This is a genomic window from Coralloluteibacterium stylophorae (assembly GCF_018122625.2).
Taxonomy (GTDB): Bacteria; Pseudomonadota; Gammaproteobacteria; order Xanthomonadales; family Xanthomonadaceae; genus Coralloluteibacterium; species Coralloluteibacterium stylophorae.
Genome location: NZ_JAGQFT020000002.1, coordinates 224071 through 338260 on the forward strand (window position 1 = coordinate 224071; position 114190 = coordinate 338260).

Consider the following 114190-nt stretch of genomic DNA (forward strand, 5'->3'; position numbering starts at 1 on the left):
CGCCATGCGGTCGCGGAAGCGCTGGATCCTGCCGCGGCGCACGCCGCGCCGCAGCAGGAAGCCCGGCAGCCACGGATGCGGCAGCAGGACCAGGAGCTGGACGCCGACCAGGCTCACCAGTGGCCCGGCCACCGCGCCCACGCCGACCGGCAGGGGGATGAAGCTCAGCAGCGTCGCGGCCAGCAGGAGCACCCCGAAGGCGCGCGCGCGGAACTCGTCGAGCAGCCAGTCGAGCGTCACCGTCTCGCGCGGTTCGCCGGTGGCGACGACCTCCAGCAGGGCGCGCGTACTCAGTGGCTCGGACATGCGCGCAGAGTCTTGCTGCCGCACGTTCAAGGCGGCATGAACCGCTTCGGCCTGCGGGTCGTCACGCCCCGTCGGCTGGCGCCGCTCCGGTGCCGGCGGCGCGCTGCACCAGCAGCTTGTCGATCCGCGCGCCGTCGAGGTCGACGATCTCGAAGCGCCAGTCCTTCCAGTCGAAGGCCTCTCCGACCTGCGGAATCCGCCCCCACTGCGCGATCGCCATGCCGGCGAGCGTGTGGTAGTCGTGCTCGTCGCGGCCGGGGAACTCGCGCAGGTCGAGCAGCTCGCCGAGGTCGTCGATCGACAGCGCGCCGTCGACCAGCAGCGAGCCGTCCGCCCGGGTCACCACCTGCGCCTGGGCGCTGCCGCGCTCGCTGGCGCCCTGGCGCCCGACGATGGCGCCGAGCACGTCGTTGAGGGTCACCATGCCCTGGATGTCGCCGTACTCGTCGACGACCAGGGCCAGGGTCTGCTCCTCCTCGCGGAAGATCTCGATCAGCTTCAGCGCCGGCGTCGACTCGGACACGAACAGCGTGTCGCGCAGCTGGGCGAAGAGGTCGCCGCCGCCGGCGTCGAGCCCACCGAGCAGCGACTTCACCTCCAGCACGCCGACGATGTCCTCCTCGCCGCCGCGCAGCACGGGGTAGCGCGAATACGGCGTGGCGCGCATGGTCGCCAGGTTCTCGGCGCGCGCGGCGCCGGCATCCAGCCAGACGATGCGCGTGCGCGGGGTCATCAGGCTGTCGGCGGTGCGGTCGCCCAGCCGCAGCACGCGCGTGGCCATGCTGCGCTCGTCGCGGTCGATCACGCCCTGGTGCTGGCTCTCCAGGAGCATCAGGTGGATCTCGTCCTCGGAGATGCGGCCGTCGCCGTCGCGTTCCAGGCGCAGGATCTTCATCAGCCCGCGCATCACCGTCGACAGCAGCCACACCGCCGGCGCGGCGATGCGCGCCATCACGCCCATCGGCGCCGCCACCGCCATGGCCAGCTTCTCGGGCGCCAGCAGGGCGATGCGCTTGGGCAGCAGCTCGCCGACGATGATCGTGGAGAAGGTGATCAGCACGACCGCGATGGTCAGGCCGAGCCCCTCCGCCGAGAACCAGCCCTGCATCGGCGCCAGCGCCGGGACCAGCCGCTCCAGGGCGGCGGCGATGCGCAGGCCGATCGCCTCGCCGCCGAACACGCCGGTGAGGATGCCGATCAGGGTGATGCCGACCTGCACGGTCGACAGGAAGCGCTCCGGATGCTCGGCCAGGTCCGCAGCCATGCGCGCGCGCCGGCTCGTCTCGGCGAGCATGCGCAGGCGCGCCTTGCGCGCGGTGACGACCGACATCTCGGACAGCGCGAAGAAGCCGTTCAGCAGGATCAGGACGGCGACGACGAGGATTTCGAGTGCCATGGGCCGCCGGCGTCGCGCCTCGCAGGGCGTCTTGCCGGCACGGGATCTCCGGTGCGGAGCAGCGGCGTTCGCTGCGGCCGGCACTATGCCACAGGCGCGCGCGCGTTCGTCGGGACGGGCCGGACTGCCGCGATCATGTCGCAGCGCGGTAACATTCCGCGCCTTGGACTTTCCCGACGGGACCGCACCGCATGTTTTCCCTCCAGGCCATGTTCGGCAAGGGCGACCGCTTCTACACCCTGCTCGAGGCGAGCGCGCAGGCGGCGCGCCAGAGCGCCCAGGCGCTCGGCGAACTGCTCGCGCAGCCGAGCGAGCTGCGTTCGCTGGAACAGTTCAAGCTGGCCCGGCAGCGAGAGAAGAACCTCGCCGCCGAGATCAGCCTGGCGCTGGTGGACACCTTCGTGACCCCGCTGGAGCGCGAGGACATCGAGGGCCTGTCGGCGGCGCTCTACAAGATCCCCAAGCACGTGGAGAAGTTCGCCGAGCGCTGGGTGCTGGTTTCCGAACGCATCGGCGATGTCGACTTCACCGCGCGCGCGGCGATGCTCGAGCGCGCCTGCACCGTGATCGAGGAAATGGTCGCGCTGCTGCGCAAGGGCATGCACATCGATCGCATGAAGGCGCTCAACGACCGCCTGCAGGTGATCGAGGGCGAGGCCGACCGGCTGATCCTCGAGCTCTACCGCGACACCTACACCAACGAGATGGACCCGCTGTGCTACCTGCTGCGGCGCGACCTCTTCGAGCTCCTGGAGAAGGCGATCGACCGTTGCCGCGACGCCGGCAACGTCGTCTACACCGTCGTCCTCAAGAACAGCTGAGCCGCCCGTGCTGACGCTCCTGATCCTGGTGATCCTGGCGGCCCTGGTGTTCGAGTACATCAACGGCTTCCACGACACGGCCAACTCCATCGCCACCGTCGTCGCGACCAAGGTGCTCTCGCCGATGCAGGCGGTGGGCCTGGCCGCCGCGACCAACCTGATCGGCGCACTGATCGGCACCGCGGTGGCCAAGACCATCGCCTCCGGGCTGATCGACACCGGCGTGGTCGAGGTGACCTCGCAGGTGATCCTGTGCGCGCTGCTCGGCGGCATCGTCTGGAACCTGATCACCTGGTGGCTGGGGCTGCCGTCCTCCTCCAGCCATGCGCTGATCGGCGGGCTCTGCGGGGCGGCGCTGGGCGCGGCCGACAACAACTGGCACGCCATCATCTGGTCGGTGCCGGTCGATCCGCTGTTCAGGAGCCAGGGCATCGTGTGGAAGGTCATCGTGCCGATGGTCACCTCGCCGGTGCTGGGCTTCGTCGCCGGCTTCGTGCTGATGGGCGCGCTGTTCGGGCTCATCGCGCTGTGCGCGCGGGGCGGGCGGCGCCTGGCGCGTGCGGTGCGGCCGCGCTGGGTCAACGCCTTCTTCGGCAAGGCGCAGATCGCCAGCGCCGGCTACATGGGCTTCGCCCACGGCCTCAACGACGCGCAGAAGACCATGGGCATCATCGCCCTGGCCCTGATCAGCGCCCAGGCCGCGGGCACGCTGGACGACCTGCCGTGGCTGCTGGCCTTCCTGCACCCGTCGCCGGAGGCCATGGCCTCCGGTGACATCGACCTGTGGATCAAGATCACCTGCGCGCTGGTGATGGCCGCGGGCACCGCCGCCGGCGGCTGGCGGATCATCAAGACGCTGGGCCACAAGATGGTCAAGCTTCACCCCATCCACGGCTTCGCCGCGGAGATCAGCGCGGCCTCGGTGATCACCTTCGCCTCCTCGCTGGGCATCCCGGTCTCGACCACGCACAACATCTCCGCCGCGATCATGGGCGTGGGCTCGGCCAAGCGCTTCAACGCGGTGAAGTGGGGCGTGGTCGAACGCATGCTGTGGGCGTGGGTGCTGACCCTGCCGGCGGCGGGGCTGGTCGCCTGGCTGCTGGTGCGCGGCCTGCGCCTGGCCGGCTGGGCCTGACCGCGCGGCCATGAACGGGCGGCGCGCGTCGTGCGATGCCGCCGCCGCGCTGCGGCGCGCGCGCATCCTCGCCGCCGTCCGCGCCATTCCTCGCGGCCACGTCGCCGGCTACGGCGTCATCGCGCGCCGCGCCGGGTATCCGCGCCACGCGCGCCTGGTCGCGCGCATCCTGGCCGAGCATGAGGAGCCGGAGCTGCCCTGGCACCGGGTGCTGCGCGCCGACGGGCGCATCGCCTTCCCCGGGGGCAGCCGCGGCTTCCGCGAGCAGTGCCGGCGCCTGCGCGCCGAGGGCGTGCGCGTCGAGGCGGGTCGGGTGCGCATGCCGGATCCCGGCGAGGACCTGGACGCCGCGGTATGGGGCTGGGACGGCGCCGACTGAGTGGCGCGTCAGCAATCGCCCACGGGCGGCCGGCTATGATGGCGCGGCCCCTTCACAAACCGGACCGCGCCCGCCGCATGTTCAAGAACATCCCGCCCGTCACCCAGGCCCTGCTGTGGAGCAACGTCATCGTCTTCCTGCTGCAGCAGGTCGCCGGCGGCATGTTCCGCGGATTCGAGCTGTGGCCGCTGGTCTCCGGCATGGCGATGGAGTCGAACTTCCTGCCCTGGCAGTTGGTCACCTATGCCTTCCTGCACGGCAGCTTCGGCCACCTGTTCTTCAACATGCTCGCGCTGTTCATGTTCGGCGCGCCGCTGGAGTACACCTGGGGCAACCGCCGCTTCGCGACCTTCTACTTCGTCTGCGTGGTCGGCGCCGGCATCACCCATCTGGTCGTGACCGCGCTGCTGGGCCTGCCCGGCCTGCCCACGGTCGGCGCCTCCGGCGGCGTCTACGGCCTGCTGCTGGCCTACGGCATGCTGTTCCCCCGGCAGCGGGTCATGCTGCTGTTCCCGCCGATCCCGATGGAGGCGCGGACCCTGGTCATCGTGTTCGGCGCGCTCGCCTTCCTGATGGGCATCACCGGGGCCGGCGGCAACATCGCCCACTTCGCCCACCTGGGCGGCATGCTGTTCGGCTGGCTGCTGATCCGCTACTGGCGCGGCCAGCCGCCGTTCCGGCCGCGCGGGCCGCGGCGCTTCCACTGAGCCCCCCGAGACAAGGACGTCGACATGCACAACAGCCTTCCGCGCTTCCTGGCCCTGGCGTGCCTCGGGCTCGGTCTCGCCCTGACGTCGGTGCCTGCGCCCGTGCATGCCGCGGAGGAGTGCGGGGGCGACGCCGGCGAGCGGTGCTACGACGCGGAACGGCTGTTCGATCCGGACGCCGATCCGCAGGCCCGCGCCGAGGCCTTCGCCGCGGCGCGGCGTGCGGCCGACGGCGGCGATGCCCGCGCGCAGTACTACGTCGGCACGCTCTATCGGCTCGGCATGGATCATCCCGCCGCGCAGGTGGAGAGCGACCCGGCCAAGGCCCGGCTCTATCTCGCCAACGCCGCCGTGCATGGCCAGGTGCCGGCGATGGCGGGCATGGCCGAGCTGCATCTGGCGGCCGGCGAGCCGCTGGACGGGATGGTGTGGACGCAGGCGTTCGCCCACTACGAGAGGGTGGACGCCGAGCTGCGCGAGTATCCGGCCAGCGAGCGCCAGCCGTATGCGGCCAGCCTCGTGGCCCGGAGCTTCGCCGCGCTGGCGGCGACGGGGCCGGTCGACGAGAACCACGTCGGCGGCCTGTTCGCCGGCTTCATCGCCGACCGTGACGCCAGCATCCGCGCCGGCATCCTGGAGGAGGTCGCGCGCGGGCCGCTCGGCATGGAGTTCCGCTCGAAGCCGACGGTGCAACTGCGGATGACCCGACCGCTTGAACTGCGGATGGGCCAGCCGGGCGCCGCCCTCTACATCGTTGGCGTGGACCGCGAGGGACGCATCGCGAAGGCGCTTACGGTGGACAGCCTTCCCGATACCGATTTCGCCCGCGGGCTGCGGCGCGCCCTGATGCGCGTGCGCTTCGATCCGGATCCGGATGCGGAGCCGCTGCGCTGGGCCGGACTGCCGCTGCAGTTCGACGACCAGACGGTCTCCCTGCGCAGGGACGAGTCGCCCTGACCGGTTCCGTCAGCGTCCGCGCAGGGCGGTGAGGAAGTCGCCGCCGACCACCAGGCGCAGCGCGTCGAGGCGCGGTCGCGCGTTAGGCAGGACGGCCAGCACGGCATCGCGCTCGGCCTCGAGCGCGGCGATCTCGTCGGGATGCACGGCGGGATTGACGCGCGCCAGCGCGCGCAGGCGCTCCAGTTCCGCCGCGTAGCGCGCTTGCGCCACCGCGAGCGCTCCTGCGATACATGCCTCGACCTGCTCCTGCACGGCGGCGTGCGCGCCGTCGAGCATCTTCGGCACCAGGGTCGTGAGTGCCTTGCGGTAGGGCGAGAGGTCGATGTCGCGGTCGCCGGCGCGCAGGCGGGCCACGTCCGACGGCGCGAACTCCGACCGCACCGCCAGGCGCGTGTCGACGGCCGCGCGCAGCGGCGTCGGCGGCAGCAGGCGCTCGATCGCCAGCGCACGCGGCGCCACGCACTCGAGCACGTAGACCGCTTCCAGCACCGCGCTGCGCGGCGGCAGCGTGGCGTCGACCAGGAAGGCGGCATTGCCGCCGTCGCCGGAGAGCAGCAGGTCCTGCGCGGCGAGCACCAGCGGATGGTCGGGACGCAGGAACAGCAGGTCGTCGCGGGCCAGCGCGAGCGCGCGGTCGAAGGTCGCCTGGCGCTTGCCCGCGGCGAGCTCGGGCAGGCCATCGACGGTGACGTACTCGGGATCGAGCAGCCACTGCGCGCCGCCCAGGGGCTCGTGCTGGACGCCGAACTGTTCCAGCAGGCGTAGCGGGTAGTCGTCGTCCGCCGATCCGGCGTCGGCGTCGGCCACCGCCTGCAGCAGGGCGCCGGCCTCGGCGCCGCGCTGGCTGGCGAGCTCCAGCAGCCGGTCGCGGCCGCGGGCGATCGCCTCGGCGAGCTCGGCGTGCGTCGCGCGGGTGTCGGCGACGAGCGCCTCGAAGGCGTCGCCGCCGGCGTCGAGCGCCTGCCCGACGAGGGCGTGCCCGTAGCGCCGGGCCAGTTCGCGTCCGTCGGCGACCGGTGCGGTGAAGGCGTCGAGCGCCTCGTGATACCAGCGCAGCAGGCAGGCCTGCGGGCTGCCGGCGACGGCGGCGGCGTGCAGGTGCACGTCGCCGCGCTGGCCGATGCGGTCGAGGCGGCCGATGCGCTGCTCGAGCACGTCCGGGTCCAGCGGCAGGTCCCAGAACAGCAGGTGCTGCGCGAACTGGAAGTTGCGGCCCTCCGCCCCGACCTCGGACGCCAGCAGCACGCGCGCGCCATCGGGCTCGGCGAACCAGGCCGCATTGCGGTCGCGCTGCAGCAGGCTCATGTCGTCGTGGAAACGGGCCACCGCGAGGTCGGCGCGCGTGCGCAGCATCTCCTCCAATGCCTGCACGCGGGCGCGGGTGCGGCACAGGACCAGCACCTTGGCGGGCGCGAGCTCCTCGAGGGTGCGCAGCAGCCAGTCGGTGCGCGGGTCGCGCGCGTAGTCGGCAGCGGTCTCGGCGCGGCGGCCGGCGTCGGCCTCGAACTCCTCGCGCAGGCGCGCGGCGGCCGCGCCATCGTCGCCCGCCGGCAGCGTCTCCAGGTGGGCGACGCGCCGCGGGAAGCCGCCGACCGCGGCGCGGCGGTTGCGCACCATCACGCGGCCGGTGCCATGGCGGTCGATCAGTGCGTCCAGCAGTTCCTCGCGCGCCGCGGCGTCGCCGGCCGCCGTCTGCAGCCGGGCGTCCACGGCCGCCGCATCCTGCTGCAGCAGGCGGGCCAGCAGCGCACGCTGGGTGGCGTCGGGTGCCGCGCCCTCGACGATGCGCTCGACCAGCGCCGAGAGCGCGACCCACTCCGCCTGCTCGGCGACGAAGGCGTCCAGCTCGGCGTAGCGGGCCGGGTCGAGCAGGCGCAGCCGCGCGAAATGGCCGGCCTGGCCGAGCTGCTCGGGCGTCGCGGTCAGCAGCAGCACGCCGGGCGTCGCCGCGGCGAGGCGCTCGACCAGGCGGTAGCCCGCGCTCGCGCCGTCCGGCGACCAGGCGAGGTGGTGGGCCTCGTCGACCAGCAGCAGGTCCCAGCCGGCAGCGGTCGCGGCCTCGGCGCGCGCGGCGTCGCGGGCCAGCCAGTCGACGCTGGCGAGCACGCATTGCGCGTCCTCGAAGGGGTTGGTGCCCGGCGCGGCGGCCTCGAGCGCCGCGCAGCGCTCGGCGTCGAACACCGCGAAGGCGAGGTTGAAGCGGCGTACCAGCTCGACGAACCACTGGTTGACCAAGCTGTCGGGGGTGAGCACCAGCACGCGGCGGGCGCGCCCGCTGGCGAGCTGCTGCGCGGCGATCAGGCAGGCTTCGATGGTCTTGCCGAGGCCGACCTCGTCGGCCAGCAGCAGGCGCACCGGGCGCCGTGCGGCGGCGAGCTCGGCGATGCGCAGCTGGTGGGGAATGAGATCGACGCGCGCGCCGAGCACGCCGAAGCCCGGATCCGCCTGCGCGCGGGCGCGCTGTTCGAGCGCCTCCACGCGGAATTCGAAGCGGTCGTTGCGGTCGACCTGGCCCGCGAGCAGGCGGCGGTCGGCGAGCGCCAGAGGTTGCTCGGCATCGAGCGCCCCCTCGTGCACCTCGTCGCCCTCGATGCGGTAGACGAACAGGCCGTCGCGTTCCTCGACGGTCTCGACCGTGCGCTCGCGGCCGTCGACCCAGACGCGTTCGCCGGAGCGGAACTCCGCGCGTATCAGCGGCGCTCCCGTCAGGGCGTACTGGCGGATCTCGCCGCTGCCGGTGAAGACGATCTGCACGCTGCGCCCCATCAGGCGCAGCACGGTGCCCAGGCCCAGCTCGGGCTCGGCCGCGCTCGACCAGCGCTGGCCCGGAACGAAGGAAGTCATCCCGCCATTGTAGTGCCCCGTCGCGGCCACGGGGCGGGATTCCGCGACGGTGCGGGGCGATCTCCGGGCCGGAAGTCGCCCCTCGGCGGCGGGCGCGCGGCCCGCTGCCGACTCAGTGCCAGATGCCTGCCGGCTCGGCCGTCACCATCGGCTGCCCGGCGCTGCACTGGAAGGCCTCGCCGAACGCCGGGAGGTTGGCCAGCGGCCCGTTGACGCGGTACTGCGCCGGGGCGTGCACGTCGGTGGCCAGGCGCAGCTTCAGCTCGCCCGGGGTGATGTGCTGCGCCCAGAGCCGGGCCCAGCCCTCGAAGAAGCGCTGGGTCGCGGCGGCGTCGGCCTGCGGTTCGGCCGCGCGCCAGGCATCCAGGGCGATTTCCAGCCCGGCCAGATCGGCCGCGTTCTCCTCGCGCGTCTGCGCGCCGCGCACGCGCAGGCCGGCCTCGGGACTGAAGGCGTCGTACTGCGCGACCAGGGCCTTGGTGCGCTGGTCCCAGGCGGTGCGATCGGCCTCGGACCACCACTGCCGCAGCTGATGCCTGCTGTCGACGTAGTTGCCGACGGCGTCGAAGGCGTGCGCCATCTGGTTGCCCATCAGCGCGCCGAGCGCACCGTAGTTGGAGGCGGCGTCGCCGGCGGCGTCGAACACCGGCGGCTGCATCATCGCGGCGGTCACCACCAGGCGGTTCTCGTCGAGGATGTACGACACGTCGGGGACCTGGGGCAGGGTCGGCCAGCGCCGTTCCGCCGCGTCGTCCTTGCCGATCCTGGCCATCTCCTGGCGATGGCGCTCGGCGGCCACCGCCAGCACGTTGGCGGCGAACCGGGCGCGGTCGAACTGCAGCGCCGAGAAGTCGATCCGCCGCTGCTGCGGCGCGCCGATCTCGATGTCCAGCGCCTCGAGCTTGGCGCGCGCCTCGGCCTTGGCGTCGTCCCCGAGCCAGTTGGCGGCGTCGATGGACTCGCCCAGCGCCGTCTTCAGGCCCGCGCCGATGCGGTCCCCTGCCTCGCGCGCCGCCGGCGACAGGAACCGCTCGACGTACTCCTCGCCCACCAGCTCGCCGAGGGTGGGGTTGATCACGTAGTCCATCAGCAGGACCTCGCGCGGCGGCGCGCGCTCGGCGCCGCGCAGCACGTGGCCGTAGAGCTCGAGGTAGGGCGAGAGGAAGGCGTCGCCCATGTACGGCGCCATGCTGCTGGCGACCTGGTAGCGCAGGTAGAGCTGCCACTGTTCCAGCGGCACCGAGGCGAGCAGCGCGTCGAGCTGCTCGAAGAACCCGGGCTGCGCCACCGAGATGCTGTCGGCGGAGACGTCCTGCGCGTCGAGGAAGTCCTTGAAGCCCAGGTTCGGATAGGACTTCCTGAGCTCGCGCACGCCCACCATGTTGTAGGCCGCGCGCGGGTCGCGCAGGTCGTCGAGCCGGGTGGAGGCGCGGGCGAGCAGGATCTCGACCTGCAGGATGGTGCCGGACTTCGCGCCCAGCTCGGCCTCGCGCGTGCCCATCGCGGCGAGGATGGCCTCGACGTAGGCGCGGTAGCGGCCGAGCAGGGCCTGCGCGTCGGCGTCGGTCCGGGTGTAGTAGTCGGGATCGGGCAGGCCGAGGCCGCCCTGGCTGGCGTAGCCGACGGTGCGCGAGAAGTCCTTGAGGTCGATGTCGGCGGCGAAGTTGAACAGCACCGGCACGCCGGCCGCGTGCAGCTCGCCCACCACCTCGCCCAGGTCGCCGGGCCGCTTCACCGCATCGACCTTCGCCAGCAGCGGCTGGATCGCGGCGGCGCCGGCGGCCTCGATCGCGGCGGTGTCGAGGCCACTGGCCCAGAAGTCGCCGAGCAGGCGCTGGCGCGGGGTCTGCGGCGCGGTCATCGCCGAGTTCAGGATCTCGCGCTGCTGTTCCAGCGCCCGTGCGTTGAGCTGGTCGAGCTGGCCGAACGCCTCCGCGCCCGGGGGCAGCGGGTTGGCCGCGAGCCAGGCCTGGTTGACGTGGCCGTAGAAGTCGACGCAGGCCGCAGGAGCGGCAGGCGCCTGCGCGGCCTGCGCGAGCGCGGCGGAGGCGGAGGACAGCGCGGTGGCGCCGAGGAGGACGGCGAGGGCGAGCGGGTGGCGACGGGGCATGCGCGAAAGAGGTCCGTGGTGAGCCGCGGCAGTGTAATCGCAGGCATCGCGCGCACGCACCGCCGGCGCAGGCACTTCACGCCGGAAACGGGAACGGCCCGGCGGATGCCGGGCCGTTCGGGCGACGCAGGTGCTGCCGGCCTACCAGATCACGACGCGGGCGTCGCCGCTACGGACCATCGCGTCGCCCGGCTTGCACTCGAACGCGGCGGCGAATGCCGGCAGGTTCGAGGGCGCGCCGATCGCGCGGAAGTTGGCCGGCGCGTGCGGATCGGTCTTGAGCCGCATCTTCAGCGCGTCGTCGGTGAAGTTGCGGCGCCAGACCGTGGCCCAGTTGATGAAGAAGCGCTGGTCCTGGCTGTAGCCGTCGGTCATCGGGTCGGCGAAGTCCTCGCCCTGCGCCCCCTTCATCGCGTCGTAGGCGACCGCCAGCCCGCCGAGATCGGCGATGTTCTCGCCCAGGGTCAGGTTGCCGTTGACGTGCTCGTCGTCGATCGCGACGTACTCGTCGAACTGGCGCACCAGCTTGCCGGTGCGGGCCTGGAAGCCCTGCGCGTCGGCCTCGGTCCACCAGTTCTCGAACGCACCGCTGGGCCCGAAGCGGCTGCCCTGGTCGTCGTAGCCGTGGGTCATCTCGTGGCCGATGACCGCGCCGATACCGCCGTAGTTGAAGGCGTCGTCGGCCTCGGCATCGAAGAACGGCGGCTGCAGGATGGCCGCGGGGAACACGATCTCGTTGGCCAGCGGGTTGTAGTAGGCGTTGACCGTCTGCGGGGTCATGCCCCACTCGGTGCGGTCCACCGGCTCGCCGATCTTCGACAGCGCCCACTGATAGTTGAAGCGGTCGGCGGCGAGCTTGTTGGCGACGTAGCTGTCGCGCGAGGTGTCCAGGCCCGACCAGTCGCGCCACTTCTCCGGGTAGCCGATCTTGGGCGTGAAGCTTTCCCATTTTGCCAGCGCCTTCTGCTTGGTCTCCTCGCTCATCCAGTCGAGGTTCTGGATGTGCGCCTTGAGCGCCCCGCGCAGGTTGCCGACCAGCTCCTCCATCCGCGCCTTCGACTCCGGCGGGAAGTTCTCGCGGACGTAGAGCTGGCCCATGGCCTCGCCGACGTTGCCCTCGACCGCATCCAGCACGCGCTTCCAGCGCGGCTCGATCTCCTGCTGGCCGGCGAGCGCACGGCCGTAGAAGGCGAAGTTCTCCTGCGCGAAGGCCTCCGGCAGGTAGGGCGAGAGCGCGTCGACGGCGTGGAAGCGCAGGTAGGCGCGCCAGTCGGCCGGATCGACCTCGGCGAGCATCTCGCTGACCTCCTGGTGGAAGCCGGGCACCGCCAGCGAGAACGTCTCCGGCGCCTCGACGCCCTGCGATTCGAAGAACGTCGACCACTCGAAGTTCGGCGTCAGCGCGTCGGCCTCGGCCACGCTGACCGGGTGGTAGTAGAGCGAGACGTCGCGCGACATCTCCTCGGTCGACTTCGAGGCCTCGGCCAGGCGCGTCTCGAACGCCATCACCGCCTCGGCCTGCGTGCGGGCCGCGTCGGCGGCGACGCCGGTCAGTTCCAGCACCCGGGCGATGTGGTCGACGTAGGCGGCGCGCTTGTCGGACTTGTCCTCGTCGAAGTAGTAGGTCTTGTCCGGCAGGCCCAGGCCGGCGGGTGCGGCGTAGGCGATGTTCATGTCCGGGTTCTTGAAGTCGGCCTCGGGGCCGAAGCCGAACAGCAGGCCCTGGCCGCGCGCGTGGGCGTCGCGCAGGAAGCCGGCGATGGCCTCCTGCGAGTCCAGCGCCTCGATGTCGGACAGCAGTGGCTGGATCGGGGCCAGGCCGGCCTGCTCGATGCTGGCCTCGTCCATGCCGCTGGCCCAGAAGTCGCCGACCAGCTTCTCCACGCCGCTGTCGCCGTTGGCCGCGGCGTCCTCGGCGAGGCCGCGGGTGACCGCCTTCGCGCGCTCGTCGAGCATCTCGAAGCTGCCCCAGCTGGTGCGGTCGCCCGGCACCGGGTTGGCCGCGAGCCACTTGGCGTTGACGAAGGCGTCGAGGTCGTCGCAGACGTTCTTCGAGGTATCGAGGTCCGCGACCTCGAAGCGTGCCAGCGGCGGCAGGGATTCGGCGGCGGGCGCGGCGGAAGTCGCCGCGGGAGCGTCTCCGGCGCCGGTGGCGGCGGATTCGGTGGTGGCGGCATCGTCGCCGTTGCAGGCCGACACCGCGAAGGCGACGGCGAGGCTGAGGGCGAGCGGCTTGAGGGAACGGGCGTTCACGGGTTCGGTGGCTCCGGCCAGAAGGGCAGTCGAGGACGCGCAGTGCGCGAACGCGTCACTGTAGGCGGCGCCGAGGCGGCGGAAGGGTGTCGGAGGTCATGGCCGCGCGACCGGCTCTGCTAGAGTCCGGCGGGTTTGCCGCCATCCGGGGATCCCCAAGCATGCGCCCGAGCCGTCCCACGTCCCGTCCGTCCCGCCGCGGAGCCTGCGCATGCGCGTGATCCTCGCCCGGCACGGCGAGACGCCGTGGAACGCCGAAGGTCGCTACCAGGGGCAGACCGACATCCCGCTGTCGGAGGTGGGCGAGCGCCAGGCACGCGCGCTGGGCGAGCGCCTCGCCGGCGTCACCATCGACCACGCGGTGGCCTCGCCGCTGTCGCGGGCGCAGCGCACCGCGCAGCTCGCCCTGGGCGAGGCGCGCGCCAGCCTGCTGGCCGCCGACGCCGACCTGATCGAGATCGGCCACGGCGACTGGGAAGGCAAGCTCGCCGCCGAGATCCGGGCGCTCGACCCCGACCGCCTGGAGGCGTGGCGGGTGGCGCCGGACACCGTGCAGATGCCGGGCGGCGGCGAATCGATGCCGGTCGTGGCCGAGCGTTCCTGGCGCGGGCTGGCGCGTGCGGTCGAGGGCATCGGCGCGGACGAGACGGTCCTGGTCGTGGCGCACGATGCGGTCAACCGCGCGATCCTGTGCCGCGTCCTCGGCCTGCCGCTGTCGCGGCTGTGGGCGTTCCGGCAGGCACCGACGACGATCAACCTGCTCGAAGGCCCGGACGTGGAGCATCTCGACGTGGTGCGCCTCAACGACTGCGCCCACCACACGCCGCTGTTCGGCGAGGCCGTGCACCGCGCGCTCTAGTTCCTCGACGCGTTCAGCGCTGGCGGCCCTGCCGGATCCACAGGGTCGCGACCCACTTCTCCCCGCGCAGGACCGGCTCGCCGGCGTGCAGGGTGCGCGGATCGGGATCGCCGGCGGCATCGAGGTTGTCGAACAGCAGCATCGCCCCCGGCGCGACCGGAAGCCGGATGTCCAGGTCGGGGAAGACCGTCGCGCCACCGGCCGCCGGCGCGCGCAGGTAGGCGATGACGGTGGCCGCGCGCTGGCCGGCGCCGCCTGCCTGAAGCGGCACCACGCGGCTGGGCGGGAGGTAGTCGCGGTGCGGGCGGTATTCCTCGCCGGGACGGTAGCGCAGCAGGATCAGCGGCTCGGCATTGCCGAGCGGCAGGCCGGCAAACGCGGCCATGCGCTGCTGCACGGCGACGAGGCCGATATCCTCGATCAGCGGATCGAAGCTGGCGTCGTGGCTGGTGCGCAGCGGCGCTTCCAGGCGTGCGCCCGTGCCCGGATCCACGGTCGCCGAGCGGTGCAGGTGCGGCGCGCCGAGCAGCATCAGCAGGTGCGCCTCCTCGGGCGAGAGCGCGCCGCGGGCGACATGCACGCGCGGCTGCGACGGATGCAGCCGCGCCTCGACCGGTGGCGGCGCGAGCGCCGATTCGAGATGCCGGGCGATGAGCGCGGTCGACGCCGGCGGCCTGCCGGGGGGCGGCCGCAGCGGCGCCGCCGAGCCGGTCGCGAGCGCACGGGCCAGGGCCTGGGCGCGATCGCGGTCCGGCGCGCAGCCGTGGCCGCGGAACAGGCGTTCGACGAGCAGGGCCTGGCCGATCGGGTCGCCTGCGCCGGCCGCGGCCTCCAGGCAGCGCGTGGAGTGCGCCTGCGCGGTCGCGTCGGCGCTGCGTCCGAGCATCACTGCGATACCGCGCAGCGCCGCCGGATGACCCGCACCTGCGGCCTGCGTCAGCAGCTCGGCTGCCCGTGCCGTATCGGGCGCGTCGCCGAGGCTGCCCAGGGCCAGGGTGGCGAGGGTGAAGCGGGCGGCGGCATCGCCGGCCTCCGCGGCGCGGGCGAGCCACGCCCGGCCCGCTTCCGGCTCGGCGGAGCCGGCGACGCCGTGGAGCAGGAGGCGGCCGAGATCGCGCTGCGCCGCGGCGAATCCGGCTCCGGCCGCGGCGGCGATGAGGGCGAGCGCCTGCGCCGGCTCTTCGTCCCGGGCGAAGCGCGCGAGGCCGTCGCGCCAGGCGCGTTCGGCCTGCTCGGGGCTCATCGGCGGCGGGAGCGCATGCATCGGCGCATGATGCCAGCGCCGGCCGCGCCGTCGGTCCGCGCCGGAATGCTGCGTCTTCGGCGGCGAAGGACGGCAGGGCAGGCAGGGGCGACGATAAGGTCTACAATTCGAGACTTGTTCTCATTCGTACCTGCTCCCATGACCCTTGCGCAGCTGCGCCGGAACGTGCCGGCCGTGGTGGACTCCCTGGACGCGGCGCCGGGCGATGCGATCGCGCGGCGCCTGCGCGAGCTCGGCTTCGTGCCGGGCGAGGCGGTGCGCGTGGTCGCGGTGGCGCCGTTCGGCGGCGACCCCATCGTGGTCAGCATCGGCACCACCCGCTTCGCGCTGCGGCGCGCCGAGGCGGCGCGGGTCCGCGTGACCGAGGCGGTGGCGGCATGAATGCATCCGTGGACCCGCTGCGCATTGCCCTCGTCGGCAACCCCAACTGCGGCAAGACCGCGCTCTTCAACCGCCTGACCGGCAGCCGCCAGAAGGTCGCCAACTACGCCGGCGTGACCGTCGAGCGCAAGGAGGGCCGGCTGCAGACGCCGGGCGGCCGCAGCGTGCTGGTCCTGGACCTGCCCGGCGCCTACAGCCTCGAGGCGACCAGCCCGGACGAGGCGATCACCCGCGACGTCTGCCTCGGCCGGCGCGCGGACACGGCGCAGCCGGAGCTGCTCGTCGCGGTGGTCGATGCCACCAACCTGCGCCTGCACCTGCGCTTCGTGCTCGAGCTCGCGCGGCTCGGCCGGCCGATGCTGGTGGCGCTGAACATGGTCGACCTGGCGCGTCGGCGCGGTCTGGAGATCGACACCGCGGCGCTGGCGGGGGCCCTGGGCGTGCCGGTGGTGGAGACGGTGGCGATCCGCCGCAATGGCGCCGACGGCCTGCTCGCCCGGCTCGACGTCGAAGCGGCCGCGGTGCCCGCGGCGCCGGCGCAGGATGCGGACCTGCACGCCGAGGTCCGCTCGATCCTGGCGCGCAGCGTGCGCACGCCCGCCGTCCGGGAGACGGTCGATGCCGGCATCGATCGCGTGGTGCTGCATCCGGTGGCCGGTCCGCTGCTGCTCGCCGCGCTGCTGTTCTTCATGTTCCAGGCGGTGTTCGCCTGGGCCGAGCCGCTGATGGAGGCGATCGAGGGCGGCATCGGCGCGCTCGGCGCGTGGACCACCCAGGCGCTGCCCGACGGGGTGCTGAAGAGCCTGCTGGTCGACGGCATCTTCGCCGGCATCGGCGGCGTGCTCGTGTTCCTGCCGCAGATCCTGATCCTGTTCCTCTTCATCCTCGCGCTGGAGGAGTCGGGCTACCTGCCGCGGGCCGCGTTCCTGCTCGACCGGCTGATGTTCAAGGCCGGCCTGACCGGGCGCGCCTTCATCCCGCTGCTGTCGAGCTTCGCCTGCGCCATTCCCGGGATCATGGCCGCGCGCACCATCGCCGACCCGCGCGACCGGCTCACCACGATCCTGGTCGCGCCGCTGATGACCTGTTCGGCGCGCCTGCCGGTGTACGCGCTGCTGATCGCCGCCTTCATCCCCGAGCGCAGCGTGTGGGGGCTGTTCAACCTGCAGGGGATCGTGCTGTTCGGACTGTACGTGTTCGGCATCGTCAGCGCGCTGGTGGTGGCGCTGGTGATCAAGTGGATGCGGCGCGACAAGAGCGAGCACTCGCTGCTGATGGAGCTGCCGTCCTACCGGCTGCCGCATCCGGGCGACCTGCTGCGCGGCCTGTACGAGCGCGGCATGATCTTCGTCAAGCGCGTCGGCGGGATCATCCTGATCCTGACCGTGGTGCTGTGGTTCCTGGCGAGTTTCCCCGCGCCGCCCGACGGCGCCACCGGGCCCGCGATCGACTACAGCTTCGCCGGCCGCATCGGCCACTTCATGCAGCCGCTGTTCGCGCCGATCGGCTTCAACTGGCAGATCTGCATCGCGCTCATCCCCGGCCTGGCCGCGCGCGAGGTGGCGGTGGCCGCGCTGGGCACGGTGTACTCGATGTCCGGCTCCGACGACGCGATCGCCGCGCAGCTCGGCCCGCTCATCGCCGACCAGTGGACGCTGGCCACCGCGCTGTCGCTGCTGGTCTGGTTCGTGTTCGCGCCGCAGTGCCTGTCGACGCTGGCCACGATCCGCCGTGAGACGAACTCCTGGCGCTATGTCGCGATCAGCGCCGGCTATCTGTTCGGCCTGGCCTATCTGGCCTCGCTCGCGACCTACCAGATCGCCGCGGCGCTGGGAGGCTGACCGTGCAGGGTGGTGCGCTCTACGCCGTGGTCGAAGCGCTGCTGGTCGGCGCGGTGGTGGCGGCGTGCCTGTTCGCCCTGCTCCTGCGCTGGCTCCCGCGGACCTGGCTGCGCGCGCCGCTGGGGCGCTTCCTGGATCGTCCGCGACGGCCGGCATGGCTGCGGCGCATCGGTGCGGGATGGCATGCCGAGGCGAACGCACCCGGCTGCGCGAGCGGATGCAGCGACTGCTCCCCGCACTGCGCGGCGCACCCCGGTCCGCCGGCGGCGCCCCGCGACGAGGATCCGGAGCGGGACGCCAGGCGCATCCCGCTCCAGCTGCGGCACTGAGCGCCCGCAAGGACGAAGGGCGTGCATCGCTGCACGCCCTTCGCATCCGCAGCCTGGATGCCTGCTCTCAGGCGCCGTCGGCCGCGCTCTCCGGCTGGCGCTGCCATTCCTGGGTGCGGCCCAGCAGCGAGAAGCCGAGGTAGCCGCGCACCTTGAGCACGTCGCCGCCCTCCTCGAGTTCGGCCTTGGCCTTGTAGACCTTGCCGTTCTTCGGGTCGAGGATCATGCCGCCGGTCCACTCCTCGCCCTCGCGCTGGAGGCCGGTGAGGATGGTCATGCCGACGATCTTCTGGCCCTTGCGCTGGTCGGTGCACTCGTCGCACACGGGATCGGGATCCTCGCCGGGCTTGCGGAACAGCTTGACGATGCGGCCCTGCAGCTGGCCGTCCTGCTCGCTGATCTGGATCAGCGCCTTCGGTTCGCCGGTGGAGTCGTCGATGCTCTTCCAGACGCCGACCGGTGTCGCCTCCTGGGCGAGCAGCGGGCCGGCGACGAGGAACGCGGAGGAAAGGGCAAGGCTCAGGATGGCGCGACGCATGAATGTCCCCTCGATGTCAGGTGGGCGACATGGTGGCATGCGCGGAGCGCACGCGATGAACCGATCGGAGACGATCGATGTGCGTTCGCAGCAAACGCAGGGCGTCATGTGGGGCGGGTCAGGGCGTGCCCGACGGTGTAGATGCGCTCCACGCGCAGGTCGTCGAGACCGTAGAGCACACGCACCGCGGTGCTCGCACCGGTCATGCGGAATTCGTAGCGGGCCTGCGCCGAGGCGGCGACGATGGCCGCATCGCGGGTGCGGAAGCGTTCGCCGGCGCGGAGCCCGTCGACGTGGACCTGCCATCCGGATTCGTTCGCGGGGATCACGTCGTAACAGCGGGATGCCTTCATCGACTGCGCTTGCGGAAAGGAAAGAGGCCCCTCTGCCGGCATGGCATCCCGGGGTGTGCACGCCGCCATCCGTGGCAGCCGGCCGGTTCGTCGACCGGGCAGCGGGGGCCGCATAGGGTGCCGCCGCGGCGCGGCGGGCGCCGTCGGAGTTCGGGATCGGGTGGGGTAGGAAAATTCCCGAGTCGCTGCCCGGAGCGATGCCCGGCGCGGCGCCGACGCCTCAGTTGGCGGCGGTCTGCAGGCCGCGTTCGTGCGCACCGTACTCCCGCACGAGGCGGAAACCGACGTCGTCGTAGCCGCGGTCGGCTTCCTGCGCTGCGCTCCAGTCGATCGCGATGCCGCCGTCGTCGCGCCAGGAGCGGCCGGCGGCGAGCCTGGTGGCGCCGCTGCCGTCGGCGAGCCACTCGGCGACGTTGCCGGCGACGTCGCGCACGCCATGGGCGCCGCTGCTGGCGCTGCCGACGGCGCGGGTCCCCTCCCAGCCGGCCGCCCGCGCCGCGACCTGCGGCAGCAGCTGCCGCCATTCGGCCAGCGTGGGCAGGCGGTAGGCGTGGCCGGTGCGCGCGCTGAGCCAGGCCGCATAGTCGTGCGCATCGGTCCAGCTCACGCACACCACCGGATGGGTGGCGTCCTGCTCGAAGCCCGGATCGCGCCAGCTGCGCCGGTCGAACAGGCTGAAGCCGCTGCTGTTCGGACACGGGCCGTCGCTGCGCCCGGTGGCGCGCACGAACCGGGCGTATTCGCCGCGGGTGACCTCGTCGCGCATGACCGCCAGCGCGGGCGCGCCCGGCAGCACGAAGCGCAGCTCCGGACCGCCCGGGTCGCGCAGCGCATCACCGCGGCGCGGCAGTGCATCGATGCGTGCGACCACGTCCTGGAGCTCCGGGTGCGGGAGGTCGAGCTCGCGCATCAGCGCGGCCGCGGTCTCCGCGCCGGCACGGTTCCAGTCGCCGATCGCGGTCGCCAGGCGCTGTTCCAGCGCCTCGGCGACATGCGCCTTGAAGCGTCGCCAGGCGTCGCCGGCGCCGTTGCCGGTGCCGACCGCCAGCGCGCGGGCACGCGCGAACGCATCCTTGACCTCGCCGTCGGCGCCCTGGCGGGTGTAGCTGTCGACGTGGATGGCAAGCCGTTCGAGGAGGCGTTCGAGGCCATCGGTGACGCGCGGATCCGAAGGCGCCTGCTGCCATGCGGCATAGAGCGACTCGGCGGCGTTGTCGCCGGGCTGGCGGGTCAGGCGATCGTTGGCGAGCTGCTCCTCGAAGGCCGCGAAGCGCGCCTCGGCCTCGGCCGCGGTGTCGGCGTCGCCCGGCTGCTCCGTGGCGGGCGGCAGCGCTGCCGCCGTGGTACCGGCAAGGGATGGTGCGGGCGCGGAGAAGGAGGGCGGGCGGGTGCCGAACCAGAACGCGCCCAGCGCCAGCAGCGCCAGCGCGGCGGCGGCGGCCAGCGCGGTGCGTGGGACGCGCCGGCCGGTGCCGCCGCGGTCGGCGGCGATGCGCTCGATGTCCGCCAGCATCGCCGCGGCGTCCGGATAGCGCGCTTCCGGGGCCTTCGCCAGGGCGCAGTCGATCACCCGCTGCCAGGCGCGCTGTGCCTGCGGCAGGCGCGGAATCGGCGCCTGCGCATGCTTCAGGGCCAGCGCGAGCGGGTCGTCGGCACGATAGGGCGCCTCGCCGGTCAGCAGTTCGTAGGCGAGCACGCCGACGCTGTAGAGGTCGGCGCGGCCGTCCACGGCATCGCCGCGGGCCTGTTCCGGTGCCATGGTCGCGGCGCTGCCGACGGCGAGCCCGGCGCTGGTGATGCGGCCGCTGGTGCTGATGCGCGAGATGTCGCGGCGCGCCAGGGCGATGCCGAAGTCGGTGAGCTGCGGGCGGCCATCGGTGTCGAACAGCACGTTCTCCGCCTTGACGTCGCGATGCACGACGCCGCGCGCATGCGCATAGCCCAGCGCGTCCAGCAGCGGGCGCAGGATCGCCGCGATCCGCGCCGGATCGCGGCCGAGGTCGCGCCGGGTCAGGTCGCCGCCCGCCAGGTAGGGCATGGCGTAGAAGCTCAGCCCGTCGGCGGTGCGGCCGACTTCGTGGATGGCGACGATCGCCGGATGCTGGAGCCGCGCGATGGTCCGCGCCTCGTCCTCGAAGCGCTGCCGTGCGACCTCGTCGCTGAGCGCGTCGCGGGAGATGATCTTGATCGCCACCTCGCGCTCGAGCGATTCCTGCTCGGCCAGCCACACCGACGCCATGCCACCGGCGCCGAGCGGGCGCAGCAGGCGGTAGCCCGCGATGACCGGCGGTCCCGGGGCGCGGAGCGGGGTGATGGTGGAGGCGGGCGCGTCGTGCATGCGGCAGCGGTCAACGGCTGGCCGCGAAGGATACGGCAGGCTTCCGGCGCGATGTCTGCGAGACGTCAGTCAGCGATGTGAACGGCATCGGCCGGCGGCCCGGCGGTCTGCTTGGGACGCTTGCGCCGCACGTAGACCTGCTTGCGCACCTGTGCGACCACGTCGCCCTGGGTGTCGCGGATCTCGGTGTCGAACCAGTGCAGCACCTTCTCGCCGCCCGCCGCGGCCTCGCGCAGGGCAGCGAGGGTGGCCTCTTCGAGGTCGAAGGTGGCAGCGACCGTGCCGCGCCCGGGCTTCAGGAATTCGATGCTGCCCGCGCGGTCCCACACCATGTAGTCGCGGCCCAGGTTCTTCAGGACCATGATCATCCAGAACGGGTCGGTCATCGCGAACAGCGTGCCGCCGAAGTGGGTGCCGACGTAGTTGCGGTTGTACCAGCGCTGGCGCAGCTCGACGCGGGCGTGGCGCAGGTCGTCGGACAGCGCACGCACGCGCACGCCGCTGAACAGGAACGGCGGCCACAGGTTCATGAAGCGCTTGAGGGTGCTGCCTTTCATCGTGCGTCTCGCCTGCGGGAGGCGAGACAATACGCTGACGTATGGATGGAGTCACCCGTCCGGCGCGTGCGGCGCCTCAGAACAGCAGCGAGGACATCCGGCGCCGGTAGGTCGATACCAGCTGCGCGTCGTCGATGACGCGGAACGCGTCGATCAGCGCCTTGCGCGGCAGGCCCTCGTCGAAGTTGCGGTCGCGGGTCAGCATCTCCAGGAAGTCCTGCAGTGCGCCTTCGCTGTCGCCGGCGACCAGGCGGTGCGCGCCGCGGCGGTGCAGGGCACACAGGTCGCCGGGATCCGCGGCCAGCGCGGCCTCGGTGTCGGCCAGCGACGGCGCGTCCTGCAGCAGCGCGGCGAAGCCCAGGCGCGCACGCGCCTGCACCGCGCGGTCGTCGGTGGCGAGGTTGGCGGGCAGGGCGTCGAGCAGGACTTCCGCCTCGCTCGCCGCGCCGGTGCGCAACAGCGCCAGGGCGAGGTCGAGCTTGAGCTCGTCGCGGTCCGGCTCGGCGGCCACCGCCTCCTTCAGCCGCACGACCTCGGCATGCGGGTCGACGGCCACCGTCTCGGGCTCGACCGCCTCCTGCGCCGGCGCGCCGGGCTGGACGCCGTGGTGGGCGAGGAACTCGCGCAGCTGGCCCTCCGGCAGCGCGCCGGGGAAGCCGTCCACCAGCTGCCCGTCCTTGACCAGCATCACCGTCGGCACCGAGCGGATCTGGAAGGCGCCGGCAAGTTCCTGCTCCTTGTCGACGTCGACCTTGGCCAGCAGGAAGGCGCCGTTGTACTCCGCAGCGAGCTTCTCCAGCAGCGGCGTCAGCGATTTGCACGGCCCGCACCAGGTCGCCCAGAAATCGACCAGCACCGGAACCTGCATCGACTTCTGCAGCACCTCGGCCTGGAAGGCGGCGGCGGTGGCGTCGAAGACGTGGGCGGAAGCGGCGGTCGGAGTGGCTTGCATGGTCGGGTCCGTAGCGAGGATCGCACTGCACATTGTGCCGCGCCGGTCGAAATCAAGCCGACGGCGGCGTAGCCTCGCGCGCATGCCTTCCCGCTCCCTTCGCGACCGCCTGCTGTGGGCCGGCATCGCTGCGCCGCTCCTCTTCCCGGTCGCGTTGCTGACGGTGGCCGCGCTTACGCCCGGCTACGACCACGCACGCCACGCCATCGCGCTCCTGGGCAGCCCCGGCGCGGCGTTCGCGGGCGCGTGGAATCTCGCCGGCCTGCTCCTGCCGGGCCTGCTGCTGGTGGCGTCCGCATGGGCGCTGGGCGCGCCGCTCGCGCGCGATGGCGTCGGCTCCGCAGGACGGATCGGCCTGTGGATGCTCGCGTTCTCGGGCACCGCCTTCGCCGCGCGCGGGGTGCTGCCGTTTCCCGCCGACGACGCCTACGGCGCGGCCGCGCGGCTGCACGCGGCGAGCCATGCGTTCGCCCTGGTCGCCTTCGCGCCCGGCGCGTTGCTGGTTTCCGCCAGCACGCGCTTCCGCGCCGGCTGGCGCGCGCTGACCGTCCTGGGTCCCGCACTGGTGGCGGCCTTCGTGCTCGCCGTGGTCTGGCCCGCGGGCGTGCTGGTGCCGGCCTTCGTCGACGCCCCGGGCGCCGCCGAACGGCTGACCCTGGCGCTGTATTTCGGCTGGTTCCTGCTCGCCGCAGGCGTCGCCCTGCGCCGGGAGTCCCGGCGCGGCTGAACTCAGCGTCCGGGGACCAGCTCCACCCGGTCGAGCACCCATATCGTCGGTCGGGTGTCGCCGGTGAAGAACAGGCACAGGTCGCCGCTCCCGGTGCCGGCCGGCAGCGCCGTCTCGAGCGTGGCGAAGCCGTCGGCAGCGGGCCCGGCCGGCAGCGCGATGCGCGCGAGCTCCGGGCCGTCGCAGCCGGCGTGCAGCTGCAGCTCGCCATGTTCGGTCGCGGCCGGGCGGACGCGACGATTGCCCTCGTCCTGCGCCAGCTGGAAGTAGTAGGGGATGCGGCCGGCGCGCACGCGCACGGCGCGGGCCTCGGCGAGCGGCGCGTCCTTCCACTCCCAGCACGGGTCGAAGATGTCGACGTTGAAGATCGCCCGCGGCCCGTCCGCGGGGCCGTCGTCCTCCAGGCGCAGCGTCAGGCTGTCGCTGCACATGGCCAGGTGCTCCTCGTCGCGCCGCAGGCGGCTCGCGGCGTCGATGCGCCGCGCCACCGGCGGCGCGAGCGGCGAACCCTGGTCGAACACCGCCGCGCGCAGCTCCGCCGGCGGGGCGAGGTCGAACGCGCCGGTGTAGCGGCGCGAATCCGCGTCCGGCGCGCTGCCGTCGAGGGTGTAGCGGATGTCCTCGAAGCCGAGCGGGTTCGACAGCCGCACCCGGGCCGCGTCGGCATCGCGGTCGTCGACCTCGACGCGCACCGAGAACGGCGTGTGCGCGTAGCCGAGGCCGAGGGCGCGGTAGCGTTCGAGCTGGGCCGGCAGGCGTGCGCGGAAGGCGGCGAAGTCGCGCTCGTCCTTCGGCGACCAGGCCACCTCGGCCAGCGCCGCGGCGCGCGGGAACATCGCGTGCTGCACGCGATCGAAGCTGCGCAGGTGCTCGGTCCAGGTATTGGCCTGCACGCCGACGATGTGCCGCGCCTCCGCGGCCGACAGGGCGGCGGGCACCGGCTCGAAGGCGTAGACCTGCTGCAGGTCGATGATCGACGGCCGGCCCGGCGGCTCGCCCGGCAGGTCGGTCTGCAGGTAGTCGAGGTAGAGCTCGGACGACGGTGCCATGACCACGTCGTGGCCCTGTTCTGCCGCCTCGATGCCGCCCTCGGTGCCGCGCCAGGACATCACCGTCGCCTCGGCCGGAAGGCCGCCTTCCAGGATCTCGTCCCAGCCGATCAGGCGCCGCTCGTGGGCGACGAGGAAGCGCTCGATCCGGGCCATGAACCAGCTCTGCAGCGCCGTCTCGTCCTCGACCCCGAGCGCGCGCATCCGCGCCTGCACGGCCGGCGAGTTCTCCCACTGCCGCTTGAACGCCTCGTCGCCGCCGACATGGATGTAGCGCCCGGGAAAGAGTTCGATCACCTCGGCCAGCACGTTCTCGAGGAAGGCCAGCGTCTCCTCCTCGACGTTGAACAGGTAGGGATGCACGCCCCAGTCGCTGGACACCGCGGTCGGTCCGGCGACGCTGCCGAGCGCGGGGTAGGCGGCGACCGCGGCCTGCGCATGCCCCGGCATCTCGATCTCCGGGACCACGGTGATGTGGCGCGCGCTCGCGTAGGCCACGACCTCGCGGACCTGGTCCTGCGTGTACCAGCCGCAGTAGGGGCGCGGCGTGCCGGTCGCGGGGTCGCGGCCGCCGTCGCCGGCGGGGATGCGGCAGCCGCCGACCTCGGTCAGGCGCGGGTAGCGCCTGATCTCGATCCGCCAGCCCTGGTCGTCGGTCAGGTGCCAGTGGAAGACGTTGAGCTTGTGCAGCGCCATCGCGTCGAGCAGGGACTTGATCTCCTCGACCGACTGCAGGTGGCGCGCCGAGTCCAGCATCAGCCCGCGCCAGGCGAAGCGCGGCGCGTCCTCGATCGCCACCGCCGGCATCCGGCCCTCGGCATCGAGGAGCTGCCAGAGGGTCACCGCGCCGTAGAAGAGCCCCGCCTCGGTGGCCGCCTCGACGCGCACGCCGGCTGCGTCGGCATGCAGCCGGTAACCCTCGCGGGGCCCGTCGGCCGCGGGTGCGAGGGTGAAGGTGATCGTGGCGCCGGCCCCGGGCGCGGCGTCGGCCTGGCCGCTGCGGCGCAGCAGGTCGGAGAAGAAGGCCGCGACCCGCTCCGCCTCCGCACCCTCGGCGCGGAGGCGGGCGGGATCCACCGCCACGCGGCCGCCACCGAGCTCGACCCGCGCGGGCATGGGGATGAGCGCCGGCATGCGGGTTGGCGCGGCGCCGGACGCGGCGGCGCTGGCGAGACAGCCGAGGCAGAAGGCGAGGACGAGTCGGGACGGGCGCATCGGGTGGACTCCGGTCGGGCCTGCAAACGCGACGGGCCTGGAAGTCCAGGCCCGTCGTGGCGGTGCGGTGGTACGGATCAGAACTTGAACTGCAGCGAGGCCATGTAGCGGCGGCCGGACTTGTACCTGCCCGCCGGCAGGCTCTTCTCGCCGAGGTACTGGAAGTACTCCTCGTCGAGCAGGTTCATCGCGTCCAGCGACAGCGACAGGTTGTCGTTGAAGGTCCAGCCGAAGCTCGCGCCGAGCTCGGCGTAGTCGTCGACGCTGGCCGGCGCCGCACCGGCCACGTAGCCGCCGGCCAGGTAGTGGCTGCGCCAGTTGTAGGTCAGGCGGCCGCTGAAGGGTCCCATCTCGTAGTAGGGGCTCAGCGCAACGCTGTTCTCGGACTGGTAGGGCAGCGGATCGCCGGTGTTGTTCTCGCCGTCGGCATAGGTGTAGTTCGCGGTGAGGCCGAAGCCGGTGTCGCCGAAGGGCTGCTGGTAGCTCAGGTTGAAGCCCTTGACCTCGCCGTCGCCGGCGTTGCGCGGGCGCTGGATGCTGTAGTCGCAGTAGCCGTCCGCGGTGCAGCCGTTGCTGCCGACCAGCGCCGCCCACGCGGCGGGGTCGTTGTCGCGGATCGAGTTGTACTGGCGCTCGATCGTGGCGCTCGAGTCGATGTAGTTGGAGATGTCCTTGTAGAACACCGACGCCGCCAGCACCGCCTCGTCGGCGAAGTACCACTCGGCCGAGACGTTGAAGTTGGTCGATTCGTACGGCGACAGGTCGGCGTTGCCGCCGCTGCCGGTGAGCTGGGTGTCGTTGAGGAAGGTGTTGTTCACCATCTGGTTGTACGGTGCCCAGGCGATGACCTTGGCCGCGGCGAAGCGGTAGAGCACGTCGCCGCCGTTGTCGAGCACGACGTTGAGCGAGGGCAGCCAGAAGTCCTCGTCCTTGCTGCGCGTCTGCCACTTGCTGTCGAGGTCGTCGAGGGTCGGCGTGCCGCTGTAGACGAAGCCGCTGCCGTCGGTCTCGGACTTCACGTAGCGCAGGCCGACGTTGCCGCGGAACAGGTCGCTTCCGAAGTCGAACTGCGCGTAGCCCGCGGTGTTGGTCTGCTCCAGCGCCCAGGTGTTGTTGAGGTAGCTGGCCGGATCCGGGTTGTCGTAGTCCACCGGGCTGTTGCGGATCCAGTCGAGCACGTTGTCGCGGCCGACCTCGATGTGCTGGCCGTGGCTCGGGTGGAAGCCGTCGATGTCGGTGTAGCCGATGGTGCCGACGTCGGCGAGGGTGCCGACGGCGACGCCGCCGTAGACGTTGAGCGCGAAGCTCTCCTCGTGCCTGGCGCGGCGCACGCCGAAGCGCAGCTGGTTGAACACGCTGTCGAACTTCACGTTGAAGTCGAGCTGGCCGTACTCGTCCTCGCTTTCGGTCGAGAAGATGCCGTTGTTGCCGAGCCAGCCGGTCGCGCCCCAGTTGGCCGGATCGCGCGAGGCCTCGACGTCGTCGAACTGCAGGCCGCGGTCGATGTCCCAGCTGAAGCCGCCGTTGTAGACCGGCTCGATGAAGAACTGCGCCAGGTCCCTGTTCTCGGACTCGGAGCGGCCGATCTGGCCGGACATGCCCCAGCCCTCGCCGTTGAAGCTGCCGCGCAGGTCGATGCCCTTGGTGGTGACCTCGGACTCGCGCACGTTGTTGTCGTAGATCACGGTGCCGCCGCCGGGCACGTCGCTGGCGGTCGAGTGGCCGCCGGTCACCACGCCGTCCGGGCCCTGCACCAGTTCGTCGACGGCGGCGCGGGTGCCGTCGTTCCAGGTCAGGAAGCTGTAGAGCGACTGGTTGTAGTTGTCGAAGTTCTCGCGGATGTAGAGGCCGCTGAGGTTGAACTCGAGCGCGTCGCTGGGCTTGAGCTGCAGGTTCACCACCGCGCTGTCGCGCTCGCGGTCCTGCTGGAACCAGGCGGCGTTGATCGAGTTCGGGACCTGCGCGTCGGGATCGAGCCCGCCGGCGGCGATCTGGTCGGCGACGTTGGGGAAGGAGGACGCCGGCGCGTAGCCGAACACCTCCAGGCCCCGGCGGTCGACGCGCTCCTCGTAGTGCTGCGCGGAGACCGCCACGCCGAAGGTCTCGGCCGGATTCTTCCAGCTGTAGAGCAGCGAGGCCGAGGGTTTCCCCTCGCTGGCCTGGTCGCTGTAGTTGTAGCCGACCGAGCCGGCGACCGAGTTGGCCTCCAGGTCGAGCGGCTGGCGGGTGTGCATCAGCACCGTGCCGCCGAGGCTGCCTTCCGGCAGCCGCGCCTCGGAGGACTTGATGACCTCCAGCCGGCCGAGGATTTCCGGGGCGAGGAGGGTGTAGTCGAAGCCGCGGTTGGGCTGCTCGCCGTAGAGCCAGATCGCCTGCGCGACCGGATGCCCGTCGAGGAAGGTCAGGTTGAGGCTCGGGTCGGTGCCGTCGATGCTGACGCGCTCGCCCTGGCCGAAGCGGCGGTCGAGCGACACGCCGGGGATCTGCGACATCGCCTCGGCGACGTTGGTGCTCGGGAATTCGCCGATGTCCTCGGCGGTGATCGCCTCGGAGATCGTGTCGTTGTAGCGCTTGGTATCGAGCGACTTCTCCAGGCTCGCGCGGATGCCGGTGACGACGATGGTGTCGAGCTCGGTCGCGCGTTCCTGCGCGTCCGGCGTGGTCTGAGCGTGTGCCTGTGCCGCGATGCACAGCGCGGCGGTGACGGCGGCGGACAGCATGGATTTGCGGTGGTTCACGGCCTTGCCCTCGTTGCTTGACGTGAAGGAATGCACCGGTCGACTGCTCCGGAACACGTTGACGGTCCCCGCCCGGCACGCGCGTGGCGCGGCCGGCCGTTGTGTGTCCTGGAGCGGCTGAAGCCTCAGCCGCTCCCGATCTGGTCGAGGTACCAGTGGGCCGCACCGATCACGCCCAGCTGCCCGTGCTCGACCACGCGCACGGGAATCCGCTGCAGGGCCTCGCGCATGGGGCCCTTGTTGAGGAAACGTTCGACGAAGCTGCTGGCGAGCAGGGCGTCGTGGATGCGCGGCAGGATCCCGCCGGCGAGGTAGACGCCGCCCTGGATGCCGTAGAGCAGGGCCATGTCGCCGACCACGCTGCCGAGCAGGCCGCAGAAGACCTCCACGGCCTCGCGGGCCAGCGCATCGCCCGCGGCCTGTGCCGCGGTGGTGATGGCATCGGGCGCGACATGCCGCGCCGGCTCGCCGCGCAGCGCAGCCAGCGCCGTATAGATGTTCACCAGGCCCGGCCCGGACAGCGCGTGCTCGATCGGCACGTGGCTGCGGTCGCGCATGAGTGCGCCGAGGAGCGCGAGTTCGAGCGGCGTGCCCGGCGCGAGGCCGGCCTGGCCGGCTTCGGTGGCGAGCACGGTGGCGCCGCGGCCGGTCGGGACCCAGACCGCGGCGCCGAGGCCGGTACCCGGGCCGACGACCAGGGTGGGGCCGGTGGGCGCGGTGTCCGGTCCGGCCAGCCGCGACACCGCACTGGCGTCGACGTAGGCGGCAGCGTGCGCCACCGCCTCGAAGTCGTTGACCAGGCGGAAGTCCTCCAGGCCCAGGCGCACGCGGATGTCGGTCAGCGACAGGCGCCAGGGCAGGTTGGCGGTGATCACGCTGCCGTCGTCGAGCGCGTAGCCTGCGCTGGCGATCACCCCGCGGGTGATGCGCGCGCCGCCGAGGTCGCGGACGAAGGCCTCGAAGATCTCCGCCAGCCCCGGGTACTGCGCGCACACGAACTTGCGGTAGGCCAGCACCCGCACCGGGTGCAGCGGATCCGTGCCCGCCGAGACCAGCCCGAGGCGGACGTGGGTGCCACCGACGTCCGCGGCGAGGAAGGACAGCCCGTCCGCGGAGCGTGCGTCGGTCGTGGGCTGGGCTGCGATCGCTGGCACGTCGACTCCGGCGGTTGCGGCGCTGGCAGTGCGCCGTGGACTCAGGTGTGACCGGAGTCTCGGCGGATGCTGACAACGATGTCAACGGCCGATCACGAGATCGCAACATCACCCTGGCAGGCCCGGCGGCGCCGGCGGTGTAATCACGGGACACGCGCGCCGCGGTCCTCTCGCTCCAACGCGTCGGCGCAGGTTCGGGCATTGGAGCACGGTGGCTTCCCTTCGCGCTGCAGCACCGCTTCGGCGCACCCGGGTGCCGCAACGGGCGTCCTGCCGTCCCGCTTGACGGCATCGTCGTGACAACGTTATCTCGTGCATCGAACACACGATCGTCATCGCGACGCCCGTGCTCCCCGAGAACGCCGGAGCCCACGCATGAACGCCATCGACGCCACCCCCGCTGCGCTCGCCCGTCCCGCCAGTTCGCTGGCGACGGTGGGCGTGCTGTTCTTCGTGATCGGGTTCTTCACCTGGATCAACGGGCCGCTGATCACCTTCGTGCAGCTCGCGTTCGAGCTCGACGAGGTCAACGCCTTCCTGGTGCTGATGGTGTTCTACCTGTCCTACTTCTTCCTCGCCCTGCCGGCCGCCGCGCTGCTGAAGGTCACCGGCATGAAGAAGGGGCTGGCGCTGAGCCTGGCGGTGATGGCCTGCGGCGCGGCGGTGTTCGGCGAGTTCGCGACCCGGCGCTGGTATCCCGGTGCGCTGTCGGGCCTGTTCGTGATCGGTGGCGGCCTGGCGCTGCTGCAGACCGCGGTCAATCCCTACGTCAGCATCCTCGGCCCGATCGATACCGCGGCGCGCCGCATCGCGCTGATGGGCATCTGCAACAAGGTGGCGGGCATGCTCGCGCCGATCGTGATCGGCACCTTCGTGCTGCACGGCATCGGCGACCTCGCCGCCGAGGCGGCCTCGGCGGATGCCGCCACGCGCGCGGCGCTGCTGGCCGAGTTCGCGGCCAAGATCCATCTGCCCTACATGGTGATGGCCGGGGTGCTGCTGGTGATCGCGCTCGGGGTGCTCGTGTCGCCGCTGCCGGAGATCAGCGCGGCCGCCGCCAACGCCGTGCCTGTCGCGTCCGGCGGAGCCGCGCCACGTGCGAGCATCTTCGCCTTCCCGCACCTGTGGCTCGGCGTGCTGTGCCTGTTCACCTATGTCGGCGTCGAGGTCATGGCCGGCGATGCCATCGGCACCTACGGCCGCGCGCTCGACCTGCCGCTGGACCGCACCAAGTTCTTCACCTCGTTCACCCTCGGCGCGATGCTGGTCGGCTACCTGGTCGGGCTGGTGGCGATCCCGCGGCTGGTCTCGCAGTCGCGCTACCTGGCGTTCTCGGCGGTGCTGGGCGTGGTGTTCGCGGCCTGCGCCTTCCTCACCCGCGGCTACCTGTCGGTGGGCTTCGTCGCCGCGCTGGGCTTCGCCAACGCGATGATGTGGCCGGCGATCTTCCCGCTGGCGATCAAGGGACTGGGCCGCTTCACCGAGACCGGCTCGGCGCTGCTGGTGATGGGCATCGCCGGCGGCGCGATCGTGCCGCAGGCCTTCGCCGTGCTGAAGCAGCACTTCGACTTCCAGCTGGTGTTCCTGCTGGTGATGGCGCCCTGCTACCTCTACATCCTGTTCTATGCGCTGCGCGGCCACCGCGTCGGGCTCGGTCGCGCCTGACTTCGCGCATCATGGGGACCTCCCTCGCCAGCAAAGATGCCGCCGTGCGCAGACCCACCATCAAGGACGTCGCCGAGCGCGCCAAGGTCTCGCTGAAGACCGTCTCGCGGGTCATCAACAACGAGCCCTCGGTGATGCAGGCCACGCGCACGCGCGTGCTGCACGCGATCGCCGAACTCGACTACGAACCGGATCCGTCCGCGCGCAACCTGCGCAGCGGCACGCCCTTCGTGATCGGGCTGGTCTACGACAACCCCAACCCGTACCACATCATCGGCGTGCAGAACGGCGTGCTCGCCGCCTGCCGCGAGACCGGCTTCGGCCTGCAGATCCATCCCTGCGACTCGACCTCGCCGCTGCTGGTCGAGGAGCTGATCGAATGGGTGCAGCGCTCGCGCCTGGCCGGCCTGGTGCTGACCGCGCCGATGTCCGAACGCGTGGAGGTCACCGGCGCGCTCGCCGCGCGCGGCATCCCGCTGGTGCGCATCATCGCGGCGACCGAGGATCCGCAGGACGGCCAGGCCTGCGTCTACGTCGACGACAACGACGCCGCCTACGAGATCACCGAGCACCTGATCCAGCTCGGCCACCAGCGCATCGGCTTCCTGTGGGGCGGCACCCTGCATCGCTCCAGCCAGGAGCGCTACGACGGCTACGCGCGCGCGCTGGCCGACTACGGCATCACCCTCGACAAGCACCTGGTGGTGCAGGGCGACTACACCTTCGACGACGGCTTCCGCGGCGCGCGCCGCCTGCTGGCGCTGCGCGATCCGCCGACCGCGATCTTCGGCTCCAACGACGAGATCGCGGCGGGCGTGCTCGCCGCGGCCAAGTCGGCGGGCATGAACGTGCCCTACGACCTGTCGATCGCCGGCTTCGAGGACAGCCCGTTCTCGCGCCAGTCCTGGCCGCCGCTGACCACCGCCAAGCAGGCGACCGAGGAGATCGCGCGCCACGCCGCGAGGCTGCTGATCGGACGCCTGCGCGAGGACGCCTACGCCGATGCGTCGGTGGCCATCCACAACAAGGGCTTCGTGCCGCAGCTGGTGGTGCGCGGCTCGACCGCCCCCATGCGCCCGCGCGAGGCGCGTCCACCCACGCCAGCCTAGGTCCCGTCCTCCATGTCCGACCCCCTCTCCACGCGCGCGACGCTGATGTTCCAGGAAGCGGCCGAGGCGGCCGACGTCGTCGAGCGCCAGTTCGCGCGCAACGGCGAGCGCGTGGAGGCGCTCGCCGCGCGCCTGCGCCAGGCGCCGCCGCCGTTCGTGGCGACCTGCGCACGCGGCAGTTCGGACCACGCGGCGACCTACGCCAAGTACCTGATCGAGACCCGGCTCGGCGTGGTGACCGCTTCGGCCTCGCCGTCGGTGGGCTCGGTCTACGCCAGTCCGCTGAAGCTCGCCGGGGCGCTGTTCATCGCCATCTCGCAGTCCGGCAAGAGCCCCGACCTGCTGCGCAATGCCGAGGCCGCGCGCGCCGGCGGTGCGCACGTGGTGGCGATCGTCAACGTCGAGGACTCGCCGCTGGCCGCGCTGGCCGACACCGTGCTGCCCCTGCACGCCGGCCCCGAACGCAGCGTGGCCGCGACCAAGAGCTACATCGCGTCGCTGGCCGCGGTGCTGCAGCTGGTGGCGGCGTGGAGCGGCGACCCCGGGCTGCACGCCGCCCTCGAGGCCCTGCCGCAGGCCCTGCGCACGGCCTGGCAGAGCGACTGGAGCGGCCTCGCCGACGGGCTGGTGGACGCCCGCAACCTGTTCGTGCTCGGCCGCGGGCTCGGGCTCGGCATCGCCCAGGAGGCGGCGCTGAAGTTCAAGGAGACCTGCGGCCTGCACGCCGAGGCCTACAGCGCCGCCGAGGTCCGCCACGGACCGATGGCGCTGGTCGGCCCCGGCTTCCCGGTGCTGTGCTTCGCGCAGCCCGACGACACCGAGGCCGGCACCCTGGCCCTGGCCGAGGAGTTCCGCGGCCGCGGCGCGCAGGTGTGGGTCGCCTCCGCCCGCGGCGACCTGGCGCTCGCGGCCGCGCCGCATCCGGCCTGCGCGCCGCTGCTGGCGATCCAGAGCTTCTATCGCGCGATCGAGACGCTGGCGCGGCGGCGCGGACTCGATCCCGATCTGCCGCCGCACCTCAACAAGGTCACGGAGACGGTGTGATGGCCACCGCGCTCATCAACGGCCGCGTGCTCGGCGACGACGGCTTCGTCGAAGGACGGGCGGTCCTGGTCGAGGCGGGGCGCATCGTCGCCCTGGTCGCCGCGGACGATCCGTGCGTGGCGCAAGCGCGCACGCACGACCTCGCCGGCGCGACGCTGCTGCCCGGCTTCATCGACCTGCAGGTCAACGGCGGCGGCGGCGCGCTGTTCAACAACGCGCCGACGGTCGACACCCTGCGCACGATCGCGCGCGCGCACCGCCGCTTCGGCACCACCGGCCTGCTGCCGACCCTGATCAGCGACGACGCGGAGGTGATGCGCGCGGCCATCGCCGCGGTGGGCGAGGCGATCGCGCAGGGCGAGCCGGGCGTGCTCGGCATCCATCTCGAGGGCCCCTACCTGGCGCCCGCCCGCAAGGGCACCCACGACGCGGCGAAGTTCCGCGTACCCGACGCCGCCGAGATCGCGATGGCGACCTCGCTGCGCGGGGGGGCGACCCTGGTCACCCTGGCGCCGGAGCGCGTGCCGGCGGCGACCATCCAGGCGCTGGTCGCGGCCGGGGCGCGCGTGGCCGCCGGCCATACCGCCGCGACGTACGACGAGGCACGCGCGGGGCTGGCGGCCGGCATCAGCGGCTTCACCCATCTCTACAACGCGATGTCGCCCCTGACCGGGCGCGAGCCCGGCGCGGTCGGCGCGGCGCTGGAGGACCGCGGGAGCTGGTGCGGGATCATCGTCGACGGCCACCACGTGCACCCGGCCAGCCTGCGCGTGGCGCTGGCGGCGAAGCCGCGCGGCAGGCTGTTCCTGGTCACCGATGCGATGCCGCCGGTCGGTGCCGAGGACCCCAGCTACGTCCTGTACGGCGAGACCATCACCGCGCGCGACGGCATCTGCCGCAATGCCGCCGGGGCGCTCGCCGGCTCCGCGCTGGACATGGCGACCGCCGTGCGCAACAGCGTGGCCTGGCTCGGCATCGGCCTGGACGAGGCGGCGCGGATGGCGTCGACCTATCCGGCCGCGTTCATCGGCCTCGGCGACACGCACGGGCGCATCGCTCCCGGCTATGCCGCCGACCTGGTGGCGCTGGACCCCGCGCTCGAGGTCGTCGGCACCTGGATCGCCGGCGCCCACCAGGCCGCGACGCCCGCGCCGGCATGAGCGGAGCGGGGCGGCGCTTCGCCTCGGTCGACGCGCTGCGCGGCCTCACCGTCGCCGCGATGCTGCTGGTCAACAACCCGGGCGACTGGGGCCATGTCTACGCGCCGCTGCAGCACGCGGCGTGGAACGGCTGCACGCCCACCGACCTGGTGTTTCCGTTCTTCCTGTTCATCGTCGGCGTGTCGATCGCCCTGGGCCTGGTGCCGAAGCGCGAGGCCGCTGCGGCAACCGCGGCGCTCGACCGCGACGTACTGGTGCGCGCGCTGCGCATCGTCGGCCTCGGCCTGGGACTGCACCTGTGCGCCTGGCTGCTGCTCGACCTCGCGCACTTCAGGCCGTGGGGTGTGCTGCAGCGGATCGGGCTGTGCTTCCTCGCCGCAGGGCTGGCGGCGATCCACCTGCGCGCGGTCGGGCAGTGGGCCTGCGCCGCTGCGCTGCTGGCCGGCTACGCGCTGCTGCTGGCCGCGACCGGCGGCACCGCGCCCTTCGACAACATCGTCGACCGTGTCGACGCCGCGCTGCTCGGCCCGCATCTCTACGTCTTCGATGCCGCGAGCGGCCGCGGCCACGATCCCGAGGGCCTGCTGTCGACGCTGCCGGCGATCGCGACCACGCTGCTGGGCGTGCGCGCCGGCGCCTGGCTGCGTGCTGGCCGCTGGCGGGCGCTGCTGACGTTCGCGCCCGTCGCGCTCGCGGCGGGCTGGGCCTGGTCGCTGGTGCTGCCGTTCAACAAGAACCTGTGGACCTCGTCCTACGCGCTGTGGACGGCGGGGTGGGCCGCGACGGCGCTGCTCGCGGCGCACGTGCTCATCGACAGGCGCGGCTGGCCGGCGCTGGGCCGCAGCTTCGGCATCAATGCGATCGCGGCCTATGCGGGGTCGGCGCTGATGCTCTACGTGCTCACCGCGCCGGGCTGGTGGGAGGCTGCCTACCGGCGCGGCATCGCGTCTTGGCTCGCGCCCGTCGCCGGGCCCGAGGCGGCCTCGCTCGCGTTCGCGCTCGCCGTGGTCGCGCTGTGGTGGGCGATCGTGGCGCTGATGGCGCGGCGCGGGATCGTGATCAGGATCTGAGGCCGCCGCGCGGCTCAGCCGGCGTCGCCGCCGCCTTCGGGGTAGGGCGGCGGCGGGTTCTGGTCCTTGCGCGGGGCCAGCCGTTCGATCGCCTTGCGCGGGAGCGGCTCGAGCAGTTCCCCGCCCTGGCCGAGGTAGGCCACGATCTGGTTGCGCATGCGCGGCTCCCAGAAGCGCTGCAGGTGCAGGACCATGCCCTCGATGGCGGCGTTCTCCTCGGGTTCGGCGGCGAAGTAGCGGCCGATGTCGTTGGCCATCTCGGCGAGGCGGTTCGGGTCCATGCGGATGTCAGTCCTGGTGCGCGTCGGCGCGGTCGTGGCGCAGCCGCTGCGGATGGGTGTAGACGGCATGCCCGTCGTCGCGGGCGAAGCCGACCAGGGTGAGCCGGCAGCGCTCGGCGAGCGAGATCGCCAGCGCGGTCGGCGCGGAGATGGCGGCGAGCAGGCCGACGCCGGCGCTGGCCGCCTTCATCGCCATTTCGTAGCTGGCGCGGCTGGTGACCACGCAGAAGCCGGCCGCCGGGTCGACGCCAGCGACCGCCATGGCGCCGATCAGCTTGTCCAGCGCGTTGTGGCGGCCGACGTCCTCGCGCACCAGGCGCAGCGTGCCGTCCAGGTCCGCCCAGCCCGCGGCATGGGTGGCACCGGTGGCCGCGGCCAGTACCTGGGCATCGCGCAGCGCCTGCAGGGCCCCGCGCAGCGCGCCCGCCTCGACGCGCGGATCGGCCGCGACCGCTGGCGGGTGCCGCAGCGCGGCCTCGAGCATCTCGGTGCCGCAGATCCCGCAGCCGCTGCGGCCGCTGAGGTTGCGGCGGCGCCGGGCCAGCGCCTCCGCGCGCGCGGGCGGGATCCGCGCACGGACCTCGACGCCTTCCATGAGCTCGTCCACCGCCTCGACCTCGACCTCCTCGACGCGCGCCACCACGCCCTCGGACAGGGCGAAGCCGAGGACGAAGTCGTCGAGGTCCGCCGGCGTGGCCATCATCACCGCGAAGGGCGCGTCGTTGAACACGAGCGCGACCGGCACCTCCTCGGCCACCGCGTCGTCGAAGGCGCTGCGCTGGCCTGCGCGCCAGCGCTCGACGCGCCGCCGCGCGACGCCCGGCGGGTCCTGCGCGACGTGCGCCGCGGGGCGGGCGGTCGCGCTCATGCGCGTGACCCGGAGGGAGCTGGCCCGGCGTGCGCCATGCGCCGCCCCTCAGCGCGCCGCACCGGCGGGCGCGTCGCTCTCCGGCAGCAGCGCGATCTGCTCCTCGGTGAAGTCCTGGAAGCGCTTCTGCCATTCCGACGGCTGGCTGACCCGCGTGCACTGCACCGCGGTCACCTTGTACTCGGGGCAGTTCGTCGCCCAGTCGGAGTTCTCGGTGGTGATGACGTTGGCGCCGGATTCGGGGAAGTGGAAGGTGGTGTAGACCACGCCCGGCTGCACGCGGTCGGTGATCCGCGCGCGCAGCACCGTCTCGCCGGCGCGGCTCTGCACGCCGACCCAGTCGCCCTCGGCGATGCCGCGGTCCTCGGCGTCCTGCGGATGCAGTTCGATCCGGTCCTCGTCGTGCCACATCACGTTCGGCGTGCGCCGGGTCTGCGCACCGACGTTGTACTGGCTGAGGATGCGGCCGGTGGTCAGCAGCAGCGGGTACTTCGGCGTGACCTTCTCGCGCGTCGGCACGTACTGGGTGAGCATGAACTTGCCCTTGCCGCGCACGAAGGCATCCACGTGCATGGTCGGCGTGCCGTGCGGCGCCTGCGCGTTGCACGGCCACTGCAGGCTGCCCTCGGCGTCGAGCTTGGCGTAGCTGACGCCGGTGAAGGTCGGCGTCAGCCGCGCGATCTCGGCCATGATCTCCTCCGGATGCGCGTAGTGCATCGGGTAGCCCATGGCGTTGGCGATCAGCTGGGTGATCTCCCAGTCCGCGTAGCCCGCCTTCGGCGCCATGATCCGGCGCACCCGCGAGATGCGCCGCTCGGCGTTGGTGAAGGTGCCGTCCTTCTCCATGAAGGAGCTGCCGGGCAGGAACACGTGGGCGAACTTCGCGGTCTCGTTGAGGAACAGGTCCTGCACCACCACGCATTCCATCGCCGACAGCGCGGCGGTGACGTGCTGGGTGTTGGGGTCGGACTGGCCGATGTCCTCGCCCTCGATGTAGAGGCCCTTGAACTCGCCGTCGAGCGCGGCCTCGAACATGTTGGGGATGCGCAGGCCCGGCTCGTCGTGCAGGGTCACGCCCCACTCCGCCTCGAACAGCGCGCGCACGGTGCCGTCGGAGACGTGGCGATAGCCGGGCAGTTCGTGCGGGAACGAGCCCATGTCGCAGCTGCCCTGCACGTTGTTCTGGCCGCGCAGCGGGTTCACGCCGACGCCGCGACGGCCGACGTTGCCGGTCGCCATGGCCAGATTGGCGATGCCCATGACTGCGGTCGAGCCCTGCGAGTGCTCGGTGACGCCGAGTCCGTAGTAGATCGCGCCGTTGCCGCCGGTGGCGTAGAGCCGCGCGGCCCCGCGCACCAGGTCCGCCGGCACGCCGGTGATGGCTTCGGTCGCCTCGGGCGAATGCTCCTCGCGCGACACGAACGCGCGCCACTTGGCGAAGGCGTCCGCCTCGCAGCGCGCGGCGACGAAGGCCTCGTCGATCAGGTTCTCGGTGGCGACGACGTGCGCCAGCGCGGTCAGCATGGCGACGTTGGTGCCGGGCCTGAGCTTGAGGTGGAAGTCGGCCTGCACGTGCGGGGTGCGCACCAGGTCGATGCGGCGCGGGTCGACGACGATGAGCTTCGCACCCTCGCGCAGGCGGCGCTTCATCTGCGAGCCGAAGACAGGATGGCCGTCGGTGGGATTGGCGCCGACGACCATGACCACGTCGGATTCGCGCACGGAGTCGAAGTCCTGGGTGCCGGCGGATTCGCCGAGGGTCTGCTTGAGTCCGTAGCCGGTCGGCGAATGGCAGACCCGCGCGCAGGTGTCGACGTTGTTGTTGCCGAACCCCGCCCGCACCAGCTTCTGCACGAGGTAGGTCTCTTCGTTGGTGCAGCGCGAGGAGGTGATGCCGCCGATGGCGAACCTGCCGTACTTCGCCTGGATGCGCCTGAACTCGCTGGCGGTGTAGGCGATCGCCTCCTCCCAGCTCACCACCTTCCACGGTTCGTGGATCGAGCCGCGGATCATCGGCGTGGTGATGCGGTCGGGATGGGTGGCGTAGCCGATCGCGAAGCGGCCTTTGACGCAGGAGTGGCCGTGGTTGGCGTGGCCGTCCATGTTCGGGACCATGCGCACCAGCTCCTCGCCCTGCATCTCCGCGCGGAACGAGCAGCCCACGCCGCAGTAGGCGCAGGTCGTGGTCACGCTGTGCTCGGCCTGGCCCCGGTCGATCAGCGACTTCTCCGAGAGCGTGGCGGTCGGGCAGGCCTGCACGCAGGCGCCGCAGCTGACGCATTCGGATTCCAGGAACGGCTGCTCCTGGCTGGCCGAGACCTTCGAGCCGAAGCCGCGGTCGGCGATGGTCAGCGCGAAGGTGCCCTGCACCTCGGCGCAGGCGCGCACGCAGCGCGAGCAGACGATGCACTTCGACGGATCGAAGGTGAAGTAGGGGTTGGAGGTGTCCGTCTCGTGGAAGCGCGGGTTGGCGCTGCCATCGGCCTTGCGCGCATGCACGTGGTTGTCGCCGTCGTAGCCGTAGCGCACCTCGCGCAGCCCCACGGCGCCGGCCATGTCCTGCAGCTCGCAGTGGCCGTTGGCGGGGCAGGTCAGGCAGTCGAGCGGGTGGTCGGAGATGTAGAGCTCCATGACCCCGCGGCGGATCTGGGCGAGCTTCGGGCTCTGCGTGCGCACCACCATGCCCTCGGCCACCGGCGTGGTGCAGGAGGCCGGGTAGCCCTTGCGGCCCTCGATCTCGACCAGGCACAGCCGGCAGGAGCCGAAGGCGTCCAGCATCTCGGTCGCGCAGAGCTTGGGGATCTTCGTGCCCTGCAGGGCCGCGGCGCGCATGATCGAGGTGCCCTCCGGCACCTCGACGCGCTGGCCGTCGATCTCGAGCGCGACGATGGCGGCGAGGCCGGGGTTGGCGATGCGCGGATCCGGCGTGCCGAGATCCTGTTCGACGATGGACAGCATGGCGCGTCTCTCCTTGCTCAGGCGACCGCGGTGCGCGGTGCGGCGGGAGCGAAGTCCTCGGGGAAGTGGTCCAGCGCGCTCAGCACCGGGTAGGGCGTGAGGCCGCCCAGGGCGCAGAGCGAGCCGTGCAGCATGGTGTCGCAGAGGTCGCGCATGACCGCTTCCTGCTGCGCCGGCTCGATGCCGGCGATCCAGCGGTCCATGACCTCGACGCCGCGGGTGGAGCCGATGCGGCAGGGCGTGCACTTGCCGCAGGATTCGACCGCGCAGAACTCCATCGCGTAGCGGGCCTGCGCGGCCATGTCGACGGTGTCGTCGAAGACCACGATGCCGCCGTGGCCGAGCATGGCGCCGACGCCGGCGAAGGCCTCGTAGTCGATCGGCGTGTCGAACAGCGATTCGGGCATGTAGGCGCCGAGCGGGCCGCCGACCTGCACCGCGCGGATCGGCCGGCCGGAGGCGGAGCCGCCGCCGTAGTCGTAGAGCAGCTCGCGCAGGGTCAGGCCGAAGGCGCGCTCGACCAGCCCGCCGCGCCGGATGTTTCCGGCCAGCTGCAGCGGCAGGCTGCCCTTGGAGCGGCCCATGCCGAAGTCGGCGTAGGCCTGCGCGCCATGCGCGAGGATCCACGGCACCGAGGCCAGCGTGATCACGTTGTTGATCACCGTCGGCCTGCCGAACAGGCCCTTCAGCGCCGGCAGCGGCGGCTTCGGGCGGACCTGGCCGCGCTTGCCCTCGAGGCTGTCGAGCAGCGAGGTCTCCTCGCCGCAGATGTAGGCGCCGGCGCCGAGGCGGACCTCGAGGTCGAAGCGCCGCCCGCTGCCGAGGAGATCGGCGCCGAGCGCGCCCGTCGCGTAGGCGCGGGCGATGGCCGTCTCCAGCGCGCGCCGCGCGTGCGGATACTCGCTGCGCAGGTAGATGTAGCCCTGGGTGGCGCCGGTGGCGATGCCGGCGATGGCCATGCCCTCGACCAGGCACAGCGGATCGCCTTCCATCAGCATGCGGTCGGAGAAGGTGCCGGAATCGCCCTCGTCGGCATTGCAGACGATGTACTTCACCGCCCCCGGCGCATCGTGGACGGTCTTCCACTTGATGCCGGCCGGGAACGCCGCGCCGCCGCGGCCGCGCAGGCCGGAGGCGGTCACCTCGCCGACGATGTCGGCCGGCGCCATCGCCAGCGCCTTCTCGAGCCCGGCGAAGCCGCCGTGGGCGCGGTAGTCGTCGGGGTCGACCGGGTCGATGACGCCGACCCGGGCGAAGGTCAGGCGATCCTGCCTGGCGAGGTAGGGAATGTCCTCGGCGCGGCCGTGGCGCAGCGCGTGCGCGCCCGCCTGCGGCAGACCGGCATCGAACAGCCCGGCCACGTCCTCGGGCGTCACCGGCCCGTAGGCGATGCGCCCGGCGTCGGTGGCGACCTCGACCAGCGGTTCCAGCCACAGCGCCCCGCGGGAGCCGTTGCGGACCAGGCGGATCGCCTGCCCGCGTGCCTCGGCCTCGCGCACGACGGCGGCGGCGACCGCATCGGCGCCGACCGACACCGCGGCGGCGTCGCCAGGGACGTAGATCGTGACGGGCGTGCTCATGCGGTGGCCTCCTCGGTGCTGCGGCAGGCGGCGATGAGGGCGTCGAAGCGCTCGGGCGAGACCCGTCCGTGGAGCTGGCCGTCGATCATCACCGCCGGCGACAGCGCGCAGTTGCCCAGGCAGTAGACCGGTTCCAGCGTTACGGCGCCGTCGGCGCTGGTGCCGTGGTCGCCGTCGATGCCGAGGCTGCGGCGCGCGTGCGCCTGGAGTCCGCGCGAACCCATGGCCTGGCAGGCCTCGGCGCCGCAGATGCGCACGACGTGACGGCCGGGCGGCGCGCTGCGGAACTCGTGGTAGAAGCTCACGCAGCCGTGCACGTCGGCACGCGAGATGTTGAGCGCGTGTGCGATCAGCGGCAGCGCGCCGTCGGGGACGTGGCCGAGCGCGTCCTGCACCGCGTGCAGGATCGGCATCAGCGCACCCGGGCGGTGGCGGTGGGCGGCGACCGCACGGTCGACCGCCTCGCGCGCCGCGGCGGGAAGGGTCGGCACCACTTCGGTGACGATGTCGATCTGCCTAGAGCGTCTGCCCATCGGTATCTGCCTTGTCGCGGGGTATCGTCCGCGGCCGGCCGCTGCACGGGCAGCGGCCGGCGCGGGTTCATCGGAACAGCACGAGCGCCTTCTCGAGGGTGATCCACACCCCGATCAGCAGCGGGATGCCGACCGCCGCCCAGGCCAGCGCGACCAGCGCCGGCGAGACGGTCGCGGCGGGCATCGCCACCGCGGCGCCGCCGGCCGGCAGTGCCGCGCCCAGGTCGTCCTTCGGCATGGCGCTCGCCGGCGGCGCCGTCTCGCGCAGCTGCTGCTCGGTCATGTGGTGCTTCGCGTGCACCGGCCGCACCAGCAGGTTGCACACGAAGCCGACCAGCAGCAGGCCGGCGAGGATGTACATGGTCTGGTCGTACACCTGGGCGCGCGGGATGCCCTGCGCCAGCTGCCAGTCGCGCAGGCCATTGACCACCAGCGGGCCGACGATGCCCGCCGTCGCCCAGGCCGTGAGCAGCCAGCCGTGGATCGCGCCGACCATGCGCGTGCCGAAGATGTCGGCGAGGTAGGCCGGCACCGTCGCGAAGCCGCCGCCGTACATCGACACGATGATGCAGAACGCGGCCACGAACACGCCGACGCTGCCGATCGCGCCCAGGTGCGGCGCGCTCGCGTAGAGCGCGATGCCGAGGACGAAGAACGTGGCGTAGGTCATCCGGCGCCCGATCCGGTCCGACACCGAGGCCCAGAAGAAGCGGCCGACGATGTTGAACAGGCTGAGCAGCCCGGTGAAGCCGGCGGCGATGGCGGCGATGCGCGCGAGCTGGCCGGTGTCGAGGTCGGCGAAGCCGGCGTCGCTGCCGATCAGGCGCCCGCCGAACATCTCCTGCAGCATCGGCGAGGCCATGCCGAGCACGCCGATGCCGGCCGAGACGTTCATGCACAGCACCAGCCAGATCAGCCAGAACTGCGGGGTGCGGATGGCTTGGCGCACGTGCACGTGGTTGCTGGTGATCATCGCGTTGCGGCCGGTGGCCGGCGGCGGCGTCCAGCCCGCCGGCTTCCACTCGGACGCGGGGATGCGGTAGCCCAGCGCGCCGCCCATCATGAAGACGAAGTAGACGACCGCCAGGACCAGGAAGGTCTGCCAGGCGCCGACCTGGGTCGCGTCGGCGAAATGGGTCATCAGCCGGTCGGCCAGGGGCGCACCGATCATGGCGCCGCCGCCGAAGCCCATGATCGCCATGCCGGTGGCCATGCCGCGTCGGTCCGGGAACCACTTGATCAGGGTCGAGACCGGCGAGATGTAGCCCAGCCCCAGGCCGATGCCGCCGATCACGCCCGAGCCCAGCCACATCAGCCACAGCTGGTGGACGTAGATGCCGAAGGCGGAGATCGCCAGGCCGCCGGCCCAGCACACCGCCGCGACCACGCCGGCCTTGCGCGGGCCGACCTTCTCCAGCCAGCCGCCCCACAGCGCCGCGGAGCAGCCGAGGAAGACGAAGAACAGCGTGTACATCACGCCCAGCGCCGACACCGTCCAGTCGCAGCTCGTCGTGGTGAGCTGGGCCAGGAGCCCGGTGCCGTCGGGGCAGGCGATCGGCGCGCCGATGCCCAGCGCCTTCGACAGCGGCAGCCAGAACACCGAGAAGCCGTAGGCCATGCCGATGCACAGGTGGATCGCCAGCGCCGCCGGCGGGACCAGCCAGCGGTTGAATCCCGGGCCGGCCACGATGCGTTCCTTGGCCAGCAGGCCGAAGCCCCGGTCCGGCCTGCCCTCCACTTCGATGACGCTCGCCATGTGCACCTCCCTCACGTGCCCGGCTGGGTTGGTTGGATGCTTCCTATGTGCCGCGCGGCATATGCCGCCGCCGAGGCTAGGCCGTATCGCACTGCAGCAGAAACCATCCGGTGGTCTAAATCCGGCTTTCGGGTACATATTGAACCGGTTGCCGGCAGCGACTTCCGGAGATCGCCATGTACCGCGTGAACATCCGCCAGGAATGGACCCTGCAGCTCGCCGACGGCCGCAGCCTGCCGCCGCGCCTGATCGACCTGCTGCACGGCATCCAGGAGGCGGGCACGCTGGCCGCCGCCTGCCAGCGCGTCGGCCTGTCCTACCGCTACGGCTGGGGCCTGCTGCAGGACGCCGAACGCCTGCTGGGCGCGCCGCTGGTGCGCATGACCCGCGGCCGCGGCGCCAGCCTGACCATGCTCGGCGAGCGCCTGGCCTGGGCGGACCGCCGCATCGGCGCGCGCCTGTCGCCGACCTTCGAGAGCCTGGCGACCGAGGTCGAGGTGGAGCTCGAGCGCGCGCTGTCGGCCTCTTCGGCGGCGCTGCGCATCCACGCCAACCACGGCTTCGCCGTGGAGGCCCTGCGTCGCTTCCTCAGCACCAGCGAGATCCCCGTCGACCTGCGCTACCGCAGCAGCGACGAGGTACTGGTCGCGCTGCGCAGCGGCAGCTGCGACCTCGCCGGCCTGCACGTGCCGATCGGCGAGCTGGAACGCGAGGTGCTGGCGCACCATGCGCCGCGGATCGATCCGGCGCGCGACCGCGTCGTGCACCTGGTGACGCGACGCCAGGGGCTGATCCTGCCGGCCGGCAATCCCAGGGGCGTGCGCGCGCTGGCCGACCTGCTGCGGCCGGAGCTGCGCATGGTCCACCGCCAGCCCGGCTCGGGCACGCGCTTCCTGTTCGAGCGCCTGCTGCTGCGCCACGGCATCGACATCGCCCGCATCCGCGGCTGCGATACCGAGGAGCTGACCCATGCTGCGGTCGCCGCCTACGTCGCCAGCGGCATGGCCGACGTCGGCTTCGGCCTGGAGACGCCGGCGCGCCGCTTCGGGCTGACCTTCGTTCCGGTGGTGTCGGAGCGCTACTTCTTCCTCTGCGACCGCGACCTCGTCGACAGCCCCCGATTCGCCGGGACCCTGGCCATCCTGCGCAGCGAGCCGTTCCGGCGGACGGTCGGCGAGCTGCCGGGCTACGACGCCGGGCTGTGCGGAACGGTCGAGACCCTGGACGCGGCGTTCGCCTCCGCGCGGGCGGTCGCCGGCCCGCGGCGCTGACCGGGCCGGCGCTGCGCCGCCGCGGCGCCGTGCTCAGCGCGACGCGGTCTCCGTGGTCGTCCGCGCCGCGCGGTCGCCGGGCTGGCGGACGACGTCGCCGCCCTTCATGACGAAGTCGACCCGCAGCACCGCCTCGACATCGGCCAGCGGATCGCCCGGGACGGCGACCACGTCCGCGAAGCGCCCGGGTTCCAGCACGCCGACCTCGTCGCTGCCCAGCACCTCGGCCGCGCGCACGGTCGCTGCCTGGAACGCGGCGGCGGCGGGCATGCCGGCCTCGGTCATGTAGAGGAACTCGCGCGCGTTGTCGCCGTGCGGGCCGACGCCCTGGTCGGTGCCGAAGCCGATCTTCACCCCGGACTCCCAGGCGTGGCGGAAGGTCTGCTGCAGCAGGGCGCCGATCCGCGCCGCCTTGGGCCGCACCACCTCGGGGAAGTAACCGTCGACCTTGGCCTTGTCGGCGACGAAGCGCCCTGCGTAGAGGGTGGGCACGTACCAGGTGCCGTGTTCCTTCATCAGGGCGATGATCTCGTCGTCCATGTAGGTGCCGTGCTCGATCGAGGTGACGCCGCCCTCGATCGCCCGGCGCATGCCCTCCTTGCCGTGGGCGTGGGCGGCGACGCGATAGCCGTAGTCGCTGGCGGTGTCGACCACCGCGCGCACCTCGTCGACGGTGAACTGCGGGGCGTCGCCGGAGCTGGCATAGCTCAGCACGCCGCCGGTGGCGGTGATCTTGATGACGTCGGAGCCGTCCTTGTAGCGCTGGCGCACGGCCTGGCGGGCGTCGTCGGTGCCGTTGACCACGCCCTCGGTGGGGCCGGGCGGGCCGATCAGGTGGGCGAGCTGGGCGTTGATGCCGTTGGTGGGATCGGCGTGGCCGCCGGTGGTGGCGATGGACTTGCCCGCGGCCCAGATCCGCGGGCCGCGGACCAGGCCCTGGTTCACCGCGTCGCGCAGCGCGAGCGTCACCTCGCCGCCGAGGTCGCGCACGCTGGTGAAGCCGGCCTGCAGCGTCTTCTCGGCGTAGCCGACGGCGCGGAAGGCGTAGTCCTCGGGATCGAGGCGGAAGCCCTCCGAATAGCTCTGCGGGCTGGACTCGCTGCCCAGGTGCACGTGCAGGTCGATCCAGCCGGGCATGCAGGTGTGGCCGCGCAGGTCAACGGTGTCCGCCCCCGGCGCCTCGACGAAGCCGTCGCGCACCGCCTCCACGCGCCCGTCGGCGACCAGGACGCTGCGCTCGGCGTGGATCCGGCCGCTGCGCGCGTCGAACAGGCTGCCGCAGTGCAGGACGCTGTCGGTGGCGAAGGCGGGTGTGGCGGTGCACGCGACGGCAAGGGCGGCGGCAAGGCGCAGGCGGTTCGGCATCGTGATGTCCCCGGGGTGGCGAAAGCCGCCGTTGTGACATGGCCGCGGCGTGCGCGTCCATGCCCGGGTCTCACTCCGCTCCCGGCGCCTGCGTCCGCCACAGCACCGGCCAGGCGCCCGGTTCGACGCGCCCGCAGCGGTCGAGGTAGGCCAGCGAGGCCAGGCGGAAGGCGTCGCCGTCGAAGATCCAGTGGGCTGCGATGCCGCAGTCGGCGAGGCCGCGCCCCCTGGCGACGTGCGAGAGCGTGGCGGTGGCCGGGTCGTAGCCGGCACTGGTGAAGGCGTCAACGCGTCGGTCCGCGGTCGTCGCGGGAAGCGGGAGTTCGAGGACCACGCGCCGCGCCGCGTCCGGCGCGGCGCGCGGAACTCGATAGATCACCGACGAGCCCTGATAGGCGCCGCGCCAGCACTCGAGCAGCACCAGGACCCCGTCGGCGTCCAGCGCCACGGCCTGGTCCCAGGCCTCCCCGGCGTCGACGAAGCAGCCCTCGGCCTCGAGGTCGGTGGCGCTTGCCTCGCGTACCGCTGCGACCAGCCCCCCGGCCTCGCTCTCGTCGAGCGGGGGCGCTGCGGCGGCCGCTCGCGGCGCCGGCGGCAGCGGCGGTGCCGCAGGGACCTGCGCCGCCGGCGCGGTCCCGCGGCGCAGGAGCGCGGTGCGGGTGCCGAGCCGGCCCTGCACCTCGTCGACCAGGAGCAGCGCCGCGCTGAGCCCGGCGAGGGACGCCGCCGGCGCCTCCGGGCCAGGGCCCGTCGCCAGCCGGCTGCCGTCGCGGATCGCATCGACGAGGTGCAGCGCGGCATCGCCTCGCAGCACCGCGGCCGGGCCCGGCGCAATGGTGTCCTGCGGCAGGAGGACGCCGTCCAGCCACAGCCGGCCCTCCAGGACGTCCTCCGTCGCCAGCGCGAGCTCCGGTGCCGCGTCCGGTCCCGCGTCGAGCGCCAGGGTCAGGTCGAGACCCCAGGCGGTGTCGGATCCGAGGTTCAGCAGTTCGCAGCGTCGGGTGTTGTCGCAGCCCACGACCCAGTCGCCGAAGCTCCGGTACACGGGTTCGGCCGCGGCGGCGGGCGCGGCGGCCGCGCAGGCGAGGAGGAGCGCGGCTGCGCGGGAGGCAACGGGCATGGCGATGCTCGGAGAAGGACGGGATGGGCGGCGGGCCGGCGCTGCTATTCTTGGCGACCGCCGCCCGCGCGGCCGCTCATTCTTCCGGTGCCCCGCTCCCATGCAAGACCCGACCGTCGACGCCACCGCCTACGATCCGCAGGCCACCGAGGCCGCCGCCCAGGACTACTGGTCGCGCACCCGCGCGTTCGAGGTCACCGAGGATCCGTCGAAGGAGAAGTTCTTCTGCCTGTCGATGCTGCCGTACCCGTCGGGCTCGCTGCACATGGGGCACGTGCGCAACTACACCATCGGCGACGTGATCAGCCGCTACCAGCGCATGCTGGGCAAGAACGTGCTGCAGCCGATGGGCTGGGACGCCTTCGGCCTGCCGGCCGAGAACGCGGCGATCAAGAACCAGACCGCGCCGGCGGCCTGGACCTACGCCAACATCGAGCACATGCGCGGGCAGCTGAAGTCGCTGGGCTATGCGATCGACTGGTCGCGCGAATTCGCCACCTGCGCGCCGGACTACTACCGCCACGAGCAGCGCATGTTCACCCGGCTGTTCGAGAAGGGCCTGGTGTTCCGCAAGAACTCGGTCGTCAACTGGGACCCGGTCGACCAGACCGTGCTCGCCAACGAGCAGGTCATCGACGGCCGCGGCTGGCGCTCCGGCGCGGTGGTGGAGAAGCGCGAGATCCCGCAGTGGTTCCTGCGCATCACCGACTACGCCCAGGAGCTCCTCGACGGCCTCGATGCGCTGCCGGGCTGGCCGGAGGCGGTCAAGACCATGCAGCGCAACTGGATCGGCCGTTCCGAAGGGCTCGAGATCCAGTTCCGGGTGCCGGGCGAGGCCGAACCGCTGACCGTGTTCACCACGCGCCCGGACACGCTGATGGGCGTGAGCTTCGTCTCCGTCGCCGGCGAGCATCCGCTGGCGCAGAAGGCGGCGCAGGACAACCCGGCGCTGGCCGGCTTCCTCGCCGAGCTCAAGCAGGGCGGGGTGTCCGAGGCGGAACTCGAGACCCAGGAAAAGCGCGGTATGGACACCGGCATCCGCGCCGTCCATCCGCTCACCGGCGCCGAGGTGCCGGTGTGGGTCGCCAACTTCGTGCTGATGGGCTACGGCACCGGCGCGGTGATGGCCGTGCCCGGGCACGACCAGCGCGACTGGGAGTTCGCGCAGAAGTACGACCTGCCGATCCGCATGGTCATCGTCGACCAGGCGGTGGTGGATGCGCTGCGCGAGGTGCGGCACGACCTCGCCACCGGCGTCGGCGCCGATCCCATGCGCCAGGCGCTGGGCGCCGGCAGCACGGATCCGCACACCCTGGATGCGGCGGTGCAGACGGTCGAGGAGTTCGAGTTCGCGATCCAGAACACCGGCGCCTGGACCGAGCGCGGCTACCTGGTGAACTCCGGCGAGTACGACGGCATGGAGTTCGACGAGGCCTTCGCCGCCATCGCCGCGCGTCTGGAGCGCGACGGGCTGGGCCGGCGCCGGGTCAACTTCCGGCTGCGCGACTGGGGCGTCAGCCGGCAGCGCTACTGGGGCTGCCCCATCCCGATGGTCTACGACGCGGAGGGCGCGGCGATCCCGGTGCCGGACGCGATGCTGCCGGTGGTGCTGCCCGAGGACGTGGCGTTCTCCGGCGTGACCTCGCCGATCAAGGCCGACCCCGACTGGCGCAGGGCGACGCTCCCCGACGGCCGCGCGGTGGAGCGCGAGACCGACACCTTCGACACCTTCATGGAGTCGAGCTGGTACTACGCGCGCTACACCTCGCCGGGTGCGGCCGATCTCGTCGACCCGGCCAAGGCCGACTACTGGCTGCCGGTCGACCAGTACATCGGCGGGATCGAGCACGCGATCCTGCACCTGATGTACTTCCGCTTCTTCCACAGGCTCATGCGCGACACCGGCCTGGTGAGCTGCGACGAGCCGGCCAGCAACCTGCTGTGCCAGGGCATGGTCATCGCCGAGACCTACTATCGCCCGAACGACGACGGCTCGAAGGACTGGATCAACCCGGCCGACGTCGATGTCGAGCGCGACGAGCGCGGGCGCATCACCGGCGCCACGCTCAGGGCCGACGGCAGGCCGGTGGAGATCGGCGGCACCGAAAAGATGTCGAAGTCCAAGAACAACGGCGTCGACCCGCAGGCGATGGTGTCGCGCTACGGCGCCGACACGGTGCGGCTGTTCTCGATGTTCGCCGCGCCGCCGGACCAGTCGCTGGAGTGGAACGAGGCCGGCGTGGAGGGCATGAGCCGCTTCCTGCGCCGGGTCTGGGCGCAGGTGCAGCGCCACGCCGAGGCCGGCGCCGCGCCGGCCCTGGACACGGCCGCTCTCACGCCCGCGCAGAAGACCCTGCGCCGGCAGCTGCACGAGACCATCCGCAAGGTCGGCGACGACTACGGCCGCCGGCACGCCTTCAATACGGCGATCGCCGCGATCATGGAGCTGTCGAACGCGGTCTCGAGGTTCGACGACGACAGCGGCAACGGCCGTGCGGTGCGCCAGGAGGCGCTGGAGGCCATGGTGCTGATGCTCGATCCGGTGACGCCGCACGCATCGCACGCGCTGTGGCAGGCGCTCGGTCATGCCGAGGCGCTGGTCGAGGACGTCGGGTTCCCGAAGGTCGACGAGGCGGCGCTGGTGCGCGACAGCATCACCATCGCGGTGCAGGTCAACGGCAAGCTGCGCGCAACGGTCGAGGTCGCCCCGGACGCGCCCAGGGACGCCGTCGAGGCGCAGGCGCTGGCCGATGCCGCCGTCGTGCGCACCCTGGAGGGGCTCACGGTGCGCAAGGTCATCGTGGTCCCGGGCAAGATCGTCAACGTGGTGGCCAACTGACATGCCGCAGCAGCCAACGACCGGAACCGCCATGCGCCGTACGCTCCTCGCCTCCGTCCTCCTCGCCGTGGCGCTGTCGCTGCTGCCGGGATGCGGGTTCCATCGGCGCGGGGCGCTGGTGATGCCTGCAGGGCTGGAGCCCATCCGCGTGGTGTCGAACACCGAGTACAGCCCCGTGGCGACCGGCGTCGAGCGGGCCCTGCGCCGCCAGGGCATCGCCATTGCAGATGCCGCGGCTTCCGATGTTGCGATCCTCAACATCGGCCGCGAACGATTCGGCCAGGGCCCGATCATGGCCGAGAACCGGAGTCGTACGCAGGAATACGTCGCAACCTATCGGGTCACGATCCGCCTGCGCGCGGCGGACGGCACCATCGTCGTTCCGGAACAGACGGTCTCTCTCGATCGCGAGTATGTCGTCGACACCCGGCTGCCCATCGGCACTCCTGCAGAGCAGGACCTGCTCGAGGAGGAACTGCGGCGTGACATGGTGGATGCCGTCCTGCGCCGGATCGACGCCGCCCTGCGCTGATGGAAGTCCGCGTCGACCGCCTCGCCCAGCAGCTCGAAGGCGAGCCGCTGCGGCCGGTGTACCTGGTCGCCGGCAGCGAGCCGCTGCGGGTGATGGAGGCGGCCGATGCGGTGCGCGCGAAGGCGCGTGCAGAGGGCTATGCCGAGCGCGAGGTCTTCGAAACCGATGCGCGCTTCGACTGGGGCCAGATCGAAGCCGGCTTCTCCGCGCTGAGCCTGTTCGCGCAGCGGCGCCTGTTCGACGTGCGCCTGCCGAGCGGGCGGCCCGGCAAGGAGGGCGCCGACCTGATCGCGCGCTACTGCGCCGATCCGGCGCCGGATACCGTGCTGCTGTTGACCGGCGGCGACTGGAGCAAGTCGCACGCCGGCAAATGGGTCGACGCCGTCGCCCGCACCGGGCACTACGTGCCGGTGTGGCCACTGAAGCCGCACGAGCTGCCGGACTGGCTCGCCCGGCGGCTGCGCAGCCGCGGCGTGCAGGCCGACTCCGCCGCACTCGCGCGCCTGGTCGAGCGGGTCGAGGGCAACCTGCTGGCGGCGGCGCAGGAGGTCGACAAGCTCGCCCTGCTCGCGGAGGGGCGCCGCCTCGACGTGGAGACGATGGAGTCGCTGGTCGCCGATTCGGCGCGCTTCGACGTGTTCCGCCTGGTCGAATCGGCGCTGTCGGGCGACGGCCCGCGCGCGCTGCGCATGCTGCGCGCCCTCCGCGCGGAAGGCGAGGCGGTGCCGGCATTGATGGGCTGGATCGTCGGCGAGCTGCAGCGCATGGCCGGCTTTGCCCGCACCGCCGCGCGCGGCGGCAACCTCGCCGCCGAGTTCAAGGCCGCGCGGGTGTGGGAATCGCGACAGGCGACCTACAGGCGTGCGCTGGCGCGGCATCCGGCGCCGGTCTGGGAACGGCTGGTGGTCGAGTGCGGCCGGGTCGACCGCATCGCCAAGGGGCGCGAGCAGGGCGATGCCTGGCTGGCGCTGGAGCGCCTGCTCGCCGCGGCCGCAGAGCCGCGGGCGCGGGGGCTGCTCGCCGGCGCCTGAGCCGCGGGCCCGCCATGCACGCGGCAGCGTCCACGCCGGTCGTCCTCTACGGCGGCACCTTCGACCCGGTGCACAACGGCCACCTGGCGGTGGCGCGCGCCGCGCGCGACGCGCTCGCCGCCGAGGTGCGCCTGCTGCCCGCGGCCGATCCGCCGCATCGGCCGCCGCCGGGCGCGGATGCCGGGCAGCGCGAGGCGATGCTGCGGACGGCGGTCGAGGGCGAGACGGGGCTGCGCGTGGACACGACCGAGCTCGTGCGCGGCGGCCGCTCCTATACCGCCGACACGCTCGAGGCCGTGCGCGCGGGCCTGGCTCCGGCGACCCCCCTGGTCTGGCTGCTGGGCGCCGATGCGTTCCGCGGCCTGCCGCAGTGGCACCGCTGGCCGGCGCTGCTGGATGCCGCGCACTGGCTCGTCGCCCTGCGCCCGGGGCATGCGCTGGATGCGCTGCCCCCGCCGCTGGCGGCGGAGTGGGCGCGCCGGCACGGTCCGCTGACGGCGCTGGCCGCGGCGCCGGCCGGAAGGATGGCGACCCTCGTCCTCCCGCTGCGCCACGAATCGGCGACCGCGGTGCGCGGCGGCATCGGCGGTGCGCGCGCACACGACGCCTGGGAAGCCGACGTGCCGGCGGCCGTCGCGCGCTACATCCGCGCGCACCGGCTCTACGCCTGAGGGTTGGCCCCGCACGTCGGATGGACCCACCCTCACGCAGCTGTCGCCGCGCCGCTGGCCTATAATCCGCCGCCCGGGCCCGTGGCCCGGCATTTCCGATCGCAAAGGTGTCACCCGTTTGACCGCGCAAGCCCACGTCATCAAGCCGCAGCTGCCCGACCCGCCGCCGTCCCCGGACCTCCTGCTCGGACACGTGCGCAACGCCCTCGAGGAGATCAAGGCCAAGGACGTGGTCGAGATCGACGTGGTCGGCAAGACCAGCGTGACCGACTTCATGGTCATCGCCTCCGGCACCTCCACCCGCCACGTGAAGTCGATCGCCGACGAAGTGGTCAAGCACGCCAAGAATGTCGGCGTGATGCCGCTGGGCGTGGAGGGCGAGCGCGAGGCCGAGTGGGTGCTGGTCGACTTGGGCGACGTGATCTGCCACGTGATGCTGCCGCGGGTGCGCGAGTTCTACGCCCTGGAGCGGCTGTGGACGGTCGGCGACCAGCCGCCGGACGAGCCCGGCGACGCGCCGCCCCCGGGGGCGGACGACGCCCGCGAGTGACGCAGCGGCCGCCTCCGGGCGGCCGTTTTCGTTGCGGCGCATCCAGACCATCGGAGGATGGTCGCGGACCGGGGCGCTGCCTAGGATCCGGGCAGCGACCGCCGCCGGCGGCGCAGATCCCGGAGTCCGCCATGACCGCACCGCCGCGTCCCAGCCACGCCGAACGCGCCGCCGCCTTCGACCTCGCCGCGGAAGCGGCGCGCTTCGACGGCGACTTCGCCACCGGCATCAATGCCTGCGTCGAATGCTGCGACCGCCACCCGCCCGGGCGCGAGGCGCTGGTCTGCGTGGATCGCGCCGGCGCGGTGACGCGGCACGGCTTCGGCGTCCTGCGCGAGCGCGCCGCACGCTTCGCCGATCTGCTGGCCCGCCGCGGCATCGGCCCCGGCGATCGCGTCGCCGGCTTCCTGCCGCGCACGCTGGACCTGGTCACGGTGATCCTCGGCACCTGGCGCGCAGGTGCCGTCTACCAGCCCCTGTTCACCGCCTTCGGGCCGAAGGCGGTGGCCTACCGGCTCGCCGGCAGCGGCGCCAGGCTGGTGGTGACCGATGAAGCCAACCGCGGCAAGCTCGACGGGATCGAGGGCCTGCCGCCGGTTCTGCTGGCCGGCGCGGAACTGGAGGCCGCGCTGGCGGCCGCCGATCCCGGCTTCGCCCCGGTGCCGCGGCGCGGCGAAGACCTGTTCCAGATGCTGTTCACCTCCGGCACCACCGGTCACGCCAAGGGCGTGCCGGTCCCACTGAAGGCGCTGATGGCCTTCGCCGCCTACATGCGCGACGCGGTCGACCTGCGCGCCGGGGACGTGTTCTGGAACATCGCCGACCCCGGCTGGGCCTACGGCCTGTACTACGGCATCACCGGGCCGCTGGCGCTGGGTCATGCCACGGTCCTGGTCGACCAGCCGTTCAGCGTCGACGGCCTGTACCGGACCGTCGCGGACCTCGGCGTCACCAACCTCGCCGGCGCGCCCACCGCCTTCCGCGCGCTGATGGCGGCGGGGCCGCAGGCGGCGGCCGCGGTGAAGGGCCGGCTGCGCGCGGTGTCGAGCGCGGGGGAGCCGCTCAATCCGGAGGTGATCCGCTGGTTCGCCGAGCATCTGGACGTGACCGTCCACGACCACTACGGCCAGACCGAGACCGGCATGACCGTCAACAATCATCACGGCCTGGAGCATCCGGTCCGCGCCGGCGCGGCCGGCCTGGCGATGCCGGGCTACCGGGTGGCGGTGATCGACGAGACCGGCAACGAGCTGCCGCCGGGCACGCCCGGCACCCTGGCCGTCGACTGCGAAGCCTCGCCGCTGTACTTCTTTCCCGGCTACTGGGAGCAGGCGCGGCAGCCCTTCATCGGCAGGTACTACCCGACCGGCGACACGGTCGAACAGGCCGCGGACGGCAGCATCGCCTTCGTCGGCCGCAACGACGACGTGATCACCTCCTCCGGCTACCGGATCGGCCCGTTCGACGTGGAGAGCTGTCTGATCGAGCACCCGGCGGTGGCCGAGGCCGCGGTGGTCGGCAAGCCGGACCCGCAGCGGACCGAGATCGTGAAGGCCTTCGTGGTGCTGCGTCCGGGCCATGCCGCCGGCGACGCGCTCGCCGCCGAACTCGCCGGCTTCGTCAAGCAGCGCCTGGCCGCGCACGCCTACCCGCGCGAGATCGAGTTCATGGACGAGCTGCCGAAGACGCCCAGCGGCAAGATCCAGCGCTTCCTGCTGCGCGGGGGCGACGGCGCTGCGGCGCGGGCGCCGCGCTGAGGCGGCGGCTATCCTTGGCGGTTTTTCCGCGGAGACCGCGATGAAGGCCCGCCTGATCGCCGTCGGCGAGCGCGCCCCCGAGTGGGTCGCCACCGGCTTCGCCGACTACCAGAAGCGGCTGTCGCACTGGCTGCCGCTGGAGCTGGTCGAGGTCGCGCCCGGGCTGCGCGGCAGGAACCGCGATGCCGCGCGCGCCATGGCCGACGAGGGCCAGCGCGTGGTCGCGGCCTTTCCCAAGGGCGGCCTGGTGGTGGCGCTCGACGGCCGCGGCCGCGGCCATTCGTCGGAGGACCTGGCGCGCAGGCTCGAGCACTGGCGCCAGCAGGGCCGGGATCTGGCCTTCCTGATCGGCGGGCCGGAGGGCCATGCGCCCGAGGTGCTGGCCGCCGCGGACGAGCGCTGGTCGCTCGGCCCGCTGACCCTGCCGCACATGCTGGTGCGGCTGGTCGTCGCCGAGCAGCTCTACCGCGCCGCCAGCCTGCTGGCCAACCACCCGTACCACCGCGCCTGAGGTCCGCTGTCCGGGCCCCTTCCTGCAGGAGCGGCTTCAGCCGCGACCGCTTCCGGTCGGCGCGCAGGCAAGCATGCTGGAGCTCCCCACGGGGTGCGGCTGAAGCCGCTCCCGCGTGCCGTTCAATCCGCCCGCTCCCGTTCCAGGGCGGCGCGGTAGGCGACGGGCTCGACCGGCACGCCGTCGGCGTTGCAGGCGCCGAGGTCGCACAGGGTCCGGCGCAGCTCGGGCTGGCTCTGCACGATGAAGTGGTGGATCGCGTTCTGCTCGACCACCCCGTGCACCGCCTGCGCGCCCGGACCGCTGGCGTAGAGGCCGACGTCGTCGCCGCTGTGCGTCTCGCTCGGCAGCGGGAACAGGGCCGACTGCATGTAGTCCGGCGCCTCGGTGTCGATGGCGCTGAGATCGGCGCGGTCGCCGGCCTGCCAGGTCGTCGGCTCGACATCCTCGACGAAGCGCTTGGCGCCCGCGGGCGCGGCCTCGTTGGCACCGCCGTAACCGGGGCCGTTGAGGTAGTTCAGGGTGGTGTAGGGCCTGCCCAGCGCATCGCGCGCCAGCGCCGGATCGCCGCCGTCCTCGCCGGCGGGACCGGCGACCTTGCCGAGGATCGGGTTGCCGCGCGCGGGATAGCCGACGAACGACAGCACGTGGCCGTGGTCGGCGGTGACCAGGATCAGGGTGTCGTCCTCCGAGGTCATCGCGCGCGCGGCGGCGACTGCGTCCGCCAGCGAGATCGTCTCGGTCAGCGCGCGATAGGCGTTGCCGGCGTGGTTGGCGTGGTCGATGCGCCCGCCCTCGACCATCAGGAACCAGCCCTGCGGATGCTGCGCCTCGAGCGCGATGATCGCGGCGCGGGTCATCTCGGTCAGCGAGGGCTCGCCGCCGGGATCCTGCGCGCGGTCGTGCTCGTAGCGCATGTGCGCGGGCTGGAACAGGCCCAGCACCTTCGGCGTGCGGGCGAAGTCGATCGCCTCGAACTGCGCGCGGTTCCAGGCCCAGGCGCCGTCGGGGTGGCGCCGGCGCCACTCGGCGACCAGGTCGCGGCCGTCGCCGCGGCGCCCGCTAGTCCCCGGGAATTCCGGGTCCGCCTCGGTCTCCGGCAGGAAGCCGCGCCGCCCGCCGCCGAGGACCACGTCGATGCCGTCGCCGAAGGGGAAGTCGACGAGCTGGGCGGCGATGTCCGCACAGCCCGCGGCGCGGGCCGTGGCCGGGATCGCCTGGTCGTATTCCCAGCCACGCTCGGAGACGTGGGCGTAGGTGGCCGCGGGAGTGGCGTGGGTGATGCGCGCGGTGCTGACCACGCCGGTGCCGAGGCCGGCGATCTCGGCCAGCTCGAGCGTGGAGAGGCGCCACGCGTCCTGCGCCGCGCAGGCGCCGCGGGTGGTGGTCTGGTCCACGCCGATCAGGCCGGCGCGGGTCTTCACGCCCGACATCATCGCGCTCATGGTGCCGGCCGAGTCCGGCGTCTGCTGGTCGGTGTTGTAGGTCTTGGACAGCGCGGTGTACGGGAAGCGCTCGAAGCTCAGCCGGTTCTCCTCGCCCGGGGCGCCGCGCAGCTGGCCCTCGAGGATGCGCGCCGCGGCGACCGTGGTCAGGCTCATGCCGTCGCCGACGAACAGGATCACCTTGCTGGCGCCCGCGCTGGCGCCGCCGTCGTGGGCGGTGGCCGCGCCGCTGCGGTACCACCAGGCCGGCGTCTCGCCGTCGGGATGGCGCACCGCGGGGACTTCGATGGGCGTCGCCCGGGCGGCAGGGGCGGAGGGGGCATGGGCGGTGGTGGCGCAGCCGGCGGCCAGCGCGGCCGCGGCGGCGGCGAGGAAGGTCAGGCGCATGGGGATCCGTATCGAGAGGCGAAACGCGCCGTGCGGCGGCGCGGCGCAAGTCTAACGGCCCCGCATTTCCTGCAGGCTGCCGACGGCCGCGGCGGTGCGGGCGGTTATGCTTCCGCAATGCTGCGTCTTGCCTCGAAGTCCCCCCGTCGCCGTGAACTCCTTGCCCAGCTCGCTGTCGATTTCGAGGTGATCGACGTCGACGTCCCCGAGGTGCGCGCGGCCGCGGAACCGCCGCGCGACTACGTGCTGCGCGTCGCCGCCGACAAGGCCGCCGCCGGCCTCGCGGCCGCGGGCGGCGCGGGCTGGTGCCTGGGTTCCGATACCGAGGTGGTGCTCGAGGACCGGGTCTTCGGCAAGCCGGCCGACGCCGGCGAGGCGGCCGCGATGCTCGCCGCGCTCGCCGGGCGCACGCACCAGGTCCTGTCCTCGGTGTGGCTGGTCTCGCCGACGCGCCGCCTGCAGGCGCTGTGCGAGAGCCGGGTGCGCTTCGATGCGGTCACCGACGCGCGCATCGCCGACTACCTGGCCTGCGGCGAATGGCGGGGCAAGGCCGGCGGCTATGCGATCCAGGGCCGCGCCGCGGCCTTCGTCGCCCACCTCGACGGCAGCTACAGCGGCGTGATGGGCCTGCCGCTGTTCGAGACCGCGGCCCTGCTGCGCGAGGCCGGCCTGCTGCCGGCGGCATCCAACGGGCAGGGGGCCTGAGCATGTCCGAGGAGATCCTGATCAACGTGACCCCGCGCGAGACGCGGGTGGCGGTGGTCGAGAACGGCATGCCCCAGGAAGTGCACATCGAGCGCGCCTCGCGGCGCGGCTACGTCGGCAACATCTACCGCGGCCGCGTGCAGCGGGTGATGCCGGGCATGCAGGCGGCCTTCATCGAGATCGGCCTGGAGCGCGCGGCGTTCCTGCACGCCTCCGACATCCTGCGGCCGCCGCCGGCGCTGTCCGAGGACGGCGAGCCCCCCGCGCCCGCGCCGCCGCCGCCGATCGCGGAGCTGGTCAGGGAGGGCCAGGAGATCACCGTCCAGGTCGCCAAGGACCCGATCGGCAGCAAGGGCGCGCGGCTCACCACCCAGCTCAGCATCCCCTCGCGCTACCTGGTGCTGCTGCCCTATTCGCGGGTGATCGGCGTGTCGGCGCGGATCGAGGACGAGACCGAGCGCCAGCGCCTGAAGACGGTCATGGGCGAGCTCATGGCGCCGACCGGGATGGGCTGCATCGTGCGCACCAATGCCGAAGGGCAGGCGGCGGCCGCGCTCGGCGAGGACGTCGACTACCTGCTGCGCGCCTGGGAGGCGATCGGCGTCGACGGCGGGAACTCGCGCGCCGGCCAGCGCATCTACGAGGACCTGCCGCTGCCGCTGCGCACGGTGCGCGACCTGCTGCGCAGCGAGATCGACAAGGTCCGGGTGGATTCGCTGGAGACCTTCGAGCGCATGCGCGCCTTCGCCCGGCAGTTCACGCCGGAACTGGCCGACCGGCTCGAGCACTACTCCGGCGACACGCCGATTTTCGACCTCTACGGCGTCGAGGACGAGATCCAGCGGGCGATGCGCAAGGAGGTCCCGCTGAAGTCCGGCGGCCACCTGGTGATCGACCAGACCGAGGCGATGACCACCGTCGACGTCAACACCGGGTCCTTCCTCGGCCAGCGCAACCTCGAGGAGACGGTGTACCGGACCAACCTGGAGGCTGCGCAGGCGGTGGCCCGCCAGCTCCGGCTGCGCAACCTCGGCGGCATCGTGATCATCGACTTCATCGACATGATCGACGCCGACCACCGCCGTCAGGTCCTGCGCACGCTGGAGAAGGCGCTGACCCGCGACCACGCGCGCACCAACGTGCACGATTTCTCGCCGCTCGGCCTGATCGAGATGACCCGCAAGCGGACCACCGAGAGCCTGGAGCGGCAGCTGTGCGAGCCCTGTCCGGCCTGCGCCGGCCGCGGCCAGCAGAAGACCGCCGAGACGGTGACCTACGAGATCTTCCGCGAGATCACCCGCGCGGTGCGCCAGTTCGACGCCTCGCAGCTGATGGTGCTGGCCTCGCCCAAGGTCGTGGCGCGCGTGCTGGAGGAGGAGTCGGCCGCGGTCGCCGAGCTCGAGGAGTTCCTCGGCAAGACCATCCGCTTCCAGGCGGACGACCAGTACGCGCAGGAGCAGTATGACGTCGTGCTGCTGTAGCGCGGGGACCGCACCGGGGTGGCCGTGAACGGCGACGGCGCCTGGCGCCGGCGCTGGCGCCGTGTTCGCCGGGCCGGCATCGCGCTGCTGGCCCTGGCCGTCGTCGCGGTGGGCGTCGTGGTCGCGCTGGCGCAGCAGCTGCTGCCGATGCTGGAGGACCGGCCCGAGATCGTCGCGCGCCTGCTGGGCGAGCGCGTGGGACAGCCGGTCGCCTTCGACCGCATCGACGTCGGCTGGAGCCGGCGCGGGCCGCTGCTCGCGCTCGAGGGCCTGCGCATCGGCAGCGGCGAAGAGACCCTCGCCATCGGGCGCGCGGACCTGCTGCTCGCGGTCTACGGCGGCTGGCTGCCCGGGCATGCGCTGACCGAATTCCGCATGCGCGGCCTGTCGCTGGCGCTCGAGCGCGACGCCGACGGGCGCTGGCACGTGCACGGCCTGCGCAGCGCCGGGCAGGGCGATCCGCTCGACGCGCTGGAGCATCTCGGCGAGCTGCAGGTCAGCCAGGCGCGCCTGGCGCTGCGCGCGCCGGCGCAGGGGCTCGCCGTCGACTTGCCGCGCGTGGACGCGCGCCTGCGCGTCGCCGACCGCCGGGTCCGCGCTGGCGTGCGCGTCTGGGCCGACACCGATGCCGCGCCGCTGACCGCGGTGGCCGACCTCGACCGCATCGCCGGCGACGGCCGCGTGTGGATCGGCGGCGACGATCTCGACCTCGGCGCCTGGTCGGACCTGCTGCGCGGCGGCGGCATCGGCCTCGCCGCGGCCGACGGCGACCTCGACGCCTGGATCGACCTGGTCGACCGTCGCGTGGCGCAGGCGCGCGCCGAGATCGCGCTCCAGACCCTGGTCCTGCGCAGCCTCGCGGCGCCGCCCGAGGCGGAGGACGCGGCGCCCGAGGTCGCGTTCGAGGACGCGCGCGCGCGGCTGCGCTGGCGCCGCCAGGGCGCGGGCTGGCGCCTGGACGTACCGGTGCTGCGGGTGACGCAGGCGGGCGAGCTGTTCGGCCTCGACGGTCTCGGCCTGGTCGACGGGCCCGCCTACGGCGGCGTGGCCGCGCGTGTCGACCTGGCGCCGCTGGCCGCCGTCGCGGCGCTGGGCGACCGCGCCGATCCGGCGCTGCGGCGCTGGCTGCGGGCGGCGGTGCCGCAGGGCAGCCTGCGCGACGTCGCCTTCGCCGGCACCCGCGATGGCGGCCTGCTGGGCAGCGCGCGGCTGGAGGCGATCGGCTGGGCTCCGGTCGCACGCGCGCCGGGGCTGGGCAACCTCTCCGGCGCGCTGGCGTTCGACGATGCCGGCGCGCGCCTGGCCTTCGATTCCGCGCCGATCGGCTTCGACTGGGCGGGCGCCTTCGAACAGCCACTGCAGGCGCGTCTCGAAGGCGAACTCGCGCTGTGGCGGACGGCGGATGCGGTGCACGTGGAGACCCCGGCGCTGCGCATCGCCGGCGCCGAGGAGGACGCCGGCCTCTACGGCGCCACCGTCCGCGGCGGGCTGGCGTTCCCGCGCGCGGGCGGCCGTCCGCGCATCGCGCTGGTCGCCGAGGTCGACCGCGGCGAGGTCGCGAGCGCCAGGCGCTTCTGGGTCCGCAACCTGATGCCGGAGCCGGCGGTGCGCTGGCTCGACGCCGCGCTGCTCGGCGGCGAGGTGGTCGACGGCCGTGCGGTGGTCGCCGGCGACCTCGCGCACTGGCCCTTCGCCGACGGCGAGGGGCGCTTCCTCGCCACCGCCACGGTGAAGGACGCGCACCTGCACTTCCACGAGGAGTGGCCCGACATCGAGGGCCTCGACGCGCGCGTGCGCTTCGAGGGCCGCGGGATCTGGCTGGAGGACGGGCAGGGCACGATCGCCGGGACCGGGATCGAACGCGGCACCGCGGAGCTGCCGGACCTGCGCGCGCCGGTGCTCGGGGTGCGCGCCGCCGGCGGCGGCGATGCCTCCGACCTCCTCGGCCTGCTGCGGGCGAGCCCGATCGGCGCCCAGCACGAGGAGGCGCTGTCGGGGCTGCGCGCCGAGGGGGCCGCCGATGTCGTCGTCGACCTCCGCGTGCCGCTGAAGCGCGACCTGGGGCCGGTGCTGCTCGACGGCCGCGTGGCGCTGGAGGACGCGCGCCTGGCCGACCCGCGCTGGCGGGTGGAGCTGGAGGAGGTCACCGGCGGCGCGCATTTCGACACCCACGGTTTCCGCGCCGACGGCATCGTCGCGAGCCTGGACGGACATCCGGCGATCCTCGCGCTGGCCGCCGGCGCGCCGGTGGCGGATCCCGCGCAGGCCTTCGAGGCCGAGCTCAGCGGCGCCTTCCCGGCGGCGGTGCTGATCGAGCGCGAGCCCTCGCTGCACTGGCTGGCGCCGTGGATGGAGGGCACCTCGCGCTGGACCACGCGCGTGCGGGTGCCGCGCGAGCCGCAGGGCGGCGATGCCGCGCGCCTGCGGGTCGAATCCGATCTGGTCGGCACCGAGCTGCGCCTGCCCGCACCGCTGCGCAAGGGCGCGAGCGTGCCGCTGGCCCTGCAGGTCGACGCGCCGCTGCCGATCGAGGCCGGCGAGCTCGAGGTCCGCCTCGGCAGCCTGATGCGCCTGCGCGGACGCACCCGCGACGGCCGGCTCGCCGCCGCGGTCGCCTTCGGCGGCAATCCGGCCGCGGCGCCGCCCAGGGAGGGGGTCGAGGTCGAGGGCCAGGTCCCGGTGCTCGATGCCGCCGGCTGGATCGCGCTGGCGGCCGGCGGCGGCAGCGCCGAGGTCGACGCGCTCGCCGCGGCGCCGGCGGGCACGCCGCCGGAGGTCGTGGCCGAGGACGTGGCCGCCGCCGCGGCGCCCGACGCTGCGGCGGCGCCGGCGATCCGCCTCACCCGCGTCGACCTGCGTACCGGCGAGCTCGACGTCCTCGACCGCGCCTTCAACGAGACCCACGTGCAGCTCAGCAGCGGCGACGGGGGCACCGTGGTGCGCGTGGACGGGCCGGAGGTGGTGGGGCGCGTGGAGGTGCCCGCACGCCTCTCGGACGGCATCCGCGGCCAGTTCGAGCGCCTGTACTGGCCCGCCTCGCGCCTGCCGACGGGCGCCGCGGCCGGCGCGGAGGACGCGCCGCCGCCGCGCGACGACGACGATCCCGCCAAGGTGCCGCCGCTGCGTTTCAGCATCGCCGACCTGCGCTACGGGCAGGCCCAGCTCGGCCGCGCCGAACTCGCCACCTGGCCCAAGCCCGAGGGCATGCGCATCGAACGCTTCACCACCGAGTCGCCGGCGGTGCGGCTGGACGCCACCGGCGACTGGACGCGGCTCGAGGGCCGCTCGCGCTCGCGCTTCTCGATCGACTTCAGGGCCGATGCGCTCGGGCCGATGCTCGACGCGCTCGGCTACGCGGGCGTGATCGAGGGCGGCCCGACCGAGGCCAGGCTGGTGGCCGGCTGGCCCGGCTCGCCCGGCGCCTTCAAGCTCGAGGCGCTGGAGGGCGACCTCGGCCTGCGCATCGGCGAGGGCCGCCTGCTCGACATCGAGCCGGGCGGCGCCGGCCGCGTGCTCGGCCTGCTCAGCGTGGCGGCGATCCCGCGGCGGCTGAGCCTGGACTTCAGCGACTTCTTCCAGAAGGGCTTCGGCTTCGACGAGATCGCCGGCGACCTGCACTTCGGCGACGGCCTGGCGCGCACCGAGGACGTCGCGATCAGCGGCCCGGCGGCCAAGATCCACGTCCGCGGCCAGGCCGACCTGCGTGCGCAGACCTACGACCAGACGGTGGAGGTGCTGCCGGGCGCCAGCGGCGTGCTGACCGCGGTCGGTGCGCTGGCGGGCGGGCCGGTCGGTGCCGCGGTCGGCGCCGTCGCCCAGCAGGTGCTCAAGGCGCCGTTCCAGCAGGCCGCGCGCGTGGTCTACCGCGTCACCGGTCCCTGGAAGGAGCCCGAGGTCGCGGTCGCCGAACGCGGGCCGGCCAGCGGCGACACGCCCGAGCCTGCGGCGGACGAAGCCGACGGGGCGCCCGCGGATCGCGCGCAGCCGTAGCGCCAGGCCGGTCCTGGTAGCCGTCGGCGGGGCTCCGGCGGGGGCGTGGGACGAGGAACGGGGAACGGGGACGCGGGTCGTCCGGGCGCGGGCAGTCGCGCTATCGCAGGCTCTGTGGGAGGGGCTTCAGCCCCGACTGCGCGGCCCGGCTCCGCGCCGCATCCCCGGCACATCGAGAGGCCGCCGCTGACGCCGCTCCTGGCGGCCGCCCGGACACGCCGTTGCGCTCCGATCGGCCCCGCGCATACGCGCCGCTGTGGTCGCGGCCGTTAGAATCCTCGGGTCTCGCGTGCCCGCGCATTGCCAGCAGCGCATCCCGTCCCGCACGCCCGGCCGCGCATCGCGGCGCCTCCCGGAGTCCTCCAGCGCATGTCCGACAGCCTCATCCTCGCCGAATCCCGCCTGCTCGCCCCCGCGGGGCTGGCCGTGTCCGACCTCGAGCGCGCCTTCGGGCGCCTGCTCGGCCCCGGCATCGACGCCGGCGACATCTACTTCCAGCACGCCCGGCGCGAGAGCTGGACGGTCGAGGACGGCATCGTCAAGGACGGCGCGCACTCGATCGAGCAGGGCGTCGGCCTGCGCGCCATCGCCGGCGACAAGACGGGGTTCGCCTATTCCGACGAGATCCGCCCGGAGGCGCTGATCGAATCCGCCGCCGCCGCCCGCGCCATCGCCCGCAGCGGCGAGGCGGCGCGGCCGCACGCTCTGGCCCGCGGCGCCGGCCACGGCCTCTACGAGCCGCTGGATCCGATCGACGGCATGGCGCCGGCGGACAAGGTCGAGGCGCTGCGCCGGGTCGACCGCCTGATCCGCGCCGCCGACCCGCGCGTGCAGCAGGTGGTGGTGAGCATGGCCGGCGGCGTCGACACGGTGCTGGTGGCGCGCCACGATGGCGTCCTCGCCGCAGACGTGCGCCCGCTGGTGCGCTTCAACGTGCAGGTCATCGTCGAGCAGGACGGTCGCCGCGAGTCCGGCTACGCCGGCGGCGGCGGGCGCTACGACTACGCCGAGCTGTTCGCGCACGACAAGCCCGGGCGCTGGGCGCGCGAGGCGCTGCGCCAGGCACTGCTGAACCTGGAAGCGGTCGACGCGCCCGCAGGCGCGATGCCGGTGGTGCTGGGCCCGGGCTGGCCGGGCGTGCTGCTGCACGAGGCCGTCGGCCACGGCCTGGAGGGCGACTTCCACCGCAAGGGCACCTCGAACTACTCCGGCCGCATCGGCCAGCGCGTGGCCGCGCCGGGCGTGACCATCGTCGACGACGGCACCCTCGCCGGCCGCCGCGGTTCGCTCAACCTCGACGACGAGGGCACGCCGACCCAGTGCACCACGCTGATCGAGGACGGCGTCCTGGTCGGGCTGATGCAGGACACGCTCAACGCGCGCCTGATGGGCGTGGCCGCGACCGGCAACGGCCGCCGCGAGTCCTTCGCGCACCTGCCGATGCCGCGCATGACCAACACCTACATGATGCCGGGCGCCTATGCGCCGGAGGAGATCCTGAGGTCGGTGAAGAAGGGCCTCTACGCGGTCAACTTCGGCGGCGGCCAAGTCGACATCACCTCCGGCAAGTACGTGTTCTCCGCCACGGAGGCCTACCTGATCGAGGACGGCAGGATCGGCGCGCCGGTCAAGGGCGCCACCCTCATCGGCAATGGCCCGGAGACCATGAACCGGGTGCGCATGGTCGGCAACGACCTCGCCCTCGACGAGGGCGTCGGCGTCTGTGGCAAGGACGGCCAGTCGGTGCCGGTCGGCGTCGGCCAGCCGACCCTGCTGGTGGAATCGCTCACCGTCGGCGGCACCCGCGCGTGAGTAGCGCGCCTCTTGGCCGCTGCCTGCCGCAGTGGCTTCAGCCCCGCCGGGTGCCCGGGTCGCCTGCGCTCGCGGCTGGAGCCGCGTGCATCGCTGCGGTGCCCGTCGATGCGACGGCAACGCCGTGCGTGTCGGTGGTGCGAGCCGCCTTCGTCTTCGCAAGCGTCGCCAGGACCGCCGTGGGAGATCAACGGCAACGGCGATCGCGCGCCCTCCGCAGGAGCGGCTTCAGCCGCGACCTGGCGCTGGTACGGGGCGGGTCGGGGCTGAAGCCCCTCCCACATGGATCCTCGCGGCGGCGGGCGCAGCGCGCGCGGCTGAAGCCGCTCCTAGGGGGACGGCTCGTCGGCCTCCAGCGCCTCGCGCAGCACCCGGAACAGCTCGCGGTAGGCGTGCGGAGGCTTGTTCTTCGCGCGTTCCGCGGCGGCGTTGCGGACCAGGGTGCGCAGGTGCTGGCGGTCGATCCCGGGGTGCGCGTCCACCAGTTCGCCCAGCGCGGCGTCGCCCTCGGCCAGCAGGCGCTCGCGCCAGGCCTCGACGCGGTGCAGGGCCGCGGTCTCCTTCGCCGACTGGCCCTTGTCGTGGTCGAGCGCGGCGCGGATCGCCTCCAGCGTGGCCTCGTCCTCGTGGCGCATGTGCTTGGCCAGGAACTGCAGCTGGCGCTTGCGCGCGATCGGCGCGCGGATGCGCTGGGTGTCGTGGATCACGCCGAGCATGTCCTCCGGGATCGGCAGCTGCGCCAGCTGGCTTTCGCTCAGGCCGACCAGGCGTTCGCCCAGGTCGAAGATCGCCAGCGCCTCGCGGCGGTTCTGGCTCCGGCTGGGGCTGAGGTAGTCGCCCGTCTCTTCATCGATTCCACGCATGCGGCAAGGATAAGTCTTTGAGCACCATGAACGAAGTCGTCAGCACCGCCCACGAGTCCGTCGAGGCGCGCAGCGCGCGCCTGTCGCAGATCGCCGAGGACGTGCTCGCGCGCTGCCGCGCGCACGGCGCCGGCCAGGCCGAGGTCTCCATCGACGAATCGCGCGGGCTCGCGGTCAACGCCCGCGTCGGCGAGGTCGAGACGGTCGAGCACACCCGCGACCGCGGCGTCTCGGTCACCGTCTACCTGGGGCGGCGCAAGGGCTCGGCCTCCACCGCCGACCTGGCCCCGGCCAGCATCGAGGCCACCGTCGCGCAGGCCTGCGCCATCGCCGGCTTCACCGAGGAGGATCCCGCCGCCGGCCTCGCCGATGCGGAGCTGATGGCGCGACCCGGCGCAGACGGCTTCGCCGATTTCGACCAGTGGCATCCCTGGGCGCTCGACGCCGACAGCGCCGTGGCGCTGGCGCTCGAGTGCGAGGCCGCCGGACGCGAGGCCGATCCGCGCATCGCCAACTCCGACGGCGCCTCGGTCAACTCCGGCGAGAGCGTCTCGGTCTACGCCAATTCCCACGGTTTCCTCGGCGTCGAGCGCGGCACCTCGCATTCGCTGAGCTGCTCGCTGATCGCCGGCAGCGGCGACGCGATGCAGCGCGACTACTGGTACAGCGCCGGCCTCGCCCGCGAGGACCTGGAGTCGGCCCGCGCCGTCGGCCGCAGGGCCGCCGAGCGCACCGTCGCGCGCCTGGCGCCGCGGCAGGCGAAGACCGGCCAGTACCCGGTGCTCTACACCGCGGAGACCGCGCGCTCGCTCGTCGGCCACCTGCTGTCGGCGATCTCCGGCGGCGCGCTGTACCGGCGCGCGAGCTTCCTGGTCGACCGTGCGGGCACGCAGGTGTTTCCGGAGTGGTTCGGCCTGGTCGAGGAGCCGCACCGGCGCCGCGGCTTCCGCTCGGCCGCGTTCGACGGCGACGGCGTCGCCACCCGCACCGCGCCCATCGTCGAGAACGGCGTGCTCGCCCGTTACGTGCTCGGCAGCTATTCCGCGCGCAAGCTCGGGCTGGCGACCACCGCCAACGCCGGCGGCGTGCGCAACCTCACGGTGACGCCGAACGCGGAGAACCTCGACGGCATGCTGCGCGGCATGGGCAGCGGGCTGCTGGTCACCGAGATGATGGGCCACGGCATCAACCCCATCACCGGCGACTACTCGCGCGGCGCCGCCGGCTTCTGGATCGAGAGCGGCGAGATCGCCTATCCCGTCGACGAGATCACCATCGCCGGCAACCTCAAGGACATGTTCCTCGGCATCGAGGCGGTCGGCACCGACATCGACCCGCGCTCGCACGTCCACACCGGCCCGATCCTGGTCGGGCGGATGACGGTGGCGGGGGCGGAGTGAACCGGGCCCGGCCGCCGCGCCCAGGGCGCGGTCGATGAGCGGACCGCGTCACCGCTTGCATGGCGGCTGTCGCTGCGGGCGCATGCAGGTGGTCTTCGCCACCGCGCAGGATCCCGGCGCGCTGCAGCCGCGCGCCTGCGACTGCTCGTTCTGCCGTGGGCACGGCGCGGCCTGGGTCTCGGACCCGGCCGGCGCGCTCGAGGTGACCGAAGTCGTGCCGGGCGCGCTGCGCGAGGTCCGCCAGGGGTCGGCTTCGGCGCGTTTCGTGCTGTGCGCGGACTGCGGCCTGCTGGTGTGCGTGCTGCTGGACGATGCCGATGGCGTCTTCGCCGCGGTGAACGCCTCCTGCCTGGCGGAGGCGGACCGTCTGCGGGTCGCACAGCCCGCGTCGCCGCAGACCCTGCCGGTGTCCGAGCGACGCGCGCGCTGGAAGGCGCTGTGGGTGCGCCAGGTGCGCGTGGTGCGCACAGCGGCATGAGGTCGGCGCAAGGCCAGCCGGCCCGGCGGCGGATGCGCACCGGCGCGAGACTGGGCATCGCGGCCATGGCCTGCGTGGCGGCGGCACTGGCGCTGGCTTCGCTCGTAGCCGGTGGCGACCTGCTCGACCTGCGCCTGCCCGGCGGCCTGCCACTCGGCAACCTGCTGGCGTGGCTGGTGCCGTGCGGGCTGTCCGCGGCAGCCCTCGCACTCGCGCCGGTTCCCGGCCGAGCCCTTCGTTTCGCGCGCGTGTCCTGCGTCTTCGCCGTGGCCTGGCTGCCGGTCTCGCTCGCGCTGGCGGACGACCTCGCGCTCAACTTCTCGGGCGGGCGGGGAACCGCCTGGCTCGCCTTCAGCCTCGCCGTCGCCGCCTGTGCCGCAGCCGCGTTGCCGACGGCTGCGCTCGCGGCGCTGATCCGCCGCCGGCGCGCTGGCGCGGCCGACCGCCGCACCGCGTAACGATCCGATCACCGTGTCCTAACCTGTCGTCCGGAGCATGCGGCTGCGCATCCGGCAGCAGCATCGGCGCCGCGCGCATCCGATCCGGTGCGGGCACGGCTGCGCGCCTCGTCTCCGCGGGCCCGATCCGCTCCGGGCCGTGAACGCCAGCTCCAAAGGCCGCCATGCCTGGACGGCCCCGATACCGGCACATGCCCCACGACTCCACTCCGCCGCCGCAGCGCATCGCCTGGATCGACTGCCTGAAGGGCGTCGCCATCGCGCTGGTGGTGGTGCACCACGGGATCGAGCACCTGCTGTTCGCGCTCGGCATGGACAGCCGCGCGGTGGAGATCCTCGACGCGCTCTTCGTGCGGTTCCGGATGGGGGCGTTCTTCCTGGCCTCGGGCATCCTCGCGGCGTCCGCGCTCGGGCGCGGGCTTCCGGATTTCCTCGACCGCAAGCTGGTGCCGCTGGCGTGGACGCTGGTGGTGTGGACGCTCGTCGGCAGCCTGTTCGGCGCCTGGGTCGCACCGCTGTACCGGGAGCAGGCGCTCCCGTCGCTCGCGGACGTCGTGGTGAACCCGCAGGGCAACCTGTGGTTCGTGCACGCGCTGATCGTCTTCAATGCCGTGTGCTACGCCGCGCTGCGGGCGCCGCGCGCCGTCGCGTCGCTGTCGGTGGTCGCCGCCGTGGTGCTCTACCTCGGCGTGCCGGACCTGCCGCCGGTGCTGTACCGGATCCTGGAGTACTACCCGTTCTTCGCCGCCGGGGCCTTATTCGGGCACGGCATCGTCGAGTTCTTCCGCGTGCCGGCGCGGGTGTGGACGGCGCTGGCGGCGGGATCGGCGATGTTCGCGGCCGCGGCCGGCGCGGAGCTGGCCGGGGTGGACAGCGACGCGCTGGTCCTGGTCATGCGGGTGGCCGCGGTCGCCGCCGCCATCGCCTGCATCCGCCTGCTCACGCGGTGGCGGCCGGTCGCCACCGCGCTCGGCTACCTGGGCAGGAACAGCCTCTACATCTTCCTGCTGCACCAGTTCCTGATCGCGCTGATGCGGGCCGCCTACGAGGCGGGGTGGCCACTGCCCGGCTCGGACCTCGGCCTGCTCGCGACGGCGACGGCCGTGGCGCTGGGCGGCTCGCTGCTCCTGAAGTCGCTGTTGATGCGCGCGGGAGCGGGCTGGCTGTTCGCACCGCCGCCCGCGCTGCGCCGGCGCGGCCGCCACGCGGACGCGTCCCGCGCGGGCCGGCGTCGCGTCCGCGACCTGCGGCCCGCGGCGGTCGCCGCACTGCCCCTGCTGGCCGCGACGGGCGCCGCGGCCTGCCTAGCGGCGGCGCCGGACGCGCTCGCCATCCGCCTGCTGGGCGACCTCCCGCTCGGCAGCTTCGTGGCGCCGTTGGTGCCGTGCGGACTCGCAGGCGCCGCGGTGGTGCTGGCCACGCCGCGCGCGGCGCCGCGGCGGCTGTCGGTGGCCTCGCTGACCCTGGCGGCCGCATGGCTGCCGGTGTCGGTCGCATTGGCGGGCAACCTGGCGCTCCAGTTCCGCGGCTGGCGCGGCGCGGCGTGGCTGGGTTTCAGCCTGGCAGTGATGCTCGGCGCGCTGGCTGCGCTCGGCTGGACGCTGACGGCGGCGGCGCGCGCGCGTCATCGCCGCCGCGTCGCCCCGGCCTGATCGCGCCCGCCCGCCACCGTCAGGACCGGCGCACGACGTCGGCGGCTTCATGCCGGCCATGCACCCGCGCTGGCTACCGTCGCCGGTCGAGGTGCCGGGGAGGGCGGATGACGAGTCGGACGGGAACTGCGCACGCGCTGTGGATCGAGGCGGCCGGCCGGGTCGCGCTGCGCCGCGAGCGTCTTGCCGCGCCGCGTCAGGACGAGGTGGAAGTGCGGGCCCGCTTCGGCGCGATCAGCCGCGGCACGGAGGCGCTGGTGCTGGCCGGGCGCGTGCCGGAATCCGAGCACGCGCGCATGCGCGCGCCGTTCCAGGAGGGCGACTTCCCGTTCCCGGTGAAGTACGGCTACGCCTGCGTGGGCGAGGTCGAGGCGGGGCCGGGGGCCCTGCGCGGGCGCACCGTGTTCTGCCTGCATCCGCACCAGGACCGCTTCGTGGTGCCGGCCGAACGCGTGGCCGTGGTGCCGGAGGCCGTGCCCGCCGCGCGCGCGGTGCTCGCGGCGAACATGGAGACCGCGCTCAACGTGGTGTGGGATGCCGGGATCGGTCCCGGCGACCGGGTGGCGGTGGTCGGCGCCGGCGTGGTCGGCGCGCTGGTGGCGCGGCTGGTGACGCGCATGCCCGGGACCGACTGCAGCCTGGTCGACATCGCGCCGGAGCGCGCCGGCCTCGCACGCGCGCTCGGCGCCGGCTTCGCCGATCCCGCGCATGCGCCGCGCGACTGCGACGTCGTCGTCCACGCCAGCGCCAGCGAGGCCGGGCTCGCCACCGCGATCGACTGCGCCGGCTTCGAGGCGCGCGTCGTCGAGGCGAGCTGGTACGGCGACGGCCGGGTCGCGGTGCCGCTCGGCGGCGCCTTCCACAGCCGACGCCTGCGGATCGTGGGTTCGCAGGTGGGGCATGTCCCGACGGCGCGCCGCGCGCGCTGGCCCTATGGTCGGCGCATGGCGGCGGCGCTGCGCCTGCTCGACGACCCGTGCCTCGACGCGCTGGTCTCCGGCGAGAGCGCCTTCGCCGGGCTCGCCGACGCCTATCCGCGCGTGCTCGCCGACCCTGCGACGCTGTGCCACCGCGTCGTCTATCCCGGCGCCTGATTCCACCCATCCGCAAGAGGAAGACCCGCATGTTCGCCGTCGAAGTCCGCGACCACGTCATGATCGCCCACAGCCTGCCGGGGGAGGTGTTCGGGCCCGCCCAGGGCCTGCACGGCGCGACCTTCGTGGTCGACGCCGCGTTCTACGCCGAGGCGCTCGACGACGACGGGCTGGTGGTCGACATCGGCCTGGCGACGGCACTGCTGGCCGAGACGCTGGCGCCGCTCAACTACCAGAACCTCGACGCGCTGCCGCAGTTCGCCGGCCGCACCACGACCACCGAGTTCCTGGCCAGGCACATCTTCGACGCGCTGGCCGAGGGCATCCGCGCCGGCCGCCTCGGTGCCGGTGGCGCGCGCCTGGCGAAGCTGCGCGTGCAGCTGCACGAATCGCACGTCGCACGCGCCTGGTACGAGGGCACGCTGTGACGCAACGCGAGCTGGTGTTCGCGATCCCCGGCGACCTCGCCGCGCGGACCGGCGGCTACGGCTACGACCGACGCATGCTCGCCGAGCTCGAGGCGCTGGGCTGGCGCGTGCGCGTGCTGGGGCTCGGCGCCGGTTATCCGATGCCGTCGCCGGAGGAGGTGGCGGCGAGCGACGCCGCCTTCGCGGCCCTGCCCGACGGGGCGCGGGTGCTGGTGGACGGCCTCGCGTTCGGCGCGATGGATGCGCTCGCCGCACGCGAGGGCGGACGCCTGCGCCTGTGCGCCCTGGTCCACCATCCGCTGGCGCTGGAGACCGGCGTGGACGCCGCGCAGGCGGCAGAGCTGGCCGCGCGGGAACGCCGCGCGCTGGCGCGCGCGCGCGCGGTGATCGCGACCAGCCGCACCACCGCGGACGCGCTGGTGGCGCAGTATGGCGTCGACCTCGCCAGGCTGAGCGTGGTGCCGCCCGGCACCGAGCGGCCGTCGCGGCTCGCGCTGCGCGAGGCCCGCGTCGGCCGCGTGCGCATCGTCGCGGTCGGCTCGCTGATCCCGCGCAAGGGCTTCGACGTGCTGATCGCCGCGCTGGGCCTGCTGCATCCGCTGTCGTGGCAGCTGCGCATCGTCGGCGGCGAACGCGACGCGGCCACCGCCGCGGCCCTGCGCGGGCAGGTGCGGTCGCTGCACCTCGACGACCGCGTGCGCTTCGTCGGCGAGGTCGCCGACACCGCTCCGGAACTCGCCGATGCCGACGTGTTCGCGCTGCCGAGCCGCCACGAGGGCTACGGCATGGTGTTCGCCGAGGCCATGGCGCACGGCCTGCCGGTGGTCGCCTGCCGCGCCGGCGCGGTGCCGGAGGTCGTCCCGGACACCGCGGGGCTGCTGGTGCCGGTCGACGACGTGCAGGCGCTGGCCGATGCGCTGCGGCGCCTGATCGGCGATGCCGGCCTGCGCACCCGGCTATCGGCCGGCGCGCTGCGTGCGGCTCGGGCGCTGCCGGGCTGGACCGAATCGGCGCGGGTGCTGGCGCGCGCGCTGGAGGCGGCGTGAGCTTCTCCGCGCACTGGCTGGAGCTGCGCGAACCGCTCGACCACGCCGCGCGCGATCCCGCGCTGCGCGCGGCTGCCGCCGCGCTGCTGCGCATGCCGCGCGTGGCGACGGTGGTCGATCTCGGCTGCGGCACCGGATCGAGCTTCCGGGCGCTTGCTCCACACGTCGACGCCGCGCAGGCGTGGCGGCTGGTCGACCACGACCCGGCGCTGATCGCGATCGCACGGCGGCGCATCGGTGCCGCCGCGGCCGTCGAGGCGCACCCGCTCGACCTGCGCACGCTGGACGCGCTGCCGCTGGCCGGCGCCGACCTCGCCACCGCCTCGGCGCTGTTCGACCTGGTCGGCCGCGACTGGCTGCGCGGCTTCGTCGCCGCGTTGACGCAGGCGCGCGTGCCGCTGTACGCCGCCCTGAGCTACGACGGGCACATGCACTGGAGCCTGTCCGTGGCCGACGACGCGGCCGTCGTCGCCGCGTTCAACCGGCACCAGCGCGGCGACAAGGGCCTCGGGCCCGCGCTGGGGCCGGACGCCGCCGGCGCGCTGGCCGAAGCGCTCGCGGCGGCCGGCTATCGCGTCCTCCGCGCCCCGAGCCCGTGGCGGATCGACGCCGCGCACGCCGCGATGCAGCGCGAGCTGCTGCACGGCATCGCCACCGCGGCGCGCGAGACCGGCGACATCGCGGAAGCGCGCGTCGCCGGCTGGCTGCACGCACGGCTGGAACGGGTCGGCAGCGGGACCTGCACGGTCGGCCACGAGGACGTGCTGGCGCTGCCTGATCGGGCCTGAGCTGTCGAGGTTGAAGGCACTCCTGCGGGAGGCGCCGATGCCCGCAGCCGCGACCGCCGCCGTGCCGGGCGCCGCTGCCCCTCAACCCCGCAGGTCGCAGTCGAACACGATGTCGCCGTCCAGCTCCCAGGCGGTGGCGCAGGGCCGGCGCGCCTGCGCCAAGCGCTCGATCGGCGGCAGCGCGATGCCGCTGGGGCCGCAGCCGATGATCAGCGGCGCGATCGCCACGTGCAGGCGGTCGATGCGGTCGGCCTCGATGAAGGCGGCGATGGTGCAGGCGCCGCCTTCCACGAGCACCCGGTGCAGCCCGCGCGCGGCCAGCGCATCGACGATGTCGCCCGGTTCGAAGCGCCCTTCGCGCAGCGGCAGCGCCAGGCAGTCCGCCCCGGGCACCGGCGGCGGGACATCGGTGCCGTGCACGATCAGCAGCGGCGCCGCGCCGTCGTGCAACAGGCCCGCCTGCCGCGGGATGCGTCCGCGCGGGTCGAGCACCACCCGCACCGGATTGCGGCCCTCGACCAGGCGCACGGTCAGGCGCGGGTCGTCGGCGATCACCGTGCCGACGCCGACGATCACCGCGTCCACCAGCGCACGGCAGCGGTGCAGGTGGCGCAGCCCGCCGGGCCCGGAGATGTCGCGCGCGTCGCCGCTGGGCGTGGCGACGCGACCGTCCAGCGACTGCCCGACCTGGGCCAGCACGAAGCGCGGCGCCGCGAGCAGGGGCGCGTAGAGGCCGGCAGCGGCCGCGCGCAGCGGCGCCGGGCCGCCGCGTTGCGCGAGCATGGCATGCCAATGCTCGGCGTCGGGAGCGCCGCGGCGCAGGCGCTGCGGCTCGGCGAGATCGAAGGCCTCGGTCATGGCGCGCTCCGCGAAGCGATTGAGGATCCGCACGCGCGCACCCATATGGGCGACGGCGGTACGTCGCGAGTGTGGGCATGCGCCATGTCCACGGCGCGTCGCCGTTCGCGAGCCCTTCATCGGGGCGTTCCTAGGTTCCGGCGGGACCGGTGGTCTGCTGCCGTCGCGCATGCCGCGTCCCGCGTCGTCCCGCCGCGCTCGTCCACGTATCAGGATCCGCACCATGCCGAGCAGTCCCCAACCCGGTCACGCATCCGCCTTCGGCAACGCCGCCGCCATCCGCTGCGAGCGCGCCGCCTCCGAGATGCGCTCGGGACGCCCGGTCCTGATCGACGACGGCCACGGCCGCCGCATCGCCGCGCTGGCCCTGGACGGTGCGACGGCCGCGACCTACGCCGCCTTCGCCCAGGCCGCGGGAGGCTCGCAGCAGTTGTTCCTGACGCCGACGCGCGCGGCCGTGTTCGGTGTCGATGCGCCCGAGGGCGCGCTGGTGACGCTCGGCGGGATGGACTTCGACGCGATCAACCGCCTCGGCTACCTGCGCGATGCGCCAGCGCCGGCCGCGTGGGAGGCCGGCGGAACCCTGCACGTGGCCGCGGTGCGGGTGGCGCGGCTGGGCCTGTTGCTGCCGGCGATCGTGGTGGCCGACGTCGTTCCGGAGAATCCGGCCTTCGACGGCTGCGGAACGCTGACGCTGGAGGACCTGCAGGAGGGCGAGGACACCGCCGCGCGCGACTTCGAGCTGGTCACCCGCTCGCCGGTGCCGTTGCGCGACATCGGCATGACCCAGTTCGCCGTGTTCCGCGGTGGCCTCGCGCAGCGCGACCAGGTCGCGGTGATCGTCGGCTGCCCCGACCTCGACGACGTGGTGCCGGTGCGCGTGCATTCCTCCTGCCTCACCGGCGACCTGTTCGGTTCGCTCAAGTGCGATTGCGGCGACCAGCTCCGGCACGGCCTGAAGGCGCTCAAGGAGCGCGGCGGCGGCGTCCTGCTCTACCTCGACCAGGAGGGCCGCGGCACCGGCATCGCCGCCAAGATGCGCGCCTACGGCTACCAGCACGACGGCCTCGACACCATCGACGCCGACGCCCAGCTCGGCTTCGGCTCCGACGAGCGCCGCTACGAGACCGCGGTGGCGATGCTGCGCGGGCTCGGCGTGCGCCGGGTCGAGCTGCTGACCAACAATCCGGCCAAGGTCATGCACCTGCGTTCGGCCGGGCTGGACGTGGTCAGGCGCACGCCGGTGACCGGCGAGATCACCGCCGAGAACGAGGGCTACCTGCGCACCAAGGCTGCGCGCGCCGGGCACATGCTCGACATCGACGCGCTGATCGCGCGCAGCTGACGCGGGCGGATCGTGGACGTCCCGCTGTCCCGCATGCCGCAGGACCGCGATGCGGGACGGCAGCGGCACGAGGCGCGATCGGCGTTCGCGGTCGGTGCGCTGCTGCTGGCGGCGCTGGCCTGGATGCTGTGCCGCGCCGGTGCGTCCGCCGAGGCCGTGCTGCCCGCGGCGGCAGCGCTCTACGCGCTGGTCGCGGCGATCGCGCTGCGCTGCATGGCCTCCTCGCATCCCCACGGGCGCTTCGGCGCGGCCAATGCGGTGACCCTGCTGCGTGCGGTGCTGACCTGCCTGGTCGGCGGCCTGCTGGTGGATGCGCCGCTGCTCGCCGGCAGTCGCGCCTGGCAGTGGGGGGCGGTGGCGATCGTGGTCGTGGCGCTCGCGCTGGACGGCATCGACGGCTGGCTCGCGCGGCGGCAGGGCCTGGCGTCGCGGTTCGGGGCGCGCTTCGACCTCGAGATCGACGCCCTGCTGATCCTGCTGCTGTCGGTGGCGGCCTGGCGGCTGGACCGGGCCGGCGCCTGGGTGATCGGCGCCGGCCTGATGCGCTACGCCTTCATCGGGGCGGGGCGGATCTGGCCGTGGCTGGCCGCGCCGCTGCCGCCCTCGCTGCGGCGCAAGGCCGTGTGCGCGGTGCAGGGCGGGGTGCTGTGCGGACTGCTGTCGCCGTGGTTCGTGCCCCCGGCGAGCCAGTTCCTGGCGGCGGCGGCACTGGCGGCGCTGTGCTGCTCCTTCCTGGGCGACGTGCTGTGGCTGCATCGCAGCCGCCCGCGGCATCCGCTGCCCGTGCCGGGCTGAACGCGACCGCGAGCCCGGGCAGCGCGCCGACGAGGTTGACCAGCCCGTACAGGATGGAGGCGGCGACGCCATGGGCGGCCGGCAGGCCCACGAGCGGCCACAGCGCGGCGGCGGCCGCCTCGCGCACGCCCCAGCCGCCCACCGACACCGGCACCAGCATCGCCAGCAGGGCCAGCGGCACCGCGGTGAGCCAGGCCATGGGCGGCAGCGGCGTGCCGACGGCGCAGGCGCACAGCGCGAAGGCGGCGATGTAGCCGCCGACGATGGCGAGACTGCCGGCGCCCTGCCACAGCCAGGCGCGCCCTGCGAACCAGGTGCGGACGACATCGCCGCGCAGCCCGTGCAGCGCGGCCTGCAGGCGGCGCGGTCCGCGCCGCGCGAGCAGGGCCACCGTCGCCGCGCCGGCTGCCAGGGCCGCGGCGACGGCCATCGCGGTCCACAGCGCCACGCGCGGCGGCGCGCCGCCCGCCGCCAGCGGCCACGCCGCCAGGCCGATCGCGACCACCGTCAGCAGCGCGACCTGCCCGGCCAGGCGCTCCAGCACGACCGCCCGCACCGCCGCCCGCATCCGTCCCGGGCGCGCGCGCCCGCTGCGCCACGCGCGCACCGCATCGCCGCCGACGCCGCCGGGCACGCTCTGGTTGAGCAGGGTGGCCAGGTAGTACTCGGCGATCGCCGTGCGCCGCGGCATCGCCTGGCCGAGGCGCCGCGCGGTGAAGCGCCAGCGCTGCGCCGACAGCACGACCTGGGCCTGCACCGCCAGGAGCGCCGCCAGCAGCCAGCCCGGATCCGCCCCGGCGAGCGCGGCCCAGGCGCGCCCGGGATCGGCGAAGGCCAGTGCGAGCACGAGCAGGCCGGCCGGCAGGACCAGGCGCCAGGCGCGCAGGGACGACGGGCGCGGAGGCGGTGCGTCGGGAGACATGGCCGGCACCCTGCCGCAACGGCGCGCGCCCGGGTGTGATGCCGGACGCGGCCGCCGCCCGCCGCGGCACCGTGACCTTCCGCGCATTGACAGTCGCCGCGCGCGCCACCGAGAGTGCGGGCTCGCCACCGTCCACTCCGATGAGGCATCGATCATGAGCGCAACCCCGCCCGGCAACGTTCCGCCGACCACGCCGCCCCCCGAGGGCCCGCCGCCGTCCGGCGCCACGCCGCCCCCGCAGACGCCGCCGCCGGGCTCTCCGCCGCCGCAGACGCCGCCGCCCTACACGCCGCCGGAGGCCCCGCCGCCGGGCGTGCCGGGCGCCGAGGAACGGCAGTGGGCGATGTTCGCGCACCTGTCGGCCATCGTCGGCGCGATCGTGACCTCGGCCTTCCTCTACGGTGCGGCCGCGTTCGCCGGGCCGCTGATCATCTGGATGGTCAAGAAGGACACCATGCCCTTCGTCGACGACCAGGCGAAGGAGGCGCTGAACTTCAACATCACCTTCGGCATCTTCGCCGGCGTCATGTGGCTGCTGACCATCATCACGCTCGGCATCGGCGTGTTCATCACCCTGCCGCTGATGGCGATCGCCGGCATCGTCTGGCTGGTCTTCACCATCATCGCCGCGGTCAAGGCCAACGAGGGCGTGGCCTACCGCTATCCGCTGACCCTGCGCCTGGTGAAGTAGCCCGCGGCGCAGTGCAGGACCCGCAGGACGCCGGCCCCGGGCCGGCGTCCTGCTTTCCGGGGCCTGTCGAAACGCGGGTCCCTGGTGCGTCCAGGGTGCAGGCGCCGGCATCCCGCCGGCCATGCAGGAGACGCCGATGCCCGCGCTGAACCCCTACATCGATTTCGCCGGCCGCTGCCGCGACGCGCTCGACTTCTATGCGCGCTGCTTCGACGGCCGCACCGAGACCCTCATGACCTACGGCAATGCGCCGATGGACATGCCCGCCGACGCGCGCGACAAGGTCATGCACGCCGAGTTCAGGGCGCCGGGCATCCACTTCATGGCCACCGACGGCTGCCCCGGCGGGCACGCGACGCCACCGGCGATGGAGGGGCCCATCTCGCTGGCGCTGCAGCTCGAGGACCCGGCGCAGCAGGACCGGATCTTCGCCGCACTGGCCGACAGCGGCGAGGTGGCCCAGGCGCTGCAGGACACGTTCTGGGGGGCGCGCTTCGGCATGGTCCGGGATCGTTTCGGCATCCACTGGATGCTCAACTGCCAGCGCCCGTGAGTGCGTCGGAGGAGCCCGCGCCGTGAGCGCCTGCGGCCGTTCGGTCTGCCGGTGCGCAACGTCGATGCCCAACGAGGCATGGCCGAGGGGCTGTGCGGGCTGGCGCGGACACGGCGCGCTCGCCTGCCGCGAATGGAACGGGAGGACCTGAAGGCGGTCGCGGGCTCCCGCCGTTCCCGGACATGGCTGCGCTGCGCGACGGCGGGATGGTGGTGCTGGCGCGCATCGTCCATCCCTCGCGCGCCGCGCGCGACGCGATCCACGCCGGCGTGACCGGCGCGCCACGCGTGCAGGCCATGTGCGGCGCGGCGTCCTTCGACAGTCGGCGGACGGCCCACGGCGGGTTCGAGCCGCTGGTCGGCGGCTGAATCCGTGCGGAGGCGGGGCCGGGGGCCGGGCACGGCCGGCACCGTATCCGCGTAGGATGGAAGTCCGGCCGCATCGGCCGCGCTCCTCTCCGGGCTTCGCGCCCGCCTGCCGTCCCGCCGCGTCCGTTCGCGTTCCGCTCCGATCGGCGCCTCCTTCCACGGAGCCACCATGCCCGGCAATTCGACGCGCGGGCCGCGCATGCGGCTCGGCGGACGCGATTTCCCGATCCGCGTCCTGAGCCACCGGCAGCAGCATTGCGACGGCGACGGCGCGGTCGAGCGCATCGGCGTCTCCTCCGCGCGATGGAGCCTGTTCGACCAGCTCCGGCCGGCAGTGCCGGCGCCGGCGGCGGCGATGGTCGGCTTCGGGATCGGCGGGCGACGGATCCCGCAGAGCGGCTGCGGCCTCGGCCTCGCCGGCCAGGTTGTGCCGGCGTGTGCCGCCGACGTCACCGCCAGCGACCATCATCCGCTCGCGGCGGCCTTCCACGCCCACGATGCCGCCGCGAACGGGCCGGGGACCGTGGCCTGCGGGCACCCGGCGTGGGTGCGGCCGGACACCGGCGGCATGCCGGGCTGCACCCGGTGAGCGTCCTCGATGACCACATCGGCGACGACGACGAGCGCATCGATGCGGGCGTGCAGTGCAGCGCCTGCGACGCGGTGTGCTGCCGGCTGCAGGTGGTGGTGATGCCGGAGGACGACGTGCCGCGGCATCTCGTGGAGCGCTCGCCGCGCGGGCTGGAGACGATGGCGCGCGGCGAGGACGGCTGGTGCATCGCGCTGGACGAGGCGCGCATGTGCTGCTCCATCTACTCGCAGCGCCCGGCGACCTGCCGCAGGTTCGTGATGGGCAGCGCCTACTGCCGGTCCGAGCGGGCCGCCTACAGCGACGGCATGCGCCGGAACATTCCCGTGGATCTCCTGTGACCGCTCGCTTCCGCGGGGCGGGCGCCCGCATGACCGACCTCGTCCCGATCTTCCGGCTGCGGCCGCCGCGTGGATGCAGCGTGGGGCCGGACCAGCTGCGCGGGCTGTGGAGCGATGCCTGCGGCTGCCTCGATGTCTCGGTCGGCCGCTGCGTGGCGCTGGACGGCTTCGATGCCCGCGACGGCTATCTGCTCCATGGCGGCGCGGAGCTCGCGCACCGTCCGGAGGTCGAGACCCGCCTGCGCGCGCTGCTCGACCGCGCGCATCTCCTCGGCACGCTGACCCGCATCGCCTGAGCGCGACGGTGGCGCATGACGCGTCGTGGTGTGTAGAAAGGACGGCCCGGCCGTGCCTGCCAGGCGCGGCCCCGATCCGTCCTACCGGGAGACGCCTCGTGACCAAGACCCTGATCGCCGCCGCCTGCGCCATCGGCCTGCTGGCCGGCTGCAACGCGCCCTCGAACGCCGCCCAGGACGGCGCCGGACAGGCGGCGTCCACGTCGCCCGCCGCCGGCGCGCGTCCCTTCCAGAGCAGCGAGGTGGCCAGCTTCGCCGAGCCGTGGGCGATGACCTTCCTGCCCGACGGCCGCCTGCTGGTGACCGAGAAGAAGGGCGCGCTGAAGGTGGTCGACGTCGACAGCGGCGAGGTCGGCGACGTCGGCGGCGTGCCCGCCGTCGACTACGGCGGGCAGGGCGGCTTCGGCGACGTGGTGCTGCACCCGGACTTCGCCGACAACGGCGTGGTCTACCTCAGCTATGCCGAGGCAGGAAGCGGCGACACCCGTGGCGCCGCGGTGGCGCGCGCGCGCCTGGCGCTGGACGACGCCGGCGGCGGGTCGCTCCAGGACGTGCACGTGATCTGGCGCCAGATCCCCAAGGTCAGCGGCCGCGGCCACTACGGCCACCGCATGGTCTTCGACGCCGACGGCATGCTCTGGATCACCTCCAGCGAGCGGCAGAAGTTCGATCCCGCGCAGGACATGCAGTCCAACCTCGGCAAGGTCGTGCGTCTCGAGGACGACGGCTCGGTGCCCGACGACAACCCGTTCCAGGACCAGGGCGAGGTCGCGCGCCAGGTGTGGTCGCTCGGTCACCGCAACATGCTCGGCATCGACTTCGATGCGCAGGGGCGCCTGTGGGTGCACGAGATGGGGCCGCGCGGCGGCGACGAGCTCAACCTGGTCGAGCGCGGCAGCAACTACGGCTACCCGATCGTCTCCAACGGCGACCACTACGACGGGCGCGTCATCCCCGATCACGACACGCGCCCGGAGTTCAACGCGCCGGAGGTGAGCTGGACGCCGGTGATCTCGCCGGCCGGCTTCGTGATCTACGACGGCGACGTGTTCCCCGACTGGAAGGGCGACGGCTTCATCGGCGGCCTGTCCTCGCAGGCACTGGTGCGGGTGGAGTTCGACGGCACCCAGGCGCGCGAGGCGGAACGCTTCGAGATGGGCAAGCGCATCCGCGAGGTGGAGCAGGGGCCCGACGGCGCGCTGTGGCTGCTCGAGGACGGCGACGGCGGACGGCTGCTGAAGCTGACCCCGGCGGCCTGATGGCGTAGGACTGCGAGCGGTGCGGCCGGTATCGCCGGTCGCGCCCCGCGTCAAGCGCCGGCGGCGCGGTCGAGGGCGCGCCCGGCCAGGCGTTCGAACTCGTGCGGATCGTGCGCACAGAACACCTCGACCTCACCGCCCTGCGCCAGCCGGCGCAGCCGCGCCTGGTTGTCCAGGCGCGAGCGCCGGTCCTTCTCCATCAGGGTCTGGTACAGGCGCAGCCCGGGCGTGCACCACGGTTCCGGCTCCATCTCGCGATGATGGAAATAGGCATCGCCGGCCTGCAGCAGCCAGCCCGTCCCGCCGTGGATCGCGATGCCGGCATGGCCGTGGGTGTGGCCCGGCAGCGGGATCATCAGGACCTCCGGGGGCAGGCCGTCCAGCGCGCGCACGCGCCCGAAGCCGAACCAGTCCTCGCCGCGGCCGCCATCGTAGGTGTGCCACAGCTGCCGGCGCGACCACTGCTGCGGGCGATAGCGCTGGCGGTCGAGCCAGGTCCGCTGCGCGAGCGCATCCGCATGCTCCTGGCGCAGCAGGTGCACGCGTGCCCCGGGGAAGTCGTCGAGCCCACCGGCGTGGTCGAAGTCGAGGTGGGTGAGCACGATGTGGCGCACGTCCCGCGGCTGGAAGCCCAGCCGCTGGATCTGGCGGATCGCGGTCATCTCCTCCAGCAGGCGCGGGCTCAGCAGGGACAGGAAGAAGGCGCTCAGGCGCGTGCGCGGATGGCGCACGTCCTGCAGCCCGAAGCCGGTATCGACCAGCACCAGCTCGCTCGCCGTCTCCAGCAGCAGGCAGTGGCAGGCGAGCTCGCCGCGCTGCAGGACGGACGGCGAACGCCCGTCCATCAGGCGCCCGCCGAGCGGGCACGAGGAGATGCAGTTGAGGTGGTGGATGCGCATGCGTGGAGTCCGGTTCGGGCGCCGTCGCCACCCGCGCGCCGCGGTGGAACGCAGCGTGCGACCGGACCGGTCGCTGGCCGGTGAACCCGGCGCCGCCGGCGCGGGTGGCGTGGACTACCATGCGCGCAGCCGTTCACCGGGACACTGCGTGCGCACGATCATCGACATCCGCGGCCTGACCAAGGCCTACGCCTCGGGGCAGCGCGCGCTGGACGCCGTCGACCTCGAGATCCGCGAGGGCGAGATCTTCGCCCTGCTCGGTCCGAACGGCGCCGGCAAGACCACCCTGATCAGCATCGTCTGCGGCATCGTCAGTCCGAGCGGCGGCAGCGTGCTGGCCGACGGTCACGACGTGGTGCGCGACTACCGTGCGGCGCGCGCGGCGATCGGCCTGGTGCCGCAGGAGCTGACCACCGACGCCTTCGAGACCGTGTGGGCGACGGTGCGCTTCAGCCGCGGCCTGTTCGGCAGGCCGCGCGACGACGCCTACCTCGAGAAGGTGCTGCGCCAGCTGTCGCTGTGGGACAAGCGCGACAGCAGGATCATGGCGCTGTCCGGTGGCATGAAGCGCCGGGTGCTGATCGCCAAGGCGCTGTCGCACGAGCCGCGCATCCTGTTTCTCGACGAGCCCAGCGCCGGCGTCGACGTCACCCTGCGCCACGAGATGTGGCAGATGGTGCGGCAGCTCCGCGCGCAGGGCACGACCATCATCCTGACCACGCACTACATCGAGGAGGCCGAGGAGATGGCGGACCGCATCGGCGTGATCAACAAGGGTCGGCTGGTGCTGGTCGAGGACAAGGCGGTGCTGATGCGCAAGCTCGGCAGGAAGCAGCTGACCCTCACCCTGCAGGCGCCGCTGGCCGAGGTCCCCGAGGCCTTGCGGACGTATCCGCTCGAACTCTCCGCGGACGGCACCGCCCTGGTCTACACCTTCGACGCGCAGGAGGAGCAGACCGGCATCGCCGCGCTGCTGCGCAGGCTCGACGAGCAGGGCATCGACTTCAAGGACCTGAAGTCGGAGCAGAGCTCGCTGGAGGACATCTTCGTCAGCCTGGTGCGGGAGTCGGCGGCATGAGCGTCAACGTCCACGGCATCGCCGCGATCTACCGGTTCGAGATGGCGCGCACCGGCCGCACCCTGCTGCAGAGCATCGTGCAGCCGGTGCTGATCACCTGCCTGTACTTCCTGGTGTTCGGCTCGGCCATCGGCGGGCGCATGGGCGAGATCGACGGCGTGCCCTACGGCGCCTTCATCATCCCCGGCCTGGTGATGCTGTCGCTGCTGACCGAGAGCATCTCCAACGCCTCCTTCGGCATCTACATGCCGAAGTGGGCGGGCACGATCTACGAGCTGCTGTCGGCGCCGGTGTCGTGGTTCGAGGCGGTGGTGGGCTACGTCGGCGCGGCGGCGACCAAGTCGGTGATCGTCGGCGCGTTGATCATGATCACCGCGCGCTTCTTCGTGCCCTACGAGCTCGAGCACCCGGTGTGGGCGCTGCTGTTCCTGCTGCTGACCGCGGTCACCTTCAGCCTGTTCGGTTTCGTCATCGGGGTGTGGGCCGACAGCTTCGAGCGCCTGCAGCTGGTGCCGTTCCTGATCGTGACACCGCTGACCTTCCTGGGCGGTGCGTTCTACTCGACCTCGATGCTGCCGGCGCCCTGGGACACGGTCACGCTGTTCAACCCGGTGGTCTACCTCATCAGCGGCTTCCGCTGGAGCTTCTACGGCGTGTCGGACGTGAGCGTCGGCATCAGCCTGGGCATGACCGCGCTGTTCCTGCTGCTGTGCCTGGGCGCGGTGTGGTGGATCTTCCGCACCGGCTACAAGCTGAAGCAGTAGCCGTCCTTCCCGCGCTGCGCGCCGGGGCGACGGACGGCGCGGCATCTCAGCCGGGTCGGCCCGGAAGCGAATCCATCCGCCGCGCGAGGTGCGCGCGTTCAGGCGCCAGCCGCGCCAGGGCGATGGCGCGCGCGTAGGCGGCACGGGCGCCGTCGGCGTCGCCGCTGCGCCGGAGCAGTTCCGCACGCACGACGTGGGCCGGGGTGGTAGTCGCGCAGCGCGCCGGCGGCGAGCAGGGCATCGACCTCGGCCAGCGCCGGCGCGGGGCCGTCGCGCATCGCCAGCGCCACCGCACGGTTGAGACGCACGACCGGCGACGGGTCGGCCCGGGCGAGGAGGTCATAGAGCGCGACGATCCGCGCCCAGTCGGTGGCGGCGGCGTCGGCGGCCTCCGCGTGCACGGCGGCGATCGCCGCCTGCAGCGCATAGCCGCCGACCTCGGGCGCCGAGAACGCATGCCGCAGCAGATGCCGGCCCTCCTCGATCAGTGCGGCGTTCCAGCGCCCGCGGTCCTGCTCCTCGAGCGGCACCAGCGCGCCGGCGGCGTCGGTGCGTGCGGGGCGCCGCGACTCGTGCAGCAGCATCAGGGCGAGCAGGCCGAGGGTCTCGGGGCCGGGCAGCAGCGCGGCCAGCATGCGCCCGAGGCGGATCGCCTCGCCCGAGAGGTCGGCGCGGGTGAGGCTGTCGCCGGCGGTGGCCGCGTAGCCTTCGTTGAAGACGAGGTAGACCACGTGCAGCACCGCCTCCAGGCGCTCCGGCAACGCATCGCGCGGCGGCACCTCGTAGGGGATCCTCGCCTCGCGGATCTTGGCCTTGGCGCGGACGATGCGCTGCGCCAGGGTCGGCGCCGAGGTGAGGTAGGCGCGGGCGATCTCCTCGGTGGTCAGCCCGCAGACCTCGCGCAGGGCCAGCGCGACCTGCGCGTCGGGCGCGATCGCCGGATGGCAGCAGGTGAACAGCAGGCGCAGGCGATCGTCCTCGATCGCCCCCGGATCGGCCTCGGCCGGATCCTGCGCCTGTCCGTACAGGCGCTCGGCGATGTCGTGCAGCGAGGCGTCGAAGCGCGCGCGCCGGCGCAGCGCGTCGATGGTCCTGAAGCGGCCGGCGGAGACCAGCCAGGCGCGCGGGTTGTCCGGCACGCCCTGCGTCCACTGCTCGAGCGCGGCGCGGAAGGCCTCGTGCAGGGCCTCCTCGGCGAGGTCGAAGTCGCCGAGGAGGCGGATCAGGGTCGCCAGCACCCGCCGCGATTCCTCGCGGTAGACGCGCTCGACCGCCGCGGCGGCCGCCTGCGCTGCGGGCGCCTCAGCCACGCCAGCCGGGCTTCACGTCCTCGGGCGTCGCCGGCAGGTCGGCCAGCGGCCGGATCTCGATGCTGCCGGTGCGCGCCCATGGGAACTGCTGCGCGATGCGGATCGCGTCGTTGAGGTCGCGCGCCTCGATCAGGTTGTAGCCGGCGAAATGCTCGCGCGTCTCGGCGAAGGGGCCGTCGGTGGTGGACATGCGACCGTTGCGGATGCGCACCGTGGTCGCGGTCTCCACCGGTGCCAGCCGCTGCGAGGCGAGCAGGGTGCCGCTTTCGCGCAGCTCGGCGGCGTGGGCGACGCATTCGCGCATCATGTCGTCCTGCTGCGCCGGGGGCAGGGCATCGAGCAGGTCGGGATCGGTGTTGACCAGCAGCAGGTATCTCATGGCGTCCTCGGTGGGTGGATGTACCCGTGGTCGAACGGCGGGCGCGGGATTCGACAGCGCCTGCGTCCGGATCGCCGCCGCGGCGCGGGCGCGATTGCAGCACATCGACCCGGCAGGCACATCGCGCACCACCGCATTTCACGGACGCTGGAGACGGCGTGGCCAACGATGCGGCGCATGGCGATCCGCATCGGCATCTCCGGCTGGCGCTACGCGCCCTGGCGCGGCGTCTTCTATCCCGCAGGCCTGCCGCAGCGCGCGGAGCTCCAGTACGCGGCGCAGCGCATGGGCAGCATCGAACTCAACGGCTCGTTCTATTCGCTGCAGACGCCGGAGAGCTACGTGCAGTGGCGCGACGCCACGCCGCAGAACTTCGTGTTTGCGGTCAAGGGGCCGCGCTTCGTGACGCACATGCTGCGGCTGCGCGACCCGTGGAAGGCGCTGGCGAACTTCTTCGCCTCCGGGGTGCTGTGCCTGGACGCCAAGTTCGGGCCGATGCTGTGGCAGCTGCCTGCGCGCCAGCGCTGGGATGCGGCCGTGCTGGAGGCGTTCCTGGAGGGCCTGCCGAAGGACACCGCCGCGGCGCTGGAGCTGGCGCGCGGCTGCGAGCCGCGGATCATGCGCGGGCGCAGCGCGCTGGCGATCGACCGCAGCCGGCCGATCCGGCACGCCATCGAGGTGCGCGACGCCAGCTTCCGCAACGCGGACTTCATCGCCCTGCTGCGCCGGCACAACGTGGCGCTGGTGGTCGCCGACACGGCGGGGCAGTTCCCGTACCTGGAGGACGTGACCGCCGATTTCGTCTACATCCGCCTGCACGGCGACACCGAGCTCTATGCGAGCGGCTACTCCGGCGCCGCCCTCGACGGCTGGGCGCAGCGCATCCGAGCCTGGGCCGCCGGCGGGCAGCCGCAGGGCGCGCGCGTCGTTGCCGCCCGTCGGCCCGCGCGCCGGCGGCAGCGCGACGTCTACTGCTATTTCGACAACGACGCCAAGGTGCACGCGCCCTTCGATGCACAGGCGCTGATGGAGCGGTTAGGCTCGTCCTGACCCTGCTTTCCGATCCCCCCGAAGAGGAGTGCGTGCGATGGGCGTGCGAGCGCTGCTGTATGCGGGACTGTGTCTCTGTCTGCTCGGCGGCTGTGCCGCCGGTGCCGCCGACACCACCGAGGCGGAGCTGGATCTCGACGGCTTCCGCATGACCTTCGACGAGCCCTTCGACAGCCTCGACGTCTCCGCCTGGGGCAAGCCGCGCACGCGCTGGATCGCGCACACGCCGTGGAACGGCGACTTCGGCGATGCGAAGTTCACCGATCCCATGGACAAGTTCCCCTTCACCATCGAGAACGGGATCCTGCGGATCGAAGCGCGCAGGGGCGACGACGGCGTGTGGCGCTCGGGCCTGCTGGCCTCGGTCGACCCCGACGGCAACGGCTTCTCGCAGAAGTACGGCTACTTCGAGGCGCGGATGAAGGTGCCGCCGGGCAAGGGCGTGTGGCCGGCGTTCTGGCTGGTCGGCGTCGACCGCACCGACCACACCCCGGAGATCGACGTGCTCGAGTACTACGGGCACGAGCCGAAGCGCTTCTCCAGCGCGGTGCACATCTGGCCGAAGGAGCACAGCGAGCTCAAGCCCTGGCACGACGTGCACCACACCCGCGTCGACGAGGTGCTGGCCGACGACTACCACCTCTACGGGGTGATGATCGACGAGCAGGAGACGGTCTTCTACTTCGACCGCCGTCCGGTCTGGCGGGTGCCGACGCCCGAGCAGTACAAGGTGCGCGTGTTCCCGCTGGTGAACCTGGCGCTGGGCTCGGGCTGGCCGATCGAGGAGACGCCGAACCCGTCCCATCTCTACGTCGACTACGTGCGCGCCTGGGCGCGCGAGTAGCCGCGGCGGCGCAACGCGCCGCCGTGGCCGTCGCTCAACCGTCGGCGCGGACGGCGGTGCCGTCGGCGACGGCGGCGTCCAACAGCTGCCAGACCTGGCGTTCCACCTCGCCCGCCAGGGCGCGATGGCGTTCGCCGAGCGCCTGCTGCCGGCGGCCGAGTTCCTGCTGGCGCGCGGCCAGCGGCTTCTGCCGTTCGGCGAGCCGGCGCTGCTCGGCGGCGAGCGCCTCCATGTCCTGCTCGAGCTCCTCGTCGACAGCGCCGTGCTCGCCGCGCGCCACCGCCCGCGCCGCGCGCTGCGCATGGCGCGCGGCGATCTCGCCCTGCTTCGCGCCGAGTTCTCCCTGGCGCGCGCCCAGCTCGCCCTGCTGCGCGCCGAGCTCGCCCTGGCGCTCGCCCAGTTCGCCCTGCTGCGCGGCGAGTTCGGCCAGCGGGGCATGCAGCGCGTGCAGGCGCTTCAGGGTCGCCGGGTCGCGGATGACCCAGGCCTCCTCGCCCCTGCGGAACCAGGCCATGGCATCGCCGGATCGGTACTGGCGGTGCGCCGTCTCGACGTCACGGCCGGTGCCGTGCGCCTGCACGTGGCCGCTGCCGTCGAAGGCGACGTAGGCGCGCGCGCTGCTGCCGTCGTCGATGATGTGCAGCCCGGTGACGCCGGCCGGCATGTCCGGCCCCGACGGCGGCGCCGGCGGGGCGGGCGGGCGCGGCGCGTCGGGCGCCGGCGGGGCAGGCGGTGCCGGCGGACGGGGCATGAAACCGCTGTCGGATTGCGTGCCGGCCGTGACGCGATAGGGGACGACGCCCGCGACCGCGACGGCCACGGTGAGGGCCGCGGCCAGGGCGCGGGAGGAGGTGCGGGGGATCTGCAGCATGGCGAGTCTCCGGCTGAGGATGCGGAAGGTGGGGGAGGCGCCGGCGAGTGCCGCCGGCATGTGCGCACGCGCACCGAGCCGCAGCAGCAGGCGCCCGTAGTCGCGCGGGCTGTGGCGGCCCTGCGCCAGGACCTCGGCATCGCAGGCCGCCTCGCGTGCCAGCGCGTACTCGCGCACCGCGAGGTGGGCGAGCGGATGGAAGAAGAACAGGTGGCGCGCGAGCGCCGGCAGCCAGCCCCAGCACAGGTCGTTGCGGCGCAGGTGGGCGAGTTCGTGGCGCAGCATCATGTCGAGGTCGCCGTCGCAGGCCGCGTGCGAGGCGGGCAGCAGCAGGACCGGCCGCAGCGCGCCGGCGATCTGCGGCGAGGCGATGGCGTCCGACATCCGCAGCGGCGCTGGGCGGCGGATCCCGCAGGCCTCGGCGAGGGCGGCGTAGTGCAGCAGGACGTCGGCGTCCGTGCAGGCGCGCGACGCCGCGAGGATGCGCCGGGCCGTGCGCAGCCCCAGCAGGGTGCGGACCACCGCGACCACGACCCCCGCGAGCCATGCGGCCACGAGCAGCTGCGGCCATGTCCATGCCGATGTCGCTGCGCCCGTTGCGGGCGTGGCGGGCGCGAACGTGCCGGCTGCCGACGCGCCGGGACCGATCGACGCGCCGGGCGCGGGCACGATCGGATCCGCCGGCGCCGCCAGCAGCGGCAGTTCGACCGGTGCGCTCCACACCAGGCCCACGACCAGCTGCAGCGCGACCAGCCACCACAGCCGGCAGCGCGCCGCCGCGGGCAGTCCGGGCAGGACGCGGCACAGCGCCCAGACCGCGGCGACCAGCAGGCTCGACTGCAGCACGGTCGCGCCGAGGCGCGGCAGCAGGAGCAGGGCGAATGCCTCGGGGTTCATCTCATTCCTCCCGCCGCCGCGACTGCAGCGTCTCGACCAGGCGTTCGAGTTCGGCGAGCTCGTCGTCGCTCACCGTACCGCGCTCCGACATCCAGGCCACGAACGGCGACACCGAACCCTGCAGGGTCTTCTCGACGAAGCTGCCGACCGCCTCGCGCATGACCTCGCCGGCGCCGGTGCCGGCGGCGGTGTAGCGGTACACGCCGCGGACCTGGCGCCGGCGCAGGTAGCCCTTGCCGCGCAGGCGTTCCATCATGGTCAGCACGGTGGAGCGCGCGAGGCCGCGCGACTCGCCGAAGGCGGCGGCGACCTCGCCGACCGAGGCGCCGCCGCAGTCGGCGAGGTGGTTCAGCAGCGCCAGTTCCTGGTCCCCGATCGATCGACGTCGCACGCCGCGCTCCGATGACTACAAGTGTAGTCAGAGCCTGCGCCGCGACGACACGTGTAGTCAAGCCTGCCGTTGGTCACGCGCAGGCGAGGTCGTGAGGATCTTCTTCATCTTTGCTTTGCGGCGGTGCAGCTAAACAGGCGGCCTTTTGCGCGGCATCCGGCCGCGTCCACCGCAACCGCAAAGGAGAACCGATGCCGTCCGAATCGCAAGCCACCATGCGCGCCGCCGTGCTCGTCGAGCCCGGCCGCTTCGAGGTGCGGGAGGTCGCGCGGCCGCAGCCGGGCGCCGGCGAGGTGCGCGTGCGCCTGCAGGGCAGCGGCGTGTGCGCATCGAACATCCCGGCGTTCGAGGGGCGCGAGTGGTTCTCCTACCCGATGCCGCCCGGCGACCTCGGCCACGAGGGCTGGGGCGTGGTGGATGCGGTGGGCGAGGGCGTCGCCGGCATCCGCGTCGGTGAGCGCGTCGCCGCGCTGTCGTTCAAGGCCTACGCCGAATACGACGTGGCCGCCGCCGACCAGCTCGTGGCGCTGCCGGAGCCGCTCGGCGATGCGCCGTTCCCGGGCGAGGCGCTCGGCTGCGTCATGAACATCCTGCGCCGCGCCGACGTGCAGCCGGGACAGACGGTGGCGATCGTCGGCGTCGGCTTCCTCGGCGCGGCGCTGACCCAGCTGATCACCGGCATGGGCGCGCGCGTGATCGGCATCTCGCGCTCCGATTCCTCGTTGCAGCTCGCCAAGGACTGCGGCGCCTGGCAGACGGTGGCCATGCACGACCACTGGGAGATCATCGAGAAGGTCAAGGCGCTCACCGACGGGGCCTTCTGCGAACGCGTGATCGAGGCCACCGGTAAGCCGTGGCCGCTGGATCTCGCCGGCGAGCTCACCGGCTTCGGCGGCAAGCTGGTGATCGCCGGCTTCCACCAGGACGGCCTGCGTTCGGTCAACGTGCAGCTGTGGAACTGGCGCGGCATCGACGTCATCAACGCGCACGAGCGCGACCCGCAGGTCGCGGTCGAGGGCGTGCGCCAGGCGGTCCGCGCGGTGGCGGAAGGCCGGCTGTCGCTCGCACCGCTGATCACCCACACGTGGGGCCTCGCCGACATCACCGCGGCGCTCGCCGCGGTGAAGGACCGGCCCAGCGGCTTCACCAAGGGCGTGGTGCTGATGGAGGAGGCGACCGATGGCGCGCGCTGACGGTCGCCTGCGGCTCGGTTTCCTCGGCGTCGGCTGGATCGGGCGCCATCGCATGCAGGCGCTGGTCGAGGCCGGGCTCGCCGACGCGGCGGCGATCGCCGATCCGGATGTGTCCTGCCTCGACGAGGCGGCGGCGCTGGCGCCCGCTGCCGTGCGCTGTGGTTCGCTCGACGAGCTGCTCGCGCAGGATCTCGACGGCGTGGTCATCGCCACGCCGAGCGCAGCGCACGCGGCGCAGTCGATCGCGGTGCTGGAGCGCGGCCTGCCGGTGTTCTGCCAGAAGCCGCTGGGCCGCGACGGCGACGAGGCGGCCGCGGTGGTCGCCGCGGCCAGGCGCGCCGACCGTCGCCTCGGCGTCGACCTCAGCTATCGCCACCTCGCCGGCATCGACGAGGTGAGGGCGCTGCTGCGCGACGGCGCGCTCGGTCGCATCTACGCCGGCGAGCTGGTCTTCCACAACGCCTACGGGCCGGGCAAGGACTGGTTCTACGACCGCAGCCAGGCCGGCGGCGGCTGCGTCATCGACCTCGGCATCCACCTGCTCGACCTCGGCCTGTGGCTGCTCGGCGATCCTCTGGTCGAGAACGTCAGCAGCCGCTGCTTCGTCAAGGGTGCACCGCTGCGCGAGCATCCGGAGGCGGTCGAGGACTACGCCACCGCGCGCCTGGATCTCGCCGGGGGCATCGCGCTGGACATGGCCTGTTCCTGGAACCTGCCGGTGGGCGTGGATTGCGAGATCGGCATGCGCCTGTACGGAACGCGGGGCGGCATCGGCCTGCGCAACGTCGAAGGTTCGTTCTACGACTTCGTCATCGAACGCTTCGACGGCCGCCAGCGCATCCCGTTGGCGGGCCCGCCCGACGCCTGGGGCGGGCGCGCCGCGGTGGCCTGGGCACATGCCCTGCGCGCGGACGCCGGCTTCGACGCGGAGATCGAGGGCGTAGTCGCGGTGACCCGGGTGCTGGACGAGATCTACCGGCAGGACCGCGCCTGAGTCCGCGGCGCGGCGGCCATGGCCGCCGCCGCGCACGCCATCGTGCTGTCGCTCAGACCGCCGCGGCGCCGGACTGGCCGCCGGCACTGCGCCGGGAGCGGCGCGCGCCCTGGAGCAGGCCCTGGTCGTGACGCGCCGCCTCGATGGTGCGGGCGAGGCCCTCCTCCGCGCTCACCGTCGGCGTCCAGTCGAGCAGTTCCTGGGCCAGCGAGATGTCCGGCCGCCGCCGCTTCGGGTCGTTCTCCGGCAGCGGATGGAAGCTCAGCGGGGATGCGCTGCCGGTCAGGCGCAGGATCATCTCGGCGATCTCCTTCACCGTGCGCTCGACCGGATTGCCCAGGTTCACCGGGCCCGGGTGGTCGACCTTCATGTAGCGCACGATGCCTTCGACGAGGTCGGAGACGTACTGCAGGCTGCGGGTCTGCGCACCGTCGCCGAATACCGACAGCGGCTCGCCGGCGAGCGCCTGGCGGATGAAGTTGGTGACGATGCGGCCGTCGTGCGGATCCATGCGCGGCCCATAGGTGTTGAAGATGCGGATGATGCGCACCGGCAGCCCGTAGTGGCGGTGGTAGGCCATCGCCGCGGCTTCGGCGTAGCGCTTGCCCTCGTCGTACATGCTGCGCGGGCCGTTGGGATTGCAGTTGCCCCAGTGCTCTTCCTTCTGCGGATGCTGCAGCGGGTCGCCGTAGACCTCGCTGGTGCTGGCAAGGAAGAACTTCGCGTGCTTCTCGCGCGCCAGGTCGAGCAGATGATGGGTGCCGAAGCTGTTGACCTCGAGCGTCTCGATCGGCCAGTGCTGGTACTTGGGCGGCGAGGCCGGGCTGGCGAGGTGCATCACCCAGTCCAGGCCTTCGTCGAGCGCGAGCGGCTGGATGATGTCGTGTTCGATGAAGCGGAAGCGCGCATGGCCCTGCAGGTGCGCGATGTTCTCCCTGCGCCCGGTGATCAGGTTGTCCACCGCGATGACGCGGTGGCCGTCGTCGAGGAGGCGGTCCACCAGATGGCTGCCGACGAAGCCCGCGGCACCGACCACGAGGATCGACAGCGGGCGTTCTGCGGGAAGGGAGAGCACGTTCGTGGTTCTGACCATTGGGTGGCGTTCCTCGATGCATCGTGCGGCGCCGTCGGCAGGACGTCGCGCGATCGGGTTGGGGGCGTTGCCGGAAAGCTTCTTCAGCAGGATGTGCGCGGGGTGATCGGCGCCGGGTGAAAAACGCGAAGCGGTCCGTCCGCTCGCACCGCGCATGCGTCCGAGCCACGCATGCATGACGGTTTCTTCATTCGCCGCTCGCAAACATGGCCGGACGATCCCGACGCCGAAGCGCGGCACGCGCACCACCGTGCATCGCCGTCGTGCGACCTCATGGCGAACGAAGGAACACGTTCTTGCGCGCGATCCTCCCGTTCGCATCCGTCACCGCCAGCAGCGCGCCCGGCGCGCCACGGCTCGTGGCACCACGACTCGACGCAGGCGCCGCGTCGCCGGATCGGGCACGCCTGCGCGCGGCGCTGGCGGTCCGGGGCGATCACGTGCCGGTACGGCCTTGAAAGGAGCGACATCCATGGGCAAGACCCTTCTCATCACCGGCGGCGCGGGCTTCATCGGCTCCTACCTCGCCGACCAGCTGCTCGAAGCCGGACACCGCGTGCGCGTGCTCGACAACCTCAGCCCGCAGGTGCACGGCGGCGACTGCGAGCGTCCCGCATACCTGACCGACGACGTGGAGCTGGTGCGTGGCGACGTGCGCGATCCGGATGCGGTGCAGAAGGCTCTAGAGGGTGTCGACGGCGTCTACCACCTCGCCGCGGCGGTCGGCGTCGGGCAGAGCATGTACCAGGTCGCCGAATACACCTCGATCAACAACCTCGGCACCGCGGTCCTGCTGGAGGCGCTGATCGAGAAGCCGGTCGAGCGGCTCGTGGTCGCCTCCAGCATGAGCATCTACGGCGAGGGCATGTACCGCCGCGGCGACGGCAGCGTGGTGCCGGGCATGCGCCGCGGCCGCGAACAGCTCAAGCAGGCGCGCTGGGAACTGGTCGACGGCGAGGGCAGGGCGCTCGAGCCGGTGCCGACCGCGGAGGACAAGCAGCCCGACCTGTCCTCGGTCTACGCCCTGTCGAAGTACGACCAGGAGCGCCTGTGCCTGATGATCGGCGAGGCCTACGGCATCCCGACCTCGGCGATGCGCTTCTTCAACGTGTACGGTCCGCGGCAGGCGTTGTCCAATCCCTACACCGGGGTGCTGGCGATCTTCGCCTCGCGCTTCCTCAACGGCAACGCGCCGATGATCTTCGAGGATGGCCTGCAGCAGCGCGACTTCGTCAGCGTCCACGACATCGCGCGCGCCTGCCGCCTCGCCTACGACACGCCCGCCGCGGCGGGGCAGGTGTTCAACGTCGGCAGCGGCAACGCCTACACCGTGCGCGAGATCGCCGACCGCGTCGGCCAGGCGATGGGCAAGGACATCGCGCCGGAGATCACCGGCAAGTACCGCGTCGGCGACATCCGCCACTGCGTGGCCGACATCGGCCATGCGCGCGAGGTACTGGGCTTCGAGCCGCAGGTACGCATCGAGGACGGCCTCGCGGAGCTGGTCGAATGGCTGCCGAGTGCGGTCGCGGTCGACCGCGTCGGCGAGGCCGGCCAGGAACTGGCCCGGCGCGGGCTGACCATCTGACGCGCGCACCGCGCGCTGCCACCGAGACAGCGGCCCCTCGCGGGCATGAGGAGACGACGATGACCAACAGGCCGAGTTCGGAGACCGGCGCCCGCCCTGGCGTCGGGATGCTGGAATGGTTCCAGACCGGCGATCGCGCCACCGCCGAGGCGCTCGTCGCCGACCTGCGGCGCCTGGGCGTGGAGCGGCTGCGCTTCGGCGTGTCGTGGGCGGACTTCTTCGGCGACGGCGGCCCGGACTGGTACGACTGGCTGATCCCGGAGCTGGCGCGGCACTTCGACCTGCTGCCCTGCTTCTCCTACACGCCGCCGTCGCTGGGCGAGACGCCGAGCACCGCCTCGCCGCCACGCGACCTGCGCGCCTACGCCGACTTCATCGACCAGTGCATCACCCGCTACGGCGCGCACTTCGAGTACGTCGAGCTGTGGAACGAGCCCAACAACGTGCTCGAGTGGAACTACGCGCTCGACAGCAGCTGGACCAAGTTCTGCGAGATGATCGGCGCCGCTGCCAACTGGGCGCGGCAGCGCGGCAAGAAGACGGTGCTCGGCGGCGTCAGCCCGATCGACCCGAACTGGGTCAGGGTGATGTTCCGCAACGGGCTGATGCCCTACATCGACGTCGTCGGCGTGCACGCCTTCCCCGGCAGCTACGACGTCTGCGGCGACTCCTGCCACGACCAGATCCAGCGCGTGATCGACGTGCTGCGCGAGGAGGGGCACCCGGGCGAGGTGTGGCTGACCGAGACCGGCTACTCGACCTGGCGCCACGACGAATTCGCCCAGGTCGACCTCGCCGCCGGGATCCAGGACCTGCCGGTCGGCCGCATCTACTGGCTGACGCTGCGCGACCTCGCCGGCGACCGTCCGTCCATGGCGGGCCTGCACAACGATCCGCGCGACTACCACTTCGGCATCCAGGACCAGCACGGCCGCCCCAAGCTGCTGTACCGGCTGTGGTCGGACGGCGGACTGGACGCGGTGCGCGCCGCGGCGCGCTGGCCGACGCGGGCGCCGTCGCGCGAGCCTTTCACCCTGGTCACCGGCGGTGCCGGCTTCGTCGGCTCCAACCTGGTGTCGCGCCTGGCGCGCGAGGGCCGCCGGGTGCGCATCGTCGACAACCTCGCCCGTCCCGGCGTCGAGAAGAACCTGGAATGGCTGCGCAGCCAGCACGGCGAGGCGATCGAGTTCGTGCCCTGCGACCTGCGCGACCGGCACGTGCTCAACCACGCGGTCGAGGGTGCCACCCAGATCTTCCACCTCGCCGGCCAGGTGGCGGTGACCACCAGCCTCGAGGACCCGATCAGCGACTTCGAGATCAATCTCGCCGGCTCGGTCAACGTGCTGGAGGCCGCGCGCCGGCAGAAGCAGGTGCCGGGCGTGGTGTTCGCCTCCACCAACAAGGTCTACGGCGGCCTGGAGGACGTGGCGCTCGAGGTGGCCGATCGCCGCTACCAGCCGGTCGACCCGGCCTACCTGCACCACGGCGTCGGCGAGCACCGGCCGCTCGACTTCCACAGCCCCTACGGCTGCTCCAAGGGCGGTGCCGACCAGTACATCATCGACTACGCACGCTGCATGGGCGTGCCGTCGGTGGTGTTCCGCATGAGCTGCATCTACGGGCCGCGCCAGTTCGGCACCGAGGACCAGGGCTGGGTCGCGCACTTCCTGATCCGCGCCATGCGCGGCGAGCCGATCACCCTCTACGGCGACGGCATGCAGGTGCGCGACATCCTGCACGTCGACGACCTCCTGGACGCCTACCTCCTGGCGGAGAAGAACCTCGCGCGTTTCTCGGGCCGGGTCTTCAACATGGGCGGGGGCCCGGCGAACACGATCAGCCTGCTGCAGCTGCTCGACTGGATTGCCGAACTGGAAGGACGCAAGCCCGAGGTGGATTTCGGCGGCTGGCGCCCGGGCGACCAGCGCTACTACGTCTCCGACACCCGCCGCTTCACCGAGGCCAGCGGCTGGCGTGCGCGCATCGCCGCGCGCGACGGCGTGGCCGACCTGCATCGCTGGCTGCGCGACTCCTACGTGGTGCCGGTGGCGGCCCGGCCTGCGGCGCCCGCACCCGTCGAACTGGCATGCGCATCCAACGCCTGATGCTGAGCGCCGACGCCGTCGGCGGCGTCTGGACCTACGCGCTGGAGCTGGCCACGGGGCTGGCGGAGCAGGGCATCGAGGTGCTCGTCGCCGTGCTCGGCCCGCCGCCGGCGCCCGAGCAGTGCGCGGCGGCGGAGCGGGTTGCCGGGCTCACGCTGCGCCACGGCGATTTCCCGCTGGAGTGGATGCAGGACGCCGTGCCCGAGCAGGCCGCCGCCGGCGAATGGCTGCTCGCGCTCGCGCGCGAGTGGAAGCCCGATGTGGTCCACCTCAACCACTACGGCCACGGGCACCTCGAATGGCCGGCGCCGGCGCTGGTGGTCGCCCATTCCTGCGTCGGCTCCTGGTTCGAATGCGTGCGCGGCGAGCCGGCGGGGCCGGAGTGGGAGGGCTATCGGCGCCTGCTCGCGCGCGGCCTGCAGGGCGCGCCGATGGTCATCGCGCCGACGCAGGCCATGCTCGACGCGACGCAGCGCCTGTACGGCCCGTTCCGCGCGAGCCGGGTGATCCACAACGGCCGGCGCGCCGCGGACTTCCCCGCCGGCGACAAGGCGCCGCACATCCTCAGCGCCGGCAGGCTGTGGGACGAGGCCAAGAACGTCGGCACGCTCGCGCGCATCGCCGGAGAGCTGCCGTGGCCGGTGCGGGTGGCCGGCGACACCGCGCATCCGGAAGGCGGCGACGCCGCGTTCGAGGGCGTGCACCTGCTCGGCCGCCTCGACCCCGCCGCGATGGCGCGCGCCTATGCGCAGGCGTCGATCTACGCGCTGCCCGCGCGCTACGAACCCTTCGGGCTGTCGGCGCTGGAGGCGGCGCTCGCCGGCTGCGCACTGGTGCTGGGCGACATCGCCTCGCTGCGCGAGCTGTGGAACGGCGCCGCGGTGTTCGTACCGCCCGACGATGGCGCCGCGCTCGCACAGGCCCTGCGCGGCCTGATCGAGGACGCGCCGCGCCGCGACGAGCTCGCGCGCCGCGCCCACGAACGTGCGCTCGGCTACGACAGCGCGCGCATGGTCGCGCGCTACCTGCAGACCTATTCCGAACTCGTCCGCCCGCCGGAGGCCGCCTGATGCACGTCGTGATGTTCTACCACTCGCTGCTGTCCGACTGGAACCACGGCAACGCGCACTTCCTGCGCGGCGTGGCCAGCGAGCTGCAGCGGCGCGGGCATCGCGTCACCGTGTACGAGCCGGCCGGTGCCTGGAGCCTCGAGAACCTGCTGGCCGAACAGGGCATGGCGCCGGTGGAGGCCTTCCATCGCGCCTATCCGGGGCTCACCAGTCACGTGTACCGGTCGGATGCGCTGGATCTCGACGCCGCGCTGGCCGACGCCGATCTCGTCCTCGTCCACGAGTGGAACGAGCACGACCTGGTCCGCCGCATCGGCCTGCACCGTCGCGACAACGCCGGGAGCTATCGCCTGCTGTTCCACGACACCCACCACCGCGCAGTGAGCGAGCGCGAGGCGATGGCGCGCTACGACCTCGCCCACTACGACGGCGTGCTCGCCTTCGGCGAGGTGATCCGCGCGCTCTACCTCGAGCAGGGCTGGGCGCAGAACTCCTGGACCTGGCACGAGGCGGCCGACGCGCACGTCTTCCATCCCTTCGACGACGTGGCGCCGGTGGACGACCTGGTCTGGGTCGGCAACTGGGGCGACGACGAGCGTACCCAGGAGCTGCACGAATTCCTGCTCGACCCGGTGCGCGAGCTCGGCCTCAGCGGCAGCATCCACGGCGTGCGCTATCCCGATACGGCCAAGGCCGCAGTGGCCGATGCCGGCCTGCGCTACCGCGGCTGGATCGCCAACTTCGACGCGCCGGCCGCCTTCGCCCGGCACCGGGTCACCGTGCACGTGCCGCGCCGGCCGTATGTGCGCATGCTGCCGGGCATCCCGACCATCCGCCCGTTCGAGGCGCTGGCCTGCGGCATCCCGCTGGTCTCGGCGCCGTGGCGCGACGCCGAAGGCCTGTTCGCGCCGGGCGAGGACTTCCTGGTGGCCGAGGATGGGCGAGCGATGCGCCGGCACCTGCGCGCGCTCATCGCCGACGCCGCCATGGCCGCCGAGCTCGCCGCGCGCGGCCGGCGCACGGTCCTCGCGCGGCATACCTGCGCGCACCGCGTCGACGAACTCCTCGCCATCCACGCCGGCCTGGTGCCGGCGCCGCTCGAAAGGGAAACCGCATGAACTTCGCCTTCTTCGGCTCCAGTCTCGTCTCGGCCTACTGGAACGGCGCGGCGACGTACTACCGCGGCCTGATCCGCAACCTCGCCGCGCGCGGGCACACGATCACCTTCTACGAGCCCGACGCCTTCGAGCGCCAGGCGCACCGCGACATGCCCGATCCCGACTGGGCGCGCGACGTGGTCTACGGCACCGCCACGCAGGAGCCGATGCGCGCGGCGCTGCGCGATGCGGCCGGCGCCGACGTCATCGTCAAGACCAGCGGCGTGGGCATCTTCGACGCCGAGCTCGAGGCCGCCGTGCTCGAGCTCAAGCGTCCGCACAACACCGTGATCTTCTGGGACGTCGATGCGCCGGCGACGCTCGACAGCGTGCACGCCGATCCGCACAACCCGTTCCGCGCGCTGATCCCGCGCTACGACATGGTCTGCACCTACGGCGGCGGCAGGCCCGTTGTCGACGCCTACCTCGCGCTCGGCGCGCAGCACTGCGAGCCGGTCTACAACGCGCTCGACACCGCCACCCACCATCCGGTGCCGAAGGATCCGCGCTTCGCCTGCGACCTCGGCTTCCTCGGCAACCGCCTGCCGGACCGCGAGGCGCGCGTGGAGCAGTTCTTCCTCGCCGCCGCCGCGGCCCGCCCCGGCCAGCGCTTCCTGCTCGGCGGCAGCGGCTGGGGCGACAAGCCCATGCCGGCCAACGTGGACTACCTCGGCCACGTCTACACGCGCGACCACAACGCCTTCAACTGCACGCCGCGCGCGGTGCTCAACATCAGCCGCGAGTCGATGGCCCGCTACGGCTTCTCGCCGGCCACGCGCGTATTCGAGGCGGCCGGCGCCGGGGCCTGCCTGATCACCGACCACTGGGAGGGTCTGGAGCTGTTCCTGGAGCCCGACCGCGAGGTGCTGGTCGCGCGCGACGGCGACGAGGTCGCCGCGCACCTCGATGCGCTGACGCCGGAACGGGCCGAAGCGATCGGGCAGGCGGCGCTGCGGACGGTCTGCGCCCACCACACCTACGCGCATCGTGCCGAGCAGCTCGAGGCGCTGCTGGAGGGCCGCGCCGAGCGCGCGGTGCCGGGCCTGGCGGCGACGGCCTGAGGTGGGCATGGACATCGTCATCCTCGGCCTTTCCATCACCTCGTCCTGGGGCAACGGCCATGCGACCACCTTCCGCGGCCTGGTCCGCGAGCTGGACGCGCTCGGCCACCATGTCACCTTCCTCGAGCGCGACGTGCCCTGGTACGCCCCCCATCGCGACCTGCCGCAGCCGCCGTACTGCCGCACCGAGCTGTACGCCGACCTCGCCGATCTCCGCGCACGCTTCGGCAGGACCGTGGCAGGCGCCGACGCGGTGATCGTCGGCTCCTACGTGCCCAAAGGCGTCGCCGTGGGCGAGTGGGTGCAGGAGACCGCGCAGGGCGTCACCGGCTTCTACGACATCGACACCCCGGTGACGCTGGCAAAGCTCTCCGCGGGCGACTTCGAATACCTGCACCCGCGCCTGATCCCCGGCTACGACGTGTACCTGTCCTTCACCGGCGGGCCGACGCTCGGACGCCTGGAGCGGGAATTCGGCTCGCCCTGCGCGCGCGCGCTGCACTGCGCCTTCGATCCCGGCCTCTACCATCCCGAGCCGATGCAGGCGGCCTGGGACCTCGGCTACCTCGGGACCTACAGCGACGACCGCCAGCCGCGCGTCGACGGCCTGCTGATGGCACCGGCGCAACGCTGGCCCGAGGGCCGGTTCGTGGTGGCCGGGCCGATGTATCCGGGAACCATCGCCTGGCCCGGCAATGTCGAGCGCATCGACCACGTCCCGCCAGACGCGCACCGACGCTTCTACAACCAGCAGCGCTTCACCCTCAACGTGACCCGCGACGACATGATCCGCGCCGGCTGGTCGCCGAGCGTGCGCCTGTTCGAAGCGGCGGCCTGCGGCACGCCGATCATCTCGGACGTGTGGGAGGGAATCGAGGCGCTGTTCGTGCCGGGCGAGGAGATCCTGCTCGCCGAGAGCGCGGAACAGGTGCTCGGCTACCTGCGCGACATCGGCGACGCCGACCGGCGCGCGATCGGCGCGCGCGCCCGCGAACGGGTGATGGCCGAACACACCGCCGGCCATCGCGCCGAACAGCTCGTGGCGGTGCTCCACGAGATCGCCGCCGACACGCGCCCCGCGCGCACCGCCTGATCCGAGGAGAGCGATGACCACCCTGAAAACCCTGCAGTCGCACGGCACCGCCGAAGGCCCGCTCGCCGCCGAGATCCGCGCGCTCGGCCCCTGGTTCCACAACATCCACCTGCCCGACGGCAGCCAGACCGCACCCGACCATCCACTCGGCGACTTCCCGCGCTTCAAGTGGGAACGCCTCGCCCCCCACCTGCCGCAGAACCTGGGTGGCATGCGCGTGCTCGACATCGGCTGCAACGCCGGTTTCTACAGCTTCCAGCTCGCCCGCCGGGGCGCGCAGGTGGTGGCGATGGACCACGACCCGCACTACCTGCGCCAGGCCGGCTGGGTCGCCCGGCAGCTCGGGCTGGAAGGGCGCGTCGAGCTCCGCCAGGGGGACGTCTACTCCCTCGCTCCGCTGCGTGGGCAGTTCGACCTGGTGCTCTTCCTCGGCGTGTTCTACCACCTGCGCCATCCGCTGCTGGGGCTGGACCTCGCCGCCGCCGCGAGCCGCGACTACCTGCTGTTCCAGAGCCTGGCCACGACCGGGCCGGCGGGCGCGGGAGAGACGCGCGATCCCGGCTATCTCGGCCGCGACGAGCTGCGTCGCGACGACTGGCCCAAGCTCGCCTTCGTCGAGCACGAGCTGGCCGGCGACCCGACCAACTGGTGGGTGCCGAACCCGCCGGCGATGCAGGCGATGGTGCGCTCGGCTGGTTTCGCGGTGCGCGGCATGCCCGACGACGACGTCTACCTCTGCCGCCGCACCGCCGCGGCCGACCAGGCCGAAGCACGCCTGCACGCGACCCTGACCACGCTGGCGCGCGGCACGCTTTGAGCACGCCCGCGCGCTGCGCGGGCTCCGCTGGCGATCCGCGGCGTCCCGATGCATCGCTCGCTGCGGCCGCCTCGACGTCTGCGTAGGGGGCAGCGGCCGCGACCGGCGACGCGCATCCGCTCTCACGCCCGTATCATTCCGCGGCGGGTAGAACCCCCAGCGGGGCGTGGCACATGGGCGACGCGGCGCGAATGGAATGGTGGCCCGCTGCCGGATGCCGGATGCGCTCCCGGCAACCCGGGCGCGCGATCGTCGCGGGTAGCGGCGCAACTCGATGTTTCGCAACGGGACGACCGTGGATACGCAACGCACACCGCTTGCCATCGTAGGCGTGGGGGCTTCGGCCGGAGGCGTCGAGGCGCTCCAGGAGCTGGTCAAGCGGCTGCCGACCGACGCCGGACTCGCCGTGATCGTGCTGCTGCACATGGACCCGGAGCGCAAGAGCCTGCTCCCGGAGATCCTCCGACGCTGCACGTCGCTGCCGATGACCGCCATCGAGGACGGGATCCGCATCGAACCCGACCACATCTACGTGGCCCGGCCGAGGACGGTGGTGACGGTCGTCGATGGCGTGCTGCGGGTGCGCCTGCCGGCGGGTGACGGGCAGCGCGAGCCGCTCGTCATCGACACCTTCATGAACTCGCTCGCCCACGACCAGGGGCAGCGCTGCGCCGGCGTCGTGCTCTCGGGAACCGGGCACGACGGTTCGCTTGGGCTGAAGGCGGTTCGCAGCGCGGGCGGCCTCACCGTGGTCCAGGGCAGCGACGGCAGCTCGCCGAGCCATGAGGGCATGCCGGCCAGTGCGATCGCCACCGGCGCAGTCGACCTGATCCTGCCGATCGAGGAGATGCCCGAGCGGCTGCACGCCTACTTCGCGCGGCGTCGCGACGCGGACTGGGTCACCGCGCCGACCAAACCGCAGGTGGAAACCCGCCACCGCCTGGAGATCTGCGCGATGCTCAACGCGCAGACCGGCCACGACTTCAGCCACTACAAGCGCCCGACCTTCATGCGTCGCGTCGGACGGCGCATGCAGGTGCTGGGCCTCACCCAGCTCGACGACTACGTGCAGGCGCGGCGTGAGGACGGGGACGAGGTCAACCTGCTCCTGCGCGACCTGCTGATCGGCGTCACGTCCTTCTTTCGCGATCCCGAGACGTTCGAAGCGCTCGAGCGCGAGGTCGTCCCGCGCCTGTTCGAGGGCAGGGGCGAGCGCGACACGGTGCGCCTGTGGGTGCCGGGCTGCGCGACCGGCGAGGAGGCCTACTCGCTCGCCATGCTGCTGAGCGAGCATGCCAGCGGCTTGGCCCAGGCGCCGCGCGTCCAGATCTTCGGCACCGACATCGACGACGCCGCGATCGGCGTGGCCCGCGCCGGGCGCTATCCGCACTGCTGCTGGAGCGGATCGGCGCCGAGCGACGCGAGCGGCACTTCGCCTGCATCGAGGGCGTCTTCGTGGTGCGCAAGCACATCCGCGACCTCTGCACCTTCTCGTCGCACAGCCTGATCCGCGATCCGCCGTTCTCCCGCATCGACATGGTGTCGTGCCGGAACCTGCTGATCTACATGGACACCGAGCTGCAGGCGCAGGTGTTCCCGGTATTCCACTATGCGCTCGGGCACAACGGCGTGCTGCTGCTCGGCGGGTCCGAGACGATCACCCGGCATGCCGAGCTGTTCGAGCCGATCGACAAGAAGCACCGCATCTTCCGTCGCATCGACCGGCCGAGCCCGCCGCTGCAGCTGGCCTCGTCGATGGTCTCCTCCACCCACGTGCCGAGGACACCCGCGGTCGCTCCGCGGCCGCGGGTCGGGCCGAGCGGCATGATCGCGCGTGCGGCCGGCGCGCGGGTGCTGGACCTGTACGCGCCGCCCTTCGTCGTGGTCAATGCCGACGGCGAGATCCTGCACTACTCGGCGCGCACCGGGCGCTATCTGGAGGCGGCGGCGGGTGCGCCCAGCAACAACGTGCTCTCGCTGGCGCGCCGGGGCCTCGCCGTGGAGCTGCGCGCGGCGCTCAGGCGCGCCGTCGACAACGGCCTCGGCAGTACCCGCGAAGGCCTGGTCGTGGAGAGCGAGCAGGGCACGAGCATCATCGACCTGCTGGTCGATCCGCTGCGCGGCGGCGTCGAGACCGGCTATCTCGTGGTCTTCCGCGAGCATGAGCTGGCGTACGGACCGCGCAAGGCGATCACCGCCGACGACCATGGACAGGTCGTGAAGCAGCTCGAATACGAGGCGCGCGACCTGCGCGAACAGTTGCAGGCCGCGACCGAGGAATACGAGACCGCCGTCGAGGAGCTGAAGTCGGCCAACGAGGAGCTGCACTCGATCAACGAGGAGATGCAGTCGGCCAACGAGGAGCTGGAGACCTCGAAGGAGGAGATGCAGTCCATGAACGAGGAGCTGCACACCGTCAACCACGAGCTCAGCGTGAAGGTGGACGAGGTCGACCGCGCCAACAACGACCTGCGCAACCTGTTCGAGAGCACCCAGGTGGCGACGATCTTCCTCGACCGCAACCTCATCATCCGTGCGTTCACTCCGGCGGTGGTCAACATCTACAACCTGATCCCCAGCGACCAGGGTCGGCCGCTCACCGACATCGTCAGCCAGATCGACTACGAGCTGCAGAGGGAGGACCTCGAGCATGTGCTCGGTCGCCAGCTGCCGGTCGAGCGGCGGGTGGCGCGCCGCTCCGGCGATGCGCATTACCTGATGCGGGTGTTGCCGTACCGCGCCTCGGACAATTCGGTCGACGGCGCGCTCGTCACCTTCGTCGAGGTCACCAGCATGATCGCGGCCGAGCGCCAGCAGACGCTGCTGGTCGACGAGCTCAACCACCGCGTCAAGAACATGCTCACGGTGATCATGGCGCTGGCGCAGCAGACCCTGCGGCGGGCGGGCTCGCTGGAGGAATTCGGCAGGAGCTTCACCGGACGCCTGCAGGGGCTGTCGACCGCCTAATCGCTGCTCTCCAGCGAGAAATGGTCGCAGGTCGGACTCGCCGAACTGGTGCGGCAGGAGATCGAGCCGCATCTCGCCGACGGCACCCTGGACAGCAGCGGCCCCGAGGTGCTGCTGGCGCCGGCCGCCGCGCTCGCCTTCGGGATGATCCTGCACGAACTCGCGACCAACGCGATCAAGTACGGGGCACTGTCGCGGTCCGGGGGGCGGATCACGGTGGCGTGGGAGGTCGTGGTGGCGGACGCGGCGCCGCGCCTGCACCTGACGTGGAGCGAGCATGGCGGCCCGGCCCCGGTTCCTCCGCAGCACAACGGCTTCGGCAACGACATGATCGAGCGGACGCTCCGGTACCAGCTGGCGGGCAGCGTCCGCTACGGGCATCCGTCAGAAGGTCTGCGCGTGGAGATCGAGGTCCCGTTCGAGGACTGCATCTCCGTGCGCGCCGCCGGCGTACCGGCGTGATGAGCGACCGGCCGCGGCGCATCCTGCTCGTCGAGGACGAGCCGCTGGTCGCCATGCTGGAGCAGGAAATGCTGACGGAAGCCGGCTACGAGGTCGTCGGCCCCTTCAGCCGCCTCGCCCGGGCCCGCGAGGCCGCGCGCAGCGAGGCCATCGACGCCGCCACGCTCGACGTGAACCTGTTCGGCGAGTTCGTCTATCCGGTCGCCGAGATCCTCGCCGTCCGCGGGATTCCGTTCGCCTTCCTCAGTGGCTACGGTGCGGACGCCGGCGGCGCCTTCCCCGACGCGCCGGTGCTGAGCAAGCCCTTCGGCAGCGAGCTGTTGCTGCAGACCATCCAGGGGATGCTGCGGCAGCGCATGGCATCGGGCTGAGCGCGGCGCCGGTCAGGCTTCGCGCAGCGCGACCCGACACCCGGCGGCCGCGCTGCCCGCCGCCGCTTCCAGCACGTGCATCACTGCGAGCGCTTCCGCGGCGGACACCGGCGGCGGGGCGCCGTGCAGGAGCGCATCGCGCACGCCGGCATAGAACGCGGCGTAGTCGCCCGGCAGCAGCGGCAGCTCGCGGATCGAGCCGTCGCCCGCGACCAGGGAGCCCGGTCGCGGATCGACGCCGAACCCCGCGGTCGCCGGCGTCTGCCCGCGCCGCAGCGCGTCCTCCTGCGGATCGAGACCATGGCGCAGGAAGCTCGCCGCGCTGCCGTGCGCGGCGAAGCGGGGCGCCGGCGCGGCGACCAGCGAGCCGGCGTGCAGGACGACACGGGCGCGCGGGTAGTGCAGGACGACGTGGAAGTAGTCGTCCACCTCGGCGTCGGGGCGCTGGCGCAGCAGGTCGGCCTCGACCGCATCCGGCATCCCGAGGAGCTGCAGCGCCTGGTCGACCAGGTGCGGGCCGAGGTCGAACCACAGCCCGGTGCCCGCGCCCGGCCGTTCGCGCCAGCGCTGCGCCACCTGCGGGCGGAAGCGGTCGAAATGCGAGTGCAGCTCGGCGATCGCGCCCAGCGCGCCGGCGGCCACGAGCCGGCGCAGGGTGAGGAAGTCGCCGTCCCAGCGCCGGTTGTGGAACACGGTCAGGGTGCGGCCCGCGGCTTCCGCCGCGGCGACCACCGCCTGCGCCTCGGCCAGCGTCGGCGCGAACGGCTTGTCGACCACGACGTGCTTGCCCGCCTCGAGCGCGCGCAGCGACAGCGGCGCATGCAGATGGTTCGGCGCCGCGATCACCACCAGCCCGACCTCCGGATCGGCCAGGGCCTCATCCGTGGCAGCCACCACGCGCGCGCGCGGGTCGGCGGCGTGCACCTTGGCGGCGTCGCTGGAGACCACCGTGTGCAGGTGCAGGCCCGGCACGTGCCGGATCAGCGGTGCATGGAACACGCTGCCGGCGAGGCCGTAGCCGACGAGCGCGACGTTGACGGTAGCGGTCATGGAGTCTCCTGTGGACGATGCGCCGCGCTTCGACGATGCCGACACGGGCGCACCGCGAGGATGGCGGTCGGCAGGGCGAGGTGGCGCGATGAACGAGGGCGACAGGCACGGCGGCAACGGTGGGCGCCGCGCGCGCCAGGACATCGGCGCGGGCAATGATGCCCTCAAGCGCGTGGATCCCGGGGAGCGCGACCAGGTCGAGCACGGCCTGCCCAAGCGCGCGGCCGTCCTGCACGAGACCCTGCGCCTGCAGGGCGAGGAGGAACTGGCGCGACCCATCGCCGCGCTGGCATGGTCGGCGGTGGCCGCCGGCCTGACCATGGGCTTCTCGATGCTGATGCGCGCCCTGCTGCAGGCGCGGCTTCCCGAGGCCGAGTGGACCTATCTGGTCGACAGCCTCGGCTACTGCTTCGGCTTCGTCGTGGTGATCCTCGCGCGCCAGCAGCTGTTCACCGAGAACACGCTCACCGTGGTGCTGCCGCTGATGTCCTGCCCGACCTGGGCCGGCCTCGGCGGGCTGCTGCGCCTGTGGGGCGTGGTGCTGGCCGGCAACCTCGTGGGGGCGACGCTGTTCGCGGCCGCCGCCCATTACATGCACATCTTCGACGCACCGACCGGCGCGGCCATGATCCGCATCGGCGAGGAGGTGATGGCCAACAGCGCCTGGGAGATGTTCAGCAAGGGCGTGATGGCCGGCTGGCTGATCGCGACCATGGTCTGGCTGATCCCGGCGGCGGAGCAGGCCAAGGTCTGGATCATCATCGGGGTGACCTACCTGATCGGCATCGGCGGATTCACCCACATCATCGTCGGCGCCGTGGAGATCCTGTACCTGGTGTTCGAGGGCCGGCTCGGGCTGCGCGAGTCGGTCATGCATTTCGGCATGCCGACCCTGCTCGGCAACATCGTCGGCGGCAGCTTCGTCTTCGCGCTGGTGAGCCACGCGCAGGTCCGCAACGATCGCGCCTGAGACGGGCGGCTTCTTCATCCGCGCTGCGCATCGGACCTGCTGCACTGCACGGTACGCGGGCTTGCCGCGACTGCACGGGACGACAGATGGACCAGGCTGTGGCGGGCGCCCGCGGGGCGCGGGCATGAGGGGCGGGTTGCGGGCGCTGCTCCAGGGCGTGGCGGCCTTCCTGATCTCCACCGGTGGCGCGGCCACCGCACAGCCATCCACGGCGGCCGCGGACATGGCCGCCGACGGGCCGGCCACCGGGCTCGCGGATTCCGCCGCGCTGCGCGCGACCGTGTTCGGCACCGGTACCGAGGATCGCGCCGATCTGCCGGAAACCGTGCCGGTGCGCGAGATCGAGGTCGACATCCGCGGCAATCGTCCGGTGCCGGAGGTGTTCTGGTTCAACCGCAGGCTTACCGTCTGGTTCTCGGACCAGGGCCGCCCCGCGCCGCTGGCGGTGGTCGTCGCCGGCACCGGCGGCGACGGCAACACCGAGAAGATCGGCGTGCTGCGCGCGGCCCTGTACGGCGCCGGCTACCACGTGCTGACGGTGCCGTCGCCGACCTTCCCGCAGTTCATCACCGCCGCCTCGAGTACCGGCGTGGCCGGCGACCTGTGGCAGGACGGGCACGACCTGCACCGCGCGCTGGTGCAGATCCGGGCCGCGTTGCCGGGCGATCCGGCGATCACCGACATGCACCTGGTCGGCTACAGCCTCGGCGGCGCCAACGCCGCCGTGGTCAAGGCGGTCGATGCACGCGAAGGCGGCCTCGGCGTGCACCGGGTGGTGATGGTCAACCCGCCGGTGAGCCTGTTCAGTTCGATCGGCCGCCTCGACCGGCTGTTCGCGCAGACCATCGGCTCCGGCGACGCCGGCGTGGAGCGCCTGTACCGCCAGCTCTACGCGGAGCTCGCCAACCGCTACGTCGCCTGGAACGCGGTGCAGGTCGACGAGCAGTTCCTGCTGCGTGCGGCCGCGGGCGTGCTGCAGACCGACGCGGAGTTCTCGGCGGCGATCGCGCTGACCTTCCGGCTCGCCCTCGCCAACATTTTCTTCGCCGGCGACCTCTACGCCGGCACCGGCGTGGTGGTGGATCCGGACGATCCGCCGGAGGTCGGCGATCCGATGGAGGCCACGTTCCGCGCGTTGCGCAGCAAGACCTTCGCCGACTACTTCGACCAGGTGTTCGCTCCCTACTACATGGCGCGGCGGCCCGGCATCACCCGCGAGGAACTGGTGCGCCAGAACACGCTGCGGGTGATCGGCCCGACCCTCGCCGACGACGGCGACTACTACGTCCAGACCAACAGCGACGACCTGATCCTCGATGCCGGCGAGCTGGCCTGGCTGCGCAGCACCCTGGGCCCCCGCATCCGCGTCTACGACCACGGCGGCCATCTCGGCAACATCGGCGAGCGCGCGCAGATCCAGGAAATGCTCGCCATGCTCGCCGGGCGCTACGGGGAGGCCGGCCGATGAGGACGCCGATGCTGCTGCTCGCCGGCGTGTTCGCGCTCGCCGGCTGCAACACCCATCTCGAGCGCCACGTGCGCACGCCCGCGGCGGCGCCGGTGCCCGCGGGCATGCTCGGCGCAGCGTCGAGTGGCGACGTCGCGGCCGGAAGCGAGGCGCCGACCATGCCGGGTGCGATGGGCGAGGCCACGCTGGCCGAAGCGTCCGTGCCGGCGACACCGAACGCCGAGCCCATCACCGAGGACGAGGTGCCGCCGCTGGAGGCCTGGGACCCTTGGGAGCGCTTCAACCGCGGCGTGTACCGCTTCAATGCGCGCTTCGACGAGGCGATCTTCCTGCCGGTCGCAGAGGGCTATCGCGAATTCGTGCCCGGCCCGGTGCGCAGCGGCATCCACAACTTCTTCGCCAACCTGCGCGAGGTCGGCACGGTGCTCAACTACGCGCTGCAGGGGCGCCTCGGGCAGAGCGGGCGCAGCCTCGGACGGCTGCTGCTCAACACCACGATCGGCGTCGGCGGCCTGTTCGACGTGGCCGGGCACCTCGGCCTGCCGGCGGCGCCGACCGGCTTCGGCGACACGCTCGCGCACTGGGGCGTGGACGCCGGCCCCTATCTCGTGCTGCCGTTCTACGGGCCCTCGACGCTGCGCGACGGGATCGGCTCGTTCGGCGACCTAGGCGCCGTCCGCGCCGTCGACGCCTGGGGCCTGTACACCAGCGACGGGGCCTGGGCGGTCGGTGCGACGGACGCCGTCGACACCCGCGCCAACATTCCCTTCCGCTACTACGCCACGGGGGCGGCCTTCGACTACGAGCTGACGCGCTTCCTCTACACGCGCAAGCGGCTGCTGGAAACCGAGGGTACGGCCGCGGGCTCCGCCGCGCGCGCCGACGAGGCGGCGGCGCGCTGAAGCCGGGTGCGCCGTCAGCCGCCGGCGTCGAGCCGCTCGAGGAGCCGCGCGATGCCGGCGCCTGCGGTGCAGCGCCAGGATTCGCTGGCGACCTCGGCGATGGCGCCGGGCTGCGGATTGATCTCGATCACCGGGAGGCCCGCGCGGCGCGCCAGCGAGGGCAGCGCCGCGGCCGGATGGACCAGGCCGGAGGTACCGACGACCACCAGCAGCTCCGCCGTCGCGACGACATCGAGGGCGGCGTCCCATGCGGCTGTCGGCAGCGCCTCGCCGAACCACACCACGCCGGGCCGGATCGTGCCCGGGCAATGCGAGCAGGCCGGCGGCGGCAGGCGGGCGGCTTCGTCGGCATCGGCCAGGGCCGCAGCGAGAGGTTCGGGAACCGCGCGCCGGCCGCAGTCGCTGCAGCGCGAGGAGAACAGGCTGCCGTGCAGGTGCACGACGTCGATGGACCCGGCACGCTCGTGCAGGTCGTCGACGTTCTGCGTCACGACACGGACCTCGTGCGTGGCGGCGAGCGCGGCCAATCCGGTGTGACCGCGATGCGGCAGCGCGCGCCGGACCTGCGCCGCGCGCCAGCGGTACCAGCCCCAGACCAGGGCCGGGTCGCGGCGGAAGGCGGCTTCGGTCGCCAGTTCGGCCGGATCGTGGCGCGCCCACAGCCCGGTGAGCGCGTCGCGGAACGTCGGCACGCCGCTCTCGGCGGACATGCCGGCGCCGGTCAGCACGCCGATGCGCATCCTGCCGTCAGCGCGCGCTGCGGGTGAGGATGCGGTGCCCGGCGACCTCCAGCTCGAGCTCGCGCGGCAGGTGCGCGGGTTCGGCCATGGCTTCGCCCTCGCCGCGATCGAGGTACTCCAGGCGCAGCGTGTAGGTGGCATCGTCGGTCAGCTCGGCCTCGATTCCGTTCGGCACGACGCGGTCGCCGACCAGGAAGGACGAGGTCTGCCGCAGGCCCGCGCCGGCGTCGTGGAAGAGCATCAGGTAGCGGAAGTCGCCCGAGCCGCCGCGGATCACCGAGACGTCGGCGAAGACATCGGCGCCGTCCGGCGTCGGCACCGCGCCAAGCACCGCGATCAGTTCGACCGTGCCGTGCTCGCTGTCGGTGCGGTAGTCGGCACGGCCCCCGTCCAGGCGTACGCGCACGTCCGGCGCACCGTCGCCCGGCACGTCCACGGTCGCGTTGCGCAGCCGTTCGCGTAGCTGCCCGACGTCCGGCGGCTCCCGCGGCGCTTCATCGCGCGCGGCGTCGTAGCGCACCGGCGGCGGTGGCGCGGCGATCGGGGCGGCCGCATCCTGCGGCTCAGGCGAACAGCCGGCGGCGAGCGCGCAGGCCAGGCAGACGCCTGCGATGCGACGGGCGATGGCGCTGGACGGCGATGCGGCAGTCATGCCCTGCAGCCTGCGCTCCCTTCCGTCGGCGCAACGTCGAGTCGTCCCGGCGGCGTCAGGAATCGAGGCACAGGCGCCCGGGCGGACGCCTTCGCCGTCGCGGCGCCTCGCCCTGCAGTTCGATGCGCCGTTGTTCCTCGAGCGCGTACATCACGTCGGCGCGGAAGTCGCGGTAGCGCACCTGGCTGTTGTAGGTGCCGACCACCACCGCACGCGGTCCGCTGGTGAGCGGACTGCGGACGATGCGCCGCGCCGGGCTCAACGAGAGGGTGCGATCCACGCCCTTCCCCAGTTCCCGGAGATCCGCCCAGGCCTCGGCGATCTCCTGCTCGATATCGGTTGCCATGCTCTGCCCCCTGTAGGCGTTCACATGAGGCGCCCCCGGCCGGGGCGCAGCCCGACCTTATGCCTGCGCCGGGTGACGGTGTCGTGCGCGACGGCGGTCTTCGGCCCGCCGGCCGCAGCACTCGGTCGGAGCTGCGACGGCAGGACGGCATGCCTGGCGCGAGTTTCGCCGCCTGTCGGAAAAGATTGTTCTATCAGCGGAATAATTTGGGGCCAGTTGTGCCGGAAGCCCGCAACTGCGCGGTTTCTTCCGCCTCCATTCAGCATCGGGACAGCTGTTGTTAAAGTTTCCTTCATGTGAAACATTCGTTTGGAAGCAGGGGAGTCACGGGCTGTTCATATTTCTTTGAACTCGGAGATCCAGGGAATGACCAAGGGCAATACTGCGGGCAAGATGGGGCGCGACCTCAGGCGGTCGGCATTGACGGTGGCGCTGGGGCTGTGTCTCGCATCGACCGCCCAGGCGCAGTCGACGGCGGGTGTGGTCTTCGGCCAGACCCAGCCTGGTGACACGGTGGTCGTGGAGAATCCCAACACGGGGTTCCGGCGCGAGATCACCGCCGATGCCAGCGGTGCCTATCGCGTCCCGGCCCTGCCTGCCGGCGCGTACACCGTCACGGCGACCCGCAGCGACGGCACCACCGATACCCGGACGGTCGCAGTCAATGCTGGCACGGGTACCGCCGTGAACTTCGGTGCCCAGGCCGCCGCCGGCGCCACCACCCTCGAAGCCATCCAGGTCACCGGTGGCCGCATCAACACGATCGATCCGCTGTCGTTCTCCAACAGCACCGTGTTGACCTCCGAGCAGCTCGAGAAGATCCCGGTGCCGCGCGACATCACCAGCGCGGCGCTGCTGGCGCCAGGTGCGAACCGCGGCGACGCTGCCTTCGGCAACCTCGCCTCCTTCGGCGGCGCCTCGGTGGCGGAGAACCAGTACTACGTCAACGGCTTCAACGTCACCAACAGCTTCCGCGGGCTCGATTTCGGCTCCATTCCCTTCGAGGCCATCGCCGAACAGCAGATCCTCACGGGCGGCTACGGTGCCGAGTTCGGGCGCTCGCTGGGCGGCGTGGTCAACATCACGACCAAGAGCGGTACCAACGACTTCCATGCCGGCGGCGTCGTCTACTACGCGCCGGAATCGCTGCGCGACAACCCGCCGAACTCCTACCAGAACGACGGCACGATCCGCTCGGACAACTCCAACGACAACCTCTGGAACGGCTATGCCTCGGCGTGGGCCAGCGGTCCCCTTGTCAGGGACAGGCTGTTCGGCTTCGCCCTGGTGCAGTACGAGAGGGAGAAGGAGACCGCCTACGGCAACTACGTCTCGTCCACCAATTCCGACTTCGACGACGAGACGCCGTCCTGGCTGGTCAAGCTCGACTGGAACATCAACGACTACAACCGGCTGGAGTTCACCGCCTTCTCGGACGAGACCGAGGGCGAGGAGGACGTCTACCGCTCGGAAGGCGATGCGCAGGCGGATCGCGGCGATTATCTCGGCACGGTCCATACCGAAACCGGCGGCGAGAACTACGTCGGCAAGTACACCGGCTACCTGACCGACACCTTCACGCTCTCCGCGCTCTACGGCACCAGCACCTTCAAGCGCAATCTCTATGGCATCACCGCCAATGGCACCCGCCAGTCGTACAACGGCGAGATCGGCTACGCCGAAGGCTGCCCGATCATCGTCGACCAGCGCCTGGACGTGAGCGGCGGCCTGATCACCGGCTGCAACTTCATCGGCACCCTCGATCGCGCCGACGGCGAGGACACCCGCGACCAGTACCGCATCGACGCCGAGTGGGCGCTGGGCGATCACCTGGTGCGGTTCGGCTACGACGTCGACGAGTACGAATCGATCGCCGGCGCCAGCTACGAGGGTGGTGCGCGTTACGCATACCAGAACTACACGCTGGCCGACGGCAGCCGGGGCAATCGCGTCGAGCAGCGAATCTTCCAGAACGGTTCGACGGTCGAGGTCAACCAGCACGCCTACTACGTCGAGGACACCTGGTCGATCACGGACAACTTCAACGCCTACGTCGGCCTGCGCTGGGACAACTTCGAGAACAAGAACGGCGCCGGCGAGGTGTACGTCGAGCAGAAGGACCAGTTCACCCCGCGCCTGGGCTTCAGCTGGGACGTCAACGGCGACAACACCTTCAAGGTGTACGGCAACGCCGGCCGCTACGCGCTGCCGCTGACCTCGTCGGTGGCCATCCGTGGCGCCAGCGCATCGCTCTACAGCCGGCAGTACTTCGCTTACACCGGCATCGATCCGATCACCGGCGAGCCCACCGGGCTTACTCCGCTCAGCGACATCCAGTACCTGAACAACGAGTACGGCGAGGGCAAGAACCCGGATACCGTGGCCTCGACCAACCTCGATCCGCAGTACCAGGACGAGTACATCCTCGGCTTCGAGAAGGCGCTCAACGACAATCTGACCTTCGGGATCCGCGGCACCTACCGCGAGCTCAAGGCGGCGATCGACGACACCTGCGACTACCGTCCCTTCGTCACCTATGCCGAGGAGAACGGCCTCGAGTTCAACCCGGTCAACCCGAACTTCCCCTACTGCCGCATGTTCAACCCGGGCGAGGATCTGGTCACCATCGCCGACGTCGACGGCGACGGTACGCTCGAGACGATCACGATCGACGGCGCCCTCCTCGC

The 114190-nt window shown here is 72.7% G+C and carries 99 protein-coding genes and 3 pseudogenes (2 of these 102 running past the window's edge); 65 read left to right on the top strand and 37 right to left on the bottom strand.

The genetic code is table 11. The annotated features are described in order from the left end of the window. Both KB893_RS03485 and KB893_RS03490 read right to left on the bottom strand, forming a co-directional pair. Positions 1–306, bottom strand: partial view of an exopolysaccharide biosynthesis protein gene (locus KB893_RS03485; RefSeq protein ID WP_211925574.1) — the start only. 312 nt of this gene lie to the left of the window's left edge; only the first 306 of its 618 coding nucleotides appear in the window; the start codon lies at positions 304–306; its stop codon lies beyond the left edge, outside the window. A gap of 61 nt (positions 307–367) precedes the next feature. Beyond that, positions 368–1702, bottom strand: coding sequence for a hemolysin family protein (locus KB893_RS03490; RefSeq protein ID WP_211925573.1), 1335 nt, complete (start codon positions 1700–1702; stop codon positions 368–370). Between the two features lie 191 nt (positions 1703–1893). Between KB893_RS03490 and KB893_RS03495 the strand changes: the two genes are divergently transcribed. The 5 genes from KB893_RS03495 to KB893_RS03515 all read left to right on the top strand — a co-directional run bounded on the left by KB893_RS03495 (position 1894) and on the right by KB893_RS03515 (position 5701). Then, positions 1894–2523, top strand: coding sequence for a DUF47 domain-containing protein (locus KB893_RS03495; RefSeq protein WP_211925572.1), 630 nt, complete (start codon positions 1894–1896; stop codon positions 2521–2523). A gap of 7 nt (positions 2524–2530) precedes the next feature. After that, entirely contained in the window at positions 2531–3658 is a 1128-nt protein-coding gene (locus KB893_RS03500; protein WP_213173440.1) for an inorganic phosphate transporter, read from the top strand. 10 nt (positions 3659–3668) lie between these two features. Then, on the top strand, positions 3669–4037 hold the full coding sequence (locus KB893_RS03505; RefSeq protein ID WP_211928047.1) for an MGMT family protein: 369 nt from the start codon (positions 3669–3671) through the stop codon (positions 4035–4037). 77 nt (positions 4038–4114) lie between these two features. After that, the gene (locus KB893_RS03510; RefSeq protein ID WP_211928046.1) at positions 4115–4744 is read left to right on the top strand and encodes a rhomboid family intramembrane serine protease; all 630 of its coding nucleotides are present in this window, start codon (positions 4115–4117) and stop codon (positions 4742–4744) included. 24 nt (positions 4745–4768) lie between these two features. Beyond that, on the top strand, positions 4769–5701 hold the full coding sequence (locus KB893_RS03515) for a hypothetical protein (protein WP_211928045.1): 933 nt from the start codon (positions 4769–4771) through the stop codon (positions 5699–5701). Between the two features lie 9 nt (positions 5702–5710). Here KB893_RS03515 and rapA read toward each other — a convergent pair whose 3' ends face one another. The 3 genes from rapA to KB893_RS03530 form a co-directional block, all read right to left on the bottom strand. Further along, positions 5711–8548 (bottom strand): RNA polymerase-associated protein RapA, encoded by a 2838-nt coding sequence (rapA, locus tag KB893_RS03520; RefSeq protein ID WP_213173441.1) that lies wholly within the window; start codon positions 8546–8548, stop codon positions 5711–5713. A gap of 112 nt (positions 8549–8660) precedes the next feature. Next, a complete protein-coding gene (locus KB893_RS03525) occupies positions 8661–10658 on the bottom strand; it encodes a M13-type metalloendopeptidase (protein WP_211927052.1) in 1998 nt (665 codons plus the stop codon). A 141-nt stretch (positions 10659–10799) separates the two neighbouring features. Continuing rightward, positions 10800–12911, bottom strand: coding sequence for a M13 family metallopeptidase (locus tag KB893_RS03530; RefSeq protein WP_211927053.1), 2112 nt, complete (start codon positions 12909–12911; stop codon positions 10800–10802). Positions 12912–13122: 211 nt separating this feature from the next. On the opposite strand from KB893_RS03530, the gene KB893_RS03535 reads away from it, so the two are divergent. Further along, positions 13123–13770 carry a histidine phosphatase family protein gene (locus KB893_RS03535; protein WP_211927054.1) on the top strand — a complete coding sequence of 216 codons (648 nt, stop codon included), beginning with the start codon at positions 13123–13125 and terminating at the stop codon, positions 13768–13770. A 13-nt stretch (positions 13771–13783) separates the two neighbouring features. On the opposite strand, the gene KB893_RS03540 is transcribed toward KB893_RS03535, so the two are convergent. Continuing rightward, complete coding sequence (locus tag KB893_RS03540; protein ID WP_211927055.1) at positions 13784–15034, bottom strand: 2OG-Fe(II) oxygenase; 1251 nt, start codon at positions 15032–15034, stop codon at positions 13784–13786. 138 nt (positions 15035–15172) lie between these two features. Between KB893_RS03540 and KB893_RS03545 the strand changes: the two genes are divergently transcribed. From KB893_RS03545 to KB893_RS03555, 3 genes are read left to right on the top strand one after another with little or no spacing between them, the layout of a single operon-like run. Continuing rightward, a complete protein-coding gene (locus tag KB893_RS03545; RefSeq protein ID WP_211927056.1) occupies positions 15173–15415 on the top strand; it encodes a FeoA family protein in 243 nt (80 codons plus the stop codon). Continuing rightward, positions 15412–17256 carry a ferrous iron transport protein B gene (feoB, locus tag KB893_RS03550; protein ID WP_211927057.1) on the top strand — a complete coding sequence of 615 codons (1845 nt, stop codon included), beginning with the start codon at positions 15412–15414 and terminating at the stop codon, positions 17254–17256. The genes KB893_RS03545 and feoB overlap by 4 nt, the downstream gene beginning before the upstream one ends. A 2-nt stretch (positions 17257–17258) precedes the next feature. Next, positions 17259–17585 (top strand): DUF6587 family protein, encoded by a 327-nt coding sequence (locus tag KB893_RS03555; protein WP_211927058.1) that lies wholly within the window; start codon positions 17259–17261, stop codon positions 17583–17585. A 67-nt stretch (positions 17586–17652) separates the two neighbouring features. Here KB893_RS03555 and KB893_RS03560 read toward each other — a convergent pair whose 3' ends face one another. The 5 genes from KB893_RS03560 to trxA all read right to left on the bottom strand — a co-directional run bounded on the left by KB893_RS03560 (position 17653) and on the right by trxA (position 22323). After that, positions 17653–18123, bottom strand: coding sequence for a DUF2147 domain-containing protein (locus KB893_RS03560; RefSeq protein WP_211927059.1), 471 nt, complete (start codon positions 18121–18123; stop codon positions 17653–17655). 104 nt (positions 18124–18227) lie between these two features. Then, complete coding sequence (locus tag KB893_RS03565; RefSeq protein WP_211927060.1) at positions 18228–18476, bottom strand: DUF2188 domain-containing protein; 249 nt, start codon at positions 18474–18476, stop codon at positions 18228–18230. A 220-nt stretch (positions 18477–18696) separates the two neighbouring features. After that, complete coding sequence (locus KB893_RS03570; RefSeq protein WP_213173442.1) at positions 18697–20814, bottom strand: bifunctional serine/threonine-protein kinase/formylglycine-generating enzyme family protein; 2118 nt, start codon at positions 20812–20814, stop codon at positions 18697–18699. Between the two features lie 65 nt (positions 20815–20879). Further along, the gene (locus tag KB893_RS03575) at positions 20880–21371 is read right to left on the bottom strand and encodes a DUF4442 domain-containing protein (protein ID WP_211927736.1); all 492 of its coding nucleotides are present in this window, start codon (positions 21369–21371) and stop codon (positions 20880–20882) included. Positions 21372–21447: 76 nt separating this feature from the next. After that, on the bottom strand, positions 21448–22323 hold the full coding sequence (gene trxA / locus KB893_RS03580) for a thioredoxin (protein WP_211927735.1): 876 nt from the start codon (positions 22321–22323) through the stop codon (positions 21448–21450). Between the two features lie 82 nt (positions 22324–22405). Between trxA and KB893_RS03585 the strand changes: the two genes are divergently transcribed. Further along, positions 22406–23050, top strand: coding sequence for a DUF998 domain-containing protein (locus KB893_RS03585; protein WP_211927734.1), 645 nt, complete (start codon positions 22406–22408; stop codon positions 23048–23050). Between the two features lie 2 nt (positions 23051–23052). Here KB893_RS03585 and KB893_RS03590 read toward each other — a convergent pair whose 3' ends face one another. From KB893_RS03590 to KB893_RS03600, 3 genes are all read right to left on the bottom strand, one after another. Continuing rightward, a complete protein-coding gene (locus KB893_RS03590) occupies positions 23053–25314 on the bottom strand; it encodes a family 20 glycosylhydrolase (protein WP_211927733.1) in 2262 nt (753 codons plus the stop codon). A gap of 77 nt (positions 25315–25391) precedes the next feature. Beyond that, positions 25392–28034, bottom strand: coding sequence for a TonB-dependent receptor (locus KB893_RS03595; RefSeq protein WP_213173484.1), 2643 nt, complete (start codon positions 28032–28034; stop codon positions 25392–25394). Between the two features lie 143 nt (positions 28035–28177). Further along, positions 28178–29197 (bottom strand): glucokinase, encoded by a 1020-nt coding sequence (locus KB893_RS03600; protein WP_213173485.1) that lies wholly within the window; start codon positions 29195–29197, stop codon positions 28178–28180. Between the two features lie 384 nt (positions 29198–29581). On the opposite strand from KB893_RS03600, the gene KB893_RS03605 reads away from it, so the two are divergent. From KB893_RS03605 to KB893_RS03625, 5 genes are read left to right on the top strand one after another with little or no spacing between them, the layout of a single operon-like run. Beyond that, positions 29582–30871, top strand: coding sequence for a sugar MFS transporter (locus KB893_RS03605; protein WP_211928062.1), 1290 nt, complete (start codon positions 29582–29584; stop codon positions 30869–30871). A 44-nt stretch (positions 30872–30915) separates the two neighbouring features. Further along, complete coding sequence (locus KB893_RS03610; RefSeq protein ID WP_211928061.1) at positions 30916–31980, top strand: LacI family DNA-binding transcriptional regulator; 1065 nt, start codon at positions 30916–30918, stop codon at positions 31978–31980. Positions 31981–31992: 12 nt separating this feature from the next. Then, positions 31993–33024 carry an SIS domain-containing protein gene (locus KB893_RS03615; RefSeq protein ID WP_213173443.1) on the top strand — a complete coding sequence of 344 codons (1032 nt, stop codon included), beginning with the start codon at positions 31993–31995 and terminating at the stop codon, positions 33022–33024. After that, a complete protein-coding gene (nagA, locus tag KB893_RS03620) occupies positions 33024–34184 on the top strand; it encodes an N-acetylglucosamine-6-phosphate deacetylase (RefSeq protein WP_211926416.1) in 1161 nt (386 codons plus the stop codon). Before KB893_RS03615 ends, nagA begins: the two co-directional genes overlap by 1 nt. Next, positions 34181–35254, top strand: a complete 1074-nt coding sequence (locus KB893_RS03625; RefSeq protein ID WP_211926417.1) for an acyltransferase family protein — start codon at positions 34181–34183, stop codon at positions 35252–35254. The genes nagA and KB893_RS03625 overlap by 4 nt, the downstream gene beginning before the upstream one ends. Before the next feature lie 14 nt (positions 35255–35268). Here KB893_RS03625 and KB893_RS03630 read toward each other — a convergent pair whose 3' ends face one another. The 7 genes and pseudogenes from KB893_RS03630 to KB893_RS03655 form a co-directional block, all read right to left on the bottom strand. Then, the gene (locus KB893_RS03630) at positions 35269–35535 is read right to left on the bottom strand and encodes a formate dehydrogenase subunit delta (RefSeq protein ID WP_211926418.1); all 267 of its coding nucleotides are present in this window, start codon (positions 35533–35535) and stop codon (positions 35269–35271) included. Between the two features lie 7 nt (positions 35536–35542). Further along, positions 35543–36403, bottom strand: coding sequence for a formate dehydrogenase accessory sulfurtransferase FdhD (gene fdhD, locus KB893_RS03635; RefSeq protein WP_211926419.1), 861 nt, complete (start codon positions 36401–36403; stop codon positions 35543–35545). Positions 36404–36451: 48 nt separating this feature from the next. After that, a complete protein-coding gene (gene fdhF / locus KB893_RS03640; protein ID WP_211926420.1) occupies positions 36452–39361 on the bottom strand; it encodes a formate dehydrogenase subunit alpha in 2910 nt (969 codons plus the stop codon). Between the two features lie 17 nt (positions 39362–39378). After that, positions 39379–40941 carry an NADH-ubiquinone oxidoreductase-F iron-sulfur binding region domain-containing protein gene (locus KB893_RS03645; RefSeq protein ID WP_213173444.1) on the bottom strand — a complete coding sequence of 521 codons (1563 nt, stop codon included), beginning with the start codon at positions 40939–40941 and terminating at the stop codon, positions 39379–39381. Beyond that, positions 40938–41474 carry a formate dehydrogenase subunit gamma gene (locus KB893_RS03650; RefSeq protein WP_211926421.1) on the bottom strand — a complete coding sequence of 179 codons (537 nt, stop codon included), beginning with the start codon at positions 41472–41474 and terminating at the stop codon, positions 40938–40940. Before KB893_RS03650 ends, KB893_RS03645 begins: the two co-directional genes overlap by 4 nt. 67 nt (positions 41475–41541) lie before the next feature. After that, positions 41542–41637 (bottom strand): annotated as a pseudogene (locus KB893_RS18785) (MFS transporter small subunit); the annotation flags it as partial. Positions 41638–41732: 95 nt separating this feature from the next. Then, positions 41733–43230, bottom strand: a pseudogene (locus KB893_RS03655) (OFA family MFS transporter); the annotation flags it as partial. A gap of 176 nt (positions 43231–43406) precedes the next feature. On the opposite strand from KB893_RS03655, the gene KB893_RS03660 reads away from it, so the two are divergent. Continuing rightward, positions 43407–44501, top strand: coding sequence for a substrate-binding domain-containing protein (locus tag KB893_RS03660; RefSeq protein ID WP_211926422.1), 1095 nt, complete (start codon positions 43407–43409; stop codon positions 44499–44501). A 33-nt stretch (positions 44502–44534) separates the two neighbouring features. On the opposite strand, the gene KB893_RS03665 is transcribed toward KB893_RS03660, so the two are convergent. Then, positions 44535–45866, bottom strand: coding sequence for a metal-dependent hydrolase family protein (locus tag KB893_RS03665; RefSeq protein WP_246505276.1), 1332 nt, complete (start codon positions 45864–45866; stop codon positions 44535–44537). A gap of 70 nt (positions 45867–45936) precedes the next feature. Next, positions 45937–46986 (bottom strand): DUF1176 domain-containing protein, encoded by a 1050-nt coding sequence (locus KB893_RS03670; protein WP_211926423.1) that lies wholly within the window; start codon positions 46984–46986, stop codon positions 45937–45939. 100 nt (positions 46987–47086) lie between these two features. Here KB893_RS03670 and leuS point away from each other — a divergent pair, with 100 nt between their 5' ends. From leuS to rlmH, 7 genes are all read left to right on the top strand, one after another. Then, positions 47087–49825, top strand: a complete 2739-nt coding sequence (gene leuS, locus KB893_RS03675; RefSeq protein WP_211926424.1) for a leucine--tRNA ligase — start codon at positions 47087–47089, stop codon at positions 49823–49825. A gap of 31 nt (positions 49826–49856) precedes the next feature. Next, positions 49857–50357: an LPS-assembly lipoprotein LptE gene (locus KB893_RS03680; RefSeq protein ID WP_211926425.1), complete on the top strand. Its 501-nt coding sequence runs from the start codon at positions 49857–49859 to the stop codon at positions 50355–50357. Next, positions 50357–51388, top strand: coding sequence for a DNA polymerase III subunit delta (gene holA / locus KB893_RS18195; RefSeq protein WP_246505279.1), 1032 nt, complete (start codon positions 50357–50359; stop codon positions 51386–51388). Before KB893_RS03680 ends, holA begins: the two co-directional genes overlap by 1 nt. 14 nt (positions 51389–51402) lie before the next feature. Next, entirely contained in the window at positions 51403–52059 is a 657-nt protein-coding gene (gene nadD, locus KB893_RS18200; protein WP_211926866.1) for a nicotinate-nucleotide adenylyltransferase, read from the top strand. 118 nt (positions 52060–52177) lie between these two features. Then, entirely contained in the window at positions 52178–52609 is a 432-nt protein-coding gene (rsfS, locus tag KB893_RS03690) for a ribosome silencing factor (protein WP_211926867.1), read from the top strand. A 131-nt stretch (positions 52610–52740) separates the two neighbouring features. After that, positions 52741–54366: an AMP-binding protein gene (locus tag KB893_RS03695; protein WP_211926868.1), complete on the top strand. Its 1626-nt coding sequence runs from the start codon at positions 52741–52743 to the stop codon at positions 54364–54366. Positions 54367–54406: 40 nt separating this feature from the next. After that, positions 54407–54877: a 23S rRNA (pseudouridine(1915)-N(3))-methyltransferase RlmH gene (gene rlmH, locus KB893_RS03700; protein ID WP_211926869.1), complete on the top strand. Its 471-nt coding sequence runs from the start codon at positions 54407–54409 to the stop codon at positions 54875–54877. 122 nt (positions 54878–54999) lie between these two features. Here rlmH and KB893_RS03705 read toward each other — a convergent pair whose 3' ends face one another. Then, a complete protein-coding gene (locus KB893_RS03705) occupies positions 55000–56709 on the bottom strand; it encodes an alkaline phosphatase (RefSeq protein WP_211926870.1) in 1710 nt (569 codons plus the stop codon). A gap of 117 nt (positions 56710–56826) precedes the next feature. On the opposite strand from KB893_RS03705, the gene KB893_RS03710 reads away from it, so the two are divergent. The 4 genes from KB893_RS03710 (at position 56827) to tldD (ending at position 64697) form a co-directional block, all read left to right on the top strand. Beyond that, positions 56827–57414: a Maf family protein gene (locus KB893_RS03710; RefSeq protein WP_211926871.1), complete on the top strand. Its 588-nt coding sequence runs from the start codon at positions 56827–56829 to the stop codon at positions 57412–57414. 2 nt (positions 57415–57416) lie between these two features. Continuing rightward, entirely contained in the window at positions 57417–58895 is a 1479-nt protein-coding gene (gene rng / locus KB893_RS03715; RefSeq protein ID WP_211926872.1) for a ribonuclease G, read from the top strand. A 24-nt stretch (positions 58896–58919) separates the two neighbouring features. Further along, positions 58920–62885 (top strand): YhdP family protein, encoded by a 3966-nt coding sequence (locus tag KB893_RS03720; RefSeq protein ID WP_211926873.1) that lies wholly within the window; start codon positions 58920–58922, stop codon positions 62883–62885. A gap of 369 nt (positions 62886–63254) precedes the next feature. Next, positions 63255–64697 carry a metalloprotease TldD gene (gene tldD / locus KB893_RS03725; protein ID WP_211926874.1) on the top strand — a complete coding sequence of 481 codons (1443 nt, stop codon included), beginning with the start codon at positions 63255–63257 and terminating at the stop codon, positions 64695–64697. Positions 64698–65026: 329 nt separating this feature from the next. Here tldD and yjgA read toward each other — a convergent pair whose 3' ends face one another. Beyond that, entirely contained in the window at positions 65027–65560 is a 534-nt protein-coding gene (yjgA, locus tag KB893_RS03730) for a ribosome biogenesis factor YjgA (RefSeq protein WP_211927150.1), read from the bottom strand. Positions 65561–65586: 26 nt separating this feature from the next. Between yjgA and pmbA the strand changes: the two genes are divergently transcribed. From pmbA to KB893_RS03770, 8 genes are all read left to right on the top strand, one after another. Beyond that, entirely contained in the window at positions 65587–66960 is a 1374-nt protein-coding gene (pmbA, locus tag KB893_RS03735; protein ID WP_211927151.1) for a metalloprotease PmbA, read from the top strand. 34 nt (positions 66961–66994) lie between these two features. Then, positions 66995–67438, top strand: a complete 444-nt coding sequence (locus KB893_RS03740; protein WP_452094280.1) for a GFA family protein — start codon at positions 66995–66997, stop codon at positions 67436–67438. Further along, positions 67435–67896, top strand: a complete 462-nt coding sequence (locus KB893_RS03745) for a hypothetical protein (protein WP_211927153.1) — start codon at positions 67435–67437, stop codon at positions 67894–67896. The genes KB893_RS03740 and KB893_RS03745 overlap by 4 nt, the downstream gene beginning before the upstream one ends. Positions 67897–68087: 191 nt before the next feature. Continuing rightward, on the top strand, positions 68088–69548 hold the full coding sequence (locus KB893_RS03750) for an acyltransferase family protein (protein WP_211927154.1): 1461 nt from the start codon (positions 68088–68090) through the stop codon (positions 69546–69548). A gap of 107 nt (positions 69549–69655) precedes the next feature. Continuing rightward, complete coding sequence (locus KB893_RS03755) at positions 69656–70642, top strand: zinc-dependent alcohol dehydrogenase (protein ID WP_211927155.1); 987 nt, start codon at positions 69656–69658, stop codon at positions 70640–70642. 29 nt (positions 70643–70671) lie between these two features. Beyond that, the gene (locus KB893_RS03760; protein WP_211927156.1) at positions 70672–71070 is read left to right on the top strand and encodes a 6-pyruvoyl trahydropterin synthase family protein; all 399 of its coding nucleotides are present in this window, start codon (positions 70672–70674) and stop codon (positions 71068–71070) included. Further along, the gene (locus KB893_RS03765) at positions 71067–72116 is read left to right on the top strand and encodes a glycosyltransferase family 4 protein (protein WP_211927157.1); all 1050 of its coding nucleotides are present in this window, start codon (positions 71067–71069) and stop codon (positions 72114–72116) included. The genes KB893_RS03760 and KB893_RS03765 overlap by 4 nt, the downstream gene beginning before the upstream one ends. Continuing rightward, on the top strand, positions 72113–72904 hold the full coding sequence (locus tag KB893_RS03770; protein WP_211927158.1) for a methyltransferase domain-containing protein: 792 nt from the start codon (positions 72113–72115) through the stop codon (positions 72902–72904). Before KB893_RS03765 ends, KB893_RS03770 begins: the two co-directional genes overlap by 4 nt. A gap of 81 nt (positions 72905–72985) precedes the next feature. Here the strand turns inward: KB893_RS03770 and KB893_RS03775 are convergent, their stop codons facing one another. Then, a complete protein-coding gene (locus KB893_RS03775; protein ID WP_211927159.1) occupies positions 72986–73762 on the bottom strand; it encodes a RibD family protein in 777 nt (258 codons plus the stop codon). Between the two features lie 223 nt (positions 73763–73985). Here KB893_RS03775 and ribA point away from each other — a divergent pair, with 223 nt between their 5' ends. Together ribA and KB893_RS18205 are read left to right on the top strand one after the other, a co-directional pair. Continuing rightward, positions 73986–75107 (top strand): GTP cyclohydrolase II RibA, encoded by a 1122-nt coding sequence (gene ribA / locus KB893_RS03780; protein ID WP_211927160.1) that lies wholly within the window; start codon positions 73986–73988, stop codon positions 75105–75107. A 33-nt stretch (positions 75108–75140) separates the two neighbouring features. Then, on the top strand, positions 75141–75902 hold the full coding sequence (locus KB893_RS18205; protein WP_246505281.1) for a CDP-alcohol phosphatidyltransferase family protein: 762 nt from the start codon (positions 75141–75143) through the stop codon (positions 75900–75902). A 28-nt stretch (positions 75903–75930) separates the two neighbouring features. Here KB893_RS18205 and KB893_RS03785 read toward each other — a convergent pair. Beyond that, positions 75931–76980 (bottom strand): annotated as a pseudogene (locus KB893_RS03785) (lysylphosphatidylglycerol synthase transmembrane domain-containing protein); the annotation flags it as partial. A 157-nt stretch (positions 76981–77137) separates the two neighbouring features. Here KB893_RS03785 and KB893_RS03790 point away from each other — a divergent pair. The 7 genes from KB893_RS03790 to KB893_RS03815 all read left to right on the top strand — a co-directional run bounded on the left by KB893_RS03790 (position 77138) and on the right by KB893_RS03815 (position 80921). Beyond that, entirely contained in the window at positions 77138–77515 is a 378-nt protein-coding gene (locus KB893_RS03790) for a DUF4870 domain-containing protein (RefSeq protein ID WP_338026855.1), read from the top strand. A gap of 136 nt (positions 77516–77651) precedes the next feature. Continuing rightward, a complete protein-coding gene (locus tag KB893_RS03795; RefSeq protein ID WP_211926660.1) occupies positions 77652–78068 on the top strand; it encodes a VOC family protein in 417 nt (138 codons plus the stop codon). Between the two features lie 182 nt (positions 78069–78250). Next, positions 78251–78436 (top strand): DUF1428 domain-containing protein, encoded by a 186-nt coding sequence (locus KB893_RS03800; protein ID WP_213173447.1) that lies wholly within the window; start codon positions 78251–78253, stop codon positions 78434–78436. A gap of 169 nt (positions 78437–78605) precedes the next feature. Then, the gene (locus KB893_RS18210) at positions 78606–79025 is read left to right on the top strand and encodes a hypothetical protein (protein WP_246505283.1); all 420 of its coding nucleotides are present in this window, start codon (positions 78606–78608) and stop codon (positions 79023–79025) included. Next, entirely contained in the window at positions 79022–79366 is a 345-nt protein-coding gene (locus tag KB893_RS18215) for a YkgJ family cysteine cluster protein (RefSeq protein ID WP_377730801.1), read from the top strand. Before KB893_RS18210 ends, KB893_RS18215 begins: the two co-directional genes overlap by 4 nt. A gap of 29 nt (positions 79367–79395) precedes the next feature. Continuing rightward, positions 79396–79662, top strand: coding sequence for a hypothetical protein (locus tag KB893_RS03810; protein ID WP_211926657.1), 267 nt, complete (start codon positions 79396–79398; stop codon positions 79660–79662). Positions 79663–79760: 98 nt separating this feature from the next. Then, a complete protein-coding gene (locus tag KB893_RS03815) occupies positions 79761–80921 on the top strand; it encodes a PQQ-dependent sugar dehydrogenase (RefSeq protein ID WP_211926656.1) in 1161 nt (386 codons plus the stop codon). Between the two features lie 50 nt (positions 80922–80971). Here KB893_RS03815 and KB893_RS03820 read toward each other — a convergent pair whose 3' ends face one another. After that, complete coding sequence (locus KB893_RS03820; RefSeq protein WP_211926655.1) at positions 80972–81820, bottom strand: MBL fold metallo-hydrolase; 849 nt, start codon at positions 81818–81820, stop codon at positions 80972–80974. Positions 81821–81968: 148 nt separating this feature from the next. Between KB893_RS03820 and KB893_RS03825 the strand changes: the two genes are divergently transcribed. After that, the gene (locus KB893_RS03825; RefSeq protein WP_211926654.1) at positions 81969–82898 is read left to right on the top strand and encodes an ABC transporter ATP-binding protein; all 930 of its coding nucleotides are present in this window, start codon (positions 81969–81971) and stop codon (positions 82896–82898) included. After that, complete coding sequence (locus KB893_RS03830; RefSeq protein ID WP_211926653.1) at positions 82895–83662, top strand: ABC transporter permease; 768 nt, start codon at positions 82895–82897, stop codon at positions 83660–83662. Before KB893_RS03825 ends, KB893_RS03830 begins: the two co-directional genes overlap by 4 nt. 98 nt (positions 83663–83760) lie before the next feature. Here the strand turns inward: KB893_RS03830 and KB893_RS03835 are convergent, their stop codons facing one another. Together KB893_RS03835 and KB893_RS03840 are read right to left on the bottom strand one after the other, a co-directional pair. After that, positions 83761–84972 carry an RNA polymerase sigma factor gene (locus KB893_RS03835; RefSeq protein ID WP_338026842.1) on the bottom strand — a complete coding sequence of 404 codons (1212 nt, stop codon included), beginning with the start codon at positions 84970–84972 and terminating at the stop codon, positions 83761–83763. Further along, positions 84965–85351, bottom strand: a complete 387-nt coding sequence (locus KB893_RS03840; protein WP_211926652.1) for a YciI family protein — start codon at positions 85349–85351, stop codon at positions 84965–84967. Before KB893_RS03840 ends, KB893_RS03835 begins: the two co-directional genes overlap by 8 nt. 177 nt (positions 85352–85528) lie before the next feature. Here KB893_RS03840 and KB893_RS03845 point away from each other — a divergent pair, with 177 nt between their 5' ends. Continuing rightward, positions 85529–86401 carry a DUF72 domain-containing protein gene (locus KB893_RS03845; protein WP_211926651.1) on the top strand — a complete coding sequence of 291 codons (873 nt, stop codon included), beginning with the start codon at positions 85529–85531 and terminating at the stop codon, positions 86399–86401. Positions 86402–86438: 37 nt separating this feature from the next. Next, a complete protein-coding gene (locus tag KB893_RS03850; protein ID WP_211926650.1) occupies positions 86439–87245 on the top strand; it encodes a glycoside hydrolase family 16 protein in 807 nt (268 codons plus the stop codon). Between the two features lie 34 nt (positions 87246–87279). On the opposite strand, the gene KB893_RS18520 is transcribed toward KB893_RS03850, so the two are convergent. Both KB893_RS18520 and KB893_RS03860 read right to left on the bottom strand, forming a co-directional pair. Then, entirely contained in the window at positions 87280–89013 is a 1734-nt protein-coding gene (locus tag KB893_RS18520) for a M56 family metallopeptidase (RefSeq protein WP_211926649.1), read from the bottom strand. Between the two features lies 1 nt (position 89014). Further along, on the bottom strand, positions 89015–89404 hold the full coding sequence (locus KB893_RS03860; protein WP_211926648.1) for a BlaI/MecI/CopY family transcriptional regulator: 390 nt from the start codon (positions 89402–89404) through the stop codon (positions 89015–89017). A 191-nt stretch (positions 89405–89595) separates the two neighbouring features. Between KB893_RS03860 and KB893_RS03865 the strand changes: the two genes are divergently transcribed. Together KB893_RS03865 and KB893_RS03870 are read left to right on the top strand one after the other, a co-directional pair. Beyond that, complete coding sequence (locus KB893_RS03865; protein WP_211926647.1) at positions 89596–90597, top strand: MDR/zinc-dependent alcohol dehydrogenase-like family protein; 1002 nt, start codon at positions 89596–89598, stop codon at positions 90595–90597. Further along, on the top strand, positions 90584–91591 hold the full coding sequence (locus KB893_RS03870) for a Gfo/Idh/MocA family protein (protein ID WP_211926646.1): 1008 nt from the start codon (positions 90584–90586) through the stop codon (positions 91589–91591). Before KB893_RS03865 ends, KB893_RS03870 begins: the two co-directional genes overlap by 14 nt. Positions 91592–91643: 52 nt before the next feature. Here KB893_RS03870 and KB893_RS03875 read toward each other — a convergent pair whose 3' ends face one another. Next, a complete protein-coding gene (locus KB893_RS03875) occupies positions 91644–92684 on the bottom strand; it encodes a UDP-glucuronic acid decarboxylase family protein (RefSeq protein ID WP_211926645.1) in 1041 nt (346 codons plus the stop codon). Positions 92685–93156: 472 nt separating this feature from the next. Between KB893_RS03875 and KB893_RS03880 the strand changes: the two genes are divergently transcribed. From KB893_RS03880 to KB893_RS03935, 11 genes are all read left to right on the top strand, one after another. Then, the gene (locus tag KB893_RS03880; RefSeq protein WP_213173448.1) at positions 93157–94272 is read left to right on the top strand and encodes an NAD-dependent epimerase/dehydratase family protein; all 1116 of its coding nucleotides are present in this window, start codon (positions 93157–93159) and stop codon (positions 94270–94272) included. Positions 94273–94331: 59 nt separating this feature from the next. Next, entirely contained in the window at positions 94332–96377 is a 2046-nt protein-coding gene (locus KB893_RS03885) for an NAD-dependent epimerase/dehydratase family protein (RefSeq protein WP_213173449.1), read from the top strand. Continuing rightward, positions 96359–97447 (top strand): glycosyltransferase family 4 protein, encoded by a 1089-nt coding sequence (locus KB893_RS03890; RefSeq protein ID WP_211926643.1) that lies wholly within the window; start codon positions 96359–96361, stop codon positions 97445–97447. The genes KB893_RS03885 and KB893_RS03890 overlap by 19 nt, the downstream gene beginning before the upstream one ends. Next, a complete protein-coding gene (locus KB893_RS03895) occupies positions 97447–98565 on the top strand; it encodes a CgeB family protein (protein WP_211926642.1) in 1119 nt (372 codons plus the stop codon). The genes KB893_RS03890 and KB893_RS03895 overlap by 1 nt, the downstream gene beginning before the upstream one ends. After that, positions 98562–99665 (top strand): CgeB family protein, encoded by a 1104-nt coding sequence (locus KB893_RS03900; RefSeq protein ID WP_211926641.1) that lies wholly within the window; start codon positions 98562–98564, stop codon positions 99663–99665. Before KB893_RS03895 ends, KB893_RS03900 begins: the two co-directional genes overlap by 4 nt. A gap of 7 nt (positions 99666–99672) precedes the next feature. Then, the gene (locus tag KB893_RS03905) at positions 99673–100758 is read left to right on the top strand and encodes a CgeB family protein (RefSeq protein WP_211926640.1); all 1086 of its coding nucleotides are present in this window, start codon (positions 99673–99675) and stop codon (positions 100756–100758) included. 13 nt (positions 100759–100771) lie between these two features. Continuing rightward, positions 100772–101575 carry a TIGR04290 family methyltransferase gene (locus KB893_RS03910; protein ID WP_211926639.1) on the top strand — a complete coding sequence of 268 codons (804 nt, stop codon included), beginning with the start codon at positions 100772–100774 and terminating at the stop codon, positions 101573–101575. A 331-nt stretch (positions 101576–101906) separates the two neighbouring features. Continuing rightward, positions 101907–103082, top strand: a complete 1176-nt coding sequence (locus KB893_RS18525; protein WP_211926638.1) for a chemotaxis protein CheB — start codon at positions 101907–101909, stop codon at positions 103080–103082. Next, positions 103031–104542, top strand: a complete 1512-nt coding sequence (locus KB893_RS18530) for a PAS domain-containing protein (RefSeq protein ID WP_338026843.1) — start codon at positions 103031–103033, stop codon at positions 104540–104542. The genes KB893_RS18525 and KB893_RS18530 overlap by 52 nt, the downstream gene beginning before the upstream one ends. 48 nt (positions 104543–104590) lie before the next feature. Further along, entirely contained in the window at positions 104591–105004 is a 414-nt protein-coding gene (locus tag KB893_RS03930) for a hypothetical protein (protein WP_211926637.1), read from the top strand. Continuing rightward, entirely contained in the window at positions 105004–105375 is a 372-nt protein-coding gene (locus tag KB893_RS03935) for a response regulator (protein ID WP_211926636.1), read from the top strand. The genes KB893_RS03930 and KB893_RS03935 overlap by 1 nt, the downstream gene beginning before the upstream one ends. A 12-nt stretch (positions 105376–105387) precedes the next feature. On the opposite strand, the gene KB893_RS03940 is transcribed toward KB893_RS03935, so the two are convergent. Next, positions 105388–106425 (bottom strand): oxidoreductase, encoded by a 1038-nt coding sequence (locus KB893_RS03940; RefSeq protein WP_211926635.1) that lies wholly within the window; start codon positions 106423–106425, stop codon positions 105388–105390. Between the two features lie 88 nt (positions 106426–106513). On the opposite strand from KB893_RS03940, the gene KB893_RS03945 reads away from it, so the two are divergent. The 3 genes from KB893_RS03945 (at position 106514) to KB893_RS03955 (ending at position 109765) form a co-directional block, all read left to right on the top strand. Then, positions 106514–107395, top strand: coding sequence for a formate/nitrite transporter family protein (locus KB893_RS03945; RefSeq protein WP_211926634.1), 882 nt, complete (start codon positions 106514–106516; stop codon positions 107393–107395). Positions 107396–107531: 136 nt separating this feature from the next. Continuing rightward, on the top strand, positions 107532–108863 hold the full coding sequence (locus KB893_RS03950; RefSeq protein ID WP_211926633.1) for an esterase/lipase family protein: 1332 nt from the start codon (positions 107532–107534) through the stop codon (positions 108861–108863). After that, entirely contained in the window at positions 108860–109765 is a 906-nt protein-coding gene (locus KB893_RS03955; protein WP_211926632.1) for an MlaA family lipoprotein, read from the top strand. Before KB893_RS03950 ends, KB893_RS03955 begins: the two co-directional genes overlap by 4 nt. 14 nt (positions 109766–109779) lie before the next feature. Here the strand turns inward: KB893_RS03955 and KB893_RS03960 are convergent, their stop codons facing one another. From KB893_RS03960 to KB893_RS03970, 3 genes are read right to left on the bottom strand one after another with little or no spacing between them, the layout of a single operon-like run. After that, a complete protein-coding gene (locus KB893_RS03960) occupies positions 109780–110505 on the bottom strand; it encodes an SIR2 family NAD-dependent protein deacylase (RefSeq protein WP_213173450.1) in 726 nt (241 codons plus the stop codon). Between the two features lie 7 nt (positions 110506–110512). Then, the gene (locus KB893_RS03965; protein ID WP_213173451.1) at positions 110513–111157 is read right to left on the bottom strand and encodes a hypothetical protein; all 645 of its coding nucleotides are present in this window, start codon (positions 111155–111157) and stop codon (positions 110513–110515) included. Positions 111158–111212: 55 nt separating this feature from the next. After that, positions 111213–111503, bottom strand: coding sequence for a hypothetical protein (locus tag KB893_RS03970; RefSeq protein ID WP_211928087.1), 291 nt, complete (start codon positions 111501–111503; stop codon positions 111213–111215). 366 nt (positions 111504–111869) lie between these two features. Here KB893_RS03970 and KB893_RS03975 point away from each other — a divergent pair, with 366 nt between their 5' ends. Further along, on the top strand, positions 111870–114190 hold the 5' portion of the coding sequence (locus tag KB893_RS03975) for a TonB-dependent receptor (protein ID WP_213173452.1). Its footprint extends 673 nt past the window's final position; 2321 of the gene's 2994 nt are visible here — the first part of the coding sequence; it begins with the start codon at positions 111870–111872; the stop codon falls past the right edge of the window.

Excerpts from the sequence above, each read along its gene's own strand:
- KB893_RS03490 (WP_211925573.1), bottom strand. The coding sequence starts at position 1,702 with ATGGCACTCGAAATCCTCGTCGTCGCCGTCCTGATCCTGCTGAACGGC.
- KB893_RS03495 (WP_211925572.1), top strand. The coding sequence starts at position 1,894 with ATGTTTTCCCTCCAGGCCATGTTCGGCAAGGGCGACCGCTTCTACACC.
- KB893_RS03505 (WP_211928047.1), top strand. The coding sequence starts at position 3,669 with ATGAACGGGCGGCGCGCGTCGTGCGATGCCGCCGCCGCGCTGCGGCGC.
- KB893_RS03510 (WP_211928046.1), top strand. The coding sequence starts at position 4,115 with ATGTTCAAGAACATCCCGCCCGTCACCCAGGCCCTGCTGTGGAGCAAC.
- KB893_RS03515 (WP_211928045.1), top strand. The coding sequence starts at position 4,769 with ATGCACAACAGCCTTCCGCGCTTCCTGGCCCTGGCGTGCCTCGGGCTC.
- rapA (WP_213173441.1), bottom strand. The coding sequence starts at position 8,548 with ATGACTTCCTTCGTTCCGGGCCAGCGCTGGTCGAGCGCGGCCGAGCCC.
- KB893_RS03525 (WP_211927052.1), bottom strand. The coding sequence starts at position 10,658 with ATGCCCCGTCGCCACCCGCTCGCCCTCGCCGTCCTCCTCGGCGCCACC.
- KB893_RS03535 (WP_211927054.1), top strand. The coding sequence starts at position 13,123 with ATGCGCGTGATCCTCGCCCGGCACGGCGAGACGCCGTGGAACGCCGAA.
- KB893_RS03540 (WP_211927055.1), bottom strand. The coding sequence starts at position 15,034 with ATGCATGCGCTCCCGCCGCCGATGAGCCCCGAGCAGGCCGAACGCGCC.
- KB893_RS03545 (WP_211927056.1), top strand. The coding sequence starts at position 15,173 with ATGACCCTTGCGCAGCTGCGCCGGAACGTGCCGGCCGTGGTGGACTCC.
- feoB (WP_211927057.1), top strand. The coding sequence starts at position 15,412 with ATGAATGCATCCGTGGACCCGCTGCGCATTGCCCTCGTCGGCAACCCC.
- KB893_RS03560 (WP_211927059.1), bottom strand. The coding sequence starts at position 18,123 with ATGCGTCGCGCCATCCTGAGCCTTGCCCTTTCCTCCGCGTTCCTCGTC.
- KB893_RS03565 (WP_211927060.1), bottom strand. The coding sequence starts at position 18,476 with ATGAAGGCATCCCGCTGTTACGACGTGATCCCCGCGAACGAATCCGGA.
- KB893_RS03570 (WP_213173442.1), bottom strand. The coding sequence starts at position 20,814 with ATGCACGACGCGCCCGCCTCCACCATCACCCCGCTCCGCGCCCCGGGA.
- KB893_RS03575 (WP_211927736.1), bottom strand. The coding sequence starts at position 21,371 with ATGAAAGGCAGCACCCTCAAGCGCTTCATGAACCTGTGGCCGCCGTTC.
- trxA (WP_211927735.1), bottom strand. The coding sequence starts at position 22,323 with ATGCAAGCCACTCCGACCGCCGCTTCCGCCCACGTCTTCGACGCCACC.
- KB893_RS03585 (WP_211927734.1), top strand. The coding sequence starts at position 22,406 with ATGCCTTCCCGCTCCCTTCGCGACCGCCTGCTGTGGGCCGGCATCGCT.
- KB893_RS03590 (WP_211927733.1), bottom strand. The coding sequence starts at position 25,314 with ATGCGCCCGTCCCGACTCGTCCTCGCCTTCTGCCTCGGCTGTCTCGCC.
- KB893_RS03595 (WP_213173484.1), bottom strand. The coding sequence starts at position 28,034 with ATGCTGTCCGCCGCCGTCACCGCCGCGCTGTGCATCGCGGCACAGGCA.
- KB893_RS03605 (WP_211928062.1), top strand. The coding sequence starts at position 29,582 with ATGAACGCCATCGACGCCACCCCCGCTGCGCTCGCCCGTCCCGCCAGT.
- KB893_RS03615 (WP_213173443.1), top strand. The coding sequence starts at position 31,993 with ATGTCCGACCCCCTCTCCACGCGCGCGACGCTGATGTTCCAGGAAGCG.
- nagA (WP_211926416.1), top strand. The coding sequence starts at position 33,024 with ATGGCCACCGCGCTCATCAACGGCCGCGTGCTCGGCGACGACGGCTTC.
- KB893_RS03625 (WP_211926417.1), top strand. The coding sequence starts at position 34,181 with ATGAGCGGAGCGGGGCGGCGCTTCGCCTCGGTCGACGCGCTGCGCGGC.
- KB893_RS03630 (WP_211926418.1), bottom strand. The coding sequence starts at position 35,535 with ATGGACCCGAACCGCCTCGCCGAGATGGCCAACGACATCGGCCGCTAC.
- fdhD (WP_211926419.1), bottom strand. The coding sequence starts at position 36,403 with ATGAGCGCGACCGCCCGCCCCGCGGCGCACGTCGCGCAGGACCCGCCG.
- fdhF (WP_211926420.1), bottom strand. The coding sequence starts at position 39,361 with ATGCTGTCCATCGTCGAACAGGATCTCGGCACGCCGGATCCGCGCATC.
- KB893_RS03645 (WP_213173444.1), bottom strand. The coding sequence starts at position 40,941 with ATGAGCACGCCCGTCACGATCTACGTCCCTGGCGACGCCGCCGCGGTG.
- KB893_RS03650 (WP_211926421.1), bottom strand. The coding sequence starts at position 41,474 with ATGGGCAGACGCTCTAGGCAGATCGACATCGTCACCGAAGTGGTGCCG.
- KB893_RS03660 (WP_211926422.1), top strand. The coding sequence starts at position 43,407 with ATGTACCGCGTGAACATCCGCCAGGAATGGACCCTGCAGCTCGCCGAC.
- KB893_RS03665 (WP_246505276.1), bottom strand. The coding sequence starts at position 45,866 with ATGCCGAACCGCCTGCGCCTTGCCGCCGCCCTTGCCGTCGCGTGCACC.
- KB893_RS03670 (WP_211926423.1), bottom strand. The coding sequence starts at position 46,986 with ATGCCCGTTGCCTCCCGCGCAGCCGCGCTCCTCCTCGCCTGCGCGGCC.
- leuS (WP_211926424.1), top strand. The coding sequence starts at position 47,087 with ATGCAAGACCCGACCGTCGACGCCACCGCCTACGATCCGCAGGCCACC.
- KB893_RS03680 (WP_211926425.1), top strand. The coding sequence starts at position 49,857 with ATGCGCCGTACGCTCCTCGCCTCCGTCCTCCTCGCCGTGGCGCTGTCG.
- holA (WP_246505279.1), top strand. The coding sequence starts at position 50,357 with ATGGAAGTCCGCGTCGACCGCCTCGCCCAGCAGCTCGAAGGCGAGCCG.
- nadD (WP_211926866.1), top strand. The coding sequence starts at position 51,403 with ATGCACGCGGCAGCGTCCACGCCGGTCGTCCTCTACGGCGGCACCTTC.
- KB893_RS03695 (WP_211926868.1), top strand. The coding sequence starts at position 52,741 with ATGACCGCACCGCCGCGTCCCAGCCACGCCGAACGCGCCGCCGCCTTC.
- rlmH (WP_211926869.1), top strand. The coding sequence starts at position 54,407 with ATGAAGGCCCGCCTGATCGCCGTCGGCGAGCGCGCCCCCGAGTGGGTC.
- KB893_RS03705 (WP_211926870.1), bottom strand. The coding sequence starts at position 56,709 with ATGCGCCTGACCTTCCTCGCCGCCGCCGCGGCCGCGCTGGCCGCCGGC.
- KB893_RS03710 (WP_211926871.1), top strand. The coding sequence starts at position 56,827 with ATGCTGCGTCTTGCCTCGAAGTCCCCCCGTCGCCGTGAACTCCTTGCC.
- rng (WP_211926872.1), top strand. The coding sequence starts at position 57,417 with ATGTCCGAGGAGATCCTGATCAACGTGACCCCGCGCGAGACGCGGGTG.
- tldD (WP_211926874.1), top strand. The coding sequence starts at position 63,255 with ATGTCCGACAGCCTCATCCTCGCCGAATCCCGCCTGCTCGCCCCCGCG.
- yjgA (WP_211927150.1), bottom strand. The coding sequence starts at position 65,560 with ATGCGTGGAATCGATGAAGAGACGGGCGACTACCTCAGCCCCAGCCGG.
- pmbA (WP_211927151.1), top strand. The coding sequence starts at position 65,587 with ATGAACGAAGTCGTCAGCACCGCCCACGAGTCCGTCGAGGCGCGCAGC.
- KB893_RS03740 (WP_452094280.1), top strand. The coding sequence starts at position 66,995 with ATGAGCGGACCGCGTCACCGCTTGCATGGCGGCTGTCGCTGCGGGCGC.
- KB893_RS03745 (WP_211927153.1), top strand. The coding sequence starts at position 67,435 with ATGAGGTCGGCGCAAGGCCAGCCGGCCCGGCGGCGGATGCGCACCGGC.
- KB893_RS03750 (WP_211927154.1), top strand. The coding sequence starts at position 68,088 with ATGCCCCACGACTCCACTCCGCCGCCGCAGCGCATCGCCTGGATCGAC.
- KB893_RS03755 (WP_211927155.1), top strand. The coding sequence starts at position 69,656 with ATGACGAGTCGGACGGGAACTGCGCACGCGCTGTGGATCGAGGCGGCC.
- KB893_RS03760 (WP_211927156.1), top strand. The coding sequence starts at position 70,672 with ATGTTCGCCGTCGAAGTCCGCGACCACGTCATGATCGCCCACAGCCTG.
- KB893_RS03775 (WP_211927159.1), bottom strand. The coding sequence starts at position 73,762 with ATGACCGAGGCCTTCGATCTCGCCGAGCCGCAGCGCCTGCGCCGCGGC.
- ribA (WP_211927160.1), top strand. The coding sequence starts at position 73,986 with ATGCCGAGCAGTCCCCAACCCGGTCACGCATCCGCCTTCGGCAACGCC.
- KB893_RS18205 (WP_246505281.1), top strand. The coding sequence starts at position 75,141 with ATGCCGCAGGACCGCGATGCGGGACGGCAGCGGCACGAGGCGCGATCG.
- KB893_RS03795 (WP_211926660.1), top strand. The coding sequence starts at position 77,652 with ATGCCCGCGCTGAACCCCTACATCGATTTCGCCGGCCGCTGCCGCGAC.
- KB893_RS03800 (WP_213173447.1), top strand. The coding sequence starts at position 78,251 with ATGGCTGCGCTGCGCGACGGCGGGATGGTGGTGCTGGCGCGCATCGTC.
- KB893_RS18210 (WP_246505283.1), top strand. The coding sequence starts at position 78,606 with ATGCCCGGCAATTCGACGCGCGGGCCGCGCATGCGGCTCGGCGGACGC.
- KB893_RS03810 (WP_211926657.1), top strand. The coding sequence starts at position 79,396 with ATGACCGACCTCGTCCCGATCTTCCGGCTGCGGCCGCCGCGTGGATGC.
- KB893_RS03820 (WP_211926655.1), bottom strand. The coding sequence starts at position 81,820 with ATGCGCATCCACCACCTCAACTGCATCTCCTCGTGCCCGCTCGGCGGG.
- KB893_RS03830 (WP_211926653.1), top strand. The coding sequence starts at position 82,895 with ATGAGCGTCAACGTCCACGGCATCGCCGCGATCTACCGGTTCGAGATG.
- KB893_RS03840 (WP_211926652.1), bottom strand. The coding sequence starts at position 85,351 with ATGAGATACCTGCTGCTGGTCAACACCGATCCCGACCTGCTCGATGCC.
- KB893_RS03845 (WP_211926651.1), top strand. The coding sequence starts at position 85,529 with ATGGCGATCCGCATCGGCATCTCCGGCTGGCGCTACGCGCCCTGGCGC.
- KB893_RS03850 (WP_211926650.1), top strand. The coding sequence starts at position 86,439 with ATGGGCGTGCGAGCGCTGCTGTATGCGGGACTGTGTCTCTGTCTGCTC.
- KB893_RS18520 (WP_211926649.1), bottom strand. The coding sequence starts at position 89,013 with ATGAACCCCGAGGCATTCGCCCTGCTCCTGCTGCCGCGCCTCGGCGCG.
- KB893_RS03865 (WP_211926647.1), top strand. The coding sequence starts at position 89,596 with ATGCCGTCCGAATCGCAAGCCACCATGCGCGCCGCCGTGCTCGTCGAG.
- KB893_RS03870 (WP_211926646.1), top strand. The coding sequence starts at position 90,584 with ATGGCGCGCGCTGACGGTCGCCTGCGGCTCGGTTTCCTCGGCGTCGGC.
- KB893_RS03875 (WP_211926645.1), bottom strand. The coding sequence starts at position 92,684 with ATGGTCAGAACCACGAACGTGCTCTCCCTTCCCGCAGAACGCCCGCTG.
- KB893_RS03880 (WP_213173448.1), top strand. The coding sequence starts at position 93,157 with ATGGGCAAGACCCTTCTCATCACCGGCGGCGCGGGCTTCATCGGCTCC.
- KB893_RS03885 (WP_213173449.1), top strand. The coding sequence starts at position 94,332 with ATGACCAACAGGCCGAGTTCGGAGACCGGCGCCCGCCCTGGCGTCGGG.
- KB893_RS03890 (WP_211926643.1), top strand. The coding sequence starts at position 96,359 with ATGCGCATCCAACGCCTGATGCTGAGCGCCGACGCCGTCGGCGGCGTC.
- KB893_RS03895 (WP_211926642.1), top strand. The coding sequence starts at position 97,447 with ATGCACGTCGTGATGTTCTACCACTCGCTGCTGTCCGACTGGAACCAC.
- KB893_RS03900 (WP_211926641.1), top strand. The coding sequence starts at position 98,562 with ATGAACTTCGCCTTCTTCGGCTCCAGTCTCGTCTCGGCCTACTGGAAC.
- KB893_RS03905 (WP_211926640.1), top strand. The coding sequence starts at position 99,673 with ATGGACATCGTCATCCTCGGCCTTTCCATCACCTCGTCCTGGGGCAAC.
- KB893_RS03910 (WP_211926639.1), top strand. The coding sequence starts at position 100,772 with ATGACCACCCTGAAAACCCTGCAGTCGCACGGCACCGCCGAAGGCCCG.
- KB893_RS03935 (WP_211926636.1), top strand. The coding sequence starts at position 105,004 with ATGAGCGACCGGCCGCGGCGCATCCTGCTCGTCGAGGACGAGCCGCTG.
- KB893_RS03940 (WP_211926635.1), bottom strand. The coding sequence starts at position 106,425 with ATGACCGCTACCGTCAACGTCGCGCTCGTCGGCTACGGCCTCGCCGGC.
- KB893_RS03945 (WP_211926634.1), top strand. The coding sequence starts at position 106,514 with ATGAACGAGGGCGACAGGCACGGCGGCAACGGTGGGCGCCGCGCGCGC.
- KB893_RS03955 (WP_211926632.1), top strand. The coding sequence starts at position 108,860 with ATGAGGACGCCGATGCTGCTGCTCGCCGGCGTGTTCGCGCTCGCCGGC.
- KB893_RS03960 (WP_213173450.1), bottom strand. The coding sequence starts at position 110,505 with ATGCGCATCGGCGTGCTGACCGGCGCCGGCATGTCCGCCGAGAGCGGC.
- KB893_RS03965 (WP_213173451.1), bottom strand. The coding sequence starts at position 111,157 with ATGACTGCCGCATCGCCGTCCAGCGCCATCGCCCGTCGCATCGCAGGC.
- KB893_RS03970 (WP_211928087.1), bottom strand. The coding sequence starts at position 111,503 with ATGGCAACCGATATCGAGCAGGAGATCGCCGAGGCCTGGGCGGATCTC.